The organism is Enterococcus devriesei (assembly GCF_001885905.1).
Taxonomy (GTDB): domain Bacteria; phylum Bacillota; class Bacilli; order Lactobacillales; family Enterococcaceae; genus Enterococcus_A; species Enterococcus_A devriesei.
This window is the reverse complement of the sequence record NZ_JXKM01000004.1, coordinates 173014-288356: the sequence shown is the minus strand read 5'-3', so window position 1 is coordinate 288356 and position 115343 is coordinate 173014. Positions and strand designations below refer to the sequence as shown.

109 protein-coding genes, 1 pseudogene, 1 CRISPR repeat array and 1 other annotated feature (2 of these 112 only partly in view) are annotated in these 115343 nt (G+C 41.4%); of the genes and pseudogenes, 68 read left to right on the top strand and 42 right to left on the bottom strand.

Features of this window, described 5'->3' with window-relative positions; translation table 11 throughout:
* Positions 1-606: a CRISPR direct-repeat array (repeat unit 36 nt; unit sequence GTTTTAGAGCTATGTTGTTTTGAATGCTTCCAAAAC) (it extends 816 nt beyond the left edge of the window).
* A 133-nt stretch (positions 607-739) separates the two neighbouring features.
* The gene (locus RV00_RS07905; protein WP_071862056.1) at positions 740-1270 is read left to right on the top strand and encodes a 5' nucleotidase, NT5C type; all 531 of its coding nucleotides are present in this window, start codon (positions 740-742) and stop codon (positions 1268-1270) included.
* 61 nt (positions 1271-1331) lie between these two features.
* Here RV00_RS07905 and RV00_RS07900 read toward each other — a convergent pair whose 3' ends face one another.
* Entirely contained in the window at positions 1332-3092 is a 1761-nt protein-coding gene (locus RV00_RS07900) for a Na/Pi cotransporter family protein (protein WP_071862055.1), read from the bottom strand.
* 333 nt (positions 3093-3425) lie between these two features.
* Between RV00_RS07900 and gad the strand changes: the two genes are divergently transcribed.
* Together gad and RV00_RS07890 are read left to right on the top strand one after the other, a co-directional pair.
* Positions 3426-4826, top strand: a complete 1401-nt coding sequence (gene gad / locus RV00_RS07895) for a glutamate decarboxylase (protein ID WP_071862054.1) — start codon at positions 3426-3428, stop codon at positions 4824-4826.
* Between the two features lie 19 nt (positions 4827-4845).
* The gene (locus RV00_RS07890; protein ID WP_071862053.1) at positions 4846-5163 is read left to right on the top strand and encodes a DsrE family protein; all 318 of its coding nucleotides are present in this window, start codon (positions 4846-4848) and stop codon (positions 5161-5163) included.
* Positions 5164-5625: 462 nt separating this feature from the next.
* Here RV00_RS07890 and RV00_RS07885 read toward each other — a convergent pair whose 3' ends face one another.
* Positions 5626-5805, bottom strand: a complete 180-nt coding sequence (locus tag RV00_RS07885; RefSeq protein ID WP_071862052.1) for a basic helix-loop-helix domain-containing protein — start codon at positions 5803-5805, stop codon at positions 5626-5628.
* Between the two features lie 73 nt (positions 5806-5878).
* Here RV00_RS07885 and RV00_RS16385 point away from each other — a divergent pair, with 73 nt between their 5' ends.
* The 6 genes from RV00_RS16385 (at position 5879) to RV00_RS07860 (ending at position 9334) form a co-directional block, all read left to right on the top strand.
* Positions 5879-6046, top strand: a complete 168-nt coding sequence (locus RV00_RS16385; protein ID WP_169818935.1) for a hypothetical protein — start codon at positions 5879-5881, stop codon at positions 6044-6046.
* An 86-nt stretch (positions 6047-6132) separates the two neighbouring features.
* Positions 6133-6321, top strand: coding sequence for a CsbD family protein (locus RV00_RS07880; protein WP_071862051.1), 189 nt, complete (start codon positions 6133-6135; stop codon positions 6319-6321).
* Positions 6322-6393: 72 nt separating this feature from the next.
* Positions 6394-6993, top strand: a complete 600-nt coding sequence (locus RV00_RS07875) for a short chain dehydrogenase (RefSeq protein ID WP_071862050.1) — start codon at positions 6394-6396, stop codon at positions 6991-6993.
* Positions 6994-7127: 134 nt separating this feature from the next.
* Positions 7128-7505: a hypothetical protein gene (locus RV00_RS07870; protein WP_071862049.1), complete on the top strand. Its 378-nt coding sequence runs from the start codon at positions 7128-7130 to the stop codon at positions 7503-7505.
* 87 nt (positions 7506-7592) lie between these two features.
* Positions 7593-8501: an AraC family transcriptional regulator gene (locus RV00_RS07865; protein ID WP_071862048.1), complete on the top strand. Its 909-nt coding sequence runs from the start codon at positions 7593-7595 to the stop codon at positions 8499-8501.
* A gap of 38 nt (positions 8502-8539) precedes the next feature.
* Positions 8540-9334 carry a Cof-type HAD-IIB family hydrolase gene (locus tag RV00_RS07860; protein WP_071862047.1) on the top strand — a complete coding sequence of 265 codons (795 nt, stop codon included), beginning with the start codon at positions 8540-8542 and terminating at the stop codon, positions 9332-9334.
* A 31-nt stretch (positions 9335-9365) separates the two neighbouring features.
* On the opposite strand, the gene RV00_RS07855 is transcribed toward RV00_RS07860, so the two are convergent.
* Positions 9366-10109, bottom strand: a complete 744-nt coding sequence (locus RV00_RS07855) for an epoxyqueuosine reductase QueH (RefSeq protein ID WP_071862046.1) — start codon at positions 10107-10109, stop codon at positions 9366-9368.
* 234 nt (positions 10110-10343) lie between these two features.
* On the opposite strand from RV00_RS07855, the gene RV00_RS07850 reads away from it, so the two are divergent.
* From RV00_RS07850 to RV00_RS07815, 8 genes are all read left to right on the top strand, one after another.
* On the top strand, positions 10344-11075 hold the full coding sequence (locus RV00_RS07850; protein WP_071862045.1) for a GntR family transcriptional regulator, LSA1692 subfamily: 732 nt from the start codon (positions 10344-10346) through the stop codon (positions 11073-11075).
* A gap of 11 nt (positions 11076-11086) precedes the next feature.
* The gene (locus tag RV00_RS07845) at positions 11087-12391 is read left to right on the top strand and encodes a Sapep family Mn(2+)-dependent dipeptidase (RefSeq protein ID WP_071862044.1); all 1305 of its coding nucleotides are present in this window, start codon (positions 11087-11089) and stop codon (positions 12389-12391) included.
* 178 nt (positions 12392-12569) lie between these two features.
* Entirely contained in the window at positions 12570-13523 is a 954-nt protein-coding gene (locus tag RV00_RS07840) for a glycosylasparaginase (protein ID WP_071862043.1), read from the top strand.
* A 31-nt stretch (positions 13524-13554) separates the two neighbouring features.
* On the top strand, positions 13555-13884 hold the full coding sequence (locus RV00_RS07835; protein ID WP_071862042.1) for a PTS sugar transporter subunit IIB: 330 nt from the start codon (positions 13555-13557) through the stop codon (positions 13882-13884).
* A gap of 26 nt (positions 13885-13910) precedes the next feature.
* Positions 13911-15266: a PTS cellobiose transporter subunit IIC gene (gene celB / locus RV00_RS07830; protein WP_071862041.1), complete on the top strand. Its 1356-nt coding sequence runs from the start codon at positions 13911-13913 to the stop codon at positions 15264-15266.
* Positions 15267-15285: 19 nt separating this feature from the next.
* On the top strand, positions 15286-15609 hold the full coding sequence (locus RV00_RS07825; RefSeq protein ID WP_071862040.1) for a PTS lactose/cellobiose transporter subunit IIA: 324 nt from the start codon (positions 15286-15288) through the stop codon (positions 15607-15609).
* Between the two features lie 159 nt (positions 15610-15768).
* The gene (locus tag RV00_RS07820) at positions 15769-16578 is read left to right on the top strand and encodes an N-formylglutamate amidohydrolase (RefSeq protein WP_071862039.1); all 810 of its coding nucleotides are present in this window, start codon (positions 15769-15771) and stop codon (positions 16576-16578) included.
* Positions 16571-17311 (top strand): methyltransferase domain-containing protein, encoded by a 741-nt coding sequence (locus RV00_RS07815; RefSeq protein ID WP_071862038.1) that lies wholly within the window; start codon positions 16571-16573, stop codon positions 17309-17311. The genes RV00_RS07820 and RV00_RS07815 overlap by 8 nt, the downstream gene beginning before the upstream one ends.
* A 31-nt stretch (positions 17312-17342) precedes the next feature.
* On the opposite strand, the gene RV00_RS07810 is transcribed toward RV00_RS07815, so the two are convergent.
* Positions 17343-17885, bottom strand: a complete 543-nt coding sequence (locus RV00_RS07810) for a helix-turn-helix domain-containing protein (RefSeq protein WP_071862037.1) — start codon at positions 17883-17885, stop codon at positions 17343-17345.
* A gap of 176 nt (positions 17886-18061) precedes the next feature.
* Between RV00_RS07810 and RV00_RS07805 the strand changes: the two genes are divergently transcribed.
* On the top strand, positions 18062-18841 hold the full coding sequence (locus tag RV00_RS07805; protein WP_071862036.1) for a glycyl-radical enzyme activating protein: 780 nt from the start codon (positions 18062-18064) through the stop codon (positions 18839-18841).
* Between the two features lie 39 nt (positions 18842-18880).
* The gene (gene hypD, locus RV00_RS07800) at positions 18881-21283 is read left to right on the top strand and encodes a trans-4-hydroxy-L-proline dehydratase (RefSeq protein WP_071862035.1); all 2403 of its coding nucleotides are present in this window, start codon (positions 18881-18883) and stop codon (positions 21281-21283) included.
* Positions 21284-21411: 128 nt separating this feature from the next.
* Here hypD and abc-f read toward each other — a convergent pair whose 3' ends face one another.
* Positions 21412-22914, bottom strand: coding sequence for a ribosomal protection-like ABC-F family protein (gene abc-f, locus RV00_RS07795; RefSeq protein WP_071862034.1), 1503 nt, complete (start codon positions 22912-22914; stop codon positions 21412-21414).
* A gap of 482 nt (positions 22915-23396) precedes the next feature.
* On the opposite strand from abc-f, the gene RV00_RS07790 reads away from it, so the two are divergent.
* From RV00_RS07790 to RV00_RS07765, 6 genes are all read left to right on the top strand, one after another.
* A complete protein-coding gene (locus tag RV00_RS07790; protein ID WP_071862033.1) occupies positions 23397-25145 on the top strand; it encodes a glycoside hydrolase family 13 protein in 1749 nt (582 codons plus the stop codon).
* Between the two features lie 71 nt (positions 25146-25216).
* Positions 25217-25588, top strand: coding sequence for a DUF1304 domain-containing protein (locus RV00_RS07785; RefSeq protein WP_071862032.1), 372 nt, complete (start codon positions 25217-25219; stop codon positions 25586-25588).
* A 250-nt stretch (positions 25589-25838) separates the two neighbouring features.
* Positions 25839-28466 (top strand): pyruvate, phosphate dikinase, encoded by a 2628-nt coding sequence (gene ppdK, locus RV00_RS07780; RefSeq protein WP_071862031.1) that lies wholly within the window; start codon positions 25839-25841, stop codon positions 28464-28466.
* Positions 28467-29081: 615 nt separating this feature from the next.
* Positions 29082-30500: a dipeptidase PepV gene (gene pepV, locus RV00_RS07775; RefSeq protein ID WP_071862030.1), complete on the top strand. Its 1419-nt coding sequence runs from the start codon at positions 29082-29084 to the stop codon at positions 30498-30500.
* 85 nt (positions 30501-30585) lie between these two features.
* Entirely contained in the window at positions 30586-32505 is a 1920-nt protein-coding gene (locus tag RV00_RS07770; protein ID WP_071862029.1) for an OPT/YSL family transporter, read from the top strand.
* The gene (locus RV00_RS07765) at positions 32498-32860 is read left to right on the top strand and encodes a PqqD family protein (protein WP_071862028.1); all 363 of its coding nucleotides are present in this window, start codon (positions 32498-32500) and stop codon (positions 32858-32860) included. Before RV00_RS07770 ends, RV00_RS07765 begins: the two co-directional genes overlap by 8 nt.
* Positions 32861-32983: 123 nt before the next feature.
* On the opposite strand, the gene RV00_RS07760 is transcribed toward RV00_RS07765, so the two are convergent.
* Positions 32984-33658, bottom strand: coding sequence for a response regulator (locus RV00_RS07760; RefSeq protein ID WP_071862027.1), 675 nt, complete (start codon positions 33656-33658; stop codon positions 32984-32986).
* Positions 33655-35193: a Spo0B domain-containing protein gene (locus RV00_RS07755; protein ID WP_071862026.1), complete on the bottom strand. Its 1539-nt coding sequence runs from the start codon at positions 35191-35193 to the stop codon at positions 33655-33657. Before RV00_RS07755 ends, RV00_RS07760 begins: the two co-directional genes overlap by 4 nt.
* Positions 35194-35454: 261 nt before the next feature.
* Here RV00_RS07755 and RV00_RS07750 point away from each other — a divergent pair, with 261 nt between their 5' ends.
* Positions 35455-36723, top strand: a complete 1269-nt coding sequence (locus tag RV00_RS07750) for a 2-hydroxycarboxylate transporter family protein (protein ID WP_084133267.1) — start codon at positions 35455-35457, stop codon at positions 36721-36723.
* Positions 36724-36743: 20 nt separating this feature from the next.
* Positions 36744-37913: an NAD(P)-dependent malic enzyme gene (locus RV00_RS07745; protein WP_071862025.1), complete on the top strand. Its 1170-nt coding sequence runs from the start codon at positions 36744-36746 to the stop codon at positions 37911-37913.
* Positions 37914-37961: 48 nt separating this feature from the next.
* Here the strand turns inward: RV00_RS07745 and RV00_RS07740 are convergent, their stop codons facing one another.
* From RV00_RS07740 to RV00_RS07730, 3 genes are all read right to left on the bottom strand, one after another.
* Complete coding sequence (locus RV00_RS07740) at positions 37962-38288, bottom strand: hypothetical protein (RefSeq protein ID WP_071862024.1); 327 nt, start codon at positions 38286-38288, stop codon at positions 37962-37964.
* 104 nt (positions 38289-38392) lie between these two features.
* A complete protein-coding gene (locus RV00_RS07735; protein WP_071862023.1) occupies positions 38393-38755 on the bottom strand; it encodes a hypothetical protein in 363 nt (120 codons plus the stop codon).
* Positions 38756-38822: 67 nt separating this feature from the next.
* Positions 38823-39110 (bottom strand): zinc ribbon domain-containing protein, encoded by a 288-nt coding sequence (locus RV00_RS07730; RefSeq protein ID WP_071862022.1) that lies wholly within the window; start codon positions 39108-39110, stop codon positions 38823-38825.
* A 161-nt stretch (positions 39111-39271) separates the two neighbouring features.
* Here RV00_RS07730 and RV00_RS07725 point away from each other — a divergent pair, with 161 nt between their 5' ends.
* From RV00_RS07725 to RV00_RS07710, 4 genes are all read left to right on the top strand, one after another.
* On the top strand, positions 39272-41662 hold the full coding sequence (locus RV00_RS07725) for a Xaa-Pro dipeptidyl-peptidase (protein WP_071862021.1): 2391 nt from the start codon (positions 39272-39274) through the stop codon (positions 41660-41662).
* 96 nt (positions 41663-41758) lie between these two features.
* A complete protein-coding gene (locus RV00_RS07720) occupies positions 41759-42646 on the top strand; it encodes a DMT family transporter (RefSeq protein ID WP_071862020.1) in 888 nt (295 codons plus the stop codon).
* A gap of 73 nt (positions 42647-42719) precedes the next feature.
* Positions 42720-43631, top strand: a complete 912-nt coding sequence (locus tag RV00_RS07715) for a TMEM175 family protein (RefSeq protein WP_071862019.1) — start codon at positions 42720-42722, stop codon at positions 43629-43631.
* A 96-nt stretch (positions 43632-43727) separates the two neighbouring features.
* Positions 43728-44276 (top strand): hypothetical protein, encoded by a 549-nt coding sequence (locus tag RV00_RS07710; RefSeq protein WP_211272379.1) that lies wholly within the window; start codon positions 43728-43730, stop codon positions 44274-44276.
* A 159-nt stretch (positions 44277-44435) separates the two neighbouring features.
* On the opposite strand, the gene RV00_RS07705 is transcribed toward RV00_RS07710, so the two are convergent.
* Positions 44436-44765, bottom strand: a complete 330-nt coding sequence (locus RV00_RS07705; RefSeq protein WP_071862018.1) for a hypothetical protein — start codon at positions 44763-44765, stop codon at positions 44436-44438.
* Between the two features lie 227 nt (positions 44766-44992).
* Between RV00_RS07705 and RV00_RS07700 the strand changes: the two genes are divergently transcribed.
* Both RV00_RS07700 and RV00_RS07695 read left to right on the top strand, forming a co-directional pair.
* Positions 44993-45487, top strand: a complete 495-nt coding sequence (locus tag RV00_RS07700) for an Lrp/AsnC family transcriptional regulator (RefSeq protein WP_071862017.1) — start codon at positions 44993-44995, stop codon at positions 45485-45487.
* Entirely contained in the window at positions 45484-46656 is a 1173-nt protein-coding gene (locus tag RV00_RS07695) for an aminotransferase class I/II-fold pyridoxal phosphate-dependent enzyme (RefSeq protein WP_071862016.1), read from the top strand. Before RV00_RS07700 ends, RV00_RS07695 begins: the two co-directional genes overlap by 4 nt.
* A 37-nt stretch (positions 46657-46693) precedes the next feature.
* Here RV00_RS07695 and RV00_RS07690 read toward each other — a convergent pair whose 3' ends face one another.
* Complete coding sequence (locus tag RV00_RS07690) at positions 46694-47884, bottom strand: AI-2E family transporter (RefSeq protein ID WP_071862015.1); 1191 nt, start codon at positions 47882-47884, stop codon at positions 46694-46696.
* A gap of 245 nt (positions 47885-48129) precedes the next feature.
* Between RV00_RS07690 and RV00_RS07685 the strand changes: the two genes are divergently transcribed.
* Positions 48130-49248, top strand: a complete 1119-nt coding sequence (locus RV00_RS07685; RefSeq protein ID WP_071862014.1) for an AI-2E family transporter — start codon at positions 48130-48132, stop codon at positions 49246-49248.
* 124 nt (positions 49249-49372) lie between these two features.
* Here RV00_RS07685 and RV00_RS07680 read toward each other — a convergent pair whose 3' ends face one another.
* Positions 49373-50764: an amino acid permease gene (locus RV00_RS07680; RefSeq protein WP_071862013.1), complete on the bottom strand. Its 1392-nt coding sequence runs from the start codon at positions 50762-50764 to the stop codon at positions 49373-49375.
* 211 nt (positions 50765-50975) lie between these two features.
* On the opposite strand from RV00_RS07680, the gene RV00_RS07675 reads away from it, so the two are divergent.
* Positions 50976-51977, top strand: a complete 1002-nt coding sequence (locus RV00_RS07675) for a phage tail tape measure protein (protein WP_071862012.1) — start codon at positions 50976-50978, stop codon at positions 51975-51977.
* A 37-nt stretch (positions 51978-52014) separates the two neighbouring features.
* Here RV00_RS07675 and RV00_RS07670 read toward each other — a convergent pair whose 3' ends face one another.
* The gene (locus tag RV00_RS07670) at positions 52015-52941 is read right to left on the bottom strand and encodes a response regulator transcription factor (RefSeq protein WP_071862011.1); all 927 of its coding nucleotides are present in this window, start codon (positions 52939-52941) and stop codon (positions 52015-52017) included.
* A gap of 274 nt (positions 52942-53215) precedes the next feature.
* Here RV00_RS07670 and ptcA point away from each other — a divergent pair, with 274 nt between their 5' ends.
* The 4 genes from ptcA to arcC all read left to right on the top strand — a co-directional run bounded on the left by ptcA (position 53216) and on the right by arcC (position 57761).
* Positions 53216-54235: a putrescine carbamoyltransferase gene (gene ptcA, locus RV00_RS07665; protein WP_071862010.1), complete on the top strand. Its 1020-nt coding sequence runs from the start codon at positions 53216-53218 to the stop codon at positions 54233-54235.
* A 114-nt stretch (positions 54236-54349) separates the two neighbouring features.
* On the top strand, positions 54350-55771 hold the full coding sequence (locus tag RV00_RS07660) for an APC family permease (protein WP_071862009.1): 1422 nt from the start codon (positions 54350-54352) through the stop codon (positions 55769-55771).
* Positions 55725-56822 (top strand): agmatine deiminase, encoded by a 1098-nt coding sequence (aguA, locus tag RV00_RS07655; protein ID WP_071862008.1) that lies wholly within the window; start codon positions 55725-55727, stop codon positions 56820-56822. The genes RV00_RS07660 and aguA overlap by 47 nt, the downstream gene beginning before the upstream one ends.
* A 9-nt stretch (positions 56823-56831) precedes the next feature.
* Entirely contained in the window at positions 56832-57761 is a 930-nt protein-coding gene (arcC, locus tag RV00_RS07650) for a carbamate kinase (protein WP_071862007.1), read from the top strand.
* Positions 57762-57813: 52 nt separating this feature from the next.
* Here the strand turns inward: arcC and RV00_RS07645 are convergent, their stop codons facing one another.
* Together RV00_RS07645 and RV00_RS07640 are read right to left on the bottom strand one after the other, a co-directional pair.
* On the bottom strand, positions 57814-58251 hold the full coding sequence (locus RV00_RS07645) for a hypothetical protein (RefSeq protein ID WP_071862006.1): 438 nt from the start codon (positions 58249-58251) through the stop codon (positions 57814-57816).
* 150 nt (positions 58252-58401) lie between these two features.
* A complete protein-coding gene (locus tag RV00_RS07640) occupies positions 58402-60966 on the bottom strand; it encodes a transglycosylase domain-containing protein (RefSeq protein WP_071862005.1) in 2565 nt (854 codons plus the stop codon).
* Positions 60967-61147: 181 nt separating this feature from the next.
* Here RV00_RS07640 and RV00_RS07635 point away from each other — a divergent pair, with 181 nt between their 5' ends.
* Positions 61148-62098: a hypothetical protein gene (locus tag RV00_RS07635; protein WP_071862004.1), complete on the top strand. Its 951-nt coding sequence runs from the start codon at positions 61148-61150 to the stop codon at positions 62096-62098.
* Between the two features lie 450 nt (positions 62099-62548).
* Positions 62549-64459 carry a fibronectin type III domain-containing protein gene (locus tag RV00_RS07630; protein WP_071862003.1) on the top strand — a complete coding sequence of 637 codons (1911 nt, stop codon included), beginning with the start codon at positions 62549-62551 and terminating at the stop codon, positions 64457-64459.
* 126 nt (positions 64460-64585) lie between these two features.
* Here RV00_RS07630 and RV00_RS07625 read toward each other — a convergent pair whose 3' ends face one another.
* Together RV00_RS07625 and RV00_RS07620 are read right to left on the bottom strand one after the other, a co-directional pair.
* On the bottom strand, positions 64586-65122 hold the full coding sequence (locus tag RV00_RS07625) for a prolyl-tRNA synthetase associated domain-containing protein (RefSeq protein ID WP_071862002.1): 537 nt from the start codon (positions 65120-65122) through the stop codon (positions 64586-64588).
* Positions 65123-65178: 56 nt separating this feature from the next.
* On the bottom strand, positions 65179-66648 hold the full coding sequence (locus tag RV00_RS07620; protein ID WP_071862001.1) for a helix-turn-helix domain-containing protein: 1470 nt from the start codon (positions 66646-66648) through the stop codon (positions 65179-65181).
* A gap of 408 nt (positions 66649-67056) precedes the next feature.
* On the opposite strand from RV00_RS07620, the gene RV00_RS07615 reads away from it, so the two are divergent.
* The 3 genes from RV00_RS07615 to RV00_RS07605 all read left to right on the top strand — a co-directional run bounded on the left by RV00_RS07615 (position 67057) and on the right by RV00_RS07605 (position 69314).
* A complete protein-coding gene (locus RV00_RS07615; RefSeq protein ID WP_071862000.1) occupies positions 67057-67791 on the top strand; it encodes a WxL domain-containing protein in 735 nt (244 codons plus the stop codon).
* Between the two features lie 106 nt (positions 67792-67897).
* Positions 67898-68950, top strand: coding sequence for a WxLIP family cell surface protein (locus RV00_RS07610; protein ID WP_143141776.1), 1053 nt, complete (start codon positions 67898-67900; stop codon positions 68948-68950).
* A gap of 109 nt (positions 68951-69059) precedes the next feature.
* Positions 69060-69314, top strand: a complete 255-nt coding sequence (locus RV00_RS07605; RefSeq protein ID WP_071861998.1) for a TfoX/Sxy family DNA transformation protein — start codon at positions 69060-69062, stop codon at positions 69312-69314.
* A 325-nt stretch (positions 69315-69639) separates the two neighbouring features.
* Here the strand turns inward: RV00_RS07605 and RV00_RS07600 are convergent, their stop codons facing one another.
* The gene (locus tag RV00_RS07600; protein WP_071861997.1) at positions 69640-70008 is read right to left on the bottom strand and encodes a YccF domain-containing protein; all 369 of its coding nucleotides are present in this window, start codon (positions 70006-70008) and stop codon (positions 69640-69642) included.
* Between the two features lie 447 nt (positions 70009-70455).
* Here RV00_RS07600 and RV00_RS07595 point away from each other — a divergent pair, with 447 nt between their 5' ends.
* Together RV00_RS07595 and RV00_RS07590 are read left to right on the top strand one after the other, a co-directional pair.
* Positions 70456-71379: an alpha/beta fold hydrolase gene (locus RV00_RS07595; protein WP_071861996.1), complete on the top strand. Its 924-nt coding sequence runs from the start codon at positions 70456-70458 to the stop codon at positions 71377-71379.
* Positions 71380-71415: 36 nt separating this feature from the next.
* Entirely contained in the window at positions 71416-72057 is a 642-nt protein-coding gene (locus RV00_RS07590) for a carbonic anhydrase family protein (protein WP_071861995.1), read from the top strand.
* 66 nt (positions 72058-72123) lie between these two features.
* Here the strand turns inward: RV00_RS07590 and RV00_RS07585 are convergent, their stop codons facing one another.
* The gene (locus RV00_RS07585; protein WP_071861994.1) at positions 72124-72597 is read right to left on the bottom strand and encodes a MarR family winged helix-turn-helix transcriptional regulator; all 474 of its coding nucleotides are present in this window, start codon (positions 72595-72597) and stop codon (positions 72124-72126) included.
* A gap of 460 nt (positions 72598-73057) precedes the next feature.
* Between RV00_RS07585 and RV00_RS07580 the strand changes: the two genes are divergently transcribed.
* The 14 genes from RV00_RS07580 to RV00_RS07515 all read left to right on the top strand — a co-directional run bounded on the left by RV00_RS07580 (position 73058) and on the right by RV00_RS07515 (position 88576).
* Entirely contained in the window at positions 73058-74563 is a 1506-nt protein-coding gene (locus RV00_RS07580; RefSeq protein ID WP_071861993.1) for an AcpB/EbpR/MafR family transcriptional regulator, read from the top strand.
* Positions 74564-74779: 216 nt separating this feature from the next.
* Positions 74780-75184, top strand: a complete 405-nt coding sequence (locus tag RV00_RS07575; protein WP_071862158.1) for a DUF2177 family protein — start codon at positions 74780-74782, stop codon at positions 75182-75184.
* 5 nt (positions 75185-75189) lie between these two features.
* On the top strand, positions 75190-76992 hold the full coding sequence (locus RV00_RS07570; protein ID WP_084133261.1) for a DAK2 domain-containing protein: 1803 nt from the start codon (positions 75190-75192) through the stop codon (positions 76990-76992).
* A complete protein-coding gene (locus RV00_RS07565; protein WP_071861992.1) occupies positions 76992-77762 on the top strand; it encodes a DUF1295 domain-containing protein in 771 nt (256 codons plus the stop codon). The genes RV00_RS07570 and RV00_RS07565 overlap by 1 nt, the downstream gene beginning before the upstream one ends.
* Positions 77763-78137: 375 nt before the next feature.
* A complete protein-coding gene (locus RV00_RS07560) occupies positions 78138-79430 on the top strand; it encodes a GntP family permease (protein WP_071861991.1) in 1293 nt (430 codons plus the stop codon).
* Positions 79431-79472: 42 nt separating this feature from the next.
* Complete coding sequence (locus RV00_RS07555) at positions 79473-80612, top strand: glycerate kinase family protein (RefSeq protein WP_071861990.1); 1140 nt, start codon at positions 79473-79475, stop codon at positions 80610-80612.
* Positions 80613-80686: 74 nt separating this feature from the next.
* A complete protein-coding gene (locus RV00_RS07550) occupies positions 80687-81700 on the top strand; it encodes a CdaR family transcriptional regulator (RefSeq protein ID WP_071861989.1) in 1014 nt (337 codons plus the stop codon).
* A 316-nt stretch (positions 81701-82016) separates the two neighbouring features.
* Positions 82017-82265: a binding site (T-box leader), on the top strand.
* 271 nt (positions 82266-82536) lie between these two features.
* Complete coding sequence (locus tag RV00_RS07545) at positions 82537-83670, top strand: 5-methyltetrahydropteroyltriglutamate--homocysteine S-methyltransferase (protein ID WP_071861988.1); 1134 nt, start codon at positions 82537-82539, stop codon at positions 83668-83670.
* A gap of 8 nt (positions 83671-83678) precedes the next feature.
* The gene (locus RV00_RS07540; protein WP_071861987.1) at positions 83679-84719 is read left to right on the top strand and encodes a methionine ABC transporter ATP-binding protein; all 1041 of its coding nucleotides are present in this window, start codon (positions 83679-83681) and stop codon (positions 84717-84719) included.
* Positions 84716-85387 (top strand): methionine ABC transporter permease, encoded by a 672-nt coding sequence (locus RV00_RS07535; protein ID WP_071861986.1) that lies wholly within the window; start codon positions 84716-84718, stop codon positions 85385-85387. Before RV00_RS07540 ends, RV00_RS07535 begins: the two co-directional genes overlap by 4 nt.
* Positions 85388-85408: 21 nt before the next feature.
* The gene (locus RV00_RS07530) at positions 85409-86260 is read left to right on the top strand and encodes a MetQ/NlpA family ABC transporter substrate-binding protein (protein ID WP_071861985.1); all 852 of its coding nucleotides are present in this window, start codon (positions 85409-85411) and stop codon (positions 86258-86260) included.
* Between the two features lie 16 nt (positions 86261-86276).
* Positions 86277-86750 (top strand): S-ribosylhomocysteine lyase, encoded by a 474-nt coding sequence (locus tag RV00_RS07525; RefSeq protein WP_071861984.1) that lies wholly within the window; start codon positions 86277-86279, stop codon positions 86748-86750.
* A 9-nt stretch (positions 86751-86759) separates the two neighbouring features.
* Positions 86760-87530: an SDR family NAD(P)-dependent oxidoreductase gene (locus tag RV00_RS07520; protein ID WP_071861983.1), complete on the top strand. Its 771-nt coding sequence runs from the start codon at positions 86760-86762 to the stop codon at positions 87528-87530.
* A gap of 764 nt (positions 87531-88294) precedes the next feature.
* Positions 88295-88576: a metal-sensitive transcriptional regulator gene (locus tag RV00_RS07515; RefSeq protein WP_071861982.1), complete on the top strand. Its 282-nt coding sequence runs from the start codon at positions 88295-88297 to the stop codon at positions 88574-88576.
* A gap of 37 nt (positions 88577-88613) precedes the next feature.
* On the opposite strand, the gene RV00_RS07510 is transcribed toward RV00_RS07515, so the two are convergent.
* The 3 genes from RV00_RS07510 to RV00_RS07500 form a co-directional block, all read right to left on the bottom strand.
* The gene (locus RV00_RS07510) at positions 88614-90488 is read right to left on the bottom strand and encodes a heavy metal translocating P-type ATPase (protein ID WP_211272378.1); all 1875 of its coding nucleotides are present in this window, start codon (positions 90486-90488) and stop codon (positions 88614-88616) included.
* A 196-nt stretch (positions 90489-90684) separates the two neighbouring features.
* Positions 90685-91380 (bottom strand): M23 family metallopeptidase, encoded by a 696-nt coding sequence (locus RV00_RS07505; RefSeq protein WP_071861980.1) that lies wholly within the window; start codon positions 91378-91380, stop codon positions 90685-90687.
* Between the two features lie 206 nt (positions 91381-91586).
* Positions 91587-91994, bottom strand: a complete 408-nt coding sequence (locus RV00_RS07500) for a YjdF family protein (protein ID WP_071861979.1) — start codon at positions 91992-91994, stop codon at positions 91587-91589.
* Positions 91995-92464: 470 nt separating this feature from the next.
* Here RV00_RS07500 and spx point away from each other — a divergent pair, with 470 nt between their 5' ends.
* Positions 92465-92890: a transcriptional regulator Spx gene (spx, locus tag RV00_RS07495; RefSeq protein ID WP_071861978.1), complete on the top strand. Its 426-nt coding sequence runs from the start codon at positions 92465-92467 to the stop codon at positions 92888-92890.
* A gap of 88 nt (positions 92891-92978) precedes the next feature.
* Positions 92979-93572, top strand: a complete 594-nt coding sequence (locus RV00_RS07490) for a hypothetical protein (RefSeq protein ID WP_071861977.1) — start codon at positions 92979-92981, stop codon at positions 93570-93572.
* A 175-nt stretch (positions 93573-93747) separates the two neighbouring features.
* Here RV00_RS07490 and RV00_RS07485 read toward each other — a convergent pair whose 3' ends face one another.
* From RV00_RS07485 to RV00_RS07450, 9 genes and pseudogenes are all read right to left on the bottom strand, one after another.
* Positions 93748-94380 (bottom strand): pentapeptide repeat-containing protein, encoded by a 633-nt coding sequence (locus RV00_RS07485; protein ID WP_071861976.1) that lies wholly within the window; start codon positions 94378-94380, stop codon positions 93748-93750.
* Between the two features lie 74 nt (positions 94381-94454).
* Positions 94455-94988, bottom strand: coding sequence for a GNAT family N-acetyltransferase (locus RV00_RS07480; protein ID WP_071861975.1), 534 nt, complete (start codon positions 94986-94988; stop codon positions 94455-94457).
* Between the two features lie 191 nt (positions 94989-95179).
* Positions 95180-95341 (bottom strand): hypothetical protein, encoded by a 162-nt coding sequence (locus RV00_RS16380; protein ID WP_169818934.1) that lies wholly within the window; start codon positions 95339-95341, stop codon positions 95180-95182.
* Positions 95338-95922 carry a DUF1700 domain-containing protein gene (locus RV00_RS07475; RefSeq protein ID WP_071861974.1) on the bottom strand — a complete coding sequence of 195 codons (585 nt, stop codon included), beginning with the start codon at positions 95920-95922 and terminating at the stop codon, positions 95338-95340. Before RV00_RS07475 ends, RV00_RS16380 begins: the two co-directional genes overlap by 4 nt.
* Positions 95919-96233 (bottom strand): PadR family transcriptional regulator, encoded by a 315-nt coding sequence (locus RV00_RS07470; RefSeq protein ID WP_071861973.1) that lies wholly within the window; start codon positions 96231-96233, stop codon positions 95919-95921. The genes RV00_RS07475 and RV00_RS07470 overlap by 4 nt, the downstream gene beginning before the upstream one ends.
* A gap of 341 nt (positions 96234-96574) precedes the next feature.
* Positions 96575-97639: pseudogene (locus RV00_RS07465) on the bottom strand (type I restriction endonuclease).
* A gap of 319 nt (positions 97640-97958) precedes the next feature.
* Positions 97959-98333 (bottom strand): YxeA family protein, encoded by a 375-nt coding sequence (locus RV00_RS07460; RefSeq protein ID WP_071861972.1) that lies wholly within the window; start codon positions 98331-98333, stop codon positions 97959-97961.
* 183 nt (positions 98334-98516) lie between these two features.
* Positions 98517-99434, bottom strand: coding sequence for a DNA/RNA non-specific endonuclease (locus RV00_RS07455; RefSeq protein ID WP_376716842.1), 918 nt, complete (start codon positions 99432-99434; stop codon positions 98517-98519).
* A gap of 30 nt (positions 99435-99464) precedes the next feature.
* A complete protein-coding gene (locus tag RV00_RS07450) occupies positions 99465-99743 on the bottom strand; it encodes a hypothetical protein (protein ID WP_249024084.1) in 279 nt (92 codons plus the stop codon).
* 123 nt (positions 99744-99866) lie between these two features.
* Here RV00_RS07450 and RV00_RS07445 point away from each other — a divergent pair, with 123 nt between their 5' ends.
* Entirely contained in the window at positions 99867-100580 is a 714-nt protein-coding gene (locus RV00_RS07445) for a DUF5131 family protein (RefSeq protein ID WP_071861969.1), read from the top strand.
* Between the two features lie 73 nt (positions 100581-100653).
* Here the strand turns inward: RV00_RS07445 and RV00_RS07440 are convergent, their stop codons facing one another.
* Positions 100654-102231 carry an Nramp family divalent metal transporter gene (locus RV00_RS07440; protein ID WP_071861968.1) on the bottom strand — a complete coding sequence of 526 codons (1578 nt, stop codon included), beginning with the start codon at positions 102229-102231 and terminating at the stop codon, positions 100654-100656.
* Positions 102232-102420: 189 nt separating this feature from the next.
* On the opposite strand from RV00_RS07440, the gene RV00_RS07435 reads away from it, so the two are divergent.
* Entirely contained in the window at positions 102421-102861 is a 441-nt protein-coding gene (locus RV00_RS07435) for a hypothetical protein (protein WP_071861967.1), read from the top strand.
* 307 nt (positions 102862-103168) lie between these two features.
* Here RV00_RS07435 and RV00_RS07430 read toward each other — a convergent pair whose 3' ends face one another.
* Complete coding sequence (locus tag RV00_RS07430; protein WP_071861966.1) at positions 103169-104698, bottom strand: ABC-F family ATP-binding cassette domain-containing protein; 1530 nt, start codon at positions 104696-104698, stop codon at positions 103169-103171.
* A gap of 506 nt (positions 104699-105204) precedes the next feature.
* Positions 105205-105351 carry a hypothetical protein gene (locus tag RV00_RS16375; RefSeq protein ID WP_169818933.1) on the bottom strand — a complete coding sequence of 49 codons (147 nt, stop codon included), beginning with the start codon at positions 105349-105351 and terminating at the stop codon, positions 105205-105207.
* Positions 105352-105708: 357 nt separating this feature from the next.
* Between RV00_RS16375 and RV00_RS07425 the strand changes: the two genes are divergently transcribed.
* Positions 105709-107133 (top strand): DUF1958 domain-containing protein, encoded by a 1425-nt coding sequence (locus RV00_RS07425; protein ID WP_071861965.1) that lies wholly within the window; start codon positions 105709-105711, stop codon positions 107131-107133.
* 156 nt (positions 107134-107289) lie between these two features.
* Here the strand turns inward: RV00_RS07425 and RV00_RS07420 are convergent, their stop codons facing one another.
* The 3 genes from RV00_RS07420 to aspD form a co-directional block, all read right to left on the bottom strand.
* Positions 107290-107838 (bottom strand): ECF transporter S component, encoded by a 549-nt coding sequence (locus tag RV00_RS07420; RefSeq protein ID WP_071861964.1) that lies wholly within the window; start codon positions 107836-107838, stop codon positions 107290-107292.
* Positions 107825-108646 (bottom strand): bifunctional hydroxymethylpyrimidine kinase/phosphomethylpyrimidine kinase, encoded by an 822-nt coding sequence (gene thiD, locus RV00_RS07415; protein ID WP_071861963.1) that lies wholly within the window; start codon positions 108644-108646, stop codon positions 107825-107827. The genes RV00_RS07420 and thiD overlap by 14 nt, the downstream gene beginning before the upstream one ends.
* Before the next feature lie 214 nt (positions 108647-108860).
* Positions 108861-110459, bottom strand: coding sequence for an aspartate 4-decarboxylase (gene aspD / locus RV00_RS07410; RefSeq protein ID WP_071861962.1), 1599 nt, complete (start codon positions 110457-110459; stop codon positions 108861-108863).
* A 308-nt stretch (positions 110460-110767) separates the two neighbouring features.
* Between aspD and RV00_RS07405 the strand changes: the two genes are divergently transcribed.
* Positions 110768-111022, top strand: coding sequence for a hypothetical protein (locus tag RV00_RS07405; protein WP_071861961.1), 255 nt, complete (start codon positions 110768-110770; stop codon positions 111020-111022).
* A gap of 74 nt (positions 111023-111096) precedes the next feature.
* Here the strand turns inward: RV00_RS07405 and RV00_RS07400 are convergent, their stop codons facing one another.
* The gene (locus tag RV00_RS07400; RefSeq protein WP_071861960.1) at positions 111097-111831 is read right to left on the bottom strand and encodes a YdcF family protein; all 735 of its coding nucleotides are present in this window, start codon (positions 111829-111831) and stop codon (positions 111097-111099) included.
* Positions 111832-111903: 72 nt separating this feature from the next.
* Positions 111904-112167 (bottom strand): DUF6442 family protein, encoded by a 264-nt coding sequence (locus RV00_RS07395; RefSeq protein ID WP_071861959.1) that lies wholly within the window; start codon positions 112165-112167, stop codon positions 111904-111906.
* A gap of 275 nt (positions 112168-112442) precedes the next feature.
* Between RV00_RS07395 and RV00_RS07390 the strand changes: the two genes are divergently transcribed.
* The gene (locus RV00_RS07390) at positions 112443-113057 is read left to right on the top strand and encodes a histidine phosphatase family protein (RefSeq protein ID WP_211272377.1); all 615 of its coding nucleotides are present in this window, start codon (positions 112443-112445) and stop codon (positions 113055-113057) included.
* Between the two features lie 442 nt (positions 113058-113499).
* Here RV00_RS07390 and RV00_RS07385 read toward each other — a convergent pair whose 3' ends face one another.
* Together RV00_RS07385 and RV00_RS07380 are read right to left on the bottom strand one after the other, a co-directional pair.
* The gene (locus RV00_RS07385) at positions 113500-113994 is read right to left on the bottom strand and encodes a GyrI-like domain-containing protein (RefSeq protein WP_071861957.1); all 495 of its coding nucleotides are present in this window, start codon (positions 113992-113994) and stop codon (positions 113500-113502) included.
* Between the two features lie 70 nt (positions 113995-114064).
* Positions 114065-115027 (bottom strand): GIY-YIG nuclease family protein, encoded by a 963-nt coding sequence (locus tag RV00_RS07380; protein ID WP_071861956.1) that lies wholly within the window; start codon positions 115025-115027, stop codon positions 114065-114067.
* Positions 115028-115277: 250 nt separating this feature from the next.
* Between RV00_RS07380 and RV00_RS16810 the strand changes: the two genes are divergently transcribed.
* Positions 115278-115343, top strand: partial view of an NlpC/P60 family protein gene (locus RV00_RS16810; protein ID WP_084133260.1) — the 5' end (the start) only. It continues 1848 nt past the right edge of the window; only the first 66 of its 1914 coding nucleotides appear in the window; it begins with the start codon at positions 115278-115280; its stop codon lies beyond the right edge, outside the window.

Sequence of the window (115343 nt, the reverse complement as noted above, 5' to 3'; positions counted from 1 at the left end):
TGCTTCCAAAACATATCAGAAATGTTTCTGACCTGAGTTTTAGTTTTAGAGCTATGTTGTTTTGAATGCTTCCAAAACACAAGGATTAAAAGGTGATCCGGGAGCTGCGTTTTAGAGCTATGTTGTTTTGAATGCTTCCAAAACAATGAATAGCTTGTACAACCCTGACACACTGTTTTAGAGCTATGTTGTTTTGAATGCTTCCAAAACATAGCTGATCTTCGAAAGGGAGAGAGATCAGTTTTAGAGCTATGTTGTTTTGAATGCTTCCAAAACAGTTAATCCATATTCGTTAAATTGTTTTCTGTTTTAGAGCTATGTTGTTTTGAATGCTTCCAAAACATAGCTGATCTTCGAAAGGGAGAGAGATCAGTTTTAGAGCTATGTTGTTTTGAATGCTTCCAAAACAGTTAATCCATATTCGTTAAATTGTTTTGTGTTTTAGAGCTATGTTGTTTTGAATGCTTCCAAAACATTTAACCACGTGTCTAACTCGTCCGCTTCGTTTTAGAGCTATGTTGTTTTGAATGCTTCCAAAACGATTGTATTGCTCATCCAACCGGTGTCCCAGTTTTAGAGCTATGTTGTTTTGAATGCTTATTAGTTTTAAAACCAGATATGAGAAATTGTTGACTAGTCAAACTCTATTATTCCCCCAATATTGACCTTCTCCCTCCATTAAGCGAGAATAAACTTAAATAGAGTTATTGGAATTATTTTTTTGAAAAGGAGTGTCGGTATGGCAAGAATTGCAGTGGACATGGATGAAGTGATCGCGGATTTTATCGCGAAGCAATTAGAACTTTTCAACCAGGAGAATAAAACGAGGTATACGAAAGCGGATTTAGCTGGTAAAAAATTACGGGAGATGCATCCGGAGCAAGCGGAATGGATTCGTGAATTGGTAAGTGATCGCTCGTATTTTGCGGATCTGCCCGTGATTGAGGGAGCACGAGAGACCTTAAAAAAATTGGCTGAAAAGCATGAGATTTTTATTACGACAGCCGCGATGGAATTTCCTACATCATTTGACGCGAAGTATGCTTGGCTGAAAGAACATTTTGATTTTATTCCGGAGAGTCATTATGTTTTTTGCGGGGATAAATCGATTCTTTCGGCGGATTATTTGATTGACGATCATATGCGTCATTTGGAAAATTTCCAAGGTCAGGGGATTTTATTTGCATCGCAGCACAATCTTGACGAAACTTATCAACCTAAAATGGCTAATTGGGCAGAGGTGTATTCGTATTTTCAGGAGAAGGAATAGTAGTTCCAGCAAAAAAATAAGCTCCGTCTTGTTTCGTAAAAGGAAACAAGGCGGAGTTTTTTTAATCGATTTCTGCGCCATCAAGGGTACTGGATGGGCTAGGATTGGCTTTTTGGTATTGGAAATTGGAAGTATCATACTTGAAGTTGTATTTATTTCCTAAGAAATATTTCGCGATATGCAACGTACGATCGCTGGAGCGTTCAAGGTTCGAGCTGATATCGATCAGTAGAACACCATCAGCGGCTCTTCCTTCGCCTTTGGTCATCAAGCGAATGTATTTTTTCCGTAGAAGTTCTACTAGCTGATTGATTTCTTCTTCGCGATCTAACATTTTTTGCGCCAACTCGATGTCGTCATTTTCTAAGACTTGCATCGCGTCGCGAATATTTTTTAATACTTTGTCGAACAACAGCTCTAGGTGTTCATCATGAAGTAAGAAGGTCTGACGGTTATTGCTAGTTTTGGTTTTATTTCGTTTATCTTTGGCCCGCTGCTTTTCTTCAAGGGCAATGGATTCTTCGACATAGCGAATGATATTCATAGAGTGATCGCCGATTCGTTCAAAGTCCTTCGTAAATTCCAACAGCATTGCTTGCTCCTGACTTTCCAAGGGAGTCAGTTCGGTGGCGGAAATTTTTACGAGATATTCAGTTAATTCGATATCGCATTGGTTAATGGCATTTTCATATTGCAGCACATCTTCCCGCCATTCATCCTTTGTATCATTATAATACTTTCGGGCAGAACGGATGGAGGACAGGACATAGCTGCCCATTTGAATGACTTCGTTTTTGGCTTGTTCGATTGCCATGACCGATGAAGTATGGATGATCGGTTCGCTTAAAGTCACTGAGCGGATATTCAAATTTTTCTCGCTGCCTGGAATGATTTTTTTCACGATCATTTCGATCTGAGGAATAAACCAGAATTGGATCGCCAGATTGGAAATATTAAAGAGACCATGAGCAAAGGCGATCTGCATTGCTGGATTTAATCCTAATGAATCGGCGAACATCGTGACGACGCTAGTGAACGGTACGAGCAGTAGGGTAAAAATAACCGCTCCGACTAAGTTGAAGATAACGTGAGAAGCGGCGGTTCTCTTAGCCGCGATACTAGCGCCTAAGCAGGCGATAATGGCGGTAATCGTGGTTCCGATATTGTCCCCGAATAAAATCGGCAAAGCCGCGGTTAAGGTGACGCTTCCTTGCATATATAATTGCTGCAAAATTCCGATCGTTGCACTGGAGCTTTGCAGGACCATCGTTAATAAGGTCCCGATCCCAACACCTAGTACTGGGTGGTGAGAGACGTTAATCATTACTTGGTTGAATTGCGGCAGATCTTTTAACGGGTCCATGGCGGTACCCATTAATTTTAATCCGTAAAAAAGCGCGCCAAATCCAAACAAAATCTGACCGATGGATTGCAACGAAGTTCGTTTTGAAAAGAATAATAAAATCGCCCCCGTCCCGATGATCGGCAGAGCGTACTCGCTTAAGTTGAAACCAATGATGAAGGCGGTTACGGTGGTCCCAACGTTGGCCCCCATAATGACACCGATGGCTTGACGCAAGGTCATGAAGCCGGCGCTGACTAAGCCTACCGCTAAAACAGTTGTGCCTGAGCTACTTTGAATCAGACCGGTAACGATGATCCCGGCTAAAACGGCGCGAAAAGGCGTAGAGGTAAAACGGTTTAGAATTTCTCGTAAGTGGTTCCCGGCTGCTTTTTGTAAGCCGTCACCTAAATATTTGATCCCAAAAAGGAAAATTCCCAAACCACCTAAGAAGGTGAAAAGCATTTCTTGATAAGACATGAGGCGTCCTCCGCTATATTTTTTTGCATACTACTATCAAAATAATAGATTCACAAGTAAAATAAAAGCTTTTTTTTAAAAAAAGTCGAATTTTTTTAGATTTTCTATTTCTTTTAAGTTCTGGCGACAAAAAAATGAGGATTGTAAGGAGAAGAGAAGGAATTCTTTTGTATTTTTTAACGCTTTCAGCTACTCTTATAGTAGAAGCTTTCTCTACAGCTGAATCGCTTAACTGGTAGAGTGGTCGATATCATGAAGGGTTGATTTTCCCATGGCAAATAGAGCAAAGGCCGGTGAAAAGCAACTTCTTCAATCTAAATTAGGAGTGGTCGTATGCTTTATGGAAAGAAAAATCGTCGCGAGGCGGCTTATTTGGAACCGATCTTCGGCTCTAAAAATGAAGATGAAGTCCTACCTTCCTATCATTTAGGCGAGAATTCCATTGAACCGCGGATCGCCTATCAAATGATCAAGGATGATTTGATCGATGAGGGCAATTCACGGGAAAATTTGGCGACCTTTTGTCAGACCTTCATGGAACCGGAAGCCGTCCAATTAATGAGTGAAACGCTAGATAAAAATGTGATCGATAAATCGGAATACCCCCGAACTGCAGAGATGGAGAATCGCTGTGTCAATATTATCGCGGATCTGTGGCACGCATCGGAAAGTGAAAAATTTATCGGGACTTCGACGATCGGCTCATCTGAAGCCTGCATGCTAGGTGGAATGGCGATGAAATTCGCTTGGCGCAAGCAAGCGGAGAAGTTAGGCGTAGATATTCATAAAAAGAAACCGAATTTGATTATTTCTTCTGGTTATCAAGTCTGCTGGGAAAAATTTTGTGTTTATTGGGATATCGAGTTGCGGGAGATCCCAATGGACGCGGAAAATATGTCCTTGGATGTGGATCAGGCGATGGCGGCGGTGGATGAATATACCATCGGGATCGTGGGGATTCTTGGGATTACTTATACCGGACAGTACGACGACATCAAAAAACTGAATGACTTAGTTGAAAAACACAATCAAGAGACGGAACATAAAGTTTATATTCATGTAGACGCCGCGTCAGGAGGCTTATATACGCCTTTTGTCGAACCGGAACTGGAATGGGACTTCCAATTAAAAAATGTGGTTTCTATCAATACTTCAGGTCATAAATATGGCTTGGTCTACCCAGGAGTCGGCTGGGTCGTTTGGCGGGATGAGCAATTTTTGCCGAAGGAATTGGTCTTCAAGGTCAGCTATTTAGGTGGCGAGTTGCCAACGATGGCAATCAATTTTTCCCATAGTGCCGCGCAATTGATTGGTCAATATTATAATTTCGTACGTTTCGGGTTTGAGGGCTACCAAAGTATCCACCAACGGACCCACGATGTGGCGCTGTATTTAGCCAAAGAATTGAAGGAATCGCGCTGTTTTGAGTTGATTAATGGCGGCGATCAGTTGCCTTTAGTTTGTTATAAATTGACTGCAGATGAAAAGCGGGCATGGACCTTGTATGATTTGTCGGATCGTCTATTAATGAAGGGCTGGCAAGTGCCGTCGTATCCATTACCTAAAAATTTAGATAAGCAAGTGATTCAACGAATCGTTGTCCGCAGCGACTTTGGTATGAATATGGCCCATGATTTTATTGAAGATTTAAGGGCGGCCATCACGGAGCTGGACAACAGTCACTTAGTCTTCCATGAAGAGACAGAAATCAAAAATTACGGCTTTACGCACTAGAATAAAAGGAGGGATTTTTATGAAAATAGTGATCCATGTGGATGAGTTGGGGAAAATTCGCGAGGCACGCCACAACATTGAAAACCTACTATTGTCCGAGCCGGAGGCAAAGATCGTTTTATTGATGAACGGTGAAGCGATCCAAGGATATCTATTGCCGCGAGTGATCAAATTTATGAAAGAGTACAGCAATATTTCTTATCAAGCCTGTCATCATTCGATGCGAAATTTTCATGTTCGTTCGAAGCAGCTTGCAGAAAGTGTCGAGGTGATCGATTCCGGGGTGATCCGGCTAGTCGAATTGCAAGAGCAAGGATATTCCTATATCAAATGCTAAAAAAAGAGGTTGGGAAAGAAGTGTTCAGCTTCAAGAAATTTCGGCTTATTTCCGAAGAAGCTACTTCTGTCACACCGTTTATACGGAAATAGGAGCTGAGACAAATTAATGTCCCAGCTCCTTTTTTTTGTTTGCAAGTGTCAGGTGCTTTTTTTGTCTGAATAATTGCGAAAGGCGTAAAAGAAACAAATGACGCTAGAAAAATAAAGATAAAATTTGTGATCCCAAAGAACGGCCCACACTAAAAAGAGAATGCCAAAGAGGACAAAGACAACGACACTATTTGAGATTTTTTGCATCATACGATCGTCTCCTTTCAACTGAAATAGTTTTCATTTTTTAATAAAAAAATTAACTGATTTGATTATTTATAAGATAAGCATAGCATAAATTTAAGGGGAGGGGGGAAGAATAGTGAGTGTTTATTAATAAAAAACAGAGAAGCAGCCAGTGTTTCGTGGCCTACTTCTCTGCTTTTTCGTTCCATTTTTTGGGACTCCAAATAGTGCCTTCTAGTGCGACTTGCAAACTTTCGTTGTCATCTTCTAATTGTTCGATGTACTTGATCGCTTCTGCGATAACAAATTGGTTCTTCTCATCACTTATCGCAGCTAATTGTTCTTGCAGCCATGTGTTTCGCATTTACTTCACCTCACAGGCAGTGTAGCATAGAAGTAATGACAGATGGTGTGTGATGCTTGGGAGGTAAAATACAATGGAAATTAATGAAAGCGTTCTACTATTGATAAAAACGGAGCTGGCTGCGGCTAAATGTGAGCTGGAACGGTTGGAAAACTTGACCTTTGCTAGTGACTTAAAAGAAGCGCGGATCGAGATATTGAGGCAGGAAATCCAACAAGCCGAGGAGCGGTTAAAATTGTAAGCAGATTCTTAGCCATCCTTTTTGCCCAATGGTAAACTAAATACAGAAACAATTTTCGATTATTTTATCAAACAGGAGGGTTTATTATGACAAACAACGATGAACTAAAAGGTAAAGTGAACGAAGCAAAAGGCAAAGTCACAGATGATGAAACGACTGAATTAAAAGGCAAGATTCAACAAGGTTTTGGCAAGGCAAAAGACAAAGCGAAGGAAACCGCAGATGACGTTGCTGGTAAAATCAACAAAAAAGCTGACGAAAACAAAAAAGATTAATCAAAAGACCTGCTTCGGCGGGTCTTTTTTGTTTTATAATAGAATAAAATGGTTATAGAGGGGCGAATGTGTGTGAGAATTTTAGTTGTAGGTGGGACAGGAACGATTGGTCAAGCGGTGGTCAGTAAATTACGCAAAGAGCATGAAGTCATTACGGCAGGCAGAACTAGCGGCGATGTACAAGTGGATCTAACTGCGACAGAAAGTATTGAAAGTCTTTTTAAAAAAGTGGGGCATGTGGATGCGATCGTTAATGCTTCCGGTGCCGCGACATTTAAATTAGTTGAAGATATGACACCAGAAGATAATTTAGTAGCGGTCCAGAGTAAATTATTGGGACAGATCAATCTGGCGCTGATTGGACAAAAGTATTTGCGTAATCATGGCAGCATCACTTTGACTACTGGCGTGATGAAGGATGATCCAATTCCCGGCGGAGCATCAGCGGCGCTGGCTAATGGTGGTGTAGCAGCTTTTGTTAAATCAGCCGCGATTGATTTTACACATGGGATTCGGATTAATTGCGTCAGTCCGAATGTCTTAGTGGAATCCTTTGAACAATATAAAGAGAGTTTCAGAGGCTTCACACCGGTCCCCGTTGAGCGAGTGGCGACAGCTTACGTTAAAAGTGTTGAAGGCAAGCAAACCGGTCAAGAATATCAAATCTATTAAAAAATTTTTTTCACTTTTTCAGTTAAGCTGCAAAAGTGAATTTTTTTTCGAAAAAAGTACGCATTCGATGAAAAACTTTCGTTAATAGTAATAGAAGGAAAATTTTTTAATTTTTTTACAAGGAGGCGAAAAAAATGCTGCAACAGCCATTTACTCCGCGACAAATGTTTCGTTTAAAACCAAAAACGTTGGAAAAGAGGATCACCGCTTATTACGCACTCAGCGGCGATCAAGACAATGTCATCAAGCTGGTGCGGGTGTTGCAGATCCGCCAAGTATTAGGAAAGGAAGAAGTCTCAAAACCGTGTGACGAATTGATTCGGAGACTTTATCTAAATGGCGCGACAGAGACAATGAAGCGCTACTGCTATTATTTCTATGATTATTTTACGGAAGCGGAATGGAAGGAGATTCTTTCGCGTTTATTTGTGGTGCTGCCAAAATTGCAGAGGATCTATCAATTATTGGTGATCCTGGACTGTTATCAGGTCGAACAATTTGTAATTCCATAAATAAAATATAAAAATAGTTTCATTTTTCAAATGAATGCGCTATACTTTCGTTAAATACTATTAAAATAGTTTCGAAAAGGAATAAAAATGTTTGCGAAACAATCAGCGCTAGATACCAATCTAAAAGAACTGATGGCCTTTTCCGACAGCTCCTTTCCCTTTGAATTCTGCTACGACGATTTTAATGACAAGGTGGGGCAAAGCTTGAATTATCATTGGCATGAGACCATCGAGCTGAATGTCATGCTGGATGGAGAAATCGACTATCGCTTGAACGACCAGCGCTTTGCCTTGACGGCGGGGGATTGCATGGTGGTTTATTCCAACACGCTTCATGGCGCTGTCCTAAGTGAAAAAAATCCCGAAGCCCGCATGCTGACAATGGTTTTCTCAGCGGATTTATTAACCGGCGGCGTGGCAGGTGCTGTGCAGCAGAAGTATTTTCAAAGTTTAAGTGATACGGGATTTTTAGGGACCAAGCTAGTGAAAGATACGACGATCGCAGAAAAATTGCGTCCGCTGCTGTTGGCTTTAGCGAAAGAGGAGCGTGAAAAAATCGGCTATGAACTACGAATCGTCGCCCAATTGAGTCTGATTTGGGACCAATTATTCCATTATTTACTGGAACAGGATCAAACCTTGACCAAGCGAGCAATCAAGTATGAAGAAGAGATCAAGGCGATCATGATATACATTCAAAAAAATTATATGAACCGTTTGACGATCCAGCGGTTGTGCGAAGCGACTGGCATCAGCCGCTCGGAATGTTTTCGCATTTTTGCCCGTTTCACGCAAAAAAAGCCAATGGAATATATCAACGATTACCGTATGTCACTAGCGGTGGCCATGATGCTGAACACCCAGCAGACGGTGGATCGGATCGCCTTAGATTGCGGCTTCCAAAGCCCTAGCTATTTTGGCAAGCTCTTTAAAGAACGCTACAATCAAACACCCAAGCAATTTCGGACCCAACAAAAGAGATTTGAAAATGAGTAAGTGAATAAAATTCCTAACTAGGAACAAGGAGGAAACAAATGATTAAGGCAGTCGCGGTAGATATGGATGGCACATTTTTAAACCGTCAAAATGATTATGATCGTCCCCGTTTCGAAAAAGTTTTCGCTAAAATGCAGGAACAAGGCGTGCGTTTCATTGTCGCCAGCGGGAATCAGTATTATCAATTACGTTCTTTTTTTAAGGGCTATCCTGATATCACCTATGTCTCGGAAAATGGCGCGCTAGTCTTTGACGACCAAGGCTTGCAGCAGGAGCAGCATTTTTCAAAGGAATTAGCCGAAAAAATTACGACTTTCTTAATTGAAGGCGATCATGATCTGGAGTTTGTGGCATGCGGTATCAAGTCTTCCTATATGCTGACGAGCGCCAGCGAAATTTTTAAAAAATTCGCTCGTATTTATAGCTATGAGTTGGAAGAAGTAGAAAGTTTTGATGAATTGCCGAATGATCCAATCGTGAAATTCGCGCTAGATGTCGAAGTGGCAAAGACGTATGAGATTGCTGAGCATTTAAACGACGCTTTTGCCGGTGAGATCACGGCGGTTACTAGCGGACACGGCAGTATCGACATTATTATTCCCGGAGTGACGAAAGGGCGCGCAATCAAACGCTTGTTAGATGAATGGGGGCTTGAGTCCAATCAGTTGGCTTCCTTTGGCGATGCCAATAATGATTTGGAAATGCTGGCGCTGACGGAAAATAGCTATGCTATGAAAGAATGTAGTCCAGAGGTATTGGCCACGGCGAAGCACCGTGCCCCTTCCCATGATGAATCGGGGGTGCTGCAGGTGCTAGAGGAACTATTGGGTTAGCTAGTTTGATTAATAGAAAAACGGAGACAGCTTATTTTGCTGTCTCCGTTTTTTGGTGTTCTTTCACAAATGCTTTGGCTTCTTTATTAATTGTTTTTAAGTCACAGCCCTGTTGTTTAGCGGCAAACACACAACCGCAGTAGCATTGGCGATAGACATCGTATTCTTTGCACATTTCAATCGAACGCTGATAACCAGAATTTTTCTTGAAATCGCTTGGTAGGTAGTTTGTGTTGTAGATTTTTTGGATATCCATGCCGATTTGATTGATTAATTGGCTATTTTTTTTCGGCGAGATCGTCAAGGCACTGCCAAAGTAATCATAGCCGCGTTCTACAGCTTCCTTTGCAGCTAAATCCAACCGCATATTGAAGCAAGCCGTACAGCGTTTGCCGCCTTCCGGTTCTTCCGTCAAGTTTTGCGACTGCATCAATTGGATGAATTCGTTGGGTTTGTAATCATCAACGATTAAATCCACGTGATTGCCGGTTGCGGCGTTAAAATCGTTGATAAATTTTTCTTGGACGAGTACGCGTCGTTGGTATTCACTTTCTGGATGGATATTGGAATTAGAGAAAAAGATCGTGACATCCGCGTGCTGGGTCAAAAATTCTAATGTATAGGTACTGCAGGGCGCACAGCAAGAATGGATCAGGATACGGGGCCGGACTGCGTCTTTTTCCCACGCCTGAATCATTTTGTGCAGCACGCGATCATAATTTATTTTTTGATTGCTCATTTTGTCAACGATTTCCGTTGCATCTATTGTATTCATAAAATCACCTGAAGGTATTATAAGCGAAATGGGGATAGAAAGAAAGGTTTGGAAGGATTTGTTTCTCATTAGAGCTGTCTGTTTTGTCAGTAAAAAAAATCTGAGAATGATTGAAATTCTTAAAATCATGCTTATAGTATATACTATAAGGTATATACCTGACGTAAATATGTTAGAATAAAAATGTTGAAGAAATGATTCAGTTATCAATCGAAAATTAAAAAAGGAGATCCCATGGAAGAGAAAAAAACGACCAAGGCAAAATTTGATCAGGTTTCTGCCGAGATCGAACAGCGGATTCATGACGGAGTCTATGTCAGCTCACAAAAATTGCCGTCAGAATACGATTTAGCCAAAGAATTTGGCTGCAGCCGGCTGACGATCCGCAAAGCCATCGACGATTTAATCAGTAAAAATATTATCGTCAAACGCCGCGGCAAAGGCAGCTATGTCATGACTCAGCCGAAGATCCAAAGTGGCCGCTCGGGCCTGCAAGGCTTTACCGAAGCTGCCAAGGCTTATGGAAAAACGAGTCGAACGGAAGTCATTTCCTTTGAAAAAGTCGCGGAACCGGCGGAAGCAATTTTAAGCGCTTTACAATTGGAAGAAGATCAACCGATTTATGAATTAGTCCGCCGCCGGATTCTTGATGAGGAACCGATGACAGTGGAAAAAATTTACCTCGCTGAAGAATATGTTGAAGGTTTGACAAAAGAAGATTTCAACGGCTCACTCTTTAAGCTACTGGAACAAAAAACAGAGATTGCCTATTCTCATCAAGAGGTCGAGGCGATTTTAGTCAAACCGGAGCTGTCAAAATTATTAGACGTGCCGATGGGGGACCCTTTGCTACAAGTATATTCAGTGACCTATGCCTTAGACGCGACGCCGATTTTTTATGATATTTCTTATTATCGTTCCGATCGTTATGTTTTTAAAACAACACTGACCCGCTACGGTCACTAGGAGGCTTTTTCATGGCAATTGATTTTAAACAAGTTATCGCAGAAAACAAGGAGCAATTTTATCACGATCTTGATCAAGTAATGCGCGTCCCAAGTGTCAAGGGGACACCAGCTGAACACGCCCCTTTTGGCGAAGGACCGAAAGAAGCGCTAGAGGTTGTGATGGGATTGGCGGAGAGCTATGGCTTCAAGACAGAGATCGTCAATGATGCGGTGGGTTTTGCGCAGTGGGGAGAAGCTGAAGAGTACATCGGGGTCGTCGGTCATTTAGATGTCGTGCCGGCTGGCGAGGGCTGGTCATTCCCTCCGTTTCAATTAAGCAAACAGGCGGAGCGTTTTTATGGTCGTGGCGTATTAGACAATAAAGGACCGATCATGGCTTGTTTATTTGGCTTGAAACTATTGAAAGACCTAGATATTCCGTTAAAGAAAACGATTCGGATTGTATTCGGCACCGATGAAGAAAGCGGCAGTTCAGATATCCCGCTGTATTTAAGTGAAGAAAAGCCGCCGATTTTCGGCTTTACACCAGACTGTAAATACCCGGTCGTCTATGGAGAACGAGGCATCGTCAATTATGAGATTTTGACTTCCTTTGCGGCCACTGAGCTGGAAATGTTAGGTGAGTTCATCGGTGATCAAGCCCGTGATCATGTGCCTGACGAGCTAGCGGTTACGATCAAGGGGGAAAAACTGCAGGTCACAGGAAAACGCGCACCTTCCAATGCGCCGGAGCTTGGGAAAAATGCGATTACCTTGTTAGCAGAAAAAATCACGGAAGAAAAATTAGTCAGCGGAAAGCTGAAGGAGTATTTTGCGTGGCTGGTTACCAGCTTAGCTGAAAAACATACTGGTGAGGGATTAGGCATCGATTTTTCTGACGCGGACAGTGGAAAATTGCAGGTCACGCCTTACGAACTTCGTAAAAAAAACAATCAGCTAGCATTGTCACTGGCAATTCGTTATCCCGTTTCTTATACCGAGGAGGAAGTAACGGAAGCTTTAAAAAAACATTTGCCAGCTGAAAGTGAGTTAAACATCGTGCGACGGATCAAGAGCAATCATTTTCCTAAAGAGAATGAGAATGTTCAGTTACTATCGAAGGTCTACGAAGATGCGACTGGCTTAGACGGTACACCCGTCACCACGACCGGGGCTACCTACGCGCGCTTTGTACCTAACATCGTTGCTTTTGGTCCATCTTTTCCTGGGCAAAAGGGCATCGCCCACAATCAAGATGAATACATGGATGAAAAAGATTTATTATTGAATATGGAAATCTACATGCGGGGGATCTTGGCGTTAACTGAAAGATAACAAATGTAAGACTTAGCAGTGTTTGCTAGGTCTTTTTTATTTGATCAAAATCGCGTTCCTTTAGAAAACGCTTAAAAAAAATAAAAAAATTTCCCATATAGTATATACAAAACAGTATATACTATTTATAATGGTGACAGATTTTAGAAATGTAAACGGTAACGAGAGGGGTAAAGCAATGGCGTGGGGAGCAATTGCCACATGGCGTATGGCACACGACGGCGTGATCGAAGCACTGCGATTATTAGAAAAGCAGCAATCAGCCGGTGATGCAGTAGAAACATTGATCAAAACAGTGGAGGATTATCCATATTATAAATCCGTAGGCTTTGGCGGTTTGCCAAATGCTGAAGGGATTCTTGAGATGGATGCTGCCTTTATGCATGGCGATACGTTCGAGATTGGCGCAGTCGCAGGTATCACGGATGTCAAAAATCCAATCTCTGTTGCGCGTAAGCTCAGTAAAGACAAGTTCAACAGCTTCCGCGTAGGCGAAGGTGCGACGAAATATTCGATGTTGGAAGGCTTTGAACGCAAAAGCATGTTAACAGAGCGGGCACATAAGATTTGGGAAAAACGCTTGAAGGAAATTCATGAGAACAATTTGAATCCTTACGATGGCCACGATACAGTTGGAGCTATCACGTTGGATCAAACAGGTACCATGACTGCTGGAACTTCCAGCTCTGGGTTGTTTATGAAAAAACCTGGTCGTGTAGGGGACTCACCATTATCTGGTTCAGGTTTTTATGTCGATAGCGAGATCGGCGGCGCAACAGCGACCGGTCTTGGGGAAGATTTGATGAAAGGCTGTTTATCTTACGAGATCGTTCGCTTGATGGGTGAAGGCTTCACACCACAAGCCGCTTGTGATAAAGCGGTCTACGAATTTCACGATAAACTGACCGACCGCTATGGGAAAGCTGGGGCCTTCTCGTTGATCGCTATGAATACTCAAGGCGAATGGGGCGTGGCCACGAATGTTGAATTCACCTTCAGCGTCGGCAACAATCAAGCAGAGGCACAAATCTTTATCGCAAACATGGGCGCTAACCATACGACCGAGATTCAGCCAATCACGCAAGAGTGGTTAGCAGCATATGAAAAACGGATCAAAGCACCAATAGAATAAAAAGAGTAAAAAAAATAGGAGCGTGAAAACGATGAACAAAAAACAAATTTATCTATTCTGCGATGCAGGGATGTCAACCAGTATTATGGTCAATAAAATGATGGAAGTCGTGGATAAACATAATATGCCGCTACAAATTACTGCGTTTCCAGTAGCCCGTTCGCAGGAAGTGGTAGAGAAGGAAAAGCCGGTGGCTATCCTTTTAGGACCACAAGTGAAATTTTTATTGGAAAAAACAAAGGAGCGCTTCGCACCGCAAGGAATTCCAGTGGCTGTGATCGCACCAGAGATCTACGGAATGATGGACGGCGAAAAAGCGATGAAAGAAGTTTTAAAATTAATCAAACAAAATAAAAAATAGTTCATGAACGATTGGAGGAAAAAAAGATGCAAAAGTTTTTAAACTGGTTGGAAAAAATTCTGACTCCTTTAGCGAAAGTCATTGGCGAGAATAAATATTTGATTGCTATTCGAGATGGCTTTTTGATTTCTACGCCCTTATTGATCGTGGGTTCCTTCTTCTTACTGCTGGCGAATTTCCCGATACCTAATTGGAATGAAATGATTTCTCCGATCTTAGGGAAAAACTGGGAATCTTTAATGTCAGTACCGGCTTCCGCAAGTTTTGATGTTATGACGATCTTAGCGGTCTTAGGGATCGCCTACAGCTTGGGACGCCAATTAGAAATCGATGCGATCCAATCAGCTGCCTTAGCACTTGTTTCTTTCTTCATTTTAACCCCATACACGACCCTATTTACACCAGAAAATAGTACACAAGTGTATGAAGTAACTAGCCTACCGTTAAAATGGATGGGTTCAAGCGGTTTGTTCTTAGGAATGATTATCGCGTTAGTCTCAACACGTATTTTCGCAGCAGTGATTCGTCGCGGTTGGACGATCAAAATGCCAGAAGGTGTGCCGCCGACCGTAGTAAAATCTTTTGAAGCTTTGATTCCAAGTTTTGTAGTTATCACTATCATGTTTGTTCTTAACTGGCTGGTTTCCTTAACATCAATGGGGAACTTGCAAGATGTCATCTTCAAATTCTTACAAACGCCATTATTAAGCTTAGGCAATACGTTAGGTGCCATGATCATCGCCTACTTGTTCTTACATTTCTTCTGGTTCTTCGGGATCAACGGAAGCAGTGTTGTAGGTGCGGTCTTCAATCCAGTTTTACGGGCATTATCAGTGGAAAATATGCAAGCCTTCAAAGACGGGCATGAAATCCCGAATATCATCACTGGACAATTCCAAGATATGTTCGCGACTTTTGGCGGTGGTGGTTCAACCTTGTCATTAATCCTAGTGATGGTGATCTTCTGTAAGAGTCAACGGGTGAAAAAATTGTCCCAGCTGTCATTAGTTCCAAGTATTTTTGGGATCAATGAACCGATTATTTTTGGATTGCCGATCGTATTGAATCCAATCCTTTTAATTCCTTTCGCGCTAGTTCCTACTATCAATATCATTATTTCTTACTTTGCGATGGATTGGGGAATCGTCAATTATACAAATGGGATTCAATTGCCATGGACGACGCCACCGATCATCTCTGGCTTCTTAGTCAGCGGCTGGCAGGCATCGGTTTTACAGGCCTTATTGATTGTCTTAGGAATGGCTGTGTACTATCCGTTTATTAAAGTGTTAGACGATCAGTATATTCGTGAAGAAAAGGAAATGGAAGCATTGGAGACGGAAGAAATCGACTTTGACAGCTTCAACTTCGATGAAATCTAAGAACGAGAGGAACCAAAAAATGAACGACGAACAATTACAAGTAGTAATGGGCTTGATTATGAATGCAGGAAATGCAAAAGGTGAAGCAGTGGCAGCCTTAGCAGCAGCTAAAGAGAATAATTTTGCTGAAGCGGAGGAGCGGATGAAGGCCGCAAACGAAGCATTAGTTGAGGCTCATAATACTCAGACTAGTCTGCTTACAGCGGAGGCTAGTGGAAATAATGCAGAAATCACGTTATTGATGGTCCATAGTCAAGATCATTTAATGAACGCCATTTCTTACTTAGGTTTGACGCAAGAGTTAATTGAGATGTATAAACGTTTGACCGCGTTAGAAAAATAATGATTTAAAAAACAGGCAAGGGGAAATCCTTACCTGTTTTTTTATAGCCAGTTTGAATCGTATGTTGGTAGCAAATCTGAGAAAGCCTTCGGTTACTTTTGCTAACCATAACATCTTTTTGTTACTATAGTGGCTAAGAAGTGTAGAAGGTGGGTTAAAATGAAGCCGTTCCTGATCCATAACAAAGAAAGAAATACTTATCCAATGGTTGTCAGTCTCCCCCATAGTGGAACTTGGCTCCCTGAGACAATGAAAAAAAGTTTATATTCAGAGGCAGTCTTGGCGAATACAGATTGGTTTTTACCAAAATTGTACGAATTTCTAGTAGCTAAAGGGTGCACAGTTATTGAAAATCAGGTGAATCGTTATGTTGCGGACCCAAATCGCGGGAGTCAGATGTTCGGGCAGGATTACCAAACTAGTGTAGTTTATCAGTACAATACTTTTGGGCATAAATTATACGATCAGCAATTAGAGCCGCAAACCATCGAGGAGCGCTTAACAAACTATTATTGGCCCTATCATCAAGCGTTACAAGAGTTGATAAATACAAAAAGGCAATTTTATCAGAAGGTTTATCTTTTAGATCTTCATAGTTTTGCTGAATACCCCAACCAAGTGGGCATTAGACCGGCAGATCTAGTGGTGGGGAATCAGACAGACCAAAGCTCAAGCGCGGAATTTCGTCAATTAGTAACCTCGTTATTAGAAGCGGAAGACTATGCCGTTTCTAATAATCAGCCCTTTCGTGGCGGTTTTATTACTAAATTTTATGGGAATCAGCCGCACATTGAAGCGTTACAATTAGAGATTCGCTACCAAGAATATATTGAAGCACGCTCCTTCGGTGAAGAGGTGCTGACTAAGTATAATCCAGCCTTATTTCATTGTTCGCAGCGGCGTTTAGAAAAAGTATTTGAAAAACTATTAGAGAGCATTTCTAAAGAGAGGAGATCCGGTGGTGAGTGAGAGAAATAAGTTTACGCGAAAATTGTTATTAGAATCAGGAATAAAGGAAGGTTGGCGAATTTTAGACGTTGGTTGTGGTTCTGGTGAAGTCAGTTTGTTGGCTTCTGAGTTGATAAACGGTAAAGGTGAGATTATTGGGATAGACGTCAATGCTGCATCGATTCAAATAGCTCAAACAAGAGCGGCTGAAGAGAACGTAACGAATGTCCAATTTGTCGCTATGCCTATTGAAAATGCTGCCAAGGAGCTTGGAACTTTTGATCTGATTATCGGGCGACGAATTTTGATGTACTTACCTAACCTATTTCAGGCTATTGAAGCGTTAACAAAGATCTTAAAATCAAATGGCCGGATGGTTTTTCAAGAAAGCGATGCAATGGTTGCTGAAACTTCAGCAACCACTTTTCCTTTGCATACAAAAGCTCAACAATATGTTTGGCAAACAGTTGCTAGCGAGCAGGGAAATATTCATATTGGCTCAGAAATGTATTCGTTATTTACGAAAGCCGGTCTCAAGGTAAAAAATCTAGAAGCGGAAGCCGTTTTACAAACAGCGGAAACAGGAAGTGACCTTGCTTGGCTGCTACAAATGATGGAAGAACGAATAATCCAAGCCGGAATTGCGACTAAAAGAGAGTTAGAAAGCCTCGAAAAGGCACTTACTGAAGAGATGGATAAGTCGAACGCGGTCTTTATCAGGGATATGAATTTTGGAATCTGTGTTTCAAACTAAAAAGTCGCTTGATCAATGATCAAGCGACTTTTTAGTAATCATTCGGATAATGGACCACGATAAATTTGACGATACTATTGGTTTCGTTGTCCCAATTATGGTTGATAGTGGAAAAATAATGCGCTGAATCCCCATGATAAAGCTGATAGGTCTTTTCTTCGATCACTAAAGTCAGGATTCCTTCTATTATATAGACAAATTCTTCGCCTTGATGGGGATAAGTCGTAGGCAGCTCACGTTTTTCGTGAGGCATGATCTCAATCATTTTTGGCGCGATTTTTTTGTCTTGCGGGGACCGGCTTAGTTGTTTGTAGATCATATTATTTAGCTGGTGGATCACCGGCTGATTATAGCCGCGAACGATGGGCTCGCTTTCACGTTCTTCTTCAAAGAAGTAATTGATCTTTACCTTGAATAAGTCAGCGATAGTGGCTAGATGCTCCACCGCGATGGTGGTGATACCGCGTTCAAATTGTGACAAGAAACCCGTAGACAGACCGGTTGCTTCTGAAAGCTGTTTAAGGGTCATTCCCCGCTCATTCCGCAGAGCTTTCACCTTTTCACCAATATTCATCTGGATCCTCCTCAACATAAGTAATTATTTCTTAGTATAACTGAAAAAAGGAAAATTACCAACAATCATTGAAATGAAATAGTTTACCGAAAATAAACTAATAGATTCATCATAATGAATAAAGCGGTTGCAACTTTTCGACGACGTCTCTATAATAGGAGGTGGGAGGGAAGCACGTGAAAAAGCCGACGATTTTTAATATTCAGAAATTTTCGACCCATGACGGTCCAGGGATTCGGACAACGATTTTTTTCAAAGGGTGTCCCATTAGATGTGAATGGTGTCACAATCCTGAAAGTCAAGCCTACGCTCCAGAGATCATGCTGAACAAATACGGAAAAGAAGAAACGATCGGGAAAGATTATTCCCTGCGTGAGCTGGTCAAGAAGATCCAAGCGGATCAAATTTTTTACGACCAATCGGGTGGTGGTGTGACCTTTTCTGGTGGAGAAGTAATGGCACAAGATATGGATTACGTAGTGGAGCTGGCGAAAGAGTGTCAGCGTCTAGGAATTTCCGTGGCGATCGATACTTGCGGCGTAGCGCCAACGGAGAATTATCGGCAGATCTTACCCTATGCGGATTTATTTTTATATGATCTAAAGTTCATGGATTCACATAATCATAAGCTTTATACTGGCGTTGGCAATCAATTGGTGTTAGAAAATCTCCGGTTCTTATCCCAGCAGCAAGCGGAGATCAATTTGCGTTTGATCTTATTAGATGATGTTAATGCGGCGAAAGTCGATGCAGAGGCGATCATTGAGTGGCTGGCGAAAGAAAAAATTCATGTCAGTGAAATATCGCTGCTGCCTTATCATGATTTTGGCCGCGATAAATATGAACGACTTAAAAGAGTCTGTACACAAAATTTTAAAAAGCCTTCAGAAGAACAGGTGGAAGCCTTGCAAAAAGTCTATCAAGACGCGGGTTATCAAGTCACGATCGGCGGATAAAACATAAGAAAACTCAATTCAATAAGGAGGAACAGATTGATGGTGGAATTAACACTGGAACCAACGAGAAGAGGAAGCACAGAACGGATCAAGCGTTTACGAGAGATCAGCGACAAGGAATGTACACCAAGTATTTCCATGGAGCGGGCGGTTTTACTGACGGAAGCCTACAAAAAGTGGGAAGGCAAGGTTTCGGCGCCGGTTTTACGAGGAAAAGCTTTCAAGTACATCATGGAAAATCGGACGAATTATATTGAAAAAGGTTCGTTGGTTTTAGGGGAAAAAGGTGATAAGCCGTGGGCGGCGCCGACCTTCCCGGAATTGTGCTGTCATACATTGGAAGACTTTGATAATATGAACAACCGGGAAAAAGTGTTCTTCAAAGTCAGCGAGGAAGATCGCCGGATCCAAGAGGAAGTGATTATTCCTTATTGGCATGATCGGGCTATGATGACGCGGATGAACCGCTTATTGCCAAAGGAATGGCACCTGTTGTTTGAAGGCGGGCTGTATACAGAATTTTTGATGCAGCGAGGGCCGGGCCACACGGTAGCGGATGGGAAAATGTATCAAAAGGGCTTCGCCGATTTTAAAGCCGACATCCAGCAAGAGATCGACAATTTAGATTACAACAACGACATGGAAGCCTTGAATAAACGGGAAGAGCTGGAAGGCATGAAGCTAGTCTGTGAGGGCATGATCGTCTACGGCAAGCGCTACGCACAGGAATGTCGTGAGTTGGCGGAACAAGAAACGGATCTCCAGTGGAAGCAGGAATTATTGGAATTAGCCGAGGTCTGTGATGTGGTTCCAGAACATGCGCCGCAAACCTTCCGTCAAGCGATCCAAATGTATTGGTTCACTCACATTGGGATCACCGTTGAGATGAACAACTGGGATGCTTATTCCCCAGGGAAGCTAGATCAGCATTTAGAGCCTTTCTATGAAAAGGACATTGAAGCGGGCCGCTTGACGCGGGAAGAAGCACGGGAGTTATTAGAAAATCTTTGGATTCAATTCAACAATCAGCCGGCGCCGCCAAAAGTCGGGATCACCTTGAAGGAAAGCGGCACTTATACGGATTTTTGTAATTTGAATACGGGAGCGTTGCGGCCCGACGGCACAAGCGGTGTCAGCGATGTCAGTTATTTGATTTTGGAAGTCATGGATGAAATGAAGCTATTACAGCCAAGCTCCAATGTTCAAATCTCCCGCAAGTCACCGGAAAAATTCTTGCGTGAAGCCTTGAAAGTCTCTCGTAAAGGCTGGGGCCAACCAGCGATGTATAATTCCGAAGCCATCTTGGCGGAATTGAGCTACCTTGGCAAGTCCGTCGATGACGCCCGGGAAAGCGGCATTTGCTCCGGCTGTGTCGAGGTCGGTGTGGCAGGCAAGGAAGCTTATGTGCTGACTGGTTATTTGAATATTCCTAAGGTGTTTGAGCTGGCGATGAATCGTGGGTATGATCATTACACTGGCAAGCAGATCGGGATCGATGTCGGGGATTTCACCCTAATGAATTCTTATGAAGAAGTCTTTGAAGCCTTCCACAAGGAATTGCAATACGTGGTGGATGTCAAAGTCGCCGGCAACAATATGATCGAGCGGATGTACATGGAATTTATGCCTGTGCCACTACTTTCGGTGATGTCTGATGACTGTATCAAAGTCGGCAAAGACTACAACGCCGGTGGGGCCCGTTACAACACCAGCTACATCCAATGTGTCGGTATCGCGACAATCACTGATTCATTGGCGGCCATCAAACACAATGTCTTCGAAGAAAAGACCATGACGATGGCGGAATTATTAGCTGCCTGTGAAGCTGATTTTGAAGATTATGAAGAAATTTATGATCGAGTCTACAATGAAACACCGAAATACGGCAATGACGATGAATACGCTGATTCACTGTTAAGAAACGTAGCGGAATCCTTGCAAGCGGTGATCGCCGGCCGGACAACGCCAAAAGGTTCGAAAACGGTCGTTGAGTTTTTACCAACCACCTGTCATGTCTATTTTGGTCAAGTGATGGAAGCTTCACCTAACGGCCGCCACAAAGGAATTCCGTTGCCAGATGGAATCTCGCCAGAAAAAGGTGCTGATCGCAATGGACCGACCGCTGTCATTAAATCGGCATCTAAGATCGACCAAACCAAAACCGGCGGCGCTCTGCTGAATCAGAAATTTACGCCAAGTGTCGTGGCTGGCGAAGCTGGAATCACCAATATGGCATCATTAGTGCGAAGCTACTTTGCCCTAGATGGTCACCATATCCAATTCAATGTGATCGATCGAGAAACATTGGTGAAAGCTCAGCAACACCCGAAAGAATACGAGAACTTGATCGTACGGGTGGCGGGCTACAGTGATTACTTTAATAATTTGGAAAAAGCCCTACAAGACGAGATCATCTCAAGAACCGAGCAAGCTTTCGGATAAAAAAGATAAAACAAGCCTGCTTCAGAAAGTATTTTCTGAAGCAGGCTTGTTTATGTTCCCCTTATAATAAAAAGATAAAATTTTCATATGAATAAATCGTTTTACAGCAGGTATAGCTATGTCCGACTTCACAAAGTCGTTCTATCTAGCAAAATCTGTTCCGCTTGGATATTCTCTAAAAAGGTCTGATCGTGTTCGACTAATAGCATCGTCGGTTTGACACTTAATAAAAGTTCTTCCAATTGTTTTTGATTGAAGACATCCAGATAATTTAACGGCTCGTCCCAAATATAAAGCTCGGCAGTCTGAGCTAAAGATTTTGCCAGTTCGACTTTTTTCCGTTGCCCCATACTCATTTCTTCGATCCGATTTTGAAAGACATTGCGTTCCATGCCAAGCTTTCGCAAATTATTCAAAAAAGCAGAATAATCAAGCTGATTTTCTTCGGCAAAGTCTTGCAAGGTCCCGTGATTGTTCTCATAATTTTGCCGCACATAACTGATCTTAACACTTGGCCGCAAGAGCTCTCCGGAAGCTTCGCCGGTAAAGGTCCCTAGTAAATAATGCAGCACGCTTGATTTACCAATCCCGTTTGGACCGGTCAAAGCCGCAATTTTCCCACGAGCTAATTCAAAGGACAGTGGAACAAAGAGCGGCGATTGCTCCGGATAACTCAGTGAGAGTTTTTCAACTTTCAACAACTGTCCATGACGACTCTCGTGATAGTTCATCGTCAAGCGATCAACGTCCTCTAAATCCTTTAACAGGCCTTCCTTCGCTTCGATTTGATCGTACATTCGATTTTCAATATTTTTCGAACGCTTCATGGTTCGGGCCGCTCGGGCGCCGATCGCTCCAGTGTCAAATACGCCGCCGCTGCCTTTTTCAGAGGGTTTGCCGTATTTGTCGGTTTCTCGTGAGCGGGACCATTCGGCCTTTTCAGCGGCGGTCTTTTTCAAACGCCCGACTTCCTTTTTGATTTTTTGATTTTGGGCGAGTTCAAATTCATCCCGCAAGTTTTTTTGTTCTTCGTAAGTTGCAAAATTTCCTTGATAAAGCACTAGCTGGCTTTTTTCAATCGCCAGCGTATGATCGGTAACTTGATTCAAAAATTGCCGGTCATGACTGACGACGATGAAGCCGTCCTTGCGCTGCAAATAATCTGCGACATGCTTACGTCCTTTTATATCTAAATGATTGGTCGGTTCGTCGATCAAAGGGAAAAAGTCGGCTTGGGTGAATAATAATGCCAGCAAAACCTTCGTTTGCTCTCCGCCGGAAAGTGTTTGATACGGTTGCCAAAGGACTTGCGGGTCTAGCTGGATCAGGTTCATTTCCCGCTCCAATTCCCATAATTCAAACTCCGCCACTTCTAAGAGGGCATAATAAGTCAGCTGTTCATGATCCGCGACTGTCGCGGGAAAATAGACTGGTCGCAGCGGAAATTGAATTTCTCCTTGATAGGGGTAGTTGCCTAATAATAGCTGGAGTAAGGTGGTTTTGCCACGACCGTTGCGACCGACTAAGCCTAATTTCCAGCTGCTGTCGATCGTCAGATTGGCGTCATCGAAAAGCAAGGTCAACTGCTTATCAAAGCCAAAAGTAAGATGGGTTAGTTTAATAGTTCCCATAAAAAAATTCCTCCTTTACTTGTCGATCATTCAAGTAAGAATGCGGCAAATTTTCAGGAGGAAAGGAGAGTCAGGTCCTTTAGGCTCATTCCACATAGCGGGAAAGCGGACAAAAAAGAGACTACACCCTTGAAAGGCTAAGCCAATCCTGAAAATCTGCCCACTGATCCCTTGAAAAAAGATCGGTTTGCAGTTTCCAACATTCGCTTAGATTTTCAATGGCATAATCCCTCGTTTCATTTATGATTAATTTTATTAAACCAGATTTTTTTAGTCATGTCAAAAAAATACGGACGCAGCCGCTTCCCCAAACATGCTACGCCCTGGAGTGATCCTCGATAAACGAGGTGAAGAAAATATCTCTTCTCCTATTATAGTAGCATATTTAAAAAGAAAATTGGGGTTGAAACACTTGCGAGGCTACAATTGGAGTAGGCGGAGTGCTTTTGATACAATAGTAGAAATAAGTTGGAGGTGAGGATTTGAATCATGCAGCGATTTACCATCGCCCAGAAAGCGAATTCGCCTATTTATACAAAAAGGATCTCATGCGGATTCGTCTGCAGACGGCACGCAACGAGATAAAATCCGTGGGCTTGATCAGCGGTGATTTTTATACGTTTGGTGCAGAAAAATGGTACAAAAAGCAGCAAGCGATGAGAAAGGCGTATACGACTGACACTCATGATTATTGGGAGATCGAGGTAACGGCAACCCATCGTCGATTGGCGTATGCTTTTTGCATTACCGATTTTCAAGGGAATTCGGTTTTTTATACGGATCAAGGGATTTTTGAGCACGAGGAATACCGTTTGAGCCATGACAATTTATACTTTCGTATGCCCTATTTTCAAGAGATTGATCGATTTAAAATCCCTGATTGGGTGCCCCAAACGGTTTGGTATCAGATTTTTCCTGAACGTTTCTATAATGGCGATCTTTCCAACGATCCGGAAGCTGTCTTAGCTTGGGGCAGTGAAGCACCGACACGGGGAAATTTTTTTGGCGGTGATCTTCAAGGAGTGATCGATAAGCTGGATTATTTGGAGGATTTAGGGATTACCGGTATCTATTTGTGTCCGATTTTTACCGCCCCCTCCAATCACAAGTACGATACAGTGGATTATTATGAAGTCGATCCGCATTTTGGCAACAAGCAGGTCTTCCGGGAATTAGTTGAAAAGGCCCACGAACGAGGCATGCGGGTGATGCTAGATGCCGTCTTCAATCATTTAGGGGCCAGTTCTCACCAATGGCAGGATGTTATCTTGCATGGAGCCGACTCTTCTTACGCAGATTGGTTCCACATTGATTCCTTTCCGCCGCGGTACACTCCGATCCCCGGCTCGGAGCAAGCAGAAAATTTGAATTACGATACCTTTAGTTTTGTGCCCAATATGCCGAAGCTAAATACAGAAAATCCGGAGGTCCAAGAGTTTCTTTTAGCGATCGCGACTTATTGGATTCGTGAATTTGATATTGACGGCTGGCGTTTAGATGTTGCTAATGAAGTCGATCATCACTTTTGGAAAGAATTTCGTCAGGCGGTCTTGCAGCAAAAAGAAGATTTGTATATTTTAGGGGAAATCTGGCACAGTTCCCAACGCTGGCTGGAAGGCGACGAATTCCACGCCGTGATGAATTATGCCTTTACTGACAGTATCAAAGCTTTCTTTGTGGAAGAATCCATCACGATCTCGCAAATGATTTTTGGCATGAATCGCCAGCAGCTTTTGTATCGTGATCAGACCAATGAAGTCAGCTTTAATCTGCTGGATTCCCACGATACCCCTCGGCTGTTGACCCTTTGTCGAGGGAACAAGGAGCTGTTGCGGAGCGCGTTGACTTTTATGTTTATCCAAAAAGGCACTCCTTGTATTTTTTACGGCACAGAAGCCGGACTTGAAGGAGAAATGGACCCAGGCTGTCGTGTCTGTATGGATTGGGAAGACCCGGATCAAGAGCTGTATACGTTCACCAAACAATTGATCGCTTTGCGAAAACAATTTTCGGAAGTTTTTAGTCTGGGAACAATGGAATGGCATTACGATGACGACAAAAAAACCTTCTCCTTGACCCGTCAATATAAAGAAAAAACGATTGTTGCTACCTTTAATGAAGGAGAAAAATTGATTTTCGCAAAACAAGGCCGCCGTTTATTTGGACAAAATTATCACGAGAACGGGAATTACCAGCTAAACAAACATGGCTTTGTGATCGAAGAATTGTAGTAAGCATTTTTAATTAGAAATAGCGGGGAAGATGATATAGTAGATAAATCAACTATAAAGGGGTCATTTGAATGCTAGCTATCATTCTATTGCTTTCAGGAATCATCGGCCTGTTGCATCTAATCATCATGGGCTTAGAAATGTTTTCACCAGCGGAGAAACAAGCAGATATTTTCAAGATGCCGCTGTCCTTTGTCAAATTGCCGAATGCGCAAATCGCTTTGAAAAATATGGGAATCTATAATGGCTGCCTGGGCTTGTCCTTATTAGCCAGCCTGATTTTATTCAGTGGACAACAACAATTTAAGGTGCTGATGGTGCTGCAATTTTTTGTTTTGATCGTCGGTTTATACGGTGGGAAAACAGTCACCAAGTCGATCTATCTGATCCAAGCATTGCCTGCCGCGATCACACTTCTTTTGATTTTGACACAATTCGTTTAATCAAGCGCCATAGACAGAGAGCTGTAACAAAATATTGTTACAGCTCTTTTTTTTGCGTTCCACTTGATTCTTCAGCTAGGTAGCAAAAGTTTTTGTTTAAAACTTTCGCCTGCTCTATATGTGTTCTAATAACTCCTTATAGCAATCATTAATTCGTCCGGAAATCTATATAAACATCTTATTGACTTTATATAAACGTCGTATTAAACTGTAATAGACTTAAATAAAACTTTTTTAAAAGGAGAGGCATATGAATCGTTGGGTTTACTTATTTTCAGAAGGATCAAAAGAGCAAAAGGATCTGCTTGGCGGCAAAGGGGCGAACCTAGCCGAGATGACGAAATTAGGACTGCCAGTTCCAACAGGCTTCACGGTTACAACGGAAGCCTGTTTGTATTATTTGAATCATGGGGATCAGTTGACCGATGAGCTGAAGACGCAAGTAATGACCGCAATCGAGCAACTATCTGCTAAAACGGGGAAAAAATTTGGAGATCTGAAAAATCCTTTATTAGTTTCTGTTCGGAGCGGATCGAAATTTTCGATGCCAGGGATGATGGATACCGTTTTGAATCTAGGCTTAAACGACCAAACGGTGGCGGCTTTAGCTAGTAACAGTCAAAATGAGCGTTTCGCTTATGATTGTTATCGCCGCTTATTGCAAATGTTTGGCAATGTCGTGATGGGACTGGATAATAGTACCTTTGAAGGCCGAATCACCGCCTTGAAAAAGGTTAACGGCTTGTCCTTTGATAATGAGTTGACCGCCGACCATTGGAAACAAATTGTAAGCGAGTACAAAGAGCTTTATCGAAAAAACTTGCAGCGAGAGTTTCCCCAAGACCCAATCGAGCAATTGTATTTAGCCATTGAAGCGGTCTTTGGCAGCTGGAACAATGCGCGGGCGAAAACGTATCGTCGCTTGCATGGAATCAGCGATGATCTCGGCACTGCAGTCAATATCCAAGAAATGGTCTTTGGAAATTTTGGTGAGACGTCTGGGACAGGGGTAGTCTTTTCTCGCAATCCTTCTTTAGGCGACCCTGGTTTGTTCGGCGAATATCTAATCAATGCTCAAGGGGAAGATGTAGTAGCCGGTGTGCGGACACCAAAACCGATCCAAGTATTAGCCGAAGACATGCCAGAACAATTCAATCAGTTAAAAGCGATCTGTGAAAACTTAGAAACGCATTATCAAGACATGCAGGATGTGGAATTTACCATTGAAAGAGAAAAATTATTTATTTTGCAGACGCGTAGCGGCAAACGTACGTCAAAAGCTGCATTGACGATTTTATTAGACTTCTTTAAAGAAGGGATCATCAGTGAGGATACCTTGGTCAGCCGGATTGAAGGGAAAGATCTGGAAGCGGCCCTGCATCCGAATTTTGCTGAAACAGCGTTAAAAAACCGTGTCTCTTTCTTGTCAGGTTTAGCAGCAAGCCCAGGAGCGGCAACAGGAGCGGCTTATTTTTCAGCCGATGCGGCGACTGAAGCAAAAGCGCGAGGAGAAAGAGTGGTGTTGGTTCGTGAGGAAACGTCGCCGGAGGATATCGAAGGGATCGCGGTCAGTGAAGCCGTGATTACCAGCCGCGGCGGAATGACTTCCCATGCGGCAGTAGTGGCTCGCGGAATGGGCATCTGCTCCGTAGTGGGCTGTGAACGCTTAATCGTCATGGAAGAGGAAAACCAAGCAACGGTTGCCGACGAAACGATCGAAGAAGGGACGATTCTCTCCGTCGATGGATCAAGCGGCAAGGTGTATTTCGGTGAAATCCCAATGGAAGAGGTCGGACACACGGTGGCACTAGATGAGCTTCATACGATTTGGGATCGTCACGCCGATATCAAGGTCCGTGCCAATGCTGAAACACCAAACGATATCGAAACAGGGATGGCTTTGGGAGCGGTTGGGATCGGATTAGCCCGCACAGAGCACATGTTCTTTGAAAAGACCCGCTTATTGCAATTTCGTCGCCTGATCCTAGCTGACAGCTTGGCTGAACGATTAGCGGTTTTAAAGGAATTGAAGACGGTGCAGAAACAGGACTTCAAATACATGTATGAAGCCGCGGGCGGGAAACCGACAACGATTCGTCTATTAGATCCGCCGCTGCATGAATTTTTACCTAGAAACGCTGAAGAATGTCGTGAGGTCGCTAAAGAATTAGGCAAAACCTTCAATGAAGTCAAACGTAAGACTGACAATCTGGCCGAAGTCAATCCTATGCTGGGCTTCCGAGGACTTCGTTTAGGGGTGGCCTATCCAGAAATTTATCAAATGCAGGCAGAAGCGATCATTGAAGCGGCTTGCGAAGTGACGGAAGAACAGGAGTTTAGCATTCAGCCGGAAATCATGATTCCTTTCACCATTGACGCGGGAGAATTTGCCCACGTACGGCAAGCAATAGAAGAGGCAATCCAAAATAATTTAAGAGACAATCAGCGGACCTTGGATTATCAGATTGGGACGATGATTGAAATTCCAAGAGCTTGTTTTGTGGCGGATCAAATCGCTCAGCATGCTGATTTCTTTAGTTTCGGTACTAATGATTTGACCCAGATGGCACTGGGGTTATCCCGAGATGATTCACCTAGAATTGTCACGCAATACCTTGAGGCGGGGATTTTTGAAGATGATCCATTCCAAGTGTTGGACAAAGCAGGAGTAGGCGCCTTGATGAAACTGGCGATCGAAGGGGGGAGAAAAGTTAACCCGCAATTAAAGATTGGGATTTGCGGAGAAGCTGCGGCCCATCCGAAATCCATCGATTTTTTAAATGAGCTAGGGATCGATTACATTTCTTGCTCGCCGTTTAGAATCCCGCAGGCGAAGATGACACTGGCCAAGGCTACAGTTGAAATCGTGGGAGGGTAGCGATAAAAAAACACTTAAATGAATATTTGATTAAAATAAGATATGATTTTGGAAAAAGATAGTCTTTTGGTAGGCTATCTTTTTTTTGTTATTGTAGTGAAGCACCAAAAATTTAATATTAATGATAGATAACAAACAAATGAGAAATAAGTCCGTTAAATGAATAGAATATAATTTGTAAACGAATACAACCTCAGATATACTTTTTGTAGGATTTAAATATGTCATGTCATAAAAAGAAGAACTATTTTGGCTCAGCTTGAATAACAATTTTTTTTTAGTGAATACCCAAATTTTTATGAAAAATCACTCATTAATTTTAAATGACAGTTTTTTCACAATGACTTATGAATAAAAATACGGTATAATGCTACCTTGGGAGGTGAAACAAACTGCGGAATTAGGAATCATAGAATAACACTTTCATCATGCAAAAGCGTTTTTTTAGTGAAGTGGTGGAGGGAGTCAAATTTTCATATAAATGCGAAAAAGATTCACTGGCTTAAAAAGTTATTCGAAGCTGTCAAACATGGAAACTAAAGTTAGACATGACCTTTCTAATGAAACTAACAGGTTTAACAACTTGTTTAAAAAAAAGAAAGCAGGGATGAAACAATGACAATTGATTGGCAAAAAGAAGTAGAAGCACGCAAAGACGATTTACTAAAAGACTTAGGCGACTTGATCCGCATCAATAGTATCCGCGATATCGAGCATGGTACAAAAGAAGAGCCGCTTGGACCTGGTCCAGCAGCCGCTTTACGCAAAGTCTTGGAATTTGGTGACCGCGATGGTTTCGTAACTAAAAATATCGAAAACGTAGCAGGCCATATCGAATATGGTGACGGCGAAGAAATGTTCGGATTATTAGGACACGTTGACGTTGTTCCAGTTGATGACAACTGGGATACTGATCCATTTGAACCAGTTATCAAAGATGGCAAATTATTTGCACGTGGTTCAGCCGACGATAAAGGACCTTCAATCGCCGCTTACTACGCAATGCGGATCATTAAAGATCTAGAATTACCAATTTCTAAAAAAATCCGTTTCATCTTCGGTACTGACGAAGAGAGCGAATGGGTCGGCATCCACCGTTACATGGAAGTGGAAGAAATGCCTAAAGTTGGTTTTTCTCCAGATGCTCAATTCCCAATCATCAATGGTGAAAAAGGTATCTTATCTTACGAAGTGACTTTCGCAAACAAAGCCGACGCTGAAGCTGGCGATTTTGAACTAGTAAGCTTCAAATCAGGTCAACGTACGAACATGGTTCCTGGGGATGCGACAGCTGTGATTAAAGTCAACGCTGAAGCAAAAGCAGCTGATTTAAAAGCGGCCTTTGATGCCTTCGTCGAAAAAGCTGGCGTGAAGGGCGAATTTGCTGAAAACAACGGCGAAATCACTCTAACAGTCATCGGTAAAGCAGCGCACGCGCAAGAACCAAAATTCGGCGTGAACTCTGCAACTTTCTTAGCGGCATTCTTAGTAGATTATAAATTAGATGGCAATGGCGCCAACTATATTCAAACAATCGCTGAATATATGCACTTAGATTATAACGGTAAAAAATTAAATGCTTACACGAAGCATGACGTGATGGGTGAAACAACGTCATCAGCGAACTTGTTCGACTACACTTCAACGGGCGATAAAAAAATCACCATCAATGTTCGCCATCCAGAAGGCATCACGAAAGATGATATCTTAGCGAACATGGAAGAAGTTCTGAAGGCTGCGGATGTTTCAATCGCGATCATCGGTGACGTGAAAACACCGCATTATGTTCCAGCAACTGATCCATTAGTGAAAACATTATTGGACGTTTACGAAGAACATACTGGTCTAGAAGGCCATGAAGAATCAATCGGTGGCGGTACTTACGGCCGAATCCTAGAAAACGGTGTCGCTTATGGCGCAATGTTCCCAGGTGAAGAAAACGTAATGCACCAACCAAATGAATTTATGCCAATTGATAGCTTGTTCAGAGCAACAGCTATTTATGCTGACGCTATTTATCGTTTAGTTAAGTAGCCAGCGTTTTAGGAGTAGGAGAGTTTGGTTGTCAGACTCTCCACTCACTTTTGGGTAATCGAAAGTAAGAAAGGAATTTCAAAACATGAAAAAACTGTCGAAAGACGCTTTTGGTGGAGTTAACGGCCGCGATTACGTACCTTACGTAGCAGAAAAGCCTAAAAAAGCAGGCTCACCAATTATTATGATCTTAGGTATTTTATTAGCTGCTTTATTCGCCGCATCAACTGCTTATTCAGGAATGAAGGCTGGTCTAACGGTAGCTGCCGGTATTCCAGGAGCAATTATTGGTTCAGGGCTAGTCGCTCTGTTTGTAAAACCTAAAACAATTTTAGGTAAGAACTTATTGCAATTAATGTCGAGTGGTGGGGAATCAGTTGCCTCAGGGATGATCTTCGTGTTACCAGCCGTGATCTTAGTCGGCGGTAAAGTGAATTTCATCGAAGGTGTAGGGATTGGTGTTGGTGCCGTTCTTTTAGGTGTCGGTGTCTTCTCATTGGTTCAAGATTACATGTTAATCGACGAACACGGTAAACTGGTTTATCCAGAAGCGATGGCGATTTCAGAAACATTAGTTGCTTCTGATACTGGTGGCGATTCATTGAAATACATGGGGATCGGTTTTGGTATCGGTGGTATTTTAACAGCCTTAACGGGTTCTGTTTTCGGAATCATGAACAACGTTATCAGCTATGTCAATGAAAGCTTCTACAAATGGAAATTTGAAACAGAAGTAAACCCATTATTAGCGGGTATTGGTTTCATCGTTGGGATGGATGTTTCTGTTTTGATGTTCGCAGGTTCAATCTTAGCGAACTTCGCAATTGCTCCATTATTAGGTTACTTCATGGGAATGGCTGGCAACGGCGCTCATGTTTGGGACAACGCAAGTCAATTATTAAATACAGCTGATTTTGCTGTGATCTCTGGATCATACGTGAAATATATCGGTGCTGGGATGATGATTTCTGGTGGATTGATTGGCGCAATCAAATTGATCCCAACAATCATCACATCTATCTCTGCAACGATGAAAGGTCGTAAAGAAGGTAATGAAGGCGAAGGCGGCGGTATGCTTCCATTGATCCTCGGTGCTGTTATGGCGATTGTTATGGGCTTCATCATTACTGGAAATGTGATGATGGCTCTTGTCGGCGGTATCTTATCAATCATCTTAAGCTTGCTATTCGTTATCGTTGCGGGTCGTTTGACTGGTACGATCGGTACATCGAACTTGCCAGTATCTGGTATGACGATCGCTTCAATGGTTATCTTGACGTTAGTCTTCGTTATGATGGGCTGGACAACAGCTGAAAATACACAACAATTATTATTGTTTGGTACTTTTATCGTATTAGCAATCTCAGTAGCTGGTGGGTATGCACAATCACAAAAAGTTACTTTCGTAATGGGCGGAAACTTCAACGAAGGCCGTCGTTACTTCTTAATTTCTAACATTGTAGGTGTGGTAATCGTTACTGGTATGATGGTAATCTTGTCACCACAACTTGCGATCACTGGTTCAAATCCTCCATTTGGTTTGCCACAAGCGAACTTGATGGCAACATTGACTTCAGGGATCACGTCTGGTTCACTTCCATGGCACATGGTCATTGCCGGTATCGCAATGGGCGTCGTTTTACACTTTATGAAAGTGCCAATCATGACTTTCGCGATCGGTTTCTATTTGCCAATCTCAACGACTTCAATCATCTTAGTTGGTGCCTTGATCCGTCGCTTGATTGACGAATTGAACAAAAAAGAAACAGAAGAAGTAGCAGAAGAACGTATCACTTTAGGTGTCAGCTTGTCTTCTGGTTTAATCGCTGGTGGTTCAATCATCGGTTTAATCGGAATTATCTTACAAGTATCTGGCGTCGTAACACCTGGTACGCCAACTGGCTTCTTAGGTTCAAACGGTTCAGCAATTTTACTATTAGTCATCTTAGTCGTAGCGATTGTCGTTCCACTTTTAAGCGTAAAGAAAGTGAAACATAATGACTAATCAGCAACCTGCTGTCAATCCGGAAACACAAGAGCTGTTAGCGCGTGTTTATCGCATCAAAGAAGGTTTGCATTATGAAGTACGTGATGGTGTGGTTTTTGTCATTACGGAACAAAATGCCTGGATTCAACGAGTCTTACGTAAGATTCATTATAAGATCCCGGAAACTTCTGAGATGGAGTTAGACAAATACGGCAGCTTCATCCTTCAACAAATCGATGGCAAGAAAACCGTCGCAGAAATTGGTGAAAATCTTGGCGCAGCCATTGAAGAAGCCAATGATCAACTTTATGATCGCCTGCTGATTTATTTGCATCATTTAGAGAAGAATGAAAAATATATTGAATTAGTATAATAAGAAACCGCACTGGACGATAAGTCTGGTGCGGTTTTTTAATTTAGAAAAAAGTGCTTTAAACTAACTAAACCAAGCACCTAAGAAATCGTCTGTAGCTAACGATACTCTTAGGTGTTTGGTTTAAGTTTTCATTGAATAGATTTTGTAAGGCCGGCCGACTTTGGTATAAATGACTTCACTAGTTAAAAGCTGGCGATCTTCGAGATGCTGAATATATTTTCGCACTGAGACGTGGGAAAGGTTACTGGCGTCTGCTAGTTCTTGGATAGTGAAATCGCGTTTCAAAGTTGCTGCCGCGTTTTTGATTCGTTCCAAGGTTTCTGGTGAGAGCCCTTTTTCTAATTTTGCTGAGGGGTCTGATGACGTATCGGCCGGTTTTTTTAGGAGCTGATCGATCTGTTCTTGGGGCAGATTGGCCTGTTGTAAGGTTTGTTTACGTTTGAAAAAAAGTCCCAAGCTTTCTTGGAAGCGCTGATTCGTAAAAGGCTTGACGAGGTAATCCACCACGCCAAGATGCAAGCCCTCTTTGACGGCCGGGGCTTCATTGGCGGCGGTGATCAAGATCACTTCGATCATTTGCTGCTGCCGTCGTAGTTGGGCTAGTAGTTCTAAGCCGTTGCCATCTTTTAAATGAATATCCAAAAGAATCAGAGCAATCGGCTTTTCTTTTAATAATTCCTTTGCGTCGGTAATGGAGCTGGCAGAATAGATTTGTTGGAACTGGCCCGCCTGTTCTAAATAATTGCGGTGGATGAATTCCACCATCGGATCGTCTTCTACGATTAATACGTTCATGTTTTCACCTCGTGATAGCTGGTTTTTAATTGTAAGGTTAGCAGCTCTGCTTGGACTTCAATGGTTAAGTCCGCTTGTCGGTCCTGAAGCATTTGCTGGAAGAAATTGGTCGTCAAATGTTCTTGTAGCTGTAGTTGTTCTGTCTCCGCTAAATAAATCAGATAACTCGTAGTTAACTGGTCGGCTTCATAATGGATCGTCATAGGCAACTCTTTGCCAAGGGAAAACTGCAGCAGACTGTGATGCAGGTAGCGATAAAGATCAATGATCCCTTTTGTTTCCTCCGTATTTTGATTGGAGGGAATCTCTGGGGTGATCTCAATCATCAGTTGCGTTTTACGTTCCGCAAATTTTAGCCGCTCACCAATTAAGAAACCGGCGATCTGCGGGTTTTGAACCAGAAAAGATAAGCGATGAGAAAATTCTTTCTCGGGACTTAAAATATCGTCTAAATAAATCTTCAGCTCATCGTAAGCTTGCAGATCCGCCAAGCCATAAATCACATGAAGCTTGTTCATGAATTCATGGGATTGTGATTGTAAAGCGCTGGCATAAGCTGTTGTATTAGCCAACTGATCCATAACGAACAAGGACTCTGTCGCGTTCCGAAGAAAGATGATCCAACCGATTTGTTTTTGATTGACGATGATCGGCGCGGCGGAGAAGAGATAGTCTTGACCATTTTGTCGATACAGTTGTTCAGCAGTGCGGAAAAAATCCAACTGTTTTTCGTCAAGGATCAACTGGTTCAGCGATTGGCCAACTAAGGCTGCTTGACTGCCAGTGAGACGCTGAAACAATTCACTGGCGGCGATGTTAGCTAAATTGATTCGTTTTTTTAAATCTACTACGACTACGACATCCTTAGTCTCGTCCAGCATGGCATTGCGCTCTTCAAACAAGCGAGAGATTTCTTGCGGTTCAAGGCTGTGAAGCTGCCGTTTTAAATAATAGGCCAAAGCCGAAGCCGCCGCGATCCCGCTGGCGATACTTAATAATAAGGCAATCGTATAGCCTTCTCGAGAATTTTTAATCAAGCTGCTAAGCGACTGGACTCTGATTCCTAGCGCGACCACCCCGATTTGTTTTTCTGGCTGATCTATCGAAAAAACAGGGACAAAGCCGCGTAGCGATTCCCCTAAAGTGCCGTGACTGACGGAGAGATGATTTTTACCTTCGAGAGCGGGGGCTTCATCACCGCCTTTGAAATGTTTGCCGATCATAGCTTCATCAGGATGGGTCAGGCGGATCGCCTGCATATTCATAACTACCGCGAAATCCAGCCGGTGAATCTTGGCGACTTCTACGGTATATTTTTCCAGCTCTTCACTAGGTTTGTTTTCTGCTAAAGCAGACTGGACTTGCGGCTCGATCGCCAGCTGCTGGCCAAGATCTAATAAAAGTTGGGATTCCGTCTTTCGCATATAGCGGGAATTTTGATAAAGAATCAGGCCATACAACAGGGAGGTTACGACTAGCAGTACCACGACAAAGGCGACCGATAATAAACTCCATAAACGCCAGCTTTTCTTCACCCCGATCCCTCCTTTTTTTAAAGTATAGCATAGCTTTCGCTAATAATTGTCAGCGCTTTTTTACTTTAATTAATTGAACTACTTAAATTAATTAAATAATCTTCAATGTTGAAAGCGCAGCCATTATGATGAGGGTGTTCAAGAAAGACAAACGTTAACCAAGCTAAATCTTAGGAGGAAAAAACAATGGAGAAACACTTGGAAACAAACACGGCTCGATCGGCCGAAAAAGAAAAGGGTAGTCCGCTGTTAGCCAAATGGATGGAGATCAAAGTTGGTTCAGTACCGTTGCCCGTGTATCTTAGTTTATCGGCTGTGATCGTGGCTACTGGATTGTTACAGCAACTGCCGGTAAATATGCTAGGCGGCTTCGCGGTGATCTTGACTTTAGGCTGGCTGTTAGGAACCATCGGCGCAAACATTCCCTTTTTAAAAAATTTTGGTGGACCTGCTATTTTATCTCTATTAGTGCCTTCTATCATGGTCTTTTTCAATTTAGTTAATCAAAATATTATAGATTCAGCGGATATGTTGATGAAGCAAGCTAATTTTCTATATTTCTACATTGCTTGTCTTGTCTGCGGCAGTATTTTAGGAATGAACCGCAAGATTTTAGTTCAAGGCTTGATGCGGATGATCATTCCCATGATGATCGGCATGATCTGTGCGATGGGTGTTGGAACGTTGGTAGGGGTGCTATTGGGACTCGATTGGCAGCATACCTTGTTCTTCATCGTAACGCCCGTCTTAGCCGGTGGGATCGGCGAAGGGATCTTGCCATTATCACTAGGTTATAGTGCGATCACCGGCTTAGGCAGCGATCAGCTGGTCGCGCAATTGATTCCAGCGACGATTATTGGGAATTTCTTTGCGATCATGTGTACGGCTTTATTGTCTCGCTGGGGTGAGAAACGTCCGGATTTATCTGGCGGCGGTCAATTAGTCAAAATGAAACAAGGAGACGATATGGCAGATGCCTTGAAAGATGATTCTGGTGCTTTTGATGTCAAGAAAATGGGAGCGGGGGTCTTAACGGCCTGTACCTTGTTCATCGCCGGCGGACTTTTACAGCATTTAACCGGATTTCCCGGACCTGTTCTAATGATCGTCGTTGCGGCGCTGTTAAAATACATCAACATCGTACCGAAAGAAACGCAGCAAGGCTCGAAACAATTGTATAAATTTATTTCTGGCAACTTCACCTTTCCATTGATGGCAGGCTTGGGCTTGCTTTATATCCCATTGAAAGATGTCGTAGGGGCATTGTCGATTCAATATTTCTTAGTCGTTATTAGTGTTGTATTCACCGTCATTGCTACTGGTTTCGTGGTTTCTCGGTTCATGAATATGTATCCCATCGAAGCGGCGATCATTTCCGCTTGTCAAAGTGGTATGGGCGGAACTGGCGATGTGGCGATCTTAAGTACCGCCAACCGTATGAACTTGATGCCCTTTGCTCAAGTTGCGACACGTTTAGGTGGCGCCATTACCGTTATTACTATGACCGCAATTTTACGGATGATTTTTTAAACATAAGGAGGAAAATAAACATGTCAGAAGATGTAAAAGAAATTGCCTTACAACAAGCGAAGCAATACGGAGGAAAGCTAGAGGTCGTACCGAAAGTCACGATCGATGACCGCCGCGAATTAAGTATCGCCTATACACCTGGAGTGGCGGCGGTCTCGTCAGCCATCGCCCAAGATAAAAAATTAGCCTATGAAATGACTACGAAAAAAAATACCGTGGCAGTCGTCAGTGATGGCTCGGCGGTATTAGGGCTAGGAAATATTGGCCCGGAAGCGGCGATGCCGGTAATGGAAGGGAAGGCGGCCTTGTTTAAACGCTTTGCCGATGTGGATTCGATCCCGATCGTTTTGGATACGCAAGATACCGAAGCAATCATCGCCACCGTCAAAGCCATCGCGCCGACCTTTGGCGGGATCAATTTAGAAGATATTAGTGCGCCACGCTGTTTTGAGATCGAACAGCGCTTGATCGAAGAGTGTGACATTCCGATTTTTCATGACGACCAGCACGGCACCGCCATTGTAGTTTTGGCGGCGGCCTTCAATAGTTTGAAATTGATTGGAAAGACGTTAGCCGAGGTGAAGATCGTGGTGAATGGCGGCGGTTCTGCTGGTCTTTCTGTAACGAAAAAATTCTTGGCGGCAGGTGCGAAGGATATCGTTGTGGTAGATAAGGCAGGGATCATCAATGAAGCCGAGGCGAAAAATTTGGCACCGCATCACGCGGCGATTGCCAAAGTCACAAACCGCCAACATTTATCTGGCGATCTCCAAACAGCTTTAAAAGATGCGGATATTTTTATCGGTGTTTCGGCCCCTGGCGCATTGAAACAGGAGTGGATCAAAGAAATGGCAGAAAAACCTGTAATCTTCGCGATGGCGAATCCGACACCGGAAATTTTCCCAGACGAAGCATTAGCAGGCGGGGCGTATATCGTCGGCACCGGCCGGAGTGATTTTCCCAATCAGATCAATAATGTCTTAGCCTTTCCGGGAATTTTCCGTGGGGCACTGGATGCACGGGCACGAAAAATCACCGTCGATATGCAAATTGCGGCAGCCAAAGGCATTGCTAGTCTAATTTCGGAGGCAGAGCTGAGTACCACCAATATCATCCCTGACGCTTTTCAACCAGGAGTTGCTAAAGTCGTGGCAGCGGCCGTGAGTGAAGCCGTATTGACCACCGTTTAAAATCAATTAAAGCCGGTCCTGTCAATTGAGGATCGGCTTTTGCTGGTTCTATTTAAGCGAAGCCAAGATAGCTTGCTTGATTTTATCTATATTTCCCGTCACGATGTCTTGGCTGGCGATTATTAGGCCAGTTTCTTTGAGTGCTTCTGGAAGATAGCGAGCATCCAGCTCATTAAAGATAACGATATCGGCAGTGACAGGCGGGTGTTGGGCACTGTCATAGCTGATAAATTGAAGTGCTATTTCTGGTTGCAAGGCGGAAATTAGTTCCGTTTGAAATTTTTTGGCGCCAAATCCATTTAACGAAGCAAACGAGCCAAAAGGGCTACCGCCATCGTTTAGATTGATTGAATAGATCCAGACTGCTTTTTTCATGATGTTAACTCCTTTAGTAAGTATGATTAAAAGATATAAATAAAAATGACAATTAGAAGCTAATCCTTTTTAATGAGGATTGGCTTTTATTTATATAGAAGAAATTAAATCATTCGCGGATCAAGCTTGGTCCCGCTGACTAAAAAGTCTTTTCCTGTCAGCTGCAATTCTTCGCTGATTAGAACCGCCAGTTTTTCGGCCGAAATTAAGGTATTGACGCGATAAAGCTTAGAGCCATAGTTGGTCCATTCACCAATGTACAGCAGTCCGCCGACTCCGCGAATATCCGGCTTGCTATGATAAAATAAAACCATATAATCTTGAATTCGCTGGCCGTTCACCGTACGAAGCAAATCTTTTCCGTTTCGTTCAATCGGGCGACCGACCTTTTCGTATAAGGCTAAAGGCTCTCTGCCCCAAATATCCCGTGGTGCTTCTTCAGGTTCTGCTTTATGCTTGAAAAACATCTACATCCACTCCAATGGTAAAGGCTTTCATTGGAAGGATTATCTCACTAGCTCTGACTTTTGTCTATCAACTATTCTCGTTATACTTTTTCCAGCGTTTCAATTCAGGAAAGAAGCCGTACATCATTTTAGCCGCTTCTTCTTTTGTTTGCCCATGTTCTGTTAACAGACCGGATTGATCCATATGCTTCAGGCTGATAGCAATCATTTCTTCCATCGTGTGATCGTCGGTGAAGGCACCGTGTTTATAGCAATATAAGCAATAGTCCGTATTTTTTGCGCCGTCGTGTTCCGTGCCGTAAAGCCCCTCCGTAAGCGGCATCCCGCAACTTTGGCAAAATACTGTCTCTTCCATAAAAAAATCCCCCTTTAAGGCAAGCGTTTTCATTGAACTTTAACCGAACTTGCCGAATGTTTTTGTTATAATTATTTTATCAGAAAAAAAGGATGTTCGTCTAACTTTTCCCAACTGTTAGTAGGGCCTATTTTTCGGTTCAAAAAGAAGGAGAGATATCTATGAAAATAAATCAATTTGGTCTTAAACGCGTCTCTTTAGACGAAGCTAAAAAAGAATTGCGGCAAGTGGGCTTTTTAACGATGGATTCAGACCGAGACGGTACAAAACTGTATTTTGAATTTTTACGTAAAAGCTTTTTGACTGTGACAGATGACAGCGGCTTTATCAGCAAGCTTGGGAATTTTTTAGCAGATTCAACAACCGATTTAGCGGCTTTCTATCAAGGGAGTGGTCCGCTGACAAAGGAAGTTTTTTATACGGTCGGTCTGCAGTTATTGGACTTTGAACCGACGATCGACTTTGATGAGAAAAAAGTTTTAGCCGAAGTCGACCGAATCGGCGTCCCTATGATTGACGGCGATTTTTCCATTCGCGAGACAGTGATCGAAGCGTGGTATTTATTATTGACCAGCCACACGAAAAACGGCTTGAATTATTTAGACAAGCTAGCTGCTGAAGGTTTCTATTTAGACAAAGAAGTCAGTAAACCTTTCTTCTTTAACGGCAAAGCGCAGGCGGTCTTTGATACGTCTCGTTTGATTCGCGAAGTTGTTTATGTGGAAGCACCGTTAGATACCGATCAAGATGGTCAGCGTGATTTATTGAAATTAGAAATTTTGCGTCCGGTGGAAACGGAAGACGGCTTACAAGTAGCGACTTTATTTACGGCGAGTCCTTACAGCCAAGGCGTCAACGGGCCTGCCGGCGAAGAATTGACTTATGATGTCAATGTGCCGTTAGAACGCAAAGAGCCAACCGAAACCACCTATGAAGAGATTCAATACAAAGCTCAGTCCGTCGAATTGCCGGCTGAACGAGCAGTCAAGGGCAAGGCGACCCATGCGACGGAAACCTTTACGAAAGAAAACAATCACAGCTTGAATGATTTCTTCTTAGCCCGCGGCTTTGCGGTAGTTTATGGCGCTGGGATCGGTACGCGCGACTCTGATGGAATCCAAACTTGCGGTTCGGTGGAGCAGACGACGGCGATGGTTGCCTATATCGAATGGTTGGCGGGCAATCGCCGGGCCTTCACGAACCGAACTGACAATATTCGCATCAAAGCTTGGTGGAGCAACGGTAAAGTAGCCATGACGGGAAAATCTTATTTGGGTACTTTGGCGACTGCCTGTGCTACGCGGCAAGTTGAAGGCTTAGAAACGATTATTTCGGAAGCGGCGATCTCTGATTGGTATCAATATTATCGTGACAACGGACTAGTCATTGCGCCAGGTGGATTCCCTGGAGAAGACGCGGACGTACTCGCAATCGAAACCTTCAGTAAAATGCGTAACGCCGGTGACTACCTCCATAGCAAAAAATTCTTTTTAGATTACTTGAAGCAAATGGCAGACTTGCAAGACCGCAAGACCGGCAATTATAATACCTTTTGGGATGAGCGAAATTATTTGCCATTCATCAAAGACATCAAGTGTGATGTGGTGATGGTCCATGGTTTGAATGACTGGAATGTGAAACCCCGGCAAGTTGCTGATTTGTGGGATGCTTTGAAGGAGGTACCGGTGGCGAAGAAATTGATTTTGCATCAAGGACAACACATTTATATCAATAATATGCCATCATTGGATTTCCAAGACATGATGAATTTATGGTTGAGTCATAAGCTTTACGGCGTGGAAAACAATGCCAAAGAGCTTCTGCCAGACATCGTGTACCAAAAAAATACCGAAGTCGAAACCTGGGAGACTTTGAGGGATTGGGCGCCTGCTAGTGAGCAAGTCTTCTATTTAAATCAGACTGCGTTGGCTGAAACAGCTGGGTCAGGGCAAGTGACTTTCAATGATCAATTACCAAAAGAACAATACGAAGGCTACACTAAAAATATCGCGTTATGGGAAAAAGAATTGAAGGAAACGGGGCCGATGGACGGTCATCGTTATTTAGCTAAAACGGAGGCTCTAACCAAAGACCTGTTCTTAAACGGCCGCCCAAAAGTCAAAATCAAAGTCGCATCGAGTGTTGATCTAGGAATGTTGAGCTTTGAATTGATCGACTTCGGCCAAGCAAAACGGTTGAAGCCCGTACCAGATACCTTGGCGTTACATGGCTTACCATTAGGCCGAAATTGGCGTGAAGACAATCTGGTCGAATTCAAATTAGGGGCAGAAGATGAGTATAAATTGATTACTCGAGGTCATATCAATTTACAAAATCGAGAAAATCCGTGGAAAGTGAATGATTTGAAAGCCGGTGAATTTGTTGAGATCGAGCTTGCTTTGCATCCGACATTGTATCATTTACCAGCTGGCCGCCAAATCGGTCTGGCCGTTTACGGTACGGACTTTGGCATGACAGTGCGCGGCAATCAAGCAATTGACTATACCTTGGATTTAAGTGAATCACAGGTGATTTTGCCATTAGGTGAGTAGGTTTTAAATGAAAGAGACAAGCACAATTTTTTTGAGCTTGTCTCTTTTTTTGTTTTCTTAATGCTATAATGAGAAAAAAATGATAAGGAGCACAGAATGAAAGGTAAGGGAGTGGCGCTGGCTTGTTCAGCGGGGAGTTTATGGGCGTTGTCAGGCATTATGTGCCAATTATTATTTGAACAATATGGGGTCTCCCCAGAGTGGCTCGCTAGTGTGCGGCTGCTTGTGTCGGGGATTTTATTGACTAGTTTTCATTTGACCCAGAAGCAGCGAGTACGAAAAAAATTTACGCCGAAGGATCTGATCGGGCTGCTGCTTTTTTCCTTGGTTGGGATGTTGGGGGTCCAGTACACGTATTTCAAAGCGATCCAATACAGCGGTGCGGCGATCGCCACGATCTTGCAGTTTACCGGACCGATTTTTATTTTTCTGTTCTTAGTCTTTAATCGGGAAAAGAAAATCAATTTGTTAGAAGTCTTTTTGTTGTTAGTGACCTTTGGTGGGGTCTTCTTGATCGTGACAGAAGGCCAGCTACAAAGCTTGAATATCTCTCAAATGGGCTTTGTGATGGGGATTTTATCGGCGTTGACCTTGGCTTTTTATACAGTGCAGCCACGAAGCTTATTAGTGCGCTACGGTGAGATGCGGATCGCCGGGCTAGGGATGCTGATTGCGGGAATCGTGTTTCAGCCAATCCAGCCTCTTTGGCGGCCGGGCTTTCAGCTAGATGCCTTTTCGCTGTTTTTGGTAATCAGCATTATCATTTTTGGAACAGCGCTGCCCTTTTTATTCCAATTATCCAGTTTACGATTTATTGAGGCGTCGCTTGCTGGTGTCTTGACGGTGGTTGAGCCGATTCTTGCGACGATCTTAAGCGTCCTGTTATTTCATAGTCACTTTGCACCGGTTCAATTGATGGGCTTTTTGCTAGTGATTGGTTCGGTAATCCTATTAACTCGTTTATCGAATAAGCCGGTGACCTGATTCTTTTTAGTCTATTCTTCTGAATACTCTTTTTTGCCAGATTGAGCTATGATAGGGGTGAGGAGTTGAGAAAATGAAGGAACGAGTCGTTGTGTTCGGCGATGCCATCATCGCGATTATTTTGACTATTATTGTTTTAGAGCTGCCGATTCAATATGGAAGTACTGGTACGGTAGATATCCATTCACTGTTTAGTGCAGTCGGGATTTATTTTATCAGCTTTTGTTTTGTGGCGAATCTTTGGTTCCAAACGGCCTATGCCTTTAATCGGATCGAGCAAGTAAAAAATAAAAATTTAGTGATTTACTTATTGCTGCTATTTTTCCTTTCATTGGTGCCCTCGGCGACGCGATTATTGATTGAGGATACGATTCAACAAACGATCTTGATTTATGGTGTGCTGACTTTGATCGTGATACTGATCATGCGCCGCTTAATCGTCACCTTGACGGAACAGGCGATTAGTGACGAGAAATCGCGGAAGCGGCGAGTCACTGAATTGAATCGTCAAGATATGGTAGCGATTGGTTTTCGAATCGCGTTATTAGTTTTTGGACATTTTTATGTTCGGGCTGCTTTGATTATTTATTTAATTTTGCCAATCTTGGCCTTTTTACAAAATATTGTCGATCGCGAGGAAGACGATCTAGTCGCTTCTCTGGATACAGAACAACAGGCGGATTATTTCCAATACCGCAATAAATTATGGGGCAATACGATGAATCGTTATTCACGTTTATTGCGGGATTCCATGAAGGCTAATTCAAGTGAAAATCCGGATCGCTGGAAGCAGATCATGGATGAATGGGGCCAACAGATTCAACAAGAGGTTGAAGAACGGCAGAAAAACTTGTCTAAGCTAAGTGGACCGGAGCAGCATCGGGTCGAGATGGAGATTTCTCGTCTGCAACAGCAGCAGCAAAAGTTAGCCAAACAAAAAGAAATGACGGAAAAAAGAATGCAGCTGCGTAATGAGAAACGCTAAAAGTCAGGACAGATCATGGACTCGTGATTTGTCTTGGCTTTTTTTTAATCCCTTTATATAATGAAGTATAAATATCGCAAAGGAGTTGTTTAGAAAATGGACTTGACGATGATCGAACACCCCATCAAAATGTATATCCGTCGTGATCTAGGCATTACGGTTGAACAATTTGGCAAATTAGCGGGGATTCCTCAATCAACCCTGGCGACGTGGATCAAACGGGAACGGCGAGTGGAGAAATTACCGATCGATTTTTATCAAGCATTAGCGACGGTACGTAAACAAAAAATTGAAACCGTTTATCGTGAATTATTAGTGTGGCAGCAACGGTATGACCGCTACAGGCAGGAAAGTATCCAATCGCTAACAGAAGAAAAGCCGTTGTTTTCGTTAGCAGCAGCAGAAGGGCGGAAGATTTATCAACTGTATCGCGGGCGTCAGGCGGAAAGTCAGTTGCTAGAACCAATGAAACGATTGCGTCAGGCGATCGACCAATTAGACGCTGCTGCTTTCGTTCAAGCGTTGATCGAGATTTATGGTATGGTGGCAGCACCGATGCCGACGTGGGTCGCTAAGTCTTTCAACAAAACTGAATTGAAGGAGATCGGTCAGGCTTTTTACAATGAATTATTGATTAAAGGGTAAGAAAAAAGAAGCGAGGGTTCGCTTCTTTTTGTTTCTTAGTTTATAAAGAAAGCATAAATTTTTCACATGAATCAATCGCTTTACGGCAGGTCTAGCCATGTCCGACTTCACGAATTCGATTTATCGGCAATAAGCCAAACGAGTTCGCGAAAGCCTTTCTTATAGTTCTTCCTGTACAGTCTCAGTGATTTTTTTCAGCTCATCAGTCATTAGACCTGAATGCTTGATAATGTCTGACACGCGCAAGAAACTGTTTTTATACATAGCAACTTCGCGAAATTTCTTGTATTTTTCCTCGATCTCATTAAAAGTCGCGGCTTTTCGCTCATCTTTTTCGACGGTCTCTGAGCTGTTGACATAGTGCATCCCTAAAAAAGATAGCGCGTCATTGATTCCATCTAAAAAAGCTTCATATTCTTCTTGCCGAATCTTGCCATCGGCCAAGCGTTGTCTCTGTTTTTCAATAAATAATTCGATTACTGGCTCCATTCACAATCCTCCTGTCTATTTACGATTTTCTAGTTAATCATCCCATATATTGTACTATGAAACGAGCTTTTTGTGTTATAAAAAAGTAAAATATTTTTTGAACTTCGGTGGAAACGATGCTAAAAACGAATTTTTAAAATTTATTTGACAGTTTTTCTTTTTTTAGGAATAATTAAGGAACAGATTAGAAAAAGCTGATAGTTTGTTAAACCAAAGGAGAGTTTCCCATGGATCAAAAGAAACGAAAACAATTATTGAAATTGATTGAAGCGGATTGCCGCTTGAGTATGGAAGAATATGCAGTGATGCTAGGCGAAGAGAAAGTGATTGTTCAGGCGGAAATTAAACGACTAGAACAAGAAAAAGTCATTTGCGGCTATCGAGCCCTGATTGATTGGGATAAAGTCGAGGATGATTGGATCGAAGCCTTAGTAGAGGTTCAAACGATCCCTAAAGGTGAAGAAGGTTATCGCGAGATCGCTGAGCGGGTGCGAAAATTTCCAGAAGTCAAATCCTTCTTTTTTGTTAGCGGCGGTTTTGATTTTGTTTTGTTATTACAAGGCCGCAACATCAAGGAGATCTCTAAGTTTATTTCCAATAATTTAGCCTCGATCCCAGATGTTTCTGGGACTCAGACGCATTTCTTATTAGATAAATACAAAGAGTGGGGCGTTGATCTATATCAAGATGATTCCGACCCTAGAATTCAGGTGAGTCCATGAGAAATTTTTTAGCGAAAAAGATCACAGAACTGCAGCCCTCTGGGATTCGTAAATTTTTTGATATTGTCTCAGAACAACCGGATGCGATCTCACTTGGAGTGGGGGAGCCTGATTTTGATACTCCGTCACACATGATGCAAGAAGGTGTCCGCTCGATTCAAGAGGGGCGAACCTTTTATACCGCTAATGCGGGGTTGTTGGAGCTGCGGCAAAAAATCAGTGACTACTTACAGTTTCGCAACCATGTCCACTACGATCCGAAAAGCGAGATCATCGTGACTGTCGGCGGCAGTGAAGCCATCGACATGGCGTTGCGGATCTTTGTAGAGGCGGGTGATGAGGTGATCATCCCGCAGCCAAGCTTTGTTTGCTACGAACCGATCGCGCAAATGGTCGGCGGCGTACCTGTAACGATCAATTTACAGTCACAAAATCAATTTAAGCTGACACCGGAGGAGCTGGAAACGGCGATCACGGAAAAAAGTAAAATTTTGATCCTGTCTTATCCTAATAATCCCACAGGGGCGACGATGGATCGGGAAGCTTTGATAAAAATCGCGGATGTCGTGAAGAAACATGACCTCCTAGTCATTTCCGATGAAATCTACGCGGAATTGGTTTATGATGAGCCCTTTGTCAGTATCTCTGAATTGCCTGGGATGCGGGAGCGGACGATCGTGATCAATGGCTTTTCCAAAGGCTTCGCCATGACCGGCTGGCGGCTAGGTTTTGTGGCGGGACCGGAAGTATTCATGGAACAGTTGTTGAAGCTGCATCAATACACGATTATGGCGGCACCAACCGCAAGTCAGTACGCGGCGTTGGCAGGCTTGAAAGATGATTGGCAAGAGACGGTCGAGCCGATGCGGCTGTCTTATGAAGAGCGACGCAATTACTTGCACCACGCGCTAGAAAAAATGGGCTTGCCTTGTTATCAAGCCAAAGGGGCCTTTTATCTGTTTCCGCAAATCAGTCAATTTGGCTTAAGCAGTGAGGAATTTGCTATGAAGCTATTGGAGGAAGAAAAACTAGCGGTGATTCCTGGTTCTGCCTTTGGTCAAAGCGGTGAAGGCTTCTTACGTTTATCTTATGCCTATTCGATTTATGAACTGAAAGAAGCTATCCAACGCTTGGAACGCTTTGTATTGCGCTTAAATCAAGATAAATAAAAGTTGCAGACGAGCCTCTTGTTCGTCTGCAACTTTTTTAATTATTCGGATACTCTTCTTGCGAAAATTCGGTGTCTTCATACTCGCCGTCATCATTGCCATAATAACGATTGTAACGTTGCTTAAATTTGCGGAAGAGGAAGACGCCAAAGGCTTTAAAGACGGTGTAGGTCGGAATCCCAAAGACTAAACCGAATAGACCGAACAAGTTTCCCATGACTAATAAAACTAATACGATTGTTACTGGATGTACCTTCAACTGGTCGCCTAAAACTTTAGGTTCGATCACGTTACCGTTTAGGATTTGTTCAACAATCCAGACCACAAGTAAGCCTAATAGCATTTGGAAAGAGTGTAGCAAAGCAATCACGGCGCAAGGGACAAAGGCAATGAAGGGTCCAATGTAGGGAATGAAAGAAGTCACAGTCACTAAAATAGCTAAAGGCAAGCCATACGGCATACCAATAATTAAGAAGCCAATAAAAACGATCAAGCCATTCGCCAAAGCAACAATGAATTGTCCTTTCAAATAATCCCCAACTTGGCTATTCAAGATCGCTCCCAGCTCCTTTGAGTCTTCACGAAACCTAGGCGGCAGCAGTTTCAAAAAGTAGCGGTAAAACTGGCTGGCATCCTTCAATAAGAAGAAGGTGATAATGGGTGCAGTAAATAAAATGACGAAAAAGCCACTGACGGTTGAGAATAAGTCCCCAACAAAACTTTGGATGTCACCCAAAGAATTAGACAATGTATTGAACACTTGATAGACCACATCTTCCACCGAGTCGAAAAGTTCTTCCAGCGGATTTTGCAGTACCGTTCCAGACAATAGCTCCTCCAAAGCTTGATTAAAATTTTCGACGTGCTGAGGAAAGTCATTGACTAAACTAGCCGTCTGACTATAAATCCGCGGGACCGCCCAAATAATGATGGCTGCAATAAGCAACAGTAGCATGACGACAATGCCGATAATCGAGTAGAGGCGTTTAACGCCCTTTTTTTCAAAAAAATTCACGATCGGGTCTAACAAGTAATACAAGATCAGTGCTAATAAAAGCGGTGCAAAAACTGTTTTAAAAATAACCAGCACTGGGTTGAAGATGAAGCGCACATGATAAAATACAAAAATCAGGGCTCCCAGCAAAACTCCAGCAATTAGTGTAAAGATGAGGTTTCGGCCGCCGATAAACTTGATCCAACGGGTCGCCTTTGTCGAAGGTCGTTCCATTTTTATCAAATCCTTTTTTCTTTTATTGTAGCGAAGAAAAAACTTATAAACAAAAAATAGGCTTAAGAAAGGATTAGAAAAACTGGATCACAATGAATTAGATTTACTTTTCAGGATAAAATTTTGTAAATTATCACAAAAATCTTTTTTAATTTTAGCAAAAGCGTTCTTACTTTTTATGATTAATGATAAGATGAAGCCATATCCTATTGGGTAAGAATTTTTGACTTAAAAAGGAGGCTTTTATGCTGACACGTTTCAAGCAATCCAAGCTGTTTTTCTGGACAGTTGAGATTGTCTTAACTATCATCGGTATTTATTTTTTATTACAAATGCCAAATATTTTTAAACCAGTGATGGGGATGCTTTCCGCAATTTTATTACCCTTATTAACTGCGGGTTTTCTTTATTACATGTTTGATCCTATCGTCGTCTTTTTAGAGGAGCGAGGGGGCGTACCGCGAGTCGTCGGTTTTTTGATCTCCTTTGTTGTGCTGGCAGTTGTGATCGTCTTGATCATGATGAATGTGGTACCGAAGATGATCGAACAGACGGTCCAACTGACTCAAAATCTACCGGTGTACGCGGAAGAATCCGGCCGTTGGTTAAATGAATTGGCCAATAAAGAAGAATTCAAAAATTTTAATTTAGAAGAGCAGTTAGCCTCGGCGAACTTAACGATCAATAATTTAGTGAAGCTGGGAATCGTTAGCGTGACTTCGAGTTTGTCACGGATCATGAGCTTTGCGATGAAATTTTTAGTCTTGTTGTTTACCGTGCCCTTTATTTTGATTTTTATGTTTAAAGATGGTCACAAATTCTTAGACGCTGTCTCACAGTTCTTCCCGCTGTCCATTCGCAAGGAGTTACGGCAAACGGTTCGGGAATTGAATGAGACATTATCAGCGTATATTAGCAGCACAGTCTTAGATGCGTTCATCATCGGGATCTTGAGCTTCATCGCAATGACGATCTTTGGTCAGCCCTATAGCTTGTTGTTAGCGATTTTCTGTGGGGTCACCAATATCATTCCTTATGTGGGCCCGTTTATCGGAGCTGTGCCAGCAGTGATTGTCGGACTGTTTGTTTCACCGTTGCAGGCGCTCTACATGGCGATCTCCGTGTTGGTCATTCAGCAATTAGACGGCAATTTGATCAAACCGTTGCTATTTGGCAAGTCACTGAATATCCACCCGTTAACGATCATTCTCGTTTTGATCGGGGCCGGGAGTGTGGCGGGAATCGTCGGCATGCTGATCTGTATTCCGGTCTATGCGGTAATTAAAACATTAATCATCAACATCCATAAAATCTATCAGCTGCGGCGTGAAAGTCAGTTGTTTAAGGACAACAGCGAAGGATAGAAAAAACCACTCGTCAGTTGTTCGCCTAATCGGTGAGCAGCTTGTGAGTGGTTTATTTTGAAAGCTAATTAGTATCTACTTGTGAAAATTTTAAATAAAAACCAGTTGGAAAAAATAACTGGTTTTAATGATGCTTGCCAAAATGATGAAAAATTCTGCCGAAAATCGGTTTGTTCCGTTCGTATTTGAAATGATAGATCAGCAAAAGAGCAATGAACCAGATTGGTGAAAAGATCAACGCCTCGCGCGTATCAGACGCTAGTGCTAAGACGAACAAAACAAAAAGCAGAAAGGCGAAAACCAAATAGCTGGTATAAGGAAAGAGCGGGAGCTTAAATGTATTTCCTTTGGTTTGCGGATTGGTTTTCCGATAGCGCATATGGGTGTAGACGATCATCCCCCAAATAAAGATGAAGCAGATTGTCGCGATCGAGCTAATGATCGTAAAGATTCGACTTGGGACGAAAAAGTTCAAAATCACTGCGATGAAAATTACCAAAGTTGAAAAAACTAACGCATTTCCTGGCACACGATGACGAGTCAATTTTTTAAATGAAGCAGGAGCGCTGCCTTCTTGGGCTAACGAACGAATCATCCGGCTCGTGCTGTAGATCGCGCTGTTACAAGCGGACATCGCCGAACTCAAGACGACTAAATTGACGATTGATGCTGCCGCAGCGATCCCAATCTCAGAAAAGACTTGGACGAAAGGACTTTGCTCTGCCGACAAGCTAGTCCAAGGATAGATCGACATGATCATTAGTAACGAACCAAGGTAAAACAAAATGATCCGCAAAGGAATATTATTGATCGCTTTTGGTAAAACTTTACCAGGATCAGAGGTCTCGCCACCGATCAAACCAACTAGTTCGACTCCGCAAAAGGCAAAGGTCGCCATTTGAAAGGAGAGCGCGAAGCCCATACCGCCTTTGGGAAAGAAACCGCCATGGCGCCACAAATTACTAAGTGATACCGGGCCGGCAGTTGTCTTGAAGCCGGTGATCAACATCAGCGCACCGGTGACAATCAAGGCGATAATCGCAACGACCTTGATTAAGGCAAACCAAAATTCCATTTCACCAAAAAGACCAACGGCCACCATATTCAGACTTAATAATAGAACTAAAGCGATAATTTCCGGCAACCATTGAGGAATATTCGGCAGCCAGTAGCTGACATAGAGACCAGAAGCTGTAAGATCGGCCATCGCAATCGCGATCCAGCAGAACCAATAAGTCCAGCCAGTCACAAAGGCGGCTTTTTTCCCTAAGTAATCAGCAATGAAATCTAAGAATGAATGATAATTTAAATTTGATAACATTAATTCACCTAAAGCCCGCATTATCAAGAAAATAATACAGCCAGTGATGGTATACGATAAAAGAATGGAGGGGCCGGTCAGCTGGATTGTTTTACCAGAGCCTAGAAACAATCCTGTCCCAATCGCGCCTCCAATCGAAATTAACTGAACGTGACGATTTTTTAATCCTCTATCCAATTCCTCATGACTTTCCAATTGAATCAGTCCTTTTTTTAAGAATAGAGAAATTTTAGCAGAAATTTTCTTAGACAGCCTATGATAACTTGTAAAATAATAAAACGGTGAGAAGGTTCTAATAAATTTAAAATAACAGATTATCAAAGAGTTACTAAAGATTTTGCTATAAATTGTACCTAGCGATAGCTAAAATGCTATAATATTGGAAATTACAGAAGGGGGAACCGATTTGGATAAAAAGAAAATCGGTTGGCTAGTTTTAGGACTAATCGTTATTGTGGCTCTGTCCTTTGCCGGCTACCGAATTTATCAAGATAAGGTGACTCAGACGGAAAACGCCCACCGAAAAGTGTTAAATGAGCGGCTGACGAATTTATATGAAGATCAAAAAACGGGCTATTTCAAAGCCAATCTATCGGAGACGGCTTTTGATGATTTGACCAATGAAGTCAAAAATCAGCAAGGGAATAGTCAGACCTTGACCGATATCGAGCATGCAAAAAAGGATTTTGCGATCCAAACCGAGTTAAATGGACTTTTTGAAAGTGATGTCCTGAATGGCTTAGACTTGTCTGCCCATCCCATTTTAACTGAACCAGAGGCAGAAAAAATCAAAGAGCTGAAAAACCAACTGGCTCAAAGCACGGCGAAGGAGAAAGATTGGGGCCAAGATATGGCGATGATTTTGGGGATCGCTGAAAAGCAATCGGCTGATTACAGCAAAGCTGATAACGATTTGACCAATCTACTAAATAAAGGCAATGCCATTAGCTTATCAGACTATCTTGCTGAAGTGAGAACTTTGGCAGTTTTACCTGATGGGGTGTATAAGGAAAACTTGCTAAAAAAATTGGACCCGGTCAAGAATCAACTTGCCAATGAAAACTCTAGTTTTGCAAATGAGATCCAACAAAGCGAAGCGTCTTTAGCGGCAGCCGAAAAGACCTATCAAGAAAAACAAGCAAAAGCGTTACTGGCGCGAAACAAAGAACTAGCAGAACTTAAAAAAGAGTTGGCGGAAAAACAAGCCACCTATGATTCCTACAAAGACTTGCAAGACTCGATCAATGACAGCAAACGAGCGGAATCTTCCAGAAAACAAAAAGAATCCGAAGAATCAGACGCCAGCGACTCCTCTTCAGAATCGTCCAGCTCGACTAGTTCATCCAGTTCAAGCAGCTCTTCCAGCTCCTCAAGCCACGAGGAAAATAATCAAGCAGAGAACGAATAAAAGAAGGACGATTTTCCAGAGAAAATCGTCCTTCTTTTTACGTTGAAGCTTCATACGTTTCAAATAATGGGAAAATTTGCGTTCGTTTCTTGATCTCCAATTTAATAAAAATATTGTGAACATGGGTCTTGACGGTTCCCAAGGACAAAAAGAGCTGATCGGCGATTTCTTGATTGGAATAATGAAGCAGCAGCAACTGAAAGACTTCGCATTCTCTTTGCGTGAACTGGTGAGCATGACAAAAGCTCTGAATCAATACTGTTTGTTCCAGCTCTTCGGAAGATTCCGCTGCTTTTTCGTTGCGTTCTCTGAAGAAAAATTGAAATAGGATCAGACAGACCACAATCGAAAAGATATCCTCAGAAATACTGCGATTGTAGATTTTCGTCGTCAATGAGCTGTACTGATCGACATTGAAGATAACGAAACTGTCTTCAATAATAATCAAGAGGCTAAAGAGCAGACTAACGATACTTAATTTTTTTAAATAGCGTTGATTGACGCTGGGGATTGATAATTTGGTCCCACGCCAACAATAAAAAGCCAGATACAAGAGAAAAATTTGATTGCCTAAATAATAGAGCCAGACCTTAAAGGCGGAGTTCGCCAGGAGGGGAATAGAAAGCATCCAAATTGCTAAAACAATCAACAAACCATAATGGAACGGCTTCAGCTTTTCTTTTCGTAATGCAGCAATGATTGAGATGGAGAAGAAGGCATTTCCCATAAAAATGATCGTTTTAACGGCAGGGGCACTCATAAACGCTTGGTCATAGCTGCGGGCGAATGAATTGATAAATTCAGTCATATAAATAATGACGTTATCAAAGATGAAGAACGCAAGATAGAGACTGATCAATAAAAAGAGTTTGTTTTTTTCTTTCATATAAGAATTTATTGCGAAAGCCATCGTAATGGAATAAAGAATGATCAAAAGAATGTTGTAAACAAAGATCGCTATCATATTGAATCCCCTTTCATTTTTTAGATTAAATACCAAACGGTTTATGCAAGTATAACATTTTTTATTCTATCTTTTAGCTAAAATACGCTAAACTTTCCTCTAAACTTTTCTAAACCCGCGCGAAATAAAAGGTTTACATCTAAAAATAAACTAGTCTAGGATAGGCTCAAAAACAAAATGTTAGCGTTTACACCCTTTGGCTTATCGTAAACTAGTTCTTTTTCACCTAAAGTAAAGATGCAAAAGCAAACAAATTACTTTAGGAGGCGTCAACATGGCAAAAAGAGATTTTATTACAACTGAAAACTACACGAAGGAGGAGATTCAATACATTGTTGATTTATCATTGAAAATCAAAGCTTCTATCAAAAACGGGTTTTATCCGCCATTATTGAAAAACAAAGTGTTAGGTATGATCTTCCAACAATCTTCTACTAGAACACGGGTTTCATTTGAAACGGCGATGACGCAATTAGGTGGACACGCTGAATATTTGGCACCAGGCCAAATCCAATTAGGTGGACACGAAACAATTGAAGATACGAGCCGTGTTCTTTCCCGTTTAGTAGATATCTTGATGGCTCGAGTGGAACGTCATCATAGCGTGTATGATCTGGCTAACAATGCAACCATTCCCGTAATTAATGGCATGTCAGATTTCAACCACCCAACACAAGAATTAGGCGACTTATGTACGATGATCGAACATTTACCAGATGGCAAAAAAATTGAAGACTGTAAAGTTTCCTTCATTGGTGATGCCACACAAGTATGTTTCTCATTAGGTTTAGTTGCGACAAAAATGGGCATGGATTTTGTTCAGTTTGGTCCTAAAGGTTTCCAATTGAATGACGATCATCGGGAGAGATTAGATAAGATCTGCGCGGAATCTGGTGCAACGTACACTATCTCTGACGAAATCGAATCAATTGAAGGCTCTGACTTCGTCTACACCGACGTTTGGTATGGGTTGTATGAAGCAGAATTATCAGAAGAAGAACGCATGAGCACTTTTTATCCGAAATACCAAGTCAATGATGAATTAATGGCTCGGGCTGGCAAAGACGCGAAATTCATGCACTGCTTACCAGCAACTCGCGGAGAAGAAGTAACGGATGAAGTAATGGATGGACCAAATTCGATCTGTTTCGATGAAGCAGAAAATCGTTTGACCTCGATTCGTGGCTTATTAGTTTACTTGATGCACGACTATGCAGATAAGAACCCAATTGATGAAAAGAAAAAAGCAGCAGCAAAAGCAGATTTGGAAGTCTTTTTAGGCAAAGCACTATAGACCCCAGAGGTTGAGACGGAAATGATCTGCATATTTGAACCTTCATCAAGATTATTTCCATTCGGGGATTGAGGCAATCCTCAATCCCTGTTTCTACCGGAAAGGAAGAAAACAATGGCAGAAAACAAAAAAAAGTTTAGTTTAATGAGTGCCATATTATCCGTTATCTGTGTCGTCTTTGTAGCAGAAGCAGCGGCGCCGGTGGCGGCGATCGGAAATTCGCAATTTTTTTGGTGGATCTTCTTATTAGTAGCATTCTTATTACCTTATGGATTAATGTCATCGGAATTAGGAACGACCTATATTGGCGATGGCGGGATTTATGATTGGGTCACAAAAGCTTTCGGACATCGTTGGGGTTCCCGGGTCTCTTGGTACTACTGGATCAATTATCCGTTATGGTTGGCTTCCTTAGCAGTCGTCTGTCCAGGATTGTTGACTACGATTACAGGAATCGAATTCCCAACGATCGCAGCGATTGTGATCGAGCTGGTCTTCATTTGGGTGATCGTCTGGATCAGTTTTTATCCGGTGGCGGACAGTGTCTGGATTTTGAATGGGGCGGCAGTGATCAAGATGTTGTTGGCGATTTTGATCGGTGCGTTAGGTCTTTATACCTTTGCGACTAAAGGCGCGGCCAATGAATTTACCTTGAGCTCGATGTTGCCAAGTTTCAATTTAGACAGCTTATCCTTTATTTCGGTTATTATTTTCAACTTACTAGGTTTTGAAGTGATTTGTACCTTCGCAGATGATATGGAAAATCCGAAAAAACAAATTCCACAAGCAATTATTGTCGGCGGGCTAGTGATCGCGGCAATCTATATCTTCTCGGCCTTTGGGATCGGTGTGGCGATTCCGACTGATCAAATCAGTACCGGCAGCGGTCTGATGGACAGCTTCAAACTATTGACGGGTTCAACTGGCGGCTGGTTCATTATCTCAATGGCCTTTCTATTCTTACTGACGTTGTTCGGTAATATGATTTCTTGGTCATTAGGAGTAAATAATACGGCTTGTTACGCGGCGGAAAATGGCGATATGCCAAAAATCTTTGCGAAGCGGGGCGGAAAAGACGAAATGCCGATCGGAGCGGCAATCATGAATGGTGTGGTTGCATCGATCGTCGTTGTCATCGCACCTATCTTGCCGAATCAAGATTTATTCTGGGCCTTCTTCTCATTGAACTTAGTGATGTTCTTGATGTCTTATGTTCCAGTGTTCCCAGCCTTCTACAAATTACGCCAAATCGATCCAGATACACCGCGACCATTTAGAGTTGGCGGCAGCGATGGATTCTTGAAAGTTTTGGTGGCGTTACCAATGATTATGATTATTATTTCATTGATCTTTACCGCACTACCACTGCAATTTGATCCAGCAAGTTTAAGTGAGCAACTGCCGATCACGATCGGAGCTGTCGTCTTCACACTCTTTGGTGAAGCGATCATACATGTGAAAAAAATCAAAAAAGAAGGAGTAATTTATCATGGCGAAGAGAATCGAAAAAACAACACCGAAACAAGACGGGTTTAGAATGCCCGGAGAATATGAACCGCAGGAAAAAGTTTGGATGATTTGGCCAGAACGTCCAGATAATTGGCGTGACGGAGGCAAACCAGCACAAGCGGCCTTTACTGAAGTAGCCAAAGCTATCAGTAAATTCACACCGATGAATGTCGTGGTTTCACAACAACAATTCCAAAACTGTCGTCGTCAATTACCAGAAGATATCACGGTTTATGAAATGTCTAACAACGACGCGTGGATCCGTGACTGCGGCCCAAGTTTCGTGATTAATGACAAAGGCGAATTACGCGGCAATGACTGGGGCTTCAATGCTTGGGGTGGTCTTGTTGACGGTTTGTATTTCCCATGGGATCAAGATGATTTAGTGGCGCAAAAAATTTGTGAGATCGAGCATGTTGATTCTTATCGGACAGCTGATTTTATTTTAGAAGGTGGCTCTTTCCACGTTGATGGCGAGGGTACGGTTTTAACGACTGAAATGTGTCTATTAAGTGAAGGCCGTAACCCCCATATGACGAAAGAAGAGATCGAACAAAAATTATGTGACTATTTGAATTGTGAAAAAGTATTATGGTTAGGTGACGGGATCGATCCGGAAGAAACGAATGGACACGTAGATGACGTAGCTTGCTTCGTCCGTCCAGGTGAAGTGGCTTGTATCTACACTGAAGATGAAAAGAGTCCATTCTACGAAGCGGCGCAGGATGCCTACAAACGTCTGAGTGATATGACTGACGCGAAGGGCCGGAAATTAAAAGTTCATAAGATCTGCTGCCCAATTGAAACGGTCACCATCGATGGCAATTTCAAAATCGATTACGTAGAAGGCACCATGCCGCGTGAGGATGGAGATATCTGTATCGCGTCATACATGAACTATTTAGTAACAAATGGGGGCGTAATTGTTCCGCAATACGGCGACAAGAACGATGCCTTAGCTTTGGAACAATTGGAAATGATTTTCCCGGATAAAGAAATTGTGGGCGTAAATACGGTAGAAATCGTGTATGGCGGCGGAAATATCCACTGTATTACACAACAGCAACCACAAAGATAGGAGTCTCTCATGTCAAAAATCGTAATCGCACTAGGCGGAAATGCGTTAGGCAACTCTGCCAATGAACAATTAACGAAAGCAGAATTAGCGGCCAAATCGATTGCCAATCTAATCTCTGATGGACATCAAGTCGTGATCGCTCACGGCAATGGCCCGCAAGTCGGTAAGATTCGTTTAGCCTTTGAAGAAACCAGCAAGACGGCGGAAGATACCATGCCGTTTCCTGAATGTACGGCCATGAGCCAAGGCTATATCGGCTATCATTTACAGCAAGCAATCGACGAGGAATTAGTTGCTCGCGGTTTGGCTGATATTCCGGTCGTTTCCATGCTGACGCAAGTCGTGGTTGATCCCAAAGACCCGGCTTTCGCTAATCCAACCAAACCCATCGGCGGCTATTATAGTGAGGATGAAGCAAAAAAATTGATGGCTGAAAGTGACGATGTTTATGTCGAAGATGCTGGCCGGGGCTGGCGCCGGGTCGTACCGTCACCTAAACCGGTGGATATTTACGAAAAGATCAGCTTGAAAACCTTAGTCGATGCGGGGCAAGTCGTGATCGCCTGTGGTGGAGGAGGCATCCCGGTGATTTATCAAGGGACTCGTTACAAAGGAGTCGATGCCGTGATCGATAAAGATTTCGCTGCAGCTAAAATGGCGGCACTAATCGACGCAGACGTATTCATTATTTTAACGGCTGTGGATCACGTCTTTGTCAACTTTGGCAAAGAGAATCAAAAAGCTTTGGAAAATACCTCAGTCGCTGAGATGAAGAAATATATCGCCGAAGATCAATTTGCCCCTGGCAGTATGCTGCCGAAAGTTGAGGCAGCCATTAATTTCGCGGAATCAAAAGCCGGACGCCGAGCAATCATCGCCTCATTAGAAAAAGCGTCCGAAACCTTAGGCGGTAACAGTGGAACAACCGTCCAAATGTAAACAAAAAAATTCCCAGTTATTTAGGTCAATCAACTAAATAACTGGGAATTTTCTATCCAAACTGTAAACGGACTTTCGCAATATCTTTTTTAATAAGTTCCTGCATACTTTCTTTATAGTCGTCCAAGATTAGGCTGTCTAATTTAGCTTGGATCGTTGGGATCAGCGCCGGCTTTGCAGCGACTAAGTAAGGCAAATAGAGAAGGCATTGCCTTACAACGGGAGCGTTAGGGTCATTTAAAATGGCAAGTAGTTCTAACAAATGCTTTTCAATGATCTCTTCGTTGTCCCACTTAGCGTTAAGCATGAAAAATTTAAAGGCACGTCCTCGACCACAAGCTTTTTCACATGTTAATGCGGGTAAAAAGAATGATAAATTATTCGCGTAAAGAGGGGACTCTTTACTAGCTGCTTCAATGACATGAAAAGTTGCCAACGCCTCTTTTGTATCTTTAGCGATCAATTGATCAAAAATTTCTTGTTGATCCATCTTCAGACTCCTTTCAAGCGATAGGAAAGGAGCTGGGATATTAATTTGTCTCAGCTCCTATTTCCGTATAAACGGTGTGACAGAAGTAGCTTCTTCGGAAATAAGCCGAAATTTCTTGAAGCTGAACACTTCTGTCCCAACCGCTTTCTCTTAATCTGCTTCCTCTAATTGTTTCTTCAACGCTTCAATTTGTTTGTCTAAATCCTTACTTTGATCTTTCGCATCTTGAATTTGATTGCTAACGTGATCCAAGGCGGAATTTTGCTCGGCCTTGGCGTGAGTGTATTCGGCTTCTTTGTTGCGATAAACATTATTGTACTGATCAGACAAGCTGCCACCAGAAGGTTCGACTTGCTGAATCAAGGCAAGTACTTGCTGGGCGTACTGATCGAAGGTCTGCCAATTATCTTGGGTATCCGTAACGATAATCTCGAAACGGCTCAAGGTATCGATTCGGTCAGAGATTAATTGATTGCTAAACGTAGAGGCCTCAGAAACCATTGGCGTATCTAATTTTGCCGTGGTCAGTTCATTCGCTTTTTGTTTAGCTAGCGTGTCTATATCTGTCGTAGCTGCTTGCAACGCGTTTTTCCGTGCCGCTAAGACTTCTTTTGTTTGACTGGAGCGAGTGATTAGCTGACCGTTGACATTTTGAACGGAAGAAGGCATTTGGAAATCCTTATCCTCTTTGCCATTATTTAACAAGTCCATCGTTTGTTTAAAAATGTCCTTCGTCGCTTGGCCGACGATCGCGTTGTCTTGCGGTTGCGGTGTATCATCGCCGATCCAAACTGCAACCGTATAGTAAGGCGTCGCGCCGACCGTCCATAGATCTTTGGCCTCATCGGTGGTTCCGGTTTTGACCGCCCAATATTTATTGTGGTCAAGAGTTAGTCCAGCAGCGGTACCACCGGGATCTTGATGGACCGCCTTCATGGTATCAATGGTTAAGTAGGCGGCATCATCGCTATACACTTTTTGCTGTGCCAAATCATTTTGATTGAAAATCTCTTGCCCATTGTCTTTGCGTTTAATTGTTTGGACATTCAAAGGCGTACGGTAATTTCCTTGATTGACTAAAGTCGCGATACCGCTGGCCATTTCTTGCGTCGTTGCGCCATAGGTCATCCCACCGACAGCAATGATGGGATTGTCATCGGTGACGTCCAGTCCAGTAAATTGCATTTGCGCTAAAGGTTGGTAGATCGGTTCCTTCAGCTCGTCCCGATTTTCCGAAGCTAGTTTATAGGCGACGACATTGGAGGAAATCGCCAAAGCGTTGCGCAAGGACAGCGTTCCTTTTGAAGCGTTGTAGACATTATTTGGATACGTATTGTTGGGACGATCATCAGAGATCGTAGAAGTCTCCAATAACCCGCGCTCATAAGCCGGCGCATAGGAAACGAGGGGCTTGATCGCTGATCCCGGTTGACGGAAGGATAAAAAGGCCCGATTGTAATGATTGCCTTCTTCGCCCCGACCACCGATACTAGCGACCACATCGCCGGTTTGATTGTCGATCACCGTCATCGCAGCTTGCTTCGTATAGAAATTATTGTCGCCCCGATCTTGCCAGGTGTTCATGACGTTGCTGACGATTCCTTGCAGCTGATCGTGAAGACTGGGATTAATATTTGTGGTGATTTGATAGCCACCAGAAAGGATCCGCTGATAAACTTTGTTATAAGCCGTTTTGTATTCTTCGTTGTACCGATCTTCTTCTTCTTTAGAATCAAACTGATATTGGAAACGGAAGTCCTGTTGGCCCATCAGCACTTTGGCCGCAGAATCGACGGCTAGAGCCACTTCATTGTTGTCTAATTGATTGTTCAAGGCATTTTGATGGACCTTAGCCGTGAAATCGTCCTTTACCGCTTGATCATATTGTTCCTTTGTAATATAACCTTGCGTCGACATTTGTTTTAAAATCAATTTGGCCCGCTTCAACGCATTTTTTTTATTATCTGTGGGGTCAAAGATGCCGGGGTTGTTGGTGATCCCAACGAGCGTGGCTTTTTCTAATAAAGTCGTATCGTTGATGGACTTGCCAAAGTAAACTTTGGCCGCTGCGTTGATCCCGTATGCACCGTGACCGAAGTAGACATTGTTTAAATAATATTCCAAGATCTGATGCTTTGAAAAACGTTTTTCTAAGGCCTGTGCCATGACCATTTCTTCGATTTTCCGAGAAATGGAGACTTCCGGCGTCAAATAAATATTTTTGACTAGCTGCTGGGTAATCGTTGAGGCACCACGAATGCCTCGACCAGTCGCCGCATTCACCGCTACTGTCAATAAACCTTGGGTATCCACACCATGATGTTCATAAAAACGCCGATCCTCAATCGCAACTAAGGCCTCAGATACTAAAGGGTCCATTTTTTTATAGGTCATATAATCACGTTCTTGAGTTTTTAATTCCTTAATAACTTGACCATTCACATCTAAAATTGTGGTGGGATAATGCTGCTTAAAGTCACTTTCTTGAATTTTTGCCGCATGCTCCTCACCGGCGTCAATCGCCGCCGTGACTTCTTTTCCATAACGCTGAAAGAAGAAGACCGTACCAGCGATGATGACTAAAAGCATTACCGCCAAAACGCTGAGAGAAATTTTGGTTGCTTTTGTCAACTTGCCTCGTTTTTTACCCCGCGATTTTTTATTGTCAATTGCTTCATGTTGTTTTTTCTGTTGGATGTCTTTTCTTTTTGCCATAATCCTGCCTATCCTATAAAAATCATTTCTTTTAGTGTAATAGAAAATGACTGCAATGACTATTAAATTCATATCTTTCAAGAAAAATTTAGATTAATTACTAAAATTTATTGGATTTTCGATAGAAAAGCTTGACGCTCGCAGCATTTGTCGCCACAATAAAGTGGAGATGAGGTGACCTATGAACACAGCAAAAAAATGGCTGATCTTCTGGGGCGTTCTGGCAGCACTATTCGTTGGAACTTTTGCAATCGTATTAAGTGGAAATTTCCCGCAATTTACGATTCCATTCAGTGTTTTCGCGAGTGATGACAAAGGGGAAAAAAAGGAAGAATTACCCAAGCTGCCGACTTTAGCTTTAAAAGACGTGAATGATCAAACCTTGCTGGCGACACAAACACAAAAAATCACTGATTTGAATCAAGCTTTCAGTGATAGCCAAAATTTTTCCAGCTCTCAAGGGATGGCAGATATATTAGAAAAAATTTATGGTCCATCGCAGGACAAGAAAAATCTTTTTGATTTTTATCGCAAGATTTATCCGATGGTTAGTTCGGATGAGAGCGGCTTTGTCAGTATCAGCTTGATTGGTTTTGGCCAGCGTTTAATAGAAGAAAAGCCCCAGATGACTCAACGTCAGCTCTGGAGCTTCACGGATACTAGCGGAACGCGACATGATTATACGGTTAGTCTGACTTTTAATGAGAAAGAATTGACCAGCCTAACAGCGGAGGATGGCAGTGATGCGAAATCTGTGATTACGCAAGCCGATACGTACTTAGATAAATCGGCTGATTTCGAGACAGCTTGGTCGGAGCTGGTTCGACGCGGGACCGATACACAGCTTTATCGACAAATGAAAAAGGCTGGCTTAGACAGCAATCAGACAGAATTCAAAGCACTAGAAAAGAGCATCAATGTGACCGAACCAGCAGGCTTCTTTGACTTATTTAAAGCAACCCAAGGGGATTTGGCCCATGCGTATCTGTCAGGTTTTTATCACACCAACACACCGACCGACGGACAATCGGATTATTATTTCCGCGTGCGGACCTCGGCAAAAGCCGTGACCAATTTCACGGTAGTTTATGACCGTTTACAGCAAAAAATTATTTCAATCCATAAACAATAATCGAAACAATCAAAAAGACAGCCCATTAATGGGCTGTCTTTTTATGTTTATCCGATCAATTTATTAAATAAAAATTTAAATATACGGAGCTTAGCGTTTATTGAAACAATTTTTTATCATAATCTGAATAATATATATTTGTTTTGATGGATTATGGATATTTATTACAAAAATTGTTATATTCTAGGCAACAGGAAGGATTAGAAAGGTCAATTTCCTTTTGAAAGGAACTGAGAGAGGTTTTTCTAATCAAGTTTAATAAACTATTTTCTTGTTGAGGGGGTGGTAGATGCAACTCTGATTCTGTTTTTGGCCAAAAACAATTTCCTAAAAAGCTACATTAAGAAGGCAATGGATTGGTAACCCATCTTGCCAGCAGTAGCGTTAATATTCAAGCAAAGGGTTATTTGTGGTGGTTATTAATAGGCATTAACAGAAAAGGAGAAAGAAATGAAGGGTAAAACATTCACTAAAAAACTATGGAGTGTGTTTTCGTTGGTAATGATGCTGTGTATGACGGTCACTTCTTTAGGGATACCGGCCGAAGTATTTGCGGCAGATAGTGACACGCCAGCAAATGTAGCAGCTAAATATAATAAGGACCAAAATTGGACGACGATCGAATTTGATAAGGTTGAAGGGGCCGAAAGCTACAATGTTTACCGGGCAGAGACGCAAACGGGTCAGTTTGAACGAATTCAAACACTAGCCGGCAATAAGACCTTCACTGTTGATGATTTTATGAAGTTGGAAGTTGAAGGGACATTGAAGGCCGATTATCTTTACTACTACAAAGTCTCAGCTGTAGTGGAGGGGAAAGAGCAAACAGCGACTGCGCCAGTAGCCAATCAAGATGTAACTACGCAATCGACGGAAACCAAAATTGACGAAGCAGTAGATGCACCGCAAACGGATGTCGAGGCCGACACTTATGGTTCATCAAAGCATAAAACAGGATGCGATGGCAAACACAGTGGTCGGACATGTAACAATAATGCTGGAAAGCATGACAAGGATTGCGATAAAAACCACAGCAACGGTCGGAAATGTAACACTAACAACTGGAAACACGACGACGATTGTGATAAAAAACATAGTGGCAAGAATTGCAACAAAAATAATTGCAAACATGAGCCTGACTGCGATAAAAATCATAGTGGCAACAATTGCAATAACAACAATTGTAAACACGATCCCGACTGTGACAAAAATCATAATGGCAACAACTGTAACAGCAACAACTGGCATCACAAACCAAATTGTGACGAAAAACATAACGATAAAAACTGTAACAACAATTGGAAACATCATGACGATTGCGATAAAAACCATAGCGGCAAAGAGTGTAACCATAACAATTATAAAGAAAAATGGGATGCTGTTAAAAATGTTTGTGTGACAGAAACACAACATCATTGGTTAAAACTTAGCTGGGAATCAAAAGGCAGCAATGCTGAGTACAAGATCTTCCGGGCAACCAACAAATGTAATGATTACAATTCCGGCAATTTTAGAGAAATCGCGACAGTTACTGGAAAGACAACCTACAATGACATCAAATTAAATCATAATACTACTTACTGCTACAAGGTTATGGTGAAACGTCCGAAAGTTTGTCCATATACGATTGAGACCGTTAGCAGTTCAAATGTCGGTAAATTCACGGTTTGCGGAACTACCTTGAATCCAAATATCAAAGCAAAGGCGGTTTCTGACAAAGCGATCAAAGTTACTTGGACAAATACGAAGAGCGACAACGGCTCAACACGTTTTGCGACTAGCTATACACTGTATCGTAGTAAGACAAATAATATCAATCAGGCAACTGCCATTAGAGTTAATGGTAAGCAAGATGGTTCTGAAATGACTTACTTAGACGATTGCTTAGACCAATGTACGACCTACTTCTATTGGGTGAAAGCGAATTATGGTCAATGGAGCAACTGGGTCAGCCCACAGTGGGGCTCAAGTTGTGCTACGACGTTGAAGAAAAAAGAAATTGGTAATGGATTGAGAGGCTGCATCAAAAATAAATTAATGTGTGGCTGCATTCCAACACGTTACTACGGAGCACAGATTTTCTTAGGTACCCAAAACCCAAATTCATTGGATTATACAAAAGTACGTGTTTATCGCAGAACTAGCGGTTGCGGCTACGGTTCCGCTTACAAGACCATTGACGTTCGTTATGCGAAATATATGAACGGTTCTTTTGGAAGAGGGTATTATCTTGACTCAGGGTTGAGTGAGGTGTGCTTATCAAGAGGAACTCATTACTTTGCGATTCAAGCTGTTGGATTTGATTGCGGCAAAGAAATTACGGGACCAATCAAAGAAATCGGCTGTGTTTCAGTCAGATAATTAAAAAGTGTTAGGTTAAGGGGTTAAAAGTGTTTAAAAAATAGAAACAACCGTTTTTGATCTGTTTTAATAGCAAGATCGTCCATTTAAAAAAGTGTTGGGAGAGGGGTCTCCTAACACTTTTTTTTAATCGATAAAAATAGCTTCATGACCGGTATAAGGTAAGAATTTTTCAAATAAATCTTTCGTTTTCAGCTTCATGTAATTGGTTACGGACCCTGAGCTGCAGCCATACCATTCCCGCTCAGCAACCGATTGGTCAAAAACTAACTGAATCTCGTGATCTGAGTCTAGCAATAAACCAAAAATCGTTGCTGCTCCAGGGATAACGCCTAAACGTTCCTTCAATAAATCAGCAGAGGCAAAAGAGACACGAGGGATTTCCAATTTTTTACCAAATTCTTTTGTAACAAACTTAAAATCCGCCGGAGTGATGTAAAGATAAAACTTGGTCTTTTTCTGATTGCATAAAAAGATAGTTTTGACGACTTCAATGCCTAAACGATTGTCGATATCAATGCAATCTTCCATTGTCAGCGCTTCCCCAGTGGCTACCTGATGGAAAGGAATCTTCAATTGAACCAATGTTTCGTAAGTTTTCTTTTCCAGGTCGGAACCAAATTCGCTGGGTGCGCTAGTGTGCATTTCGCTAACGTATACCATAGCAGCCTCCTTGTTGTTTGTGATAAATACAACAATACCTTTTTTTAATCAAATTCTCAACTCAAATTTGATTTTTCTGGTGGTAATTCCAAGTCTTTTTTGACTATTCGCTCCAAAACGGCTTCGATCTCTAAATAATCAGTCTCTGATATTTTTGAACGAATGATCGCAGATTCTTGATTCTCAGATAAAAAAGCTTTGAACGAAGGAGAGGTGCCAATAATTAATTGAGCCTGCGAAGGTTCTTCCACAAAAGTCAAAAGATAGCGATTTTTAAAATGCAAATCGATCTTTTCTTGAATAAAGGTGCTAAATAGTTCACTTAGCTCAGAAAAAGCATAGACCGAAATGCGTGGAAGGCAATTTTCTAATGGGAAAAGAGCCACACAAGTCAACAAAGAGTAGAGACGCAACTGCCGGCGATCGTATTCTGGTACTGCTTTGACAAATGCCTCCCAGAAAGCATGAAAACGGCGGTAATAATAAGGATACTGGTTTCTAGTTGCTTTCAGATCGACTTTTTCACTCACCCCATCTAAGAAGTGATCGTCTAACTTAAAAAACTGATAGGAAACGTAAAGTTGTTTCAGTTTTCTGGTGACAAATCTCTGTTCCTCTGAATTGAGGGGGCGGAAATACTGTTGAAAAAGTGTCATCCATTGCTTCGCAGGATAATCCACATAGAATTTTTGTTCCGGATCTTTTGGTTCCAATTCAAAATGATTTAAGTGCGAGCAGTACAAAGCATAGAGAAAGAATTTCCACTCATTGAGACTGAAAAATTTTAAATAGGCTGGTTTTTTCGGGAACCGATAGGGTTTAAACCAGCTCTTTTCAGCATCATTGAATGACAGTTCGGCTTTTTTACTTAAGGATTGTTGCGTAATGTAAAGCCAAAAACTGATCATCTCAATATTGGTTGGATTGTTTAGAATTTTCAGACTATTGGCGATCTCTTTGGCTAATCGCAGATATTTCTCACTATCTTTGACCGGTTCGATCTGTTGAAACTGGTGATGCAGACCGCGAGAAAAAATATAGTAAAAGCGGCGAATATCGATTTCTCGTCCTTTTAAACTAATTTGGGCAGAGCAAGAAATATATAAGTGATAGTGAGCAAGCTCTTGGTTAATTTCTTTTATTTTACGCCGTAATGTCGACTCACTAATAGTTTGATCCATACAAAATTGGATCGCAGAAAGCTTTCGCTCTGCTAAGACCTTTTGTAAAATCACAAAGGCCAAATCACTTTTATATAAATACGTGATCAAGGATTGAAGGTTAGTAGAAGAACGCTCTAACTGAATGCCGCGCCCGTTGTTCATCCGGAGATTCAAGGAATAGCCGTCTTCAAAATAAAGATTATAAATAATCCCTTGCAGCTCTTTGCAATTCATTCGAATTGTTCCGAGACTGGAGTGTCCAATCTTCATTTGCAACTCCTTTAAAGTAATGGGTGTTTGCAAGCAGTCTAGGATCTCAATTATTTGTAATTTTAACAGCGTATTCTTATCCATTCCCAACATTCAGAAAACCTCCTATCAACGTTATTAAATCATCGCTCTTAATATAATAAAACTTATTGTCAGTAAATACAAATAATTTCCTAATAAGTAATAAAAAGTTAGTTGTAAAAAGACGAAAAAATAAATAAGATTCCTTTTTTTAAATATCAAAACGCTATTTTTATAAAAGCTTGAAATTTAAATAGACAAATAAAAGATTTTCTTTAAAAAAAGGGTATTTTTTTATGTCGGGAGTCATTCGTAATAGAACGCGATCTTTGGTAAGTGTTCGACGCTTAGAATGGCTAAACATTCTTTTTGACCAGCTTAACTGCGTTTTTTAATAGCTAAGTTTAAAAGTATTTGCTCACAAAATGAACGTGAGATAGAGCGAATATGTTTAATAAATAGAAACAGGAGGAACAGTACATGAAAAAAATGAATTTGTTGTTGTCTGTAGTGGTTTTTGTTGGAACTTTAGGAGCCCCGCTTAGCGCTATGGCCTTGTCTGATGCGGAGTACACCACAAACGGAATGATTACTTTCGAGCCTTCCGAAGAGGAAACAAAACCGGTCGATCCTACCGATCCTACGAAACCGATCACTCCAATTGATCCCACTGATCCTAATGGTCCTGAGGAAGGAACCGCAGGCCCCTTGTCGCTTGACTATGCTTCTAGTTTGGATTTTGGAAAACAGAAAATCACTTCATCAAAGCAGGTTTACTATGCGAAAGCACAGACGTATCTCGATGGAAGCGGACAATCAAAGACTGGTCCCAACTATGTCCAAGTAACTGATAATCGCGGAACCGAAGCAGGCTGGCAGTTACAAGTTAAACAAAATAGTCAGTTTAAAACCATGGACAACGAGGAATTAACAGGTGCCCAAATCACTTTCAAAAACGGGACAATAATCTCTGCTTCTGAATCTGCAAAACCAACTGGTGTAGCGATGATCACAGTCATGCCAACGGATGAGTTGACGGATGTGATGATGGCGTCAGAGGGACAAGGAGCCGGGACCCATCTGTTGACTTGGGGAAATGACCAAGCAACGGCCGAAAAGAGTATTGAATTATCTGTTCCGGGTACGACCACAAAATACGCGAAGAAATACGAAACTACTTTTACTTGGGTGTTAGCAGATACACCTAAAAATTAATCAATAAAATAAGAGGTGCGATCAAACGCCTCTTATTTTTTCGAAGGGAATCGTGTGTATGAAAAGGTTTTGTCAATGTGGAATATTAAGTTGCTTATTTTTATTCATGTGCCTGGTAGGGGATAAAAGCGCTGCGGCAGAATTTCATTTTTCGGTGCTACCACAAATACCTGAAAATCAAATTGATGCGACGAACAGTTATTTTGATTTATTGCTGCAACCTGATCAGCGGCAAGACTTAGGGGTAGTGTTGCGGAATGATACAGATAAGCCAGTAGTCGTGGAGGTTGGGGTAGCTAGCGCCACTACCAATAGCAACGGAGTGGTGGAATACAGTCAGAATGCGATCAAAAAAGATGACAGCTTGATTTATGATTTAAAAAAGCTAGTCGAAGCTCCTAGCGAAGTGACTATCCCGCCTCATACTGACATCAAATACGCTTTAACTGTACATATGCCAAACACGAGCTTTTCCGGCATCCTCGCTGGAGGACTTACCTTCAAGGAAAAAAGAAGCGAGACGACGAATAGACAAAGATCAAATCAAAAAGGATTAGCAATTGAAAATGAATATTCCTACGTTGTGGCTTTGTTGATGCGGCAGCATGAAGAAGAGTTAGCACCAGATTTGAAATTAATCAAGGCCAGCGCTGGACAAGTGAATGCTCGTAATGTAATTCAAGCCAATTTACAAAATCCCAAGGCTAGCTATCTGAATCAATTGGTTTGTCAGACGACGATTACAAAGTTGAATTCAAAGAAAAAAAGCTACAGGAATACTCAAGCCGATCTGCAAATGGCTCCGAATTCCAATTTCAACTTGACGATACCGATAGAAGAAGCCTTGGATTCGGGTAAATATGTGATTCGAGTTGAAGCCTATAGTAATCAAGCTGAGAGCGGCGATTTTTCTTTAAAAAATAATGATAAAACTGAAAACTATCACTATCATTGGTCACTGCAAAAAGAATTTGATGTAAAGGCCGAAGAAGCCAGTAAATTGAATGCTTCAGACGTAACGATCAAGGAATCGGATGATGCGTTCTTTGATTATTTACTGGCTGGGTTGCTTTTTTTAGTGGGGGTTTTATTAGGGCTGATTCTTCTTTTAGGCAGGCAGCGAAGATCAATAACATCCGAACGTCATAGCCGGAAATAGCGGAAAAACCATCTGAGTGGCTGTATTTTGTTCACATTTTCTTCTAATGGTATTTTTTCTAATTTGTTTCTGGAGTATAATGGAATAATAAGACGAAAAGGAGCAAACGATGAAAATCTCAGAAATGAAAAATATTGGTGTAGTGAATGAAGAAAAATTGGCGCAAGTGGGCATCAATACTCCGGATGAGCTGAGGAAATTAGGGACGGAGCAGGCCTTTTTGAAAATCCGCCACTTAGTCGATGATGGCGCGTGTCTGCATTTGTTATATGGCTTAGAAGGAGCAATCTTAGATATTCCTAAGCGAGAACTGTCAGAGCGACGCAAATCAGAGCTGAGGGATTTCTTTAGGCACTTAAATTAGAAGTTTCTGGGTTTACTTGCTAGTAAAAGCCATTCACGATACACTACAGGCAAAAAGGGAAGTGGCTTTTTGTATTTAATAGCATTAGTAATTTTTATCATTCTCGTTGGGATCTATAATATTTATATCAATCTTGCTCGCCGGAGAAAGAAGCAGGTATCATCCTTAATGGTAAATATCCAAGTTTCGCTAAATCTTCTTTTAGTGATTGTAGGATTGATTTATTTAATCTTTGGCTAACACGATAAATAATCGATTTCAAACTAAAAAATCAGGCTTCCCTCCGAATTGTTGGAAAGAAGCCTGATTTTTAACTTATTCATGCTTAGCGACTGTAGACGATTTCTGCACCAAAAGGCATCAACGCTAAGCGTGCCAGCTTCAATGATTGAGCTGCAAAGGGAATCCCAACGATGGTGATGCATAGTAAGGCAGCGCTAATTAAATGCCCAATCGCCAATGGTACACCTGAAACAATCAGCCAAATAATATTGACAATAAAGTTCACGCCAGTAACACGATAAACCACGTCTTTACCAAACGGCGCAAAGCTCAAGGCAGCAAATTTAAAACATTGTAAGCCAATAGGAATCCCTATGATGCTAATACACCACAAAATCCCTGCCAAACACCAAGTTAAACCGCCAATTAAGCCCCCAAAGATCATCCAAATTAAATTTCCAATACATGACATGAGCTCTTCACCCCTTTATAATAAGTGTAGCATGAAAAAATTTATTTTCCTCCGCCTTGGGAAGGATTTTGCGAGGATAGGTCAGTTTGAAAATCGACTTTATTTTCCGGAAGAAAATAGATACCTTAATAGGAAAAAGGATGCTAGTTCCACTTTTCGCAGTTTACGAAGGAGAATCTACCGATAAATTTGTAGCTGAAAAAAGGTAGCTAGGGCATAGTGGAATGATATACGGCTTGAAAATCGACTTTATTTTCTGGAAAAAAATAAATACCTCAATAGGAAAAAGGATGCCAGTTCCACTTTTCGCAGTTTACGAAAGAGAACCTCCGGATAAATTTGTAACCGAAAAAAGGTAGTAAGAACATAGTGGAATGATATACGGCTTGAAAATCGACCTTATTTTCTGGAAGAAAATAAATACATTAATAGGAAAAAGGAGATCACATGAGAGAAGCTTTCGAATTATTATCAGTGGATCAAAAAACAACTCTTCACGGGTATCATTGGAGCTGTCCGGCTCCTTGGGCTGTTTTGCAAATCACCCATGGGATGGCCGAACATATTTTGCGATATGACGAATTAGCAACATACTTAAATGCTCTGGGAATTGCAGTGATTGGACACGATCATTTAGGTCATGGCAAGTCTATCCATCAGCAGCCGCAAGGTTATTTCTATGATGAAAAGACAACATTTGGTTTAATCAAAGATTTGTATCAGGTGACTGAATGGGGAAAAATCCGCTATCCTGATCTGCCATTGTTTGTTTTAGGACACAGCATGGGTTCTTTTGTTGTGCGAAACTATTTATTTGATCACGGCGAGGAAATTGACGGTGCAATCTTGATGGGAACTGGACAGCAACCCCTTTGGCTAACGCAAATGGGACGGCAAACAGCTAAAATCTTAAGTCGCATTCAGGGAGAAATGCACCCCAGCAAGCTGATTGATCGCCTGGCCTTTGGGAATATGAACCGCAAAATTTCGAACCGGCGAACAGATAAAGATTGGCTGTCGAGTGTGGCGGCGGAGGTCGATGCCTATTTGTTGGATCATAACTGTGGGTTCCTTTTTACGTTAAATGGCTATCATGAACTTTTTTCTATGATTATTCGAAGTCAAGATGCCACGGAAATGAAGAAGGTTCCTAAAGATTTGCCATTGCTTTTTTTAGCTGGAAACGACGATCCTGTGGGGGATTTTGGCAAAGGCGTAATGAAGGCAGCTCAAGCCTATCAAAGTGCTGGATCGACAAAAGTTACTGTTAAACTCTATGAAAATGCCCGTCACGAAATTTTGAATGAACGCCAGAAGCAAATTGTTTTTCAAGATATTTGCAAATGGATGGAAAAGTTTTCGGATAAATGATATTATTGTAAAAATTTTATTTGATCGAGGGATTTTATGAAAGCAGAATTTTTGATTGATTACTGCCAGCAAAAAGAATGGCACGTAGAAGAAGGGCATCGCCAATCACCAATTGATATTCAAACGAGCCAGATAGAAATGAATCAAGATCTGGGAGAAGTGCAGGTAGCCTTTACAAACAACACAGCCACCTTTTTGAACAACGGTCAAAATCTGCAACTATTAAACGCGGGAGAAGCCTGTTTAAATAAGCGCTTGTTTCATTTTGTTCAAGTTCATTTTCACGCAGATTCAGAGCATCAAATCAATGGTGAAAAATTTCCCTTGGAAGGACATTTTCTTTTTCAAGCAGTCAATGGACAGCAGGCGGTTATCGGCGTCTTGTATCAGCTAGGGGCACATAATGCTGATTTCGAACAAGTCCTTAACCAATACGATCACCAGCAAGGTGAGGGAGAATTCTCAACTGCTGGTTTGATTCCGGAAAATAAAAGCTACTATCATTATATCGGTTCATTGACTACGCCGCCTTTGACCGAAGGCGTGGAATGGTATGTCATGGAGCATCGCTTAGAGATATCAGCGGAACAACTGAAGCGTTTCGTTGCAATCCATGGGAAAAATAATCGTGACTGTCAAACCTTGTATCAACGAAAAGTACTGCATTATCAAGCATAAAAGCCGTTTTCCAATATTGGAAAACGGCTTTTTTACTGTAACTTAAGAGTGCTCATGCGACCTCTTCTAATGATCTCGACCGCGACGTGATCTTGGCTTGTGTCTAACTTGCGGTTCCAATTCAGCGATCAATTTATTCATAATGTGATCAAATTGTTCCTTTTCCTCGTGGGTTAAGGCTTCTAAAACAATCGGACGAAAGTCGTCACTTTGTTGGGCGGCGATTTTACCGCGACTAGTTAAATGGATGTTCATCACTCGTTTATCCGCTTCGGATTTTTCTCGTGTGATGTATTCTTTTTTTTCTAACTTGCGAATCATCTCTGAGGCGGATTGTGGTCGCATATCTAACTGGTTGACTAAGTCTTTTTGTGTAATCGTTCCATGATTGCGAATAATATTTAAAATCTGGCCTTGTCCACGGTTGCGATTCTCAAATTTGATCGGTCCACGCGAATTTTCGCGAAAGAATTGTGTGAATAAACTGTTTAGCTCCATATATTTATTGGTTAAGGCAATATTTAACTCCTGTTCGTTCATTCGCTTGCTCCTTCAAGTTCATCTTCAAACCCTATTTTATCAGGTTACCGAAATAATTCAATTTGTAAATGAATTGAAAGAGCGGGCTGTATTTATTATTTTCAGGCGTTCGCTGGTTGGATGCACGTCCGTGTGCGCTTGGATCAAAATAGCATCCGTGTTTATTCATTTTCTTTATTTCAAAACGCCTTTTTGAATATTCATTTTATTCTTTTGAAGAGTATCAAAATGAATAAAAAACAGAAATGGATTTATTGTATTTTTTATTTAACGATTCAATAAAAGAATAATTTCAATTTTTGACAATGTAAAAGAACATTCAATAACAATTTTTTTGAAAAAATGTAAATTCTTTTTTGTGTAAAATAGAATAATAAGAATCTTTTCAGCAAAACTTTATTTAGCTATTGATTATGAAGTCTTTTGTAAGAAATAATTTGAAAGTAGGGGGGGAAGCGAGATGGATTTTCGTGATTTATTGAGTCCAAGTACCAAACGTCATTTACAATTAGTCGAAGCCATTTATTACAGCCCTGATGGTGCAGCCTCTAGTGATCAGTTGCTAGGTGTATTGGCCTGTTCAATGACTTCCTTACTGAAGGATGTCAAATCGATCAATGAACGACAGTCGAATTTGCAGGTTATAAAGTACAAAGGTTTGTATCGGTTGAAAGCAGCCGATCACGCCAATATTCGTTCGCTTTACGGCGATATTTTGTCTAACTCCTTTGAATACAAATTAATCGAAGAACTGCTTTACGAGGAGTCTCATGGGATTGTCACGATGGCAGAACGAGTGTTTACCAGCTCCTCTAACGTACAGCGTTATCTAAAACGAATTGAGAAGGTATTCAAAAAGACCGGGATTCGTTTGTGCTACCGCCCCTTAAGATTAGAAGGCGATGAAATGTTGATTCGTGAATTTTATCATAGTTATTTCATTGAAAAAGAATCGGGTTTTGAGATACGTTTTCCTAAACTGACTCAAGAGCAGCTGCTGACTGTCTCAAAGATGATTATGAATTTTTTAGAGGTCAATGAGTATCGAGATCGTTATTTATTTCAAAAGGACGCGGTCTTTCGGACGATCATCAGTTTGTGGCGGATAAAAAATGGTCATAGTTTCCCGCAGTCAGAACTCAGGACCAATTGTCTGAAATCCCCTACGCTCGAAGGTTTGACCGCTTTTAAGGAAACGGTGACGAAAGTGTTTTCGCTGGAAGTGACAGATGACGTATTTCGAGACATTAATTGGCGTTCGTTTTCCGATGCGTGTGTCCTGAATTACGCTCACCAGACGCAGGCCATTGCGGAAAATCGAAAATATGGTGAAATGTTTGAAGGGCATCGCTTTCTAGTGGGGCAATTTAATGAGCTGATGGCTCATGCCCTCAACCCGTCTATGATTGATGAAATTGCTCGGATCTTGACTGTTTACTTCTATCCTTTTTATAAGAAAAAAGAACTGATCATTGATTTGCGAAACCCGCGAAAACGATTCATTGAAGGATTGTCAAAGGATTATACTAGTACGACGGTGAAGGTGTTCAGTCTAGTTCAGCAATTTATTGAGGCGTATTCATTTGTTCCAAAGGAGGCGGTGGATTATTATGTCTATTTGCTAGTGACCTTGGTGAAGGATAGCGCGGATATCATCGAGTTACAGAACCGAAAGTTGCATTTCCTGTTTATTGGGGATGTGATGCGTTTGGAGGAGCAACACTTAGTGGAATATATCCGCCAAAGCTGTCACGGCAACTTTGAGTTGCATCAATTTGAGTATCGAAATCATGATGATTTTGATTTTTGGCAGGAGATTAAGAAATACGACGGGCTGATCACGACTTGTTTGGTGAAAAATGTGCCGGATAGTTTTCCGGTAGCGGTGATCGATGCGTTGCTACCTGTTCAAATTATTCATAAAGTGCAAGACTTGATCGAGACTTGTTTGAGTGATCAAAAATAGACGAAGGCAAATTCAATTTTTTCTTACGTGAGGAGAAAATTGATTCAACAAGTTTAAGCGAATATTGACGGGGAAAAGGATGACAGCTAATAGGGCGGTCATCCTTTTTTGAATCCTTAACTGAATAGGGCCAAGCGGGATTATTTCTCAAGTAGGATGGTTATGATAGGTTTAACTTATCAATTGATAAATAAAAATGAAACTGGGGGAATGATCATGATTTCTTGGTTAAAAATAGTTGGTGTCGCAGCAGTCTCTTTTTTAGCGTTAGATCTTTTTTGGCTATTAGTGGTCGCGCGGAAAATGTACCAACAATATTTGGGAAATTTAATGGGGCAAACGAGGTTTGGTCCAGCAGCAATTTTTTATCTGATTTATTTACTAGGAATATTGTTTTTTATCATTAATCCAGCCTTAGAAAAAAATAGTTTGTTATACGCGATTGCCGCAGGAGGCTTTTTAGGGCTACTGTGTTACGGCACTTACGATCTGACCAATTTAGCTACGATCGCCAACTGGCCGATCCGTGTAACCGTGGCGGATCTGATTTGGGGAACCTTTGTAACAGCGACAGTCTCAGGGATCACCGTCTTTGTTGCTCAGCATTTTAATTGGAGGTAATTGGGATGGAAATGACACAAGTGAATCAATCAATCGATCCAAAAAGATTACGTTTGGCTTTTCAACAAGGGGCGCTTCAACTGATCCAGCATAAGCAGCGGTTAAATCAGATTAACGTATTCCCTGTTTCAGACGGGGATACCGGCAGCAACTTGGCTTCTTTGATGCAAGCGATCTTGGAAGAAACAACAGGGGAAAGTCAGACGGTACTTGAAGTTTTTGAAAAAGTCGCCGACGCCTCGCTAATTGGCGCTCGCGGAAATTCTGGGATTATTTTCGCACAATATTTTAATGGCATCTACAATCATTTACTAAAGTTAGAAGAAACCAACTCAGTCAAAAGCTTCTTGGAAAGCGTAAAAGTCGCGATCACCGAAGCCTATCAAGCAATCGAACGGCCAGTAGAAGGCACGATTATCACGGTGATCCGTTCGTGGGCGGAAGCTTTGAGTAACGGCGAGCCAAATTTAGAAAATTTATTGTCAAATGCCTTATCAACAGCTAAAATCGCATTGGAAAATACACCAAATCAGTTAAAGGTTTTAAAGAAGAACCACGTAGTAGATGCTGGCGCGCAAGGCTTCTATTTATTCATCGAAGGCTTCACTCATGCATTTTTGGCGAAAAGTGGTTTGCAGCTGGTAGAAGCAAAGCAACAGAAAATCACACTCGACTATAACGAAGAAAATCATGCCCAGGTAACGGAACCTCTTCAACGTTATTGTACAGAGATTTTGTTGGATCAGGTCCAATTAACGAAGCACGACTTACAGGAACACTTAAAAGGTTTCGGTGATTCCTTAGTAGTAGCGGTGAACCGTGGAAAAGCTCGAATTCATATCCACACAAACAAACCGGCTGAGGTCTTGGCGTATTTGAGCACAGTCGGTCAACCGATTCAACAAAAGGCCGACGATATGCTGCTGCAATATCAAGTAAATAAGCAAAGAAGAGCGCCGATTGCTTTAGTAACTGATTCTATTGCAGATTTGCCCGCAGAGTATTTATTAAATAACCAAATCCATGTTTTGCCGATGAATATTTTGATCGACGAGACGAGTTATATTGACAAAATCACGATCCAAAGCGATCAATTTTTAGCAATGGCTCAGCGAACAGCAGCCACTAGCTCACAGCCAACATTGAAAACAGTGGACAATCTTTTTTCATTTTTGGAAACACGTTATGAAGCAATTTTAGTAATCACCGTCGCTAGCAAGCTCAGTGGCACCTTCCATACCGTCAAAGAAGCGGCGAAACGCAGAAGCGGAACCCGCATTGAAGTCATCGATTCTCATCAAAATTCTGCGGCGCAGGGCTTACTAGTAATGGCTGCGAATGAATGGATTCAAGCAGGACGATCCTTTGATGAAATCGCTGCTGCCGCTTTAACGAAAAGAGATCAAATGAATATCTTAGTTAGTGTCAATGACCTGAATCCTATGATTCAGTCAGGAAGGATTCCCCAAGCTGTTGGACGGCTGGCTAAGATGGTCAATTTGAAACCTATCGTTAGCTTAAATTCTTTAGGGGATGGCAAGCTGAGTAATTTTGCTTTTAGTCAAGCGGGAAACGAAAAGAAAATTTTGGCGGAGGTGATTAAAGCGAACGAAGAGAAGATTATTAAACGTTATGCTCTGATCCATGCTGACGAGCTGGCGAAAGCGCAGCGCTGGGGGCAAGAATTGCAAAATAAGCTAGGCTTTGGACCAAGCTTTATTACCGATGTTTCAACGGTGGTAGCAATGAGTGCTGGCGTTGGGAGCGTGGCGGTAGCTTATGAGTTGGAAGAGGAGGACGTCAACTAATGGTAGCGATCATTCTGATTATTTTATTTCTTTATTTCACCGTTTTGTTTTTTATCGCTCAGGCGCTGCATAATAACTCCATTGTTGATATCGCTTGGGGAATCGGTTTTGTGCTTGTCGCTGTGACTGGATTTTTATTGAAGCCGGAAAAAACGACGGCGGCTTTGTGGGTGCTAGGCTTAGTGACGATCTGGGGCTTGCGGCTCTTTTTCCACTTAGCCAAACGTAATATCGGCAAGCCTGAGGATTACCGCTATATCAATATGCGGAAGCGCTGGGGCAACCATTTTGCGAAGTTAAAGGCTTTCTTGAACGTTTTTGTTTTACAGGGTGTTTTGTTAAGTATCGTTGCTTTGCCAATTTTTTTGACGATGACGAGTAACAATGACGCGTTTCATTGGTGGAACAGCTTAGGTGTATTTATTTGGCTAATGGGCTTTGGTTTTGAGACGATCGGAGATTATCAGTTGACACTGTTTAAAAAAGTTCCCAATAACCGAGGCAAGTTGTTGACTACGGGACTCTGGTCGTTGACGCGGCATCCTAATTATTTTGGTGAGGCACTTAGCTGGTGGGGAATTTTTCTGATCAGTTTGACTCAATGGCGCAATCTTTGGGGGATCATTGGCCCAGTCACAATCACGTTATTATTGCTGTTTGTTTCAGGGGTGCCCCTACTAGAAAAGAAAAATCGGCAAAAAGCCGGGTATCGCGAGTATGCGAACCAAACACCAAAATTCTTGCCTTTCTTTGGAAAAAAAGGATTATAGAAAATCTGTAGAAGGTATAAATCATATTTTTCAACACGATAAAGAAGTGGGATTGTGAAAGTCTTTTATTGACTTATCGCAATCCTATTTTTATTATCGATTGATTTATTCGCTTATTTGAGAGTAATGTTATTCTGACAAACAAGCTACTTTCTTTCCTTGTTTGTCATCAGACTGATTTAGCATCAAACCTTCGTTGATTATTGGTTTTTCAAGTGTTTGGTGTGAAACGATTTCTAGTTAATGAAATAATTATCTGTTTTATGCCCTCATTGTTCTGTGCAGATGCACAACTGAAGTTGTAAATCTACCAATTTTATTTAGAAAGTAAATTGGTAGAATGGAAACGTAAACAAAAAAAGGGAGATGTTTCACATGGCAGATATTGTTATACCGTGGTATGCGGCAATTATTGGTTTGCTTTTCGCAATTTTTTTGATTTTAAGAAAAATGAATCCGGTTTATTCGTTGTTTTTAGGAGCAATCGTAGGTTGTTTAATCGGGGGTGCTTCTTTAAGTGATACAGTAAATATATTGATTAGTGGTACACAAAGTATCATGGGGACAGCCATCCGAGTATTGGCAGCCGGAATGTTGGCGGGTGTGATGATGGAGTCTGGGGCAGCCGAATCGATTGCTCATGCAATCGTTAGCAAGCTGGGAGCCAATAAAGCAATATTGTCTTTAGCGTTGTCTACGATGATCATTACGGCAGTAGGTGTCTTTATTCCCGTAGCAGTTCTGATTGTAGCACCTATCGCTCTTTCGGTAGGAAAACAGACTGGAATAAGTAAGTTGGCTTTATTAACTGCTTTGTCTGGCGGCGGAAAAGCAGGAAACATTATTTCTCCGAATCCCAACACGATTGCAGCAGCCAATGGTTTCAAGCTGGATCTGAGTAGTGTGATGATTGCCGGTTTTATTCCAGCTGTTTTTGGGTTGATTACAGCAGTTGTGATTGCTAGTTTGATCAAAAAGAAGGGTGCAATGGTTCAAGATAGTGATATTGGCGAAGAAGAAGAAAAGGAACTACTGCCGTTAAGCAAGGCATTGATTGCTCCGGTATTATCGATCGTTCTATTATTGATTAATCCAATCGGAACGATGCTGCATATTCAATTGTTAGCAAACTTAAAGGTTGATGCGATGTATATTTTACCTTTTGCATCAATCGTGGGAACGATCGCAATGGGCCGTGCGCATCAAATCCGTGAATACTCGAAAGCCGGAATTTATCGTGTGACGGATACAGTATTGATTTTAATTGGTGCGGGAGCGATTGCGGGATTAATTTCAGTCTCTGATCTTTCAAAACAAGTCGTTCATTTGATTTCTATTACAGGAATCTCTGGGACATTCTTAGCACCTATTTCTGGGATTTTGATGGGATTAGCAGTAGGTTCGACTTCGACCGCAGTTATTTTAGCGACAGGATCATTTGGCCATGCAATTTTAGCAACCGGAACATCTTCATTAGCCGCAGCAGTCATGGTTCATACTGGTGCAACCGTAATTGATAGTGTCCCTCAAGGAAACTATTTTCATATTACTGCCAACAGCATGCATATGTCGATCAAAGAACGGATGAAAGTTATCCCTTATGAAATGTGTATTGGTGGTGTAATGACAATTGTTGCTACGATTTTATACGGGTTTATATTAAAATAATGAAATCAAATTGGTTTCTAAGCAGAGGCAAGGGGAATAATGATGAAAAAAACTTTTGTATTAGCTCCAGATTCATTTAAAGAAAGTATGAGTGCCAAAACAGCTTGCGAAGCGATGGCGCGTGGCATCCGAAAAGTCTTGCCTGAAGCGGAGATTATCCAAGTTCCAATGGCTGATGGCGGCGAAGGAACGGTCGATGCCCTAGTTGATGGGAGTCAAGGAACGAAGATTGATGTAGAAGTTTCCGGACCGATCCCGACAGAAAAGGTAAAAACCTATTTTGGATTAATGGCTGATAAAAAAACCGCAGTGATGGAAATGGCAAAAGCCAATGGAATTGAATTACTGAGTAAAGAAAAACGTAATCCGTTAATCACCTCTACTTACGGAACTGGTGAAATGATCTTAGCAGCTTTAGATCAGGGCGTGGAAAAGATTATCATTGGGATTGGTGGTAGCGTGACCAATGATGGGGGTGCTGGGATGGCACAAGCACTCGGCGCACATTTTTTAGATAAAGCTGGTCAGGAATTGGCAGTCGGGGGTGGCTCACTGGGGAAATTAGCGAAAATCGATTTGAGTGATATGGACCCACGAGTAAAAGATACGGAGATAATTATTGCCAGCGATGTGACCAATCCATTAGTTGGGCCTAAAGGCGCTTCCCAAGTGTTTGGACCACAAAAAGGAGCCACTAAGGAGATGGTGGACGAATTGGATAAAAACCTTGCTCATTATGCAACGATTATCGAGCAAGGTTTAGGAATTGATATCGTGGATCGCCCCGGTGCGGGAGCAGCAGGTGGATTGGGTGCAGGGTTATTGGTATTTACGGAAGCGATTATGCAGTCAGGCGTGAATATTGTAACTGAGCTGACTCATTTAGCCGAAAAAATTAGTCAAGCCGACTATGTTTTTACTGGAGAGGGCGGCATGGACTTTCAAACAAAGTTTGGTAAAGCGCCTTATGGTGTAGCAAAAATTGCAAAAAAATATGACAAGCCCGTCTTCGCTTGCGCCGGTTATATTGGGGAACAGGTAGAAGTTCTTTACGACGAAGGAATGACTGCGATTTTTGGTATTTTAGCAAAAGCCAGTACGCTAGAAGAAGCATTACTGTCAGGCGAAGAAAATTTAATGCGAACGGTTGAAAATATCACACGTGTGTTAATTACTAAGTAAAGTTGAATTCATTGTCATTTGCACAAAGTTCGTTACACTATTAGTACAATAAGTATTTTTAGGATGGATAGATAATGAGCACGTTGTTGACAAAGGAACAAGCGAATATGATCGTTCAAAAATTGATGTCAGATATTCCCTATAACATCAATATCATGAATGAACAGGGATACATCATTGCGAGTGGGAAGGAACAACGAATCGGAGAACGACATCGAGGGGCGGAACGAGCAATTGCCCAACGAAAAATGGTAGAAGTGTTCAAAGATACTTCGCTGGAAAAAAGAGGGACCAACGAACCGATTTTATTGAATGGTGAATTATTAGGGGTAGTGGGAATTTCCGGAGAACCGGATGAAGTTCGCCCCTTCACCAAACTAGTGAAATCGATCGTACTTCTGCTTGTTGAAGAACTAAATGAATTTAGTAAAAAAGAGAAAAAACTGCGTCAACGCACCAATTTCTTAAATGAGCTTTTAAATGCAAATGGCTATTACAGCGAGGAATTGACGACAAGTGCGATAGAAGATTACGGAATGAATTTACTACGAGCAAACCGCTGTATATTGTCAACGAAACAAGAAGTATTGAGAACGTATTTCCCATTGCATGAAATTTTCGAATGGCATGGAAGGTATATCACCTTTATTGATGCCGAGCTGGAGATAGCACCCGAAGAATCAGAGATGATGATTATCAGTGAAGAAAAAATGAACGTGGGACAATTAATAAGAGATGTAGAGAATACGTTTAAGTATCTTTATTTCTTTCAGCAATCGGCTAATCAACCGATCTTCACAACCAATCACTACTTTGCTCGACTTTTTGACTTTCCAATTGAAATTGATCGGCAATTAATCAGAAAAGTAACGGATATTTATGACGAGTATTACGATACCTTGATTTGCTTTGCTAACAATAGTACCAATGTGAAGGCAGGTGCAGAACAACTACATATTCATCGGAATACGTTGAATTATAGGATTGAACGCATTCATGAACTTACGCAGAAAGATCCGCGGATTTGGTCGGATCTTTGGACACTGTTGTATCATTTTGCCTATTGTTTTGTTCAGAATTTTGAGTGAAAAGAAATAGACTTTAGCTATCAGAAGAAGTGTGGTAGCTTTAAAATAAGAATTTCGACTCTGTGTAACCAAAGGTTGACGGGTAAATACTTTTAAAGCGTTGACAGAATGAATGAAGTTCTGTCAGCGCTTTTTTGCTACTCTAATTAGCTTAGTCAAAGTAGTGCGGACGTTTCATTTCATGGAGGTTAAAGTCATTATTTTGTCTAAACAGAGAGTAAAAATAACTGTTTCTTTGTATAATGCTCTGCTAATTTGAAAAAGTAGTTGACATTAATTATAACGACATGGTAATATTCCAATTAAATTATGATAAGAAAAATCATAGAAGAGAAAAGTATGAATTGATGACTTTTAACAGAGAGGCTTTGTTTGGTGGAAAAAGCTAAAGAAGTTAATTCAGAAAATGGCCTCTGAGATGATTCGTTGAGCTTAATTGTAAAACGAATTCGGGTACACCCGTTATAGTGTCAGAGTATGCAGTATTTACTAAGTACTTGGTAAGACAGGTTTTTGTGAGATTCCTGTGAATATAGAGGTGGTAACACGTTTGGTCGTCCTTTAATGCGTAAGCATTAAGGGGCTTTTTTTGTGTTTAATACTAGTTAAGTGAAAGCCTACTATAAACTTTAATATAAAAATTGGAGGAAGTACCTTTTGATAGAAAAACATTTTAGAATAACCCAACTACAGGAAGCGAGATTAAGTGAGTCTGGAATTTTTAAACTTCATAGGTCTAACTCGCCCTAGCTAGGGATGATTCCCGAATTCATTATCTAAAGTTCGACTAATCGATATATGCTGTTTATTAAAATTAAAAAATGGAGGGTTTTATTATGACAAAACGTACAACATCACCATTTCGCTACGATATAGTAGGAAGTTTTCTGCGTCCAGAAAAATTAAAGGCAGCACGGAAGGATTTTGAAGCAGGAAAGCTTTCGCAAGCAGAATTGACGGCGGTTGAAGATGAAGCCATCATAGCTTTAATAGAAAAACAAGAAGCAGCTGGTCTTAAAGCTGTGACTGATGGAGAGTTTCGCCGTAGTTGGTGGCATTTAGATTTCTTTTGGGGATTAAATGGTGCGGCCTATAAAGATGCCACTCACGGTTATCACTTCGATGCAGAAGAAACTCGAGCTGAAACAGCAACTTTAACAGGAAAACTAGATGGTAAAAACCATCCCTTTGTGGAACACTTTAAATTCGTCAAAACCCATGCAAAAGATGGTAGCGAAGTTCGACAGACAATCCCTGCGCCTGCACAGTTCTATAAAGAACTATTGCGTCCTGAGAATCAACCTGAAGTTCTAGCTGTTTATCCTGAAAAAACTGATTTGATCAGCGATATCGTCAAAGCTTATCAAGAAACGATCAACGAGCTATATGACGCCGGGTTACGTGTTCTACAACTGGATGATTGTACTTGGGGAATGTTGGTAGCTACTTTGCCGGAAGGAGTTGTCACTGATGGTCAATCGGAAGAAGAAGTTCGAGAGGTGTTAAAAAAAGAATTACTCGACATCAACAATCGTGTCTTAGCTGGTTTGCCAGAAGACTTGATCGTCAACACTCATGTTTGTCGCGGCAATTATCATTCTACTTGGTCTGCAGCTGGCGGGTATGATCTGGTTGCTTCTCCATTATTCGATCAAGAGAACGTTCATGCTTACTATTTGGAATATGATTCAGATCGAGCCGGCGGGTTTGCGCCATTAGCTAAAGTCAGTCCTGATAAATTAGTGGTTCTAGGGTTGGTTACTTCTAAAACAGGTGAATTAGAAGAGCGAGATGCAATCATCACCCGCATCAATGAAGCAGCAGAATACATTGATCTTGACCGTTTAGCGTTAAGTCCTCAGTGCGGCTTTGCTTCTACGGAGGAAGGAAATATTTTAACCGAAGAACAGCAATGGAATAAGATCGCATTGATCAAAAGTATCGCAGAAGAGGTCTGGCAAGAAAAGTAGGGATAGAGATGGAAGAGAAAAAACAGCCAATCATCGAAATACAGGATGCAGTAGTCACCTTCAAGCGAAATCACTCATCAATTACCGCGGTAGATCATGTTTCTTTGACGATCGGTCAAGGAGAAACATACGGCATAATCGGGTATTCAGGAGCGGGCAAAAGTACTTTAATTCGATTGATCAATCATTTACAGGTACCGACTTCGGGAAAAGTTTTCGTGAATGGACAAGCATTGGAAGATTTGGATCAACGCCAGTTTCAACGAGCACGGAAAAAAATAGGTATGATTTTTCAGCATTTCAATCTGATGAACTCTCGCACCGTTTTAAACAATGTAGAATTTCCGTTGTTAGGTGAAAAAATTACTAAAAGTGAACGAAAAGAGAAAGCTTTGGCTCTGTTGAGACTAGTTGAACTAGAGGAATTGGCAGATGCGTTTCCAAGTCAACTTTCTGGGGGTCAAAAGCAAAGAGTAGCGATTGCTCGGTCATTAGCGAACAATCCCGATATTTTAGTTAGCGATGAGGCGACTAGCGCACTAGATCCTAAGACAACTTTATCAATTTTGAAACTACTGCAACGTTTGAACCAGCAATTAGGGTTAACAATCGTCTTGATCACCCACGAAATTCAAGTGATCCAAACGATTTGTCATCGAGTAGCTATCATGGAAGCAGGAAAAATAATTGAGGCAGGAAAAGTGGCTGAAGTATTCAGAAATCCTCAAGAGCAGTTGACCCGCGAATTCATTGATACTTCGATTAATGTTCAAGAAGCGTTGAACCGGATTCAACGAAATAGCAATCAGCAACAGCTTTATTTATTGAAATTTGTAGGTGAGACGACGAATCAAGCGGTAGTAACGGAAATGGCTCAAAAATTCGCAGTGGCGGCAACGATTCTTTTTGCTAATATCGATCAGTTCGATAATTTGACGGTAGGTGTCATGATTTTGGCGTTGGATGGCTCCAGAGTGGAAGCGGGAGTTGAGTACTTAAGACAACAAAGTGTTGAAGTAGAAATAATTAAGAAAAAGGTGGGGGCATGAATAATTTATTTCCACATGTGGCGACCATGCAGGAAGCTATTTGGCAAGCTACTTTGGAGACAGTATATATGACGATTGTCTCAGGTTTAATTGCTGGAGTAATCGGCCTATTGGTGGGAATCGTGTTAGCCATGACAAAGCCAGGAGGAATCACTGAAGATCGCAGTTTTTATAGTGTACTTGATAAAGTGGTAAATCTTTTGCGAAGTATTCCTTTTATTATTTTATTGGCGGTAATTTCACCTTTGACTAGCTTTCTCGTGGGGACAACGGTAGGAACGACAGCCGCCCTGGTACCTTTGATTGTTGGAATATTCCCTTTTTACGCGCGCCAAATTCAGATCGCTTTGCAGGAAGTTGGGCCTGGAGTAGTAGAAGCAGCCCAATCGATGGGATTGAGTAATCAGGAGATTATTTTTCGTGTTTTTCTACGTGAAGGGTTGGCGGATATTATTCGTGTCTCAACTCTAACCGTGATTAGTCTAATTGGCTTGACCACAATGGCTGGTGCAGTAGGTGCCGGTGGCTTAGGGAATGTGGCCATTAGTATTGGATATGCTCGTTTTCAAAACGATGTGACGTTTGTTTGTATGATTATTTTGTTAGTAATGGTCTTTGCTGTTCAATTTATTGGAGATCGATTATCCGACCATTTTACAAAATTTTAAGAATAGCGAAGGAGCGATAGTATGAAAAAAATAGTGATTCTCCTAGGTGTGCTAGTGGTTTTAGTTGCTGCTGGTTTTGGGGTTCATGAAGTGAGCAGTTCGCAAAAAAAAGAATCAAAAACGATTGTTGTTGGGTCACAAGGCTCGGATTATCAAATTTGGCAACATATTGCTAAAAGTCAGGAGGCTAAAGAGGCAGGACTAACGATTCAGGTCAAAGAGATCACGGATGGAGTTCAATTAAATAAGGCGACGGCAGACGGTAGTGTGGATGTCAATGCCTTTCAATCCTACTCCTATTTTAAAGCGTACAATTCGCAAGATAAAAAGCAACCGTTAGCGGCGTTAGGGACGACGTATTTAGAACCTTTAGGAATTTATTCTGAAAAATATACCTCGTTGTCTGAGTTACCAGATGGAGCAACTGTAGCGATTGCTAATAATCCGGCCAATACTGCCCGGGGGTTACTATTATTGCAGGACGCAGGATTAATTAAATTAAGCGATGATTTTGATGCGTTAAGTGGTGTTGAAAAAGTTAAAGAAAACCCCAAACATTTGGTTTTTAAACAAATTGATGATACGACTGGTCCACGAGTTTTAAAATCGGTGGATGCTGTATTGATCTCGAATACCGTAGCTTTAGACGGCGGTTTGAATGTGTTAAAGGATTCTTTGTTTCACGAAAAAGTCAATCAACGTACGAAAAACAACATCAATATCTTGGCAACAGCTGAAAAAAATAAAAATAATGAAAACTTCAAAAAGTTAGTCAAGTTGTATCATAATCAAGCGATTCAAAACTATATTAAAAAAGATTTTGGTGGCACAAAAATCGCAGTCGATAAGCCGATAAGCTATCTAGAAAAATAAAAAGGAGAATTCAATTATGGCAGAAGTAGAAAGTTTTACACTAGATCACACGAAAGTAAAGGCACCATACGTACGATTAATTACTAAGGAGAATGGAAGAGAAGGAGATACGATCACTAACTTCGATTTGCGTTTTGTTCAACCAAATGAAAATGCTATACCAACAGGTGGACTGCATACGATCGAACATTTATTAGCAGATTTATTACGCGATCGATTAACTGGTGTGATCGATTGCTCTCCGTTTGGCTGCCGAACGGGCTTTCATCTGATTGTCTGGGGAGAACCTACCGCCCATGAAGTGGCGGTAGCATTGAAGGAATCCTTAGAGGAAATTGCCGAAAAGACTCAATGGGAAGATGTTCAAGGAACGGATATCATCAGCTGTGGAAATTACCGCGATCATTCCCTATTCTCCGCCAAAGAATGGGCTAAAAAAATCGTGGCTGAAGGCATTAGCGATGATGCTTTCGAACGTCATTTGGTTTAGGAGAAGGCAATGTTTCCGGAATTAAAAAATAAGATTGTTTTAGTGATCGGCAGCAGTCAAGGAATCGGTAAAGCAGTTGTTGAGACTTTTTTAAATAGCCTATCGGTAGTAATAGCCGCAGATATAACCTATGATTGTGACAAGTTGCAGACAATTGATAAAAGATACTTTCAAATTCATTTAGATATCAGCCGAGAAACCGAAGTCTCCGAATTAAGTCAACAATTGATCGAAAATAAGATGGTACCTGATATCTTAGTGGACGTAGCAGGAATCTCAACGATGGATTTTCTCGTAAATAGCCAAACCAGTGATTTTGAAAAAACGTTTCAAGTCAATACTCGCGGAACTTATTTCGCTATGAAGTATTTTACCAAGGCAATGATCGACCATAATAAGAAAGGTCGTATAATCGTGATTGCTTCTCAAGCAGGAAAAAATGGCTATCGCGGAATGTCGGCTTATGTAGCGTCTAAACACGCTGTTTTAGGCTTAATCAAAACAGCAGCAATCGAAACAGCACCAAATCAAATTTTAATCAATGCCGTCTGTCCAGGAATTATCGAAACAGAGATGAAACAACGAGAAAGGGTCGAAGGCGGTGCGTTACGGGGTATGAGTGCAGAAGCTGTTCGGCAAGAAGACATCAGCCAAGTGCCGTTGAAACGAACAGGAACACCGCAAGACGTAGCGAATGTCGTATTATTTTTAGCAAGTCCTCTGTCGAGTTATATGACCGGACAAGCGATTAATGTGACTGGCGGGATGACGATGCATTAAACTAAATTCAAGTCATAAATGAAACTTATTTTGCGAGCTATTTCGAGAGCAAATAATTATAGCTAGTTTTCAGTAAAAACTGACGAGTTGTGTGAAATTAAAGCTGAGACAGAAAAATAAATTTCTGTCTCAGCTTTTTTGTTAACTTGAATCAATTTCATAATTCCAATCTCTTGTACCACAAGGGGTAAAAAGCACACAAAAAAGGAACCTACCCAATCTGTTACACTTAGGTTGTCCTAGACAGACTTGTACTCAAAAAGGAGGGATTCCCTGTGTCTATTATAAAACAACCCACTCTGTTCGATCTAAATATTTTAATGCAATTGGATATTGAAGACAAATACATCGAACTCTTCTCCCCAATAACGAGTGCAGGTAGAACATCAGCTCGTCCAATTAATATATGATGTGAAACGGTCGCCACACAACGTCTCTGACGTCAGAAAAAGGAAAAAGAAATAGTCGCATAATTTCAAAAAGAAGGTTAGTTGAAATTGGTCGAGTGTTTGCTTTTTTTGAAAGTTAGTTATGAAATTGATTCACATATTAAAGTGTTCTTAGAAATCTTATCATTTAAAGAAGCTGAATTTGATCCTTCGACTATTATTCTGAAAAAAATATATTTTATAGGACTTTTGAGATTGATATAAAACCATGTAGGTGGATATATATTTTCTACGTCTATTTGAAAGCGAATGGGTTATAATAGATAAGAAGTTTTTTGTATGAGCTAAAAAAAATTTTAACAGGGAGTTAAAAGTATGAGTCATTTACCTGAGCATCAAGTCAAAAATCTTGTGACACGAATCAATCGGATCGAAGGACAGGTTGGCGGTATTAAAAAAATGATCTTAGCGGAAAAGCCTTATGACGAAATCATTATTCAGTTAAACTCCACGCGAGCGGCGATTCAACGGATTAGTAAGATTCTACTTGAAGCGCAAGCGGATCATTCTTTAATGAATGTTGCTGAAGGCGGCGAGCTTGAAAAAGAAATGGAACAGCTGCAAAATGTTATTAAGCAATACAATAAAATGAATTAAAAAGAAAGGATGTGCTTGACACGTCCTTTCTTTTTGGTTAATCGAATTCGGTTTTCAGCTCAGTTTTCGGACTATTTTTTTCTGACGGGCTTCTTAATAGAATAGCAGAGTGAATAATAACTGCCACCGATCCAATATTATGGACCAAGGCACCAGTGATAGGTCCAATCAATCCTAATGTCGCAAGAACTACCGCAATCAGATTCAAGCCCATCGCCAAAATAATATTGATCTTGATCGTTTTTAAAGTCCTTTTCGCGAGTCCTAAAAGGTAAGGCAGCTCCGTCAATTCATCCTGCATCAGGACGATATCCGCTGCATCGATGGCAATATCACTACCGACTCCACCCATCGCGATCCCTACATCAGCCAGCTTCAACGCTGGAGCATCATTGATCCCGTCACCGATCATGGCCACATTGTAGCAGTTGTTTTGCAAGTTGCGAATCGCATTTAGCTTGTCTTCCGGTAAATACTCGGCGTAGACTTCCTGGATGCCTATTTGTTCCGCGATTGATTCGGCAATCAATTGGCTATCGCCTGTCAGCAAGATCGGTTGTGTTTTTTGTTGTTGGAGTTTAGCGATGATTGTTTGAGTTTCCGGTCTCAATGTATCGGTTAAAGCAATCGCGCCAGCCAATTTTTCTTCGATCTCTATATAAATCACGGTATAGTGCTTTGCCAGCCAAGTATTCACAGTTTCCTCTTGCGGGAAGGTGGTTTCCATCAAGAGCTTTCTGTTACCTAAACGGATTTTTTTTCCTTGATACAGGGCAGTCAAACCTCGCCCTGGCAAGATTTGCAAATTCGTTACCTTGTGGAGCGACAGCTCGGCTTGATTAAATTCAGCTGTAATCGCCTTGCCTAAAGGATGTTCTGAATGATATTCGACTGTTGCCGCTAGCTTTAATAATTCTTGTTTGGAACATTCCGCGGTAAAGCTGACAAACTCCACTACTTTTGGTTCGCCATAAGTGAGTGTGCCCGTTTTATCAAAAGTAATACGATCGACTGATGCCAATTTTTCTAAGCTTTCGCCTGATTTGATTAAAATGCCATGTTTCGTGGCATTTCCGACGGCTGCAATGACGGCTGTGGGTGTTGCTAATACTAAAGCACAAGGACAGAAGACGACTAAAATCGTGACCGCACGCTGAATATCTTTCGTGATGAACCAAGTGAGTAACGCCGTTATTAGAGAAGCAAAAACAATCCAAGTCGCCCATTTGTCCGCCGTCAAAACGATCGGAGCGCTCTCGGCGTCCGCCGCTTGAACGAGATGAATCATTTTTTGCAAGGAAGAATCTGCTTCGTTTTTTGTGGCTATCATTTCAAAGGTGCCGTATTGATTAATAGTGCCACTGTATACGTCGTCGCCAATCGCTTTATCAATAGGTAACGCTTCTCCTGTCAACAACGCTTGATTCACTGAAGATTGTCCTACTAGAATCTCACCATCCACAGGGATCGTTTCACCAGCGATTACACGCAAATGATCGCCTTTTTTTACTTGCTCCAATGGGACAACTGTTTCTCCCTCAGTAGTGATTTTGCGAGCAGTTGAGGGTGACAAATTGATCAATTTTTCGATACCGGTTTGCGCTTTTCTAACAGTCAGCTCCTCCAAATAAGCACCAATCGTCATAATCACCGCGATTTCCGCCGCCGCAAAAATTTCCCCAATGAAAATCGAAGCAATCAGGGCGATCGATACCAGCACGTCCGCTTTAACATCGAATTCCGTGATCAAACCGATCGCAGCGTCTTTAATGATCGGCAAGCCGCAAAGAATCACCGCGATCCAAGCAGCATCAAAAGGCAACGCTGTAGGAAAGAGAACAATTATGAGTAAGGTAGAAAGGGAGAGTAAAATCAAGGTGGGTGTCTGGTACTTTTCAAAATTTAAGATCATTTTTACTCCTTCCAATATACCCCCATGGGGCATGTTTGTTTTTTATTAGCTTACGCTTAATCGAAAAAAAATTCAAGAATTAATTGAAAAAGATTATCAATTAGTTCCTGAATTTTTAGGGATTTAGTTTTCGTTTATTCAATCGTAAAATCTATTGCAACGTTTTTACGACTCAATCGGTGTGAGAAATCATTTTTCAATTTGTTTCGGTTTTAAATCGAACGAGGTCACCTTTTGCTGGAAGTTCTTTAGTAACTGGAATCCACGAATGGTTCTCAAATCTTTCGTAAGCTTCAAAAACAAAGGGGAGTCCCTGTGCCGATTCAATGATGTCAGAATCCATCAGTTGGAAGTGCAAATGAGGTTCGGTTGAGTTGCCAGAATGTCCCACTTTTCCGAGAAAAGCTCCCGCAGTCACCAATTGGCCTACTTTTACGGCAATCGAATCTTTTTGTAGATGGCAAACTGCCGCAAGGAGCCGATCAGAATGCTGAAGGATCACATAATTTCCAGCGATTTTTTCAAAGCCGTCACGTTGGGGATCGAAGAAAAGTGAATTACGAATCAGTGTTTTTTGACCTTGAAACCATGAAGCGCTTGTTCCATCAGCGGTATTATTTTTGACCTGCACTACTTTGCCGGAAAAAGGAGCATAGACCGGCTGTCCAAAACAGTAAAAATGATTCAAAGCAACCCCGCCTAAATAATAATCTAGCCGTTTCTTGTCATGGGTAACTTGCTTTTGATTCGCGGGAGCGATCTGGATAAAATCAAAGGCGTAACGCAGACCGAAGCGATTGGTTCCGTGGCTAGGAACACGATCTTTGGGGCTGGTTTCAACGAACCATTCCCCTTGAAGCGGGGCAACGATCGTCAAATTTTTTTCATTCATAATCTTTAGCTCCTTTTCGGGTGTGCTTTTGGAAAATAGACGGATGAGTAAATAGGAAAATCGCGTTTTCATACATCTCTTTTCTATCTAACAAAGCAGCTATTCATTTTGTGGGAAAGCCTTTTCAAACCGCTTGAAAATTAATCTAATAAAACAAAAATAGCGAGGCATGAAACAAAATGCTTCGCTGTTTTTGTGGAATAAAGTTAATGTCCTTTATGTTTTTCGCGTTTTTTCTCTTGCCGCTTTTGGAAACGCTCGTTAATCAACGCCGCCTTTTTCTGCCGCTTGTTGGCTTTGTTTTCGATCTTTGCTTGATCACGTAATTCGCTCATTGTACGCTGAGCTTTTGTTGAAACAACCGGTTTGCGCTTCTCACGATTGATCAAACGCTGCAGGCGTTTTGGATTTTGTTTCTTATTACTCTTTTTTTCAGCCGCTACTGAACCGGATCTTTCAAGTAACTGAGGTAATTGTTCGAAAATGAAAGCCAAAACATCTGCGTCCTTTGGCTCAGGACCAAAAACATATCGGATTGCTTGGTAATGGCCATCGATCTCGTTTTCTACCAAACCACACCAAAAACTGCCATCGAAGTAAATCGTCAACTTCATTATGACACCTCCCTTTGATTTATTTCTAGCAAAGGACAACCCAGGGAGGGCAGGTTACTGACATTTTCATGCGACGGACTACCAACCGTCATGTGTTTTTATGCTCACTAGTAGTTTACCTGACTCATTCAAAAAAGCAACGCTATAAAACGAAAACAACATACTAATATAACTTTTTATAATACTTGATATGTTGTAATCATATTTTTACTTTCGCTAGAAATATTTGAGACAAGCATAAATCAATCTGCTTATCCGTTATCGATCTTCCTTTTAAGGTGTACAAAGCCACGATAGATCACGTGTTTAACGTATAAAAAGATTTTTTTACGTTATAAAATATTGTGCTTTTAAATGCTATTTTTGAATACATTTTAAAGATTAGATTAACAAGAAATGATAAGTGCTGTATCGTATTAAGTGTAGAATAACAGCGCATATTAAAAGAAAAAAGGAAAGGTGTTTTAAGATTGATTAAATTGTATAGTTCAGCTAGTTGTACATCCTGCAGAAAAGCGAAGGCTTGGCTATTAGAGCAAGGGTTGACCTTCGAGGAGCGAAATATTATTTCGGACCCACTAACTAAAACAGAAATCAAAGAAATCCTTGCATTGACTGAAACGGGTACGGATGAAATTATTTCTCCACGCTCGAAAGTTTATCAAAAGCTAGACATCGATTTTGACGAATTAAGCCTGAGTGAATTAGTGGCTGTGATCGAAGAGAATCCAAGTATCTTAAGACGTCCGATTTTGATGGACGAGCGAAGATTGCAGATTGGCTACAATGAGGATGAGATCCATCAATTTATTCCACGAGAAGTACGCAAAGTGACCTCAAAGAAGTTAACCGAGATTTTAATTTATCTGGATATGGAAAAAGAAAGTTTGGTTTAAGGGATATTTCTGTTACAACAGGAGAGAAACAGCGTATTTTATAAAAGAGACCTTTTTTCATTTAAGGAAGAGAAAGGGGTTTTAGCAAATGATGACGGAGTTTGAAAACAACGCGATTGAAGTCATGTTAACGGCGGGTATCAGTGAGGAACATATTCAACGGCAGAAAAAAGCATTTATCAAAGCTGCTGAATTAGAGGATTACTATGACCCAGTTGCAGACAACGAAGGTCCAAGTAAAGAGATCCCTGTTCAGAAGATCAGTGGGATAAAAGGGAAAGAGAAACTCGCAGGGGAATCCGTTTACGATCTTTTCATGGGTGTTACTGGAGAATGTGACACCGAAAAAATCAAAGAGCACCTCCATTCATTACAGAAAAATGGGTTGGCATTTCAACAAGCATTTTATTCTGGCGATTTCAATCTTGAGCCTGTTCATCAGCTTCAATTCAACTATTATCAAGAGGATGACTGCTACATCCTGCAAGAGCAGGGGCTTCATCGGCTAGTTGCGGCCAAAATGTTCGATGCGCCTTATCTTTCCGGGGTAGTCACTGTTTATGAATTGAATGAAGCAAACAAAAAATTGTATGCGGAATATATTTCGTTAAAAGAACTTTTGCGTTTGACCGATATGAAGGGGATGACCTTGGATCTTTTTAGAGAAAAGAATAATTTTTAATCCGAAAAAACTCCGGCTTTCATGATTGAACATGAGTGCAGGAGTTTTTTTGACTATAAAGAAAGTATAAAATTTTCAAATGAATAAATTACTTTACAACAGGTACATCCATGTCCGGCTTCACGAACTAGCTTTATCGGCAATAAGTTGAGCGAGTTCGCGAAAGCCTCTCTTACTACATATATCCGCAGGCTTCCTTCCAAGTCATCCAAAAATGGATACCGCCAGTGGAATCGACCCAACGATTGGGGTTGTAATTTTCAGCAACGACCCATTCGCCTGTCCGATAAATAAAGTTATCATCGACATAGGAGATTGCCTCATTGTAAGAAACCTTCGTAAATTTGTCCTTGATCGATAACACCTTAGCTTTGTCGCAGCGACAGGTGGTGTTAGTGGCTGATGAGCGGCGGGCATCAGCGGGAACTAAAAGTTGAACGATACGATAATCCAAGCATTCCTTGTAGGCAAGGAATGCTCCCTCTTCAGGACAATGCATCGCAAAATACTGCGTCTGTTCATCATAGATGATGTCCGTTAGATCAGCAGTTTCCAGCATGGCGAAAAAAAGATTCGCGCCGGAAATATCCGCACCTCCCAGATTGCAGTGTTGAAAATCGGTTCCTTGTAGATTGGCGTTTTTTAAAATTGCTTCCGAAAAATCACATTCAATACACAAACAATTGCTTAAGTCGGCACCAGTCAAATCCCCATTGGAAAAATCTACTCGCTCAAACGTCAGGTGATGGAAATTGGCATTTTGCAGCTTGCGAAAAGCATAATCATGATCTTTAAGTCCATCCGTCATCGTCCCCGCATCCTTTCTGATGGCACCTCTCTTTATTTTAGCATCATAGCAAGTGGGACGCTATGCTATGAGCATTATTCTCCAAGCTCGATCCAGTAGACTTGAACCCATTCACCATCTGTATGAAGAAATTCCCGTTCTAACACGCCGCCTGCGTTGAGGATTGTTTTTCGGGAAGCAACATTGTCTTTAGCACAAGCAATCATGACTTCTTCTAAGCCAAGGGATTTGCAAAAAAGCAGCCCTAAGCGAAGCATTTCGCCGGCGTAGCCCTTTTGCCGTTCACTTGGCCGAACCCCATAGCCGATATGGCCGCCATAATTTCGCAGAAAATCGTTTAGAAAATGGCGAATATTAATAATGCCGACGATTTTCTGATCCTCTGTTCGAATCACTAGGAAGGTCGTTCCGGTCACCCAGTCAGGGTTGATGATCGTCGGATCGGACGCAGTTGCAATGCGCTCTAGCCAATCGTCATAATTTGGGCTTTCCTCAAGTAACGAAGCGCCGTGCAGATGCTCTTCACCAATTTCATGATGCTCCTTTACATAATCCAAAAGCTGCCTTTCGTGTTCTTTAGTAGGTAAAACCAGGGTAAGTTTGCTCATTGATCGTCACGCTCCTTACGCTAAAAGTTGTTTTTTATTGTAGCACAAAAAAATAGTAGAGAGAACGCTGTGGTATAAAAGGTTGATTGAAGATTTCCGTTAAAGTTTTTGAAAAATTCTAGAAAAAATACGGGTTCTTTAAATATGAATAATAAAAACACATCCGAATCCCAATCAGGACTCGGATGTGTTTATTCGCTATAAATATTGACGACGTTATACCAGTGACGATTATCATATTCCATATAGCGGTCAGGAGAAAAGCCCGATAGTGCATAGCCTAACAGGATCAATAAAATCCCGCCGCCAATCAAATAGGTAGCGACTTTGGGCAATAATAATTTGCTTTTCATACTTCCACGACCTTTCTTTGGAAAATATTTCGACGGATCAAACGCATCAAGGCCCGATGCATATTGATGAAGACTGCACTAAATTTATAAGTCAGCCACATACACAAAAGTCCACCACCAAACAGCAGCATACCGACACCAAGCTGAGTGACTCCCATAAAAACAGAATCAAAAAGGACAAAAGGACTGGTCAACGCGGCCGCAACGCCGCCAATGATTGTACCGGCAGCTAAACAGGCACCTGTAAAAGGAATACACCAGATCAAAAGGTCGATGCTGAATAAAATCAGAAACGCGGCTAGCGCTAAGCTGCCCCAAAGTGGAAAGCCGATGATCAATAAAATGATCCACAACCAATTCAATCTGCGAGGAACGCGAACCTCGGTTGGGATGCCTGCCGCTTCATAAGCAAGCTGCTTGGGATCGCCTAATTTCGCGACCGCTTGTTTTTCGGAATAGCCGTCTTCCATCAAGTCTAAAATCATTTCATCGTAGTATTCGATTAGGCGATGGACTTCGCTGGGTCGAACCTCATAGGCTAAATAATTGCTTAATTCTTTGATAAATTCTACTCGATTCATTCTTCAACACTCCTTCTGATAAATTGATGTATTGCTTCAACGTCCTGCCATTCTCGTAAAAAATTTTGAATACTGGCGATCCCCAGGTCAGTTAGGTGGTAATACTTTCGTAAACGCCCATTATGAATCTTTGAATAGGTAGCGACCTGTTTATTTGTCTCTAACCGCTTTAAAATCGGGTAGAGAGTCGATTCAGTAATCTCGATATGGGAATGAATTTCCTTGACGATTTGATAGCCATAGGAATCATACTCGACTAATGACGCCAAGACACAATACTCAATCAAGCCCTTTTTCAATTGACTATCCATTAACAACACCTCTTTATACGTTATACTATACATTACATAGTATAGAGTGACTATCAGACTTGCGACCTATTTATAAAAATTTGGACAACAAAAAAAGAGAATCTGAGGGATTCTCTTTTTGGTAATAGATGGATTTTTCTTCACCCCGTCAATAAACGATAAAAAAGTTTTGGTTTTGAGGGTGAGAAGTATTACTTTTGGCATGTGGATGAGTATCAAAAGTTATAGTGTTAATAAACACTAAACAATTTTAAGTAGCTAAACAAAAATAGAAGGTTAGAAATCGACAATTGAATCTTTAATAAGCATTAAAAAGCATAATGGATCAAACCATCTTTTTATTAAAGAAAACGCTCTACGATCTTTACGATTTCGTCGGAATAATTATAGATGGCAATCGAATTTTCCAATTCGTAAACAGTGTGATCCTCGTCATTCAATTCAATTTTCATGCCAGTTGAGTTAAAGCGTACACGTAGAATCCATTTACGGATATTGTCGTCTAATAGAATATTAAAGTAGCTTCGATTGTCTCGATAAAATAGCCGATCTAAAGGAATCGTATCTTTCAACACAACTTTACAGATAGTATAAGCTTCCAATTCCTCCGGAGTTGTGATGATTTGCGCATCCGCTTTTTCAGTCGTATCAGATTCAGATTGAACTTCTGGTTCTTCAGTAGATACGGATGATTTTAGAGCTGCACTTAATTTATCATTGACTCTTTCGGAAACGAACTGATTTAGTCCTTTTTTTATAATCGGTTTAAATTTATCAATAATTTGCTTGGTTTTCATGCCATCATAAATTTCATTGAGTAGAAACTTAATAAAGTCATCGGTTGGTTCGTCTAACTATGAAGATAGATAGTCCTTTAATGAGTATAAATATTTTAATTCAGCAGCCGAATTAGTGATTTTATCGACATCAAAATTATCCTTATGGAATTTGGCAAGTTCCGGCAACTGGTTATCCTTGATCTTAGTAATATCAACTGTTAAGAAAGGGGAGAGATCCATTTTATTGGGCTCGTCTAAGTCGGTAAAGAATTTATACTCTTGTCCATTCGTCAAGATGCCGAATTTTGATTCTGTCGTTCCAAAATATCTAAAGAGCTGGGAATCGTGTTTCGTTAATGGTTCATTAATTGATTTTGCTTCAATCAAAATCGTTGGCTTACCATCGAGAACGATAGCGTAGTCGACTTTCTCTCCTTTTTTAATTCCAACATCAGCAGTAAACTCTGGAATGAACTCTGTTGGATTAAAAAGATCATATCCCAGTGTGACAAAAAAAGGCATGATGAGAGAAGTTTTTGTTGCTTCTTCCGTTCCTATGCTGTCTTTCAATTCAATTACACGTTTTCCTAACTGTTTTAAGTCTTCTTTGAACTTGTCCATTTCCATAAAATACAACTCCTAACGTTTGATTGACATTTCCTCGCCATTGTTTATAAAGAATGGTTCTAGTTAAGTTTAACACAATCGTGCATTGTTTTGAAAACGGATACAAAAATTAATCTTGGAAATGCTTTAGGCGAGGTTAGACAACTTAAATAATTGATCTCTGAGTTTTAAATCAACAAGTAATTAAGAAAGGAAAAAAATGTTTGGATTGAGAATAATCAGCACACATTGATTAAATGATGGTTTTATCACTAACTTAGTAAAATCTTTGGGAATACAAAAACGTTCGACTGGTTTACTTAACCAGCCGAACGTTTCTTTATCTCTGTGTATCGATCTCTTTCAACGCACTTTCAGGTACTTGATCGCGATTGACTTCTTCATAGGTTTCGATATGAGCGCCTTTGCTGGATAATTTTAAGTAGCGATCCGTTTTCAATTCTGAGAGTCCGTTGAATTGGATCGTGCGCGTTTTGCCATTTTCATCAGCAGCTAATTGTTGATAGCTAGCGGTACCGTAGCCATTAACAGATTGAGGTGCCGTTGTTTTCACGTAAAGCTCACTTTTTGGAACGAGGGGATTAAGTTGATCTAAGATTGCTGCGACTTCGCTGGAAGAATTCTTTGAATAAATGGATGCTCCAAATAATAAAAGCAATACTCCTGCACATAGTCCGATTAGTTTTTTTATCATAGTTAAATTACCTTTCCTTTCAAACTTTCTATATACAGATTATCAATTTTAACAACGGATAAAATCAGCCGCAAGACCTATCTAGACCTAACAAAACTGTCACTTGAAAGTTATTTTAACTAAGTGAGTGAGGTTAAGAAAAATATCAAAAAAACTACCCTAATAAGTAGGGCAGTTTCTTCTTTATTTTGCTGGCCGATAGCCAGCTTTTTTTGCTTCCTCGATGGTTTTGAACCAAGCTTTCGGGTTCGTGGTATTGTCATAGTATTTACTTCCAGGCAGGTGATAGACCCCGCTGTTTGAACCTTTGATCAAGCCTTTACCATTTTCATCCACGTATTGTTTGGCTGGATTCTCCGAACTTGAACTGTTTGCCGTGTTGGATGTAGTAGTTACTGTACTCGTTCCGTCCGCATAATTTAAAGTTACACCCTTTTGTACGTTGAAAATATAGACATTAAATTGGACCGCATCACTGTCGATCGACTGAGCCATCATATGGACGCCTCGCGCTAGTAGTTCGTCGTCACGGAAAATCGGTACGACGGAATAGCGAACGTAATTTTTTGAACTTTTTTCTAAATAAAAACGAATATCCATCTCAAAGCGCAGCATTTCTGGGCTGTTGAGCTGTCGTGTGCCAGTGATCAAATTTTTCCAATTCGCATTTTGGCCCGTCAACTGATAACCGATTAAATGGGAACGATTGTAGAGATATTGGCCATTGATTTTTTTGTTGTGCCAACCAGTGGGAGTAACGCTGGCGATTTCCCCGCGTTTTTCTGTCGGCATCAGCTTTTTATTCAGAAGAGCTTCCGCGGAGGTGGCTCGATTCAAATGATCTAAATCACCGTATCTTTCCCACGGCCCATTTTTTATTGTGAGGTCACCTTTAGTAAAGGTAGGTTTGTTTTGATTGAGCTCAATCGTTTGTGTGCCGGAATAGTCCAAGGCTGCCAGCTCTTTCTGATCCTTTACGGCTACTTGAGCAACAGGAGCCGGCTTTGTCGGCGTGTCTGGCGTTTGTTTCATGCTGTAGACAGCGAAACTAGCTGCGGCAAGTAAGATCACCGCAACTAGTTTAGTTTTTTTGGTCAAAATTTTTCCTCTATTCTAACTCTTTTTGAGGTGTTATTCAGGAGCCCCGATGATCTTGATGTATTCATCAGGATTCATAATTTCAAAATGCTTCGCCACTAGCTGATTGCGCTTATTGCGGCGGCCAGCGATATGGATCATATATTTATTATCCGGCAACCGGAAAACATAACTCGAGAGGTAACGGTCTTTAATCAAGACTTCGGTTTTACTTTCGCCGTCACTCATGATGAGTAAAGACATCATAATGGGTTTTTCTTGTAATAGAATGGTTTTTTCTAATAGTCCACGGTATTCTTCCAAAAAAATCACTCCTTTCAATAAAAAAGACTTCATCTAATTTTAGCATTTTTATGGAAATTATGCTCTTCTGAAGAAAAATTCGCGATCGAATGGGAAAGTTTGTTAAGATGAAAAGAAAAGGCAGGTGAGGAAATGGCATTTTGGAATCCGTGGCGAGGTTGTCGGCGAGTCAGTGAAGGCTGTAAATTTTGTTTTATTCATGAAGGAGATAAGAAACGAGCCGTGGACACCAGTCTGATTGAGAAGACGGCACAATTTGATGCGCCAATCAAGCAAACGAAAAATGGCTATAAAATGAAGAGTGGACAAAAGGTCTATGTTTGTTTTTCCAGTGATTTTTTGATCGAAGAGGCTGACCCGTGGCGAGGGGAATGCTGGCAAATGATGCGAGAACGATCAGATTTGCAGTTTATTTTCCTGACAAAGCGCATCCAGCGATTATCAGAAGTGGCGCCAAAGGATTGGGGCGAAGGGTATGACAATGTAACGATTGGGGTCTCGGTAGAAACTCAAGCACGAGCCGACCAGCGTTTGAGTTCGTTACAACAGCTACCCGTCAAACACAAAAATATCATTTGTCAGCCATTGCTTGAAGAAGTGACGCTTGCTGACTATCTTGAAGGTGTTGAACTGGTGATGGCCGGTGGTGAGTACCACCAAAAAGCCCGACCGTTAAACTATGATTGGATCTTAAAACTGAGGGAAGAAGCTGTTGCAGCCAGAATTCCTTTTGAGTTTCGTCAATGTGGGACCCATTTTATTAAGGACGAAGAAATGTATCAGCTGAATTATCGCCAATTATTTTCCCAAGCGAAAAAAGCGAATATCAACTGGTATCCAAATTAAAAACCGATACAAGGAGCTGAGACTCTATTAATGTCTCAGCTCCTTGTATCGGTTTTGTTGATATTCCTGCGATTTAGTCTTCGGAAAATTCTTCCTCTACTAGTTCTGCGTTCGCCGCAGCGACCCGTTTATTGCCACGATAGAGTTCAATGATCGTCCAAGCTAAGAGTGCTAAGACAGCCGCAATCAAAAGATAAGCAATTGTGTCAGCAGTAGTAATTTCCATGGCGCTAGGATTATCACCGAAGAAACCTTCGATTTGACTTGGCAAACCAATGAGATTCAAATAGGTCAAACCGATTACGGCGATCCAGCCCAGTAATTGTACGATTTTTTTATTTTTGAAACGAGCACCCATTTCTGCGGTGCTATTGGTCATCATTAACAAAGGCAACATCGAAAATGGCAAAGCAAAGGCTAAAAAGACTTGCGAATTATTCATCAAATTATTCAACGCCTCGTGTTCCTCAATGACGCCTTTTCCGCTAAAGAGCATGACACAGATCATAACGGGGACAACAGAAATCAAACGAGTGACTAGACGACGCAGCCAAATCGGCATTTTCATGTGGATGAAGCCTTCCATAATGACTTGTCCAGTTAATGTTCCGGTGATCGTGGAATTTTGACCTGAGGCCAACAACGCTACTGCGAAAAGGGTGGATAACAAGCCGGTCTTGGCAACGCCCATTAAAAGGCTGTTGCTCATGGTCGCTGGATTTGATAAAGCTTCGTATAACCCAAAGAAAGACGGGTCTTTGACGGTGCCGGTTTTGAAAACCGCCACACCCATAATCAAAAGCAACGCGTTGACTAGAAACGCCATTGACAGTTGGATATTAGAATCCCATGTCGTAAAACGAACGGCGCTTGCAACTTCTTCTTCATCGGCATGATTGATTTTACGTGTTTGTGAGACTGCCGAGTGGAGATATAAATTGTGGGGCATCACTGTTGCACCAATGATTCCAAGCGCACCGGTTAAAGGCGTTTGCCCACCAATGGCAGGGGATTTCGCAAACGTTTCGTGTGTTGGTACGAAGCCTTTGATCACTTCACCCCAGTTTGGATCAGATAAAGCCACTTGATAAATAAAAACAAACAAAATGACAAAAATCAAACAGACAACGATGGCCTCGATTTTGCGAAAACCGATCTTTGTCAGCAATAATAAAACTAAAACATCAAAGACCGTAATAAAAACCGCGATCACTAAGGGGATATTAAAGAGTAAGTACAAGGCGATCGCCGCCCCGATAACTTCGGCGATATCGGTGGCCATGATAGCCAACTCGGTTAAGATCCAGAGGACGATCCCAAGCGCTTTACTCGTCCGAGCCCGAATCGCTTGGGCCAAGTCCATCTGAGTGACGATCCCTAATTTTGCGGCCATGTATTGCAAAAGCATCGCCACTAAACTGGAAAGCAAGATAACCGACATCAATAAGTATTGAAAATTTTGTCCGCCGGTGATGGAAGTGGACCAATTGCCTGGGTCCATGTAACCAACGGCAACTAAAGCGCCTGGACCTGAGTAGGCCAGCAGTGTGCGCCAAAAACTTTTTCCTTTTGGTACTTCGACGGTACCATTGACTTCCTCTAAGGAAAGTCCGTTTGTATGTTTCAAAATGGGATTTTTTTCTTTACTCAAGAGGTTCCCACCTTTCTATTAAACTTTTCTACGAAGCAATCATACACCCAAAGCTAGGAAAATAAAAGAAAAATATTCGGCGTGCCTAAACTTTTCGAAAGATGCGACTTTTTATTCAAAATGCAAGAGCATATTTCTTTTATTTGAACTTCAATTTCTTTAAAGTAAAAGAAAAAGGGTGGAGAAGCTATGGAACAACTAGGAAAGCAGTTATCGGGTACTTGGTTAATTAAAGGTACCACGTTTCCTTTGTGGCTGTCTAATAAGAGGAATACGCCTCGCATTACTTATCGCGTATTAGAAAAAGAACCATTGAAACTATTGGACTTAGTCGAGTATGAAAAAAAAGGCAAGACGAAGCAAATCAAAGGGGTGGATTATCAAAGGGAGAAAGGTTTTCTTTGGCGCGGAAACGGACCATTGAAAATCTTGAAAAGTCGCTGGGAGGTCGTGACGATCAAAGGCGATGTCTTAGTGATTCGCTTTGCCCCGTCACTGGTCACGCCGGCAGGAGTCGATATTTTGGTTAGAGAAGGAGCGGTGCTTCCTGATTTAGCCAAGCGAGTAGTTCAACATTTCGCCGTTTTTGGATTGACAGCAGAAGAGATTCGGACGATTCAATGGAAATGAAAAAAAGTTTGCCCCGTGTCTGAAAAGACGCGGGACAAACTTTTTTGACTCTATAAAGAAAGAATAAAATTTTAAAATGACTAAATCACTTTACAGCAGGTCTAGCCATGTCAGGCTTCATGAACTAGCTTTATTGGCAACAAGCAAAATAATTTCGAAATCGTTTGTCTTATTGCTCAGCTGACTTCTAATTAGGGAATCATTTTCCCAAAAATACGAAAAATGATTCTGATTGTTGTTACGCATACCATTTTTCTAAAATCAATAAAGTGAGAAGAAAAACTGAGCGAATTCGCGAAAGCCTTTCTTATTGACTGATCTCAATGACGCGATCGGTCCAATCTTGATAAAAGCCTTCTTCGTGGGAAACCACGATAACGGTACCTTCAAAATTGGCTAAGCTTTTCCGTAAGCTATCCTTCGTACTTTGGTCGATATGATTGGTAGGTTCATCCAAAATCAACAAATTACCTTTTTGCATCGTCATCTGGCACAGCTTAACTTTGGTTTGTTCGCCACCGCTTAAGGTGCTTAAGGGTTCTTGAGCTAGCTGATTTGGCAGGCCAGCACGAGCTAAGTGCTTTCTCAATTCTTTGACGCCTTCTTTAGGGAAGTGATCGCTTAAATATTGTAAAGGAGTCTGGAAAGGATTTTCCCATTGGAGATCTTGTTCGAAATAATTCACTTTTGTATTCGCAGGAAAATGAAATTCTCCCTCCAACTGTGGAATGGCACCAATCAAGGTCTTCAATAATGTTGATTTTCCAATTCCGTTAAACCCGCGAATCGCAACTTTCTCCCCATAACGCAAAGTGATATTGATCGGTGGCAAGAGTGGTCGCTGGTAGCCAATCTCTAAATCGGTCGTTTCTAAAGCCAAGGTCGTTACGATTGGTGAATAAGGAAAATCAAATTGCGCGGTCGCGTTAGTGGATGGCGGTGTTAAACGTTCCACTTTGTCCAGCTGTTTTTGACGGCTTTTCGCCATCGTAGAACGGGAACCGGCTTTGTATTTGCGAATGTAGGCTTCCGTTTTTTCGATTTGCTTTTTCTGGGAAACATATTGCTTCATATAGGTTTCTTGGAATTGTTCCTTTTGTTTCAAGGCTTTCGTCAAGTTCCCCGTATATTTAGTCAGCTTACCGAACTCGATGTCAGCGATATGGGTGGTGATCTGATTTAAAAAGTCTCGGTCATGAGAAATCACGACAAAGGTTCCAGCAAAGTCTTGTAAAAATTGACTTAGCCACGCCACATGCTCATCATCCAAGTGGTTCGTTGGTTCATCTAAAATCAACACGTCTGGCTTTTCCAGCAATAGTTTCGCCAAGATCAATTTCGAACGTTGTCCACCGCTTAAATCTTCTAAAGGCGTATCCATTCCTAAAATATCCAGTCCTAAACCGCTGCTCATTTCAGCAATCAACGTATCAATTTGATAAAAATCCCCTTGGTCTAATTCCGTTTGCAGCCGACCCGCTTTTTCCAGCAGCTTATCGTCCATCGATTCGCCATATTCCATATACAACTCACCGATCCGAGCTTCTTTTTCAAAATCTACCGCATAAGCGGTCTTCAAAAAGTCGCGAATTGACAGGGTAGGATCAACCTCAACGTATTGGTCCAAATAGCCGACATGGATATTTTTTTGCCAAGCGATCGTACCTTCATCCGGTAATTGTTCACCAGTGATAATCTTGATCAAGGTACTTTTTCCAGCGCCATTTTGTCCAATCAGTCCTAGATGTTCCCCTTTATTTAAGTGCAATTCTAAATCTTCATACAAAATCTTATCGCCGAATTGCTGAGCGATTCCGGTTAAATCTAAGATACTCATGTTTCTCCTACTTTCTTACTCAATTTCCCATCATCTAATAAAAGCAGGGGATAGTCAAGAAAAAAAGAGCCCTCACAATGAGAACTCGTCGATTTTTAAAGCTGAGCGGAGAATAAATAGACCAATAACTCCCAGATGAGATCGATAAATTGTCCGAAAAAATCTATTACCCAGCTGATTAGATTACTAAAAAGTTCAATCATCGTTCGATCCTCACTTAGTAAATAATCGCGCCAACCAGTCGACTGGATAAAGGGATAAGTGCAAAGTAATATGAGCTAAGAAATAACTTGCTGCGAAGAATGGAAATAACAGTTGTTTCATAATGTTTTCAACCTCCGTATGTTTGATGGGTTTAGTATAGCGTGAAAGCAAATGTTCCAGACATGGATTTAACGGATGATTAACGAACAATTATGTAAGTTGAGTACACAAAAAAGCCTCTGCTTTCAATTTTCAAGCAGAGGCTTTTAGTTATAGGCTTCATTCATTGAGACGCGCACTCCTTAGGCTGATTTTTTTAAATCGTAGATCGCTTGTTCAATGGTGATTCCAATTCCTTGCTGTCCGGTAACAGTTGAGTAGACGATAAACATATTTTCTTCTAAATCAAAAGTCACGCGATAAGGCAATTCTTTTTCAAAAAAAGTCATAGCAGTTCCTCCTTTCATATAATAACGAATCAACAAATAAAATTATAACACATTAAAATAAAATAATAAAACACCAAAAGCCCCATTAACTTATTTAATTATTTAGTATTTGAAGAATATTTATTATTAGCATGAGAGACGAAAAAAATAGCGTTTATTGAAATAGAAAACAGAAGTGAAAACCAAGGTTTTGAAAGGAGCAGCTCATCCAATGGTATTTTTCAAAATTCCCAAGATTCATTGATCAATTGATTTTAAATAACGTTGGTTTATTTCAGAAAATTGTGAAATTATGACAAAAGTTGAATAAGTCTATGCTAAAATAGAATAAAATTACAAAATGAGCGGAGTGTATTTGTGATAAAAAAAATTTTAGCGACAGCGATTTTGCTTTGTTTAGGAAGTTCAGCGGTGCCAGTTTCTGCTGAGGAAGATATTTTTACGATCACCCAAGAAGCTGGTTATACCGAAGCGTTGGAGATCAACAAACCAAAGTCTTCAATTATTATTGATGGCACCAATGGCCAAATTCTTTGGGGCGATCAGCCAGATATGCTGCGAGAGCCCGCCAGCATTTCAAAAATGATGACGGTTTTCTTAGTCTTTGATGCGATTCAATCAGGTAAGCTGAACTTGGATACGAAGATCACAGCCACCGAAACAGATCAAGCCATCAGTCAGCTTTATGCCATCAGCAATAGTAAAATTGTTGCCGGTGTGGACTATCCAGTAAGAGAACTCTTAACGATGGTCACTGTTCCGTCCTCTAATGTCGCAACGGTCATGTTGGCCAATGCGGTCTCTGATAATGATGCCGGAGCTTTTATTCAGCGGATGAATGAAAAAGCACAGAAGCTAGGCATGAAGCAAACGACTTTTTACAATTGTAGTGGGGCCTCAGCGACTAGTTTTGAAGGAATGTATACACCAGCGGGATTCGATCCAAATGGAAGCAACCGTTCGACCGCCCGAGATTTGGCGACGATGGTCTTTCATTTAGTCAAAGAGCATCCTGAGGTCTTAGGGTTCACCAACCAACCAAAAGTTACCACGATGGCGGGAACGCCCTATGAAGAAAGTTTTGAGACTTACAATTACTCGCTTCCGGGAACGAAGTATGGCATTGAAGGTGTGGATGGATTGAAAACTGGCTCGGGACCGACTGCAGCCTTCAATTATATTGCTACTGCTAAACGAGGAGACACGCGTTTGATTGAAGTGGTATTGGGCGTCGGGGACTGGTCTGATCAGGACGGCGAATATTATCGACATACTTTTGGAAACGCGATCTTGGAAAAGGCTTTTAACGAATATGAATATCAACGTATTTTACCTAAAGGTCGCCATTCAATCAATGGCAAAGAAATTCAATTGTCAGCTGATTTTAACGGTGTGGTGAAAAAAGATCAGAAGAAAGAGTTTGTCCTGCAAGACGATCAATTAGTGTTGAAATCTTCGTTAGAACAAGTGGAGCAAACGTTACCAAAGGTAGCTATCAGCTATCAAGACGTAAAAAAGCAGTCTGGGACAAAAGAAAGCCAGAAAAATTTACCAATAACCGGAAAAAAAGCGGGTTCGATCATTCAATCGCCTTTATTTTTGATTATTAGTTTGGCTGCCGGTGTGTTGTTCTTACTAGTTTCATTCATCATCCCAACGAAAAAGAAGGCAGCTCGATCAAGAAGACATCGTGCTACTCTTAATAGAATTTTCCGCAGTATTGGACTTTTGTGTCTGTTGAGTGCGGCGGTACAATTTTTAATGACTATTTGGAATCGATAAGAAGAACTATTAAGAAGAACTATACAATAGAAGAAAGTCGTATGAAAAATTCCTTCTATAATAATAGAAAGAACCCACGATTGAAATTGACAGCATCAATTTCAATCGTGGGTTTTAAGCTTGCGCCCCTGCCAAGGACACTCATTATAGCACAATTTAAGCTGGTTGATTGTGGAAAATCAGCTGCATTGCCCGTCTTAGCGGGAAGAAGATCAGGCTGACAATCAAAATCGTTGAGAAAATATTGATGACTGTTGCTGGCATAGTTGCTAAGGCGGCGAAGAAAGCCGGTTTTAATTGGGCGCCAGCGATCATTCCCATGACAGTCGTTTTGATGACGGACATAACAAATTTGGCGATACCAGCACAGATTCCAATCACGATGATTTGGGGAATGCGAGTTGGCTTCCGTTTGAAAATCAAAAATGCCCCATAAGCTGCCGCTCCGACAACAAAGCTTTCAACTAAAAAATACGGCGCCTCGGCGGCAAAGCCATTCAAAATGTCAAAAGTGAAGAAGCCGATACCACCGGCTAAAGCACCTTGCCAATAGCCGACTAAGAGTACAGCTAAAAGAACCACGGCATTACCGAAGTGGATGAACGCGCCTGTCGGCAAAGGGATTTTGATCATGGTTCCAATCAAAGTTAGCGCCGAAAAAAGCGCAATCAGTACCAAGTTTTGGATTTTTTTATCGTTTGTCATTCGGATACTCCAATCTTTTTTCCGCGTGGGTATAAGCACCGTGCCAGACGTGCCCCACGTAGGGATTTATTTGCTCGCCCATTGTGATGGCGGCTTGAACGAAATCAATTGCTGTTTTGATAGCAGCTTCAACTGAATAGCCCTTCGCAACCGCTGCAGTAATTGCCGCGGCAAAAGTACAGCCCGCCCCATGGTTGTAAGGTGTATCGATGACAGGGTGGGGGTAGCTCTGAAAAGCTCTTCCATCATAATGCAGATCCAAGGTTTGTTTTGAATCTAAGCGGGCACCGCCTTTGATAACGACATGTTTTGCGCCTAGTAGCGCGATTTTTTTCGCGGCTTGCTGCATTTGTTTTTCTGAAGTAAGGTCACCCAGCTCAGATAGAATGCCAGCTTCCCGCAAATTTGGTGTGGTAATCAAAGCTTGCGGCAACAACTTTTCTCGTAAAGCCTGGACTTGATCATTTTTAATAAAATCCTGTGTTCCTTTGCCGCCGATAACAGGATCAACGATCAAGGGAATTTGATTTGGCAATTTTTCCGACACCAGCTCGATAATCTCACGGGAGGGAAGTAAGCCTGTTTTGATTGCGTCGATCGGCCCGGCGAAAACAGAAGCAATCTGGGATTGAATCACCGGCAAATCAAGGTTCGTTAACTGATGATTACCGTTTTCTGGATCCAGGGTCACGATGGAGGTGATTGCTGCAAAACCAAAGGTGCCAAATTCTTGAAAGGTTTTCAAATCGGCTTCTAAACCGCCGCCGCCAGTAGCATCTGAACCGGCGATGGTTGCTACTTTTTTCATCATTCATTCCTCCAATTCAAGTTTCCTCATTTTTCAACTATAAACATTTAGTGCTTCTTTTAAAACAGCCAATTGGATTTGTTTTTACTCAGCCAATTTATAAAATAGTTAGTATAAAAATAAAACAGAACCTGTGACAAAAATCTTGTCGCAAGTTCTGTTTACGAGTAAACGGCGTTTCAGTAGTAACTTCTGTCGCAGTCTCTTTATGAAATTATTTATTTTTCACCCATTGCTCGTGGATATCGTCAGACAGATGAATGATTCGTTTGCCGACTTCTGGGTATTGATTGGTGGCTAAGTTCGCAAGTGAGACCCGAACAGCCCATTCGCTACTGCCAAAAGCATTGGCTTTTAACAACATCAATTGTTCTTTTTCTGCTAGATTCGTCAGAACCTTGGTAACAGTCCATGATTTTTTCAAATAATCCGCGAAATCATTGCCATACCGTTTGCGAGTCCAGTCTTCGTAATTGATCTCGCAGTAATAAGCGGTGTCCAAATCTTCTAACGGCTCTTGTAAACCAAGTGTGTGGAACAATAATTTCTCCCGTTCACGACAAATGTCCATGACTTCGGCTTTATAGGCTTGGCCTTCGTCTAATAAACTGTACAAGCTAAACATTACCATCATGACTTGCTGCGGAGCGGAAAGTCCGGCAGCGTGATTCAAGGCGACATCACGACTATCGGCTACGATCCGGTCAATGAAAGTAATCGTTGTTGGATCAGCTGTCAGTGATGCATAGCGCTCGTTGAGTTTGTCAATTTGTTCTGTCGTCAGATTGGCGATCAATTCATCAAATAAATTGTGTTTGGCAACTGCGATGGTGCCAACACGCCAGCCGGTTGCACCAAAGTATTTTGAATACGAATAGATACAAGCGGTGTTATAAGGAATTTCTGAGAACAATGATGTAAAAACGGGAACAAAGGTGCCGTAGACATCATCGGTCAAGATCATCAATTCTGGATTATCGGTCGCTACAATATCTTTTAATAGATCGATCGTAGGCTGTGCCAAAGCATTAGCCGTCGGATTACTTGGGTTGACGACGAAGACGGCTTTGATTTCGTCGTCTCGTAGTTTATTGATCTCAGCGTCAGGATATTGGTAGGTCATTTTGCCGTCAAGCATGGTTTGTTTCGCTTGAACTTTGACGATTTCAAAAGCATATTGCGGTAATTCTGGAATTTCTAAATAAGGAGCAAAGGTCGGTAACATCAAAGCAATCTTGTCGCCGCGGTTCAATAAATAATTATTAACTAACGTATCAAAGATATAGCAGATGCCCGCAGTTCCGCCTTCTACGGCAAAAATATCGAAGGGGACTTCGCTGCTAGAGAATAGCTCTTGATTCAAATAGGCTTTAATTGGACCTTCGCAGGCGGATAAACAACGGACTGGATTAGGGTAGTTGTCACCAATGATATGATCCAACATATCTGTCAACCATTGTTCTTTCGGTATTCCTAGATAATTATTATCGGAAAACCAGATTTTTTTCAAAAAGTCTGCGCCTTTACTAGGATGAGCGGCTAAAAATTCGACGAAACGCTGGCTGCGATTCGTATCGGACTTGATCATACCAGCCGTTAACTCACCGCCACTATCAAAGAGGGTTTCTTGTGTAGCGAATTGTCCTAATAAAAAGAAGGCTTCCCGAGGAGTAGGGGCTGTCCAGTTTGGATTCCCTCGTCCGGCATTCAATAAATTGGTAACTTGTTTATTTTTGTGAATCTTTTGTTCCAAAAAGAGACTTAATTCAAAGGGGCTTAATTCTTCTAAGGCTTGTTCAGTAATTGTGGACACAAATACGACTCCTTTTACACAGTATTTTAATTCTATAGTAACGCGATATTTTTTTAATATAGCGTAAATACGCTTAGAGTTTATGACAAAATTTCTGTTAAAACCCAAAGAAATAAAGGTTGTTCTTTTTGTAGGTGAAAACGAAGCCTAGTGCAGCAAGAATCCAGTCATTTGCAAATTCTTAGAATCGCTTTCTTAAGTTTTCTTTTAGCAGTGGATATCAGACTTGCGACCCATGCTAAATTAAAAGAAAACAGGCATAATAAGCCTATAAGTTAAATGAGGAAGATTCAGAGGAGGAATTTTAAATGGATCAGTTGATTGCAATCGCGTTTATCGCGTTGCTGATATATTTTGTCGTAAAGGTCGGATCAGTTTTGTGGCGGCTCGCCGGCGTGCTGTTTTTGCTATTTATTATTTATGTGTATAAAGATCAGTTCATCTCACAAGCGCAGAATTTCATTGCCAACCCCGATTTTGGTAGTTTATGGCAGTCTGTCTCTGGTTTTTTCGGCAATTTGTTTGATAAGGTGTCGGGCTTTGTCAGTACAGTGATTGAATAAAAAAAAGACTCTCGATAGTCAACTTTTACAAGTGAGTTTGTAAAAAATGTCGAGAGTCTTTTTTGCTATTCAATTTATCCCCGGACATCATCGACCAATTGCTTATGGCAGCGATGATAACTAGCTAAAACGGTCTCCGGAACTTCCACGTGAGGAATAAAATTGGCGCCTTTAGGTCCGTAACCAAAGGAGTCATCATTCAGTCGGCGAATTTCGCCGATCACTAGTGATAAAAAATAATCCGGCTGCCACCAGCTGTCCATCTTCGCATTTTTGAAGTGGGGCTGGGTTTGAAAATCGATCAAAATCGGTCGTTCAAAAAACAACGGCTGAATCGCGGCAAGTGGTAAATGCCATTCTTTACTGAAGGTATAATGGCTCCGCATTTGTAATAGAGGGTCTTGCACGAGCCAAAAACTTTTTGGCGCATCCGATCGAAACAATTCAAAAGAAAAACGGGCGTTTTCTCCAGTATTTGTCGATTTTTTTTCTAACAGCAGCTCTAACTTCCGTGAGCAAATCGTTAAAAAAAGCTCCCGCATAATCTCCGCCTCAGAAAAATTTATCCATTCTTGCTTAAACAGCTCAGGAAAGCGCTGCTGGCAATTCGCTAATAAGCGTTGGGTGCCGTGACCAATCCCGCCAACAAAAACTACTCGCTTGATGGAGGATTCTTTTTGGCAAAACCTACCAGTAGCAAGAATCAGCTCAGGAATACTATTTCCCGCTAGAATCAAAGTCTCTGATGAAAAAGTATTATTCTCTGGAACTATAGTCAAAAAATCAACCAACCTCGCAAAATCAGACATCCTATTCCTCCTCATGGATAATTAATTATCCCTATACTAACAAAAAAGCCGGTATCCGCATACCGACGATCGTTAAAACAAATATTGGATAAAAAAGAAAATACAGCTGATGAACAGGGGAATCGATAGAACCAGCCAAGTTTTTTGCTTGACCCAGAGGAATTTTCCATAACAAAAAGCTGCAGCGGCACCCGTTACTAAACAAAAGAGATCCATAATTTCCCGATGCTCCACCACGCGTGCCAGCAGGAGGATACTGAAAAGAATCAAACTAAAAATACCAGCAGTTGCCAAGGCTAAACCTGTACTGGTTTGCTGCTTTTTTTCGTCTTCCATATGATTCCCTCCTTATCGTGTTTTTCTATCTGAATTAATTTCTAATTAAATATTAGCGGATGATGGGTCTGTAAGTATTTCAAAATAATTAATAAACGACCAAAATTATTTTGTTTGTTGTTTTTATTATAAATGAATGCGGTTACGATGTCACGTGCTTACTAACTGACTATTTTATAAAATGAATCGTTTTTGGGATTTTCATTTCTGGGCTATGATTGCGATAAATACCCGGTAGAAGTAGTGTATAATGGCTCATGAAAGAGGTGAGGGTTGTGACAGTATTTTATTTTGTCCGACACGGGAAAACAGAGATCAACGCGGCGGGACGATTCAATGGCGGAAGTGTTGATTCGCCGCTTATTCCTGAAGGAGTTCAAGCCACGAAAAAAATAGGGGAATATTTGCGAGAAGTGTCGTTTGATGTGGCTCTTTCATCGCCGCAGATGCGGGCACAAACTACGACTAAGCTTATTTTACAGGAGAATCTGCAGCCGCCGGAATTAAGGATCGTCGAAGACTTGCGAGAATTGCGGATCGGTGATTGGGATGGAAAGCGGATCACGGAGATCAAAGAGCGCTTCCCAGAACAATTTCGCTTATACCGTGAAGCGCCAGATCAATTTGATGCGAAGCTGTTTCACGGAGAATCTTATGCAGAACTGATTACGCGTAGCAGACGCGTTCTTGAAGAAACCGCTAAGGCTTATCCAAATGAAAAAGTATTGGTGGTTAGTCATGGAATCTTATTGATGGCCTTACTGAATACGTTGAAGGGAATTCCGTTAGCCAAGATTCGTGAAGGCGGAATTGTTGATAATTCCAGTTTGACCGTCCTGCATTATTCTAAAAATGAGTGTTTATTTGAAATGTGGGGAAAAACTTTTTAGCCTGATAAATGCCATATATAACAAAACTCTCTCTTTTTTTGAGAGAGTTTTTATTGCAACAAGGCTTAATAACTAACGGCAAGTGTTATTATATGCTATATAAGTTACGATAAATGATATTTATAATAACGTCTTTTAAAAGATTTACTCGAAAATAACTTTACATATTTTAAGGTAAATAAGTTTTGATAAAAAATGCGTCTTATAAAAAATAATAAAAAAGAATAAATGTAATGTTAAATAAATGAAATTGACTTTTGATAAAGTTATAAAAGGCTACAAGAAGATTTTTAAAAGTTTATAGATAAGTTTTCGCATTTTTGTTTTTTTATTGTTGGCTTTTAAGCTAGGAAAATTTTGAAAAAGACAACTGACTTTTTACTTTTTAATAAGTTAGTAAAAAAGAACGAGCCTCCCGGAATAGGAGGCTCGTTCTTTAGGCTTAACTAGTTAAAAGATCTTTGCGCTTAGGGCGATAAGTCAATTCGATCATTGTTTCCTGATCCTCTAAGGGTGCAGAGGCATCGGTTAAGAAGTATTCGTAGCTACGGAAGGTGAATACACCATTCTCATGTTTGATGGCGTCAATCAGTTCCTGATACGAATCTGCTAGATCATCGTAATCCCCAATATATAGCGTTCGTACAGCTTGGTAGCTAGGCAAGGTATAGCTTTGGAATTTCTCCGTAGAAGGGATTTCCTGATTAATCGGGAACCCAATTTCTAGCGCTAATAGTTCATCCTTTGCTTGGCCTTGCTCATTTAGATTTAAATAAGAAATAAAAGGAGTACCTGCTAGCTCGGCGCCGTTTTTTTGAATGTAGCCCATCAGATCTACAAAGGCAGTTCCTATATAGTTGGGAATGTGTTCGTGTGAAATCTGTGTAGACATTGAAACAATGATTTGCGCCGGTTTGGTAATCTTTTCAATTTGCATAGTCATCCCTCGTTTCATAAACTCATACGCCGATTGTATCAAGGAATGAAATCGAATACAAATAGTAACCTCAATTTGAGCGGGGCATAGCTTTAACTTCCCCATGGCGATTCAAGTAATTAAAAAAGATTGGGAACAGATCGACGTCTTGTTTGTCTAAGGCAGGCTTAGCTTCTAAACGCTGCCAAGTCTCAACTGATACAGCTTTTTCCAGACGCTTTTGGGCCTGAGAAAAGCTAGGCTTACGCTGATAAACAACTCGATTTAATAACTCGCCTTTCGCATACAAGTAGCAATAGTAGTTTCCTTCCTCAAGCAAAATACCGACAAAAGTTTGATTCTGCATGCTTTGAATTAGTTGTTTGTTACGGCGTAAGAATCGTTGAACGGTCAGGTAGTTTTCCCACCATTGAGCGGCGGCTTCATAATCATGGCGCTCGTTGGCACTTTGAACACGCTGATCAATCCGAGTGAGTAACGCAGTAGAGTTTCCTAGTAACGTTTCTTTGATCTCCTGAATTCGCAATAAAAATTCTTTTTCAGGGTCAATATCACGGTAATCCGCCACAATCCCTCCGACAAATTTTAGTGGTCCTTCTAGGCGATAAACACTGTTAATAATTGCTTTTAATTCTTCTAGCTTACCTTGCTTGAAGAAGGGGCCGATGACGAGTCCAGTGCCAGACCATTCTTTTAGAACTTTCAAGTAGGGAGCTTTTTCTAAAAATTGAAAGTAGCCGTAACCTTCATAATAATTCATCATGCGATTGTATCGAGGACGCATTTGATGGATTAGCTGACATTCTAATAGGAGGGCATCAAACTCGGTATCAACTAATTGATAATCAAAATCTGCGATCCACTTGACTAGCTCCTGCACTTTTCGAGAATGCTGCTTATTATTGATAAAATAGCTGCTAACGCGCTGTTTTAAATTTTTTGCTTTTCCAATGTAAATAATTTCTCCATTCATGTTTTTCATACGATAGATTCCAGGCGTTTTAGGCAGATTTCTTACTTTTTCTTTTAACATATAAAAACACCTCGATCATTTTTTTTATTATGAATTTTTTAAAAGACTCCTGAGAGTCTCTAATCAAACCCGATTTTTTTATAAATTAAAAAGTAAGTGAAAATTAGCACATTTTAGTCGTTTCTCTTAAAAAATAATATATAATATTAAGATTTGTAGTTCGCAGTCCATGACCAATTGTTTCTCATGTGTTATAATTAATTCTGTTAAAAGTTTTAAAGAATACTGAGAGAGAATGGAGAGAGGTCGAATGGCAACTAAAGTTTTAACCCGGCGCGAGTTGCGTCAGCAAAAACGACAGAAAAGCAATAACTAT

Excerpts from the sequence above, each read along its gene's own strand:
- RV00_RS07835 (WP_071862042.1), top strand. The coding sequence starts at position 13,555 with ATGAACAAAAAACAAATTTATCTATTCTGCGATGCAGGGATGTCAACC.
- RV00_RS07870 (WP_071862049.1), top strand. The coding sequence starts at position 7,128 with ATGCTGCAACAGCCATTTACTCCGCGACAAATGTTTCGTTTAAAACCA.
- RV00_RS07685 (WP_071862014.1), top strand. The coding sequence starts at position 48,130 with ATGCTGACACGTTTCAAGCAATCCAAGCTGTTTTTCTGGACAGTTGAG.
- RV00_RS07855 (WP_071862046.1), bottom strand. The coding sequence starts at position 10,109 with ATGAATACAATAGATGCAACGGAAATCGTTGACAAAATGAGCAATCAA.
- RV00_RS07615 (WP_071862000.1), top strand. The coding sequence starts at position 67,057 with ATGAAAAAAATGAATTTGTTGTTGTCTGTAGTGGTTTTTGTTGGAACT.
- RV00_RS07420 (WP_071861964.1), bottom strand. The coding sequence starts at position 107,838 with ATGACAAACGATAAAAAAATCCAAAACTTGGTACTGATTGCGCTTTTT.
- RV00_RS07630 (WP_071862003.1), top strand. The coding sequence starts at position 62,549 with ATGAAGGGTAAAACATTCACTAAAAAACTATGGAGTGTGTTTTCGTTG.
- RV00_RS07490 (WP_071861977.1), top strand. The coding sequence starts at position 92,979 with ATGATGACGGAGTTTGAAAACAACGCGATTGAAGTCATGTTAACGGCG.
- RV00_RS07475 (WP_071861974.1), bottom strand. The coding sequence starts at position 95,922 with ATGAATCGAGTAGAATTTATCAAAGAATTAAGCAATTATTTAGCCTAT.
- RV00_RS07720 (WP_071862020.1), top strand. The coding sequence starts at position 41,759 with ATGAAAGGTAAGGGAGTGGCGCTGGCTTGTTCAGCGGGGAGTTTATGG.
- RV00_RS07670 (WP_071862011.1), bottom strand. The coding sequence starts at position 52,941 with ATGATAGCGATCTTTGTTTACAACATTCTTTTGATCATTCTTTATTCC.
- RV00_RS07560 (WP_071861991.1), top strand. The coding sequence starts at position 78,138 with ATGGCAGATATTGTTATACCGTGGTATGCGGCAATTATTGGTTTGCTT.
- RV00_RS07765 (WP_071862028.1), top strand. The coding sequence starts at position 32,498 with ATGACTAATCAGCAACCTGCTGTCAATCCGGAAACACAAGAGCTGTTA.
- RV00_RS07435 (WP_071861967.1), top strand. The coding sequence starts at position 102,421 with ATGGAACAACTAGGAAAGCAGTTATCGGGTACTTGGTTAATTAAAGGT.
- RV00_RS07705 (WP_071862018.1), bottom strand. The coding sequence starts at position 44,765 with ATGGAGCCAGTAATCGAATTATTTATTGAAAAACAGAGACAACGCTTG.
- RV00_RS07595 (WP_071861996.1), top strand. The coding sequence starts at position 70,456 with ATGAGAGAAGCTTTCGAATTATTATCAGTGGATCAAAAAACAACTCTT.
- RV00_RS07485 (WP_071861976.1), bottom strand. The coding sequence starts at position 94,380 with ATGACGGATGGACTTAAAGATCATGATTATGCTTTTCGCAAGCTGCAA.
- RV00_RS07785 (WP_071862032.1), top strand. The coding sequence starts at position 25,217 with ATGCTAGCTATCATTCTATTGCTTTCAGGAATCATCGGCCTGTTGCAT.
- RV00_RS07585 (WP_071861994.1), bottom strand. The coding sequence starts at position 72,597 with ATGAACGAACAGGAGTTAAATATTGCCTTAACCAATAAATATATGGAG.
- RV00_RS07500 (WP_071861979.1), bottom strand. The coding sequence starts at position 91,994 with ATGAAGTTGACGATTTACTTCGATGGCAGTTTTTGGTGTGGTTTGGTA.
- RV00_RS07700 (WP_071862017.1), top strand. The coding sequence starts at position 44,993 with ATGGATCAAAAGAAACGAAAACAATTATTGAAATTGATTGAAGCGGAT.
- RV00_RS07480 (WP_071861975.1), bottom strand. The coding sequence starts at position 94,988 with ATGAGCAAACTTACCCTGGTTTTACCTACTAAAGAACACGAAAGGCAG.
- RV00_RS07695 (WP_071862016.1), top strand. The coding sequence starts at position 45,484 with ATGAGAAATTTTTTAGCGAAAAAGATCACAGAACTGCAGCCCTCTGGG.
- RV00_RS07840 (WP_071862043.1), top strand. The coding sequence starts at position 12,570 with ATGGCGTGGGGAGCAATTGCCACATGGCGTATGGCACACGACGGCGTG.
- RV00_RS07545 (WP_071861988.1), top strand. The coding sequence starts at position 82,537 with ATGACAAAACGTACAACATCACCATTTCGCTACGATATAGTAGGAAGT.
- celB (WP_071862041.1), top strand. The coding sequence starts at position 13,911 with ATGCAAAAGTTTTTAAACTGGTTGGAAAAAATTCTGACTCCTTTAGCG.
- aguA (WP_071862008.1), top strand. The coding sequence starts at position 55,725 with ATGGCGAAGAGAATCGAAAAAACAACACCGAAACAAGACGGGTTTAGA.
- RV00_RS07445 (WP_071861969.1), top strand. The coding sequence starts at position 99,867 with ATGGCATTTTGGAATCCGTGGCGAGGTTGTCGGCGAGTCAGTGAAGGC.
- ptcA (WP_071862010.1), top strand. The coding sequence starts at position 53,216 with ATGGCAAAAAGAGATTTTATTACAACTGAAAACTACACGAAGGAGGAG.
- RV00_RS16385 (WP_169818935.1), top strand. The coding sequence starts at position 5,879 with ATGGAAATTAATGAAAGCGTTCTACTATTGATAAAAACGGAGCTGGCT.
- RV00_RS07770 (WP_071862029.1), top strand. The coding sequence starts at position 30,586 with ATGAAAAAACTGTCGAAAGACGCTTTTGGTGGAGTTAACGGCCGCGAT.
- thiD (WP_071861963.1), bottom strand. The coding sequence starts at position 108,646 with ATGAAAAAAGTAGCAACCATCGCCGGTTCAGATGCTACTGGCGGCGGC.
- RV00_RS07725 (WP_071862021.1), top strand. The coding sequence starts at position 39,272 with ATGAAAATAAATCAATTTGGTCTTAAACGCGTCTCTTTAGACGAAGCT.
- RV00_RS07530 (WP_071861985.1), top strand. The coding sequence starts at position 85,409 with ATGAAAAAAATAGTGATTCTCCTAGGTGTGCTAGTGGTTTTAGTTGCT.
- RV00_RS07810 (WP_071862037.1), bottom strand. The coding sequence starts at position 17,885 with ATGAATATTGGTGAAAAGGTGAAAGCTCTGCGGAATGAGCGGGGAATG.
- RV00_RS07620 (WP_071862001.1), bottom strand. The coding sequence starts at position 66,648 with ATGTTGGGAATGGATAAGAATACGCTGTTAAAATTACAAATAATTGAG.
- RV00_RS07645 (WP_071862006.1), bottom strand. The coding sequence starts at position 58,251 with ATGGATCAACAAGAAATTTTTGATCAATTGATCGCTAAAGATACAAAA.
- RV00_RS07550 (WP_071861989.1), top strand. The coding sequence starts at position 80,687 with ATGAGCACGTTGTTGACAAAGGAACAAGCGAATATGATCGTTCAAAAA.
- RV00_RS07580 (WP_071861993.1), top strand. The coding sequence starts at position 73,058 with ATGGATTTTCGTGATTTATTGAGTCCAAGTACCAAACGTCATTTACAA.
- ppdK (WP_071862031.1), top strand. The coding sequence starts at position 25,839 with ATGAATCGTTGGGTTTACTTATTTTCAGAAGGATCAAAAGAGCAAAAG.
- hypD (WP_071862035.1), top strand. The coding sequence starts at position 18,881 with ATGGTGGAATTAACACTGGAACCAACGAGAAGAGGAAGCACAGAACGG.
- RV00_RS07395 (WP_071861959.1), bottom strand. The coding sequence starts at position 112,167 with ATGGAAGACGAAAAAAAGCAGCAAACCAGTACAGGTTTAGCCTTGGCA.
- abc-f (WP_071862034.1), bottom strand. The coding sequence starts at position 22,914 with ATGGGAACTATTAAACTAACCCATCTTACTTTTGGCTTTGATAAGCAG.
- RV00_RS07865 (WP_071862048.1), top strand. The coding sequence starts at position 7,593 with ATGTTTGCGAAACAATCAGCGCTAGATACCAATCTAAAAGAACTGATG.
- RV00_RS07635 (WP_071862004.1), top strand. The coding sequence starts at position 61,148 with ATGAACACAGCAAAAAAATGGCTGATCTTCTGGGGCGTTCTGGCAGCA.
- RV00_RS07890 (WP_071862053.1), top strand. The coding sequence starts at position 4,846 with ATGAAAATAGTGATCCATGTGGATGAGTTGGGGAAAATTCGCGAGGCA.
- RV00_RS07575 (WP_071862158.1), top strand. The coding sequence starts at position 74,780 with ATGATTTCTTGGTTAAAAATAGTTGGTGTCGCAGCAGTCTCTTTTTTA.
- RV00_RS07565 (WP_071861992.1), top strand. The coding sequence starts at position 76,992 with ATGGTAGCGATCATTCTGATTATTTTATTTCTTTATTTCACCGTTTTG.
- pepV (WP_071862030.1), top strand. The coding sequence starts at position 29,082 with ATGACAATTGATTGGCAAAAAGAAGTAGAAGCACGCAAAGACGATTTA.
- RV00_RS07820 (WP_071862039.1), top strand. The coding sequence starts at position 15,769 with ATGAAGCCGTTCCTGATCCATAACAAAGAAAGAAATACTTATCCAATG.
- RV00_RS16380 (WP_169818934.1), bottom strand. The coding sequence starts at position 95,341 with ATGAAAAGCAAATTATTATTGCCCAAAGTCGCTACCTATTTGATTGGC.
- RV00_RS07735 (WP_071862023.1), bottom strand. The coding sequence starts at position 38,755 with ATGTTTTTCAAGCATAAAGCAGAACCTGAAGAAGCACCACGGGATATT.
- RV00_RS07520 (WP_071861983.1), top strand. The coding sequence starts at position 86,760 with ATGTTTCCGGAATTAAAAAATAAGATTGTTTTAGTGATCGGCAGCAGT.
- RV00_RS07825 (WP_071862040.1), top strand. The coding sequence starts at position 15,286 with ATGAACGACGAACAATTACAAGTAGTAATGGGCTTGATTATGAATGCA.
- RV00_RS07570 (WP_084133261.1), top strand. The coding sequence starts at position 75,190 with ATGGAAATGACACAAGTGAATCAATCAATCGATCCAAAAAGATTACGT.
- RV00_RS07745 (WP_071862025.1), top strand. The coding sequence starts at position 36,744 with ATGTCAGAAGATGTAAAAGAAATTGCCTTACAACAAGCGAAGCAATAC.
- RV00_RS07430 (WP_071861966.1), bottom strand. The coding sequence starts at position 104,698 with ATGAGTATCTTAGATTTAACCGGAATCGCTCAGCAATTCGGCGATAAG.
- RV00_RS07525 (WP_071861984.1), top strand. The coding sequence starts at position 86,277 with ATGGCAGAAGTAGAAAGTTTTACACTAGATCACACGAAAGTAAAGGCA.
- RV00_RS07730 (WP_071862022.1), bottom strand. The coding sequence starts at position 39,110 with ATGGAAGAGACAGTATTTTGCCAAAGTTGCGGGATGCCGCTTACGGAG.
- RV00_RS07400 (WP_071861960.1), bottom strand. The coding sequence starts at position 111,831 with ATGTCTGATTTTGCGAGGTTGGTTGATTTTTTGACTATAGTTCCAGAG.
- RV00_RS07610 (WP_143141776.1), top strand. The coding sequence starts at position 67,898 with ATGTGCCTGGTAGGGGATAAAAGCGCTGCGGCAGAATTTCATTTTTCG.
- RV00_RS07760 (WP_071862027.1), bottom strand. The coding sequence starts at position 33,658 with ATGAACGTATTAATCGTAGAAGACGATCCGATGGTGGAATTCATCCAC.
- RV00_RS07900 (WP_071862055.1), bottom strand. The coding sequence starts at position 3,092 with ATGTCTTATCAAGAAATGCTTTTCACCTTCTTAGGTGGTTTGGGAATT.
- RV00_RS07690 (WP_071862015.1), bottom strand. The coding sequence starts at position 47,884 with ATGGAACGACCTTCGACAAAGGCGACCCGTTGGATCAAGTTTATCGGC.
- gad (WP_071862054.1), top strand. The coding sequence starts at position 3,426 with ATGCTTTATGGAAAGAAAAATCGTCGCGAGGCGGCTTATTTGGAACCG.
- RV00_RS07850 (WP_071862045.1), top strand. The coding sequence starts at position 10,344 with ATGGAAGAGAAAAAAACGACCAAGGCAAAATTTGATCAGGTTTCTGCC.
- RV00_RS07885 (WP_071862052.1), bottom strand. The coding sequence starts at position 5,805 with ATGCGAAACACATGGCTGCAAGAACAATTAGCTGCGATAAGTGATGAG.
- RV00_RS07640 (WP_071862005.1), bottom strand. The coding sequence starts at position 60,966 with ATGGCAAAAAGAAAAGACATCCAACAGAAAAAACAACATGAAGCAATT.
- RV00_RS07660 (WP_071862009.1), top strand. The coding sequence starts at position 54,350 with ATGGCAGAAAACAAAAAAAAGTTTAGTTTAATGAGTGCCATATTATCC.
- RV00_RS07710 (WP_211272379.1), top strand. The coding sequence starts at position 43,728 with ATGGACTTGACGATGATCGAACACCCCATCAAAATGTATATCCGTCGT.
- RV00_RS07470 (WP_071861973.1), bottom strand. The coding sequence starts at position 96,233 with ATGGATAGTCAATTGAAAAAGGGCTTGATTGAGTATTGTGTCTTGGCG.
- RV00_RS07905 (WP_071862056.1), top strand. The coding sequence starts at position 740 with ATGGCAAGAATTGCAGTGGACATGGATGAAGTGATCGCGGATTTTATC.
- RV00_RS16375 (WP_169818933.1), bottom strand. The coding sequence starts at position 105,351 with ATGACTTTTTTTGAAAAAGAATTGCCTTATCGCGTGACTTTTGATTTA.
- RV00_RS07625 (WP_071862002.1), bottom strand. The coding sequence starts at position 65,122 with ATGGTATACGTTAGCGAAATGCACACTAGCGCACCCAGCGAATTTGGT.
- RV00_RS07380 (WP_071861956.1), bottom strand. The coding sequence starts at position 115,027 with ATGTTAAAAGAAAAAGTAAGAAATCTGCCTAAAACGCCTGGAATCTAT.
- RV00_RS07510 (WP_211272378.1), bottom strand. The coding sequence starts at position 90,488 with ATGATCTTAAATTTTGAAAAGTACCAGACACCCACCTTGATTTTACTC.
- arcC (WP_071862007.1), top strand. The coding sequence starts at position 56,832 with ATGTCAAAAATCGTAATCGCACTAGGCGGAAATGCGTTAGGCAACTCT.
- RV00_RS07600 (WP_071861997.1), bottom strand. The coding sequence starts at position 70,008 with ATGTCATGTATTGGAAATTTAATTTGGATGATCTTTGGGGGCTTAATT.
- RV00_RS07590 (WP_071861995.1), top strand. The coding sequence starts at position 71,416 with ATGAAAGCAGAATTTTTGATTGATTACTGCCAGCAAAAAGAATGGCAC.
- RV00_RS07555 (WP_071861990.1), top strand. The coding sequence starts at position 79,473 with ATGAAAAAAACTTTTGTATTAGCTCCAGATTCATTTAAAGAAAGTATG.
- RV00_RS07860 (WP_071862047.1), top strand. The coding sequence starts at position 8,540 with ATGATTAAGGCAGTCGCGGTAGATATGGATGGCACATTTTTAAACCGT.
- RV00_RS07715 (WP_071862019.1), top strand. The coding sequence starts at position 42,720 with ATGAAGGAACGAGTCGTTGTGTTCGGCGATGCCATCATCGCGATTATT.
- RV00_RS07535 (WP_071861986.1), top strand. The coding sequence starts at position 84,716 with ATGAATAATTTATTTCCACATGTGGCGACCATGCAGGAAGCTATTTGG.
- RV00_RS07540 (WP_071861987.1), top strand. The coding sequence starts at position 83,679 with ATGGAAGAGAAAAAACAGCCAATCATCGAAATACAGGATGCAGTAGTC.
- RV00_RS07515 (WP_071861982.1), top strand. The coding sequence starts at position 88,295 with ATGAGTCATTTACCTGAGCATCAAGTCAAAAATCTTGTGACACGAATC.
- RV00_RS07880 (WP_071862051.1), top strand. The coding sequence starts at position 6,133 with ATGACAAACAACGATGAACTAAAAGGTAAAGTGAACGAAGCAAAAGGC.
- RV00_RS07750 (WP_084133267.1), top strand. The coding sequence starts at position 35,455 with ATGGAGATCAAAGTTGGTTCAGTACCGTTGCCCGTGTATCTTAGTTTA.
- RV00_RS07845 (WP_071862044.1), top strand. The coding sequence starts at position 11,087 with ATGGCAATTGATTTTAAACAAGTTATCGCAGAAAACAAGGAGCAATTT.
- RV00_RS07405 (WP_071861961.1), top strand. The coding sequence starts at position 110,768 with ATGGATCAGTTGATTGCAATCGCGTTTATCGCGTTGCTGATATATTTT.
- RV00_RS07460 (WP_071861972.1), bottom strand. The coding sequence starts at position 98,333 with ATGATAAAAAAACTAATCGGACTATGTGCAGGAGTATTGCTTTTATTA.
- RV00_RS07740 (WP_071862024.1), bottom strand. The coding sequence starts at position 38,288 with ATGAAAAAAGCAGTCTGGATCTATTCAATCAATCTAAACGATGGCGGT.
- RV00_RS07505 (WP_071861980.1), bottom strand. The coding sequence starts at position 91,380 with ATGAATGAAAAAAATTTGACGATCGTTGCCCCGCTTCAAGGGGAATGG.
- RV00_RS07605 (WP_071861998.1), top strand. The coding sequence starts at position 69,060 with ATGAAAATCTCAGAAATGAAAAATATTGGTGTAGTGAATGAAGAAAAA.
- RV00_RS07385 (WP_071861957.1), bottom strand. The coding sequence starts at position 113,994 with ATGCAAATTGAAAAGATTACCAAACCGGCGCAAATCATTGTTTCAATG.